Raw genomic sequence first — 115,343 nt, 5'->3', positions numbered from 1 at the left:
ATCGTCTGGAAGGACGCTTTCATAAATGAGTAGTTTGAAGGTTTTACGCGCCGTTGATTACCCGCGCATGCCGTGGAAAAACGGCGGCGGCAGCACTGAAGAAATCACCCGTGATGCGGGTACCGGCCTTGATGGTTTCGGCTGGCGCCTGTCGATTGCCGATATTAGTGAGTCGGGCGGCTTTTCAATGTTCGCCGGTTACGAGCGCGTGATCACCGTGCTGCAGGGCGACGGCATGACCTTGCGCGTCGATGGCCAGGACACGCCTCCGTTGTTACCGCTGGACCCGTTTGCGTTCAGTGGCGAGAGCCAGGTGTCCTGCACCTTGCTCGGCGGGCCGATTCGCGATTTCAACCTCATTTATGCGCCGCAGCGTTACGACGCGCGATTGCAGTGGCTGGACGGCGAGCAGCGGTTTTTCAGTTCGGCCGGGACTGTGCTGGTGTTTAGTGTCAGCGAAGCGCTTGAAGTGAAGGTCGGTAACAGCACCCAGCAATTGGGTCGTCATGATTGCCTGCAACTCGTCAAGAACACCGGCCTGCTGGAAGTCTTCAGCAAAGGCTCGTGCTGTGTGATCGAGCTGATCGCGCGCTGATCCAGAATCCTTTCGCGGGCAAGCCTCGCTCCTACAGGATTGTGCGTTATTCACGAACGACACCAACCCTGTAGGAGCGAGGCTTGCCCGCGAAGCTTTTCGCTACTCATACCCGTTCCAAATCGCGCACCACTTTGTTACCGAACGCCCCAGCGTGTCGCAAAATCACGCACACGTAACAGATGTTTCCCCTCCGCAAAATCCCCCGCGAAAAATTTCATCTTCGCCAAACCCCTTGATTCAAGGGCCTTCCAGCGTTCCAAAAACTTTTCTTGAACATCCACCCAACAAGTTGGCCGCTTGATTGCATATGCTTGTATGTACAAGTAAAGACGTATGCGTATGAGTCGATCGAGACTCCTCGCAACGTCCACTGATTCGCTTGTGTCGCTTTGACGCGCACAGGCTGGCTTACCCACCGCCAGGGTTGGTTTGGATTGATCGCTGAGGAGTCTTTTTCGTGACTGACAATACCCAGAAACCTACTACCGCCTCTTTTACAAAACGCCGTGATGTTGAAATCCGCGCTGCCCGCGGTAACAAGCTGACCGCCAAAAGCTGGCTGACCGAAGCGCCGCTGCGCATGCTGATGAACAACCTCGACCCGGAAGTCGCCGAGAACCCTAAAGAACTGGTGGTTTACGGTGGTATCGGTCGTGCGGCGCGTAACTGGGAATGCTACGACAAGATCGTCGAAAGCCTGACCAACCTGAACGACGATGAGACCCTGCTGGTGCAATCCGGCAAGCCGGTCGGCGTGTTCAAGACCCACACCAATGCACCGCGCGTACTGATCGCCAACTCCAACCTGGTGCCACACTGGGCGAGCTGGGAACACTTCAACGAACTCGACGCCAAAGGCCTGGCCATGTACGGCCAGATGACCGCCGGCAGCTGGATCTACATCGGCAGCCAGGGCATCGTCCAGGGCACCTACGAAACCTTCGTCGAAGCCGGTCGCCAGCACTATAACGATGACCTGAAAGGTCGTTGGGTCCTGACCGCAGGCCTCGGCGGCATGGGTGGCGCTCAGCCTCTGGCCGCGACCCTGGCCGGTGCTTGCTCGCTGAACATCGAATGCCAGCAGGTCAGTATCGATTTCCGCCTGAACAGCCGCTATGTCGATGAGCAAGCCACCGACCTCGACGACGCGCTGGCCCGCATCGCCAAATACACCAAAGAAGGCAAAGCGATTTCCATCGCACTGCTCGGTAACGCGGCGGAAATCCTGCCGGAACTGGTCAAGCGCGGCGTGCGCCCGGACATGGTCACCGACCAGACCAGCGCCCACGACCCGCTCAACGGTTACCTGCCGGCTGGCTGGACCTGGGAAGAGTACCGCGCTCGCGCCAAGACCGAGCCTGCTGCCGTGGTGAAAGCTGCCAAGCAATCGATGGCCGTGCACGTTAAAGCGATGCTCGAATTCCAGAAAATGGGCATTCCGACCTTCGACTACGGCAACAACATCCGTCAGATGGCGCAAGAAGAAGGCGTGGAAAACGCGTTCGACTTCCCAGGCTTCGTACCGGCTTACATCCGTCCGCTGTTCTGCCGCGGCATCGGTCCATTCCGTTGGGCTGCACTGTCGGGCAACGCTGAGGACATCTACAAAACCGACGCCAAGGTCAAAGAGCTAATCCCGGACGACGCGCACCTGCACAACTGGCTGGACATGGCGCGCGAGCGCATCAGCTTCCAGGGTCTGCCGGCACGTATCTGCTGGGTTGGCCTGGGCCTGCGCGCCAAGCTCGGTCTGGCGTTCAACGAAATGGTGCGTAGCGGCGAGTTGTCCGCGCCAATCGTGATCGGTCGCGACCACCTGGACTCCGGTTCTGTTGCCAGCCCGAACCGCGAAACCGAATCGATGCAGGACGGCTCCGATGCCGTGTCCGACTGGCCACTGCTCAACGCCCTGCTCAACACCGCGAGCGGCGCGACCTGGGTTTCCCTGCACCACGGCGGCGGCGTCGGCATGGGCTTCTCCCAGCACTCGGGCATGGTGATTGTCTGCGACGGTACTGACGAAGCGGCCGAGCGTATCGCTCGCGTACTGCACAACGACCCGGCGACCGGTGTCATGCGTCACGCCGATGCGGGTTACCAGATCGCGATCGACTGCGCCAAGGAACAAGGGCTGAACCTGCCGATGATTACCGGTAAATAAAAAACCGGGTCACCTTGATTGGGTGGGCCCGACGCAAAACCTGTAGGAGCGAGGCTTGCCCGCGAAGGCGTCTTTTCTGACACACCGCGGTTCGCGGGCAAGCCTCGCTCCTACAGGGGATCACACCAACACCGAATAACAATCCACAGAGGTTGAACTATGGCTGTCCAAGACGATCGTGCAGGCAGTAAACCGTTGATCGAGACACGCTCGATCGACTACATCCCGGAAGCGGAAAGACACGGTCGTCTGTTTAGCCAGTTCACCCTGTGGATGGGTGCCAACCTGCAAATCACCGCGATTGTCACCGGGGCCTTGGCCGTGGTGCTGGGCGGTGACGTGTTCTGGTCGTTGATCGGTCTGCTGATCGGTCAATTGCTCGGCGGCGGCGTGATGGCGTTGCATGCGGCGCAAGGGCCCAAGCTTGGCCTGCCGCAGATGATCTCCAGCCGGGTGCAGTTCGGCGTGTATGGCGCGGCAATTCCGATCGTGCTGGTGTGTTTGATGTACCTCGGCTTCACCGCCACCGGTACGGTACTTTCCGGTCAGGCGCTGGGTCAGTTGTTTGGTGTCAGCGACAGCGTAGGCATTCTGATTTTCGCCAGTGTCATCGTGCTGGTCACCGTGCTCGGTTATCGGGTGATCCATTGGATTGGTCGGGTTGCCAGTGTCATTGGGGTGATTGCCTTTGTGTATCTGTTCGCGCGACTGATGAGCCAGACCGACGTTGGCGCACTCCTGCAAATCCGTCACTTCAGCTGGAGCAGCTTCCTGCTGGCGGTGTCGCTCGCGGCGTCCTGGCAGATCGCTTTCGGCCCTTACGTGGCTGACTATTCACGCTACCTGCCGAGCAAGACGTCCTCGGTGAAAACCTTTTTCGCTGCGGGCGCGGGTTCGGTGATTGGCGCACAAGTGGCGATGATCCTCGGCGTGTTTGCCGCCGCTTCGGCCAACGGCCAATTCGCCGGCCATGAAGTGGCCTACATTGTTGGTCTGGGCGGGACCGGTGCCACCGCTGCGCTGCTGTACTTCAGCATCGCATTCGGCAAGGTCACCATCTCCACGTTGAACTCTTACGGCAGCTTCATGTGCATCGCGACCATCATCAGCGGTTTCCGTGGTGAGCTGAAGGTCACGCGCTTGCAGCGTCTGGTCTTCGTGCTGGTCATCGTCGGTGCGGCGACCCTGATGGCGTTGCTCGGCCAGCACTCGTTCCTCGGTGCGTTCAAGTCCTTCATCCTGTTCCTGCTGGCGTTCTTCACGCCATGGAGCGCGATCAACCTGGTGGACTACTACTGCATTACCCGCGAGCGCTATGACGTGCCGGCGCTGTCCGATCCGAACGGTCGCTACGGCCGCTGGAACGTCCTCGGTATCAGCGTCTATGTGTTCGGTGTGGTGGTGCAGTTGCCGTTCATCTCCTCCAAGTTCTATACCGGTCCGCTGGTGGCCGCTCTGGGTGATGTGGATATTTCCTGGATCATCGGTCTGGTGCTGCCCGCAGCCCTGTATTACGTGTGCGCAAAAAAATGGCACGGCTCGGTACCCGATCACCTGATTCTGCCGGTCGAGCAGGACAGTGTTGTGCAACCTATAACAAGCGGGGCTGGTCGCGCTGCGGCGCAGGCCTGATTGGACGTGGACAGGGCTGGATGCCTCTTGACTGCCGTAAGCCAATTCATGATTAGGAGCGTCACTACAATGAAATCGAACAAGACCCTGCTGACCACATTGCTTTCCATGGGCCTGCTCGCCAGTGCCGGCGCCACCCAGGCTGCGGGTTGGTGCGAGTCGGGCAAACCGGTGAAGTTTGCCGGACTGAACTGGGAAAGCGGCATGCTGCTGACCGACGTGATGCAAATCGTGTTGGAGAAGGGCTACGACTGCAAGACTGACAGCCTGCCGGGCAACTCCATCACCATGGAAAACGCCCTGAGCAGCAACGACATTCAAGTGTTTGCCGAAGAGTGGGTCGGCCGCAGCGAAGTCTGGAACAAGGCGGAGAAGGCCGGCAAAGTTGTCGGTGTCGGCGCTCCGGTCGTTGGCGCAATCGAAGGCTGGTACGTGCCGCGCTACGTGATCGAAGGCGACGCCAAACGCAAGCTGGAGCCCAAGGCCCCGGACCTGAAAGCTATCGCCGATCTGGGCAAATACGCCGCCGTGTTCAAGGACCAGGAAGAGCCTGCCAAGGGCCGTTTCTACAATTGCCCGGCCGGTTGGACTTGTGAGCTGGACAACAGCGAAATGCTGAAGAGCTACGGCCTGGAAAGCACCTACACCAACTTCCGCCCAGGCACCGGCCCGGCGCTGGATGCCGCAGTGCTGTCGAGCTACAAGCGTGGCGAGCCGATCCTCTTCTACTACTGGTCGCCAACCCCGCTGATGGGCCAGGTGGACCTGGTCAAACTTGAAGAAAAGCCAGGCGTGGACAAAAGCGTGACCATCAAGGTTGGCCTGTCCAAGACCTTCCACGAACAAGCCCCGGAACTGGTGGCCGTGCTGGAAAAGGTCAACCTGCCGATCGACCTGCTCAACCAGAACCTCGGGCGTATGGCCAAAGAGCGGATCGAGTCGCCAAAACTGGCCAAGATCTTCTTGAAGGAACATCCTGAAGTCTGGCACGCGTGGGTGAGCGAAGACGCAGCCAAGAAAATCGACGCGGCCTTGTAGGTTGGGCCTCTCCGGCTGCCCTGAGTGGCAGTCGGATGCTTGATCGCAACCCCTTGATTGAGAGTCTCTTATGTTTCCCGAAAGCTTTACCTTTTCCATCGCCGACTGGGTCAACGGTTGGGTCGATTCGCTGGTCACCAACTACGGCGACGTGTTCCGCAGCATCTCCGACACCCTGCTGTGGGCCATCGTCAATCTTGAAGGGCTGCTGCGTGCGGCGCCCTGGTGGCTGATGCTCGCCATCGTGGCGGGCGTTGCCTGGCACGCGACCCGCAAAGTCGTGACCACCGCCGTGATCGTCGGCCTGTTGTTCCTGGTGGGCGCGGTCGGGCTCTGGGACAAGCTGATGCAGACCCTGGCGCTGATGATGGTCGCGACGGTCATTTCGGTGCTGATCGGCATCCCGCTGGGCATTCTCTCGGCACGCAGCAATCGCCTGCGTTCGGTGCTGATGCCGTTGCTGGACATCATGCAGACCATGCCGAGTTTCGTGTACCTGATCCCGGTGCTGATGCTGTTCGGCCTGGGCAAGGTCCCGGCGATTTTCGCCACCGTGATCTACGCCGCACCACCGCTGATCCGCCTGACTGATCTGGGCATTCGCCAGGTCGATGGCGAAGTGATGGAAGCGATCAACGCCTTTGGTGCCAACCGCTGGCAGCAACTGTTTGGCGTGCAACTGCCGCTGGCCCTGCCGAGCATCATGGCCGGGATCAACCAGACCACCATGATGGCCCTGTCGATGGTGGTGATCGCCTCGATGATCGGTGCCCGTGGCCTGGGTGAAGATGTGTTGGTGGGGATTCAGACCCTCAACGTCGGACGTGGCCTTGAAGCCGGTCTGGCGATCGTGATTCTGGCAGTGGTTATCGACCGCATTACTCAAGCGTACGGTCGGCCACGGCATGAGGTGAGCAAATGAACAACGAAGCCATCAGCAAAATCGAAGTCAAAAACGTCTTCAAGATTTTCGGCAACCGTTCCAAGGACGCGCTGGGCATGATTGGCCAGGGCAAAACCAAGGATCAGGTGCTGGCCGAGACCGGCTGCGTGGTCGGCGTCAACGACTTGTCCCTGAGCATCGGCACCGGCGAGATCTTCGTGATCATGGGCCTGTCAGGTTCCGGCAAATCGACCCTGGTGCGCCACTTCAACCGCCTGATCGACCCGACCAGCGGCGCGATCCTGGTGGACGGCGTGGACATCCTGCAATACGACATGGAAGCCCTGCGCGAATTTCGCCGGCACAAGATCAGCATGGTGTTCCAGAGCTTCGGCCTGCTGCCGCACAAGACCGTGATGGACAACGTCGCCTACGGCCTGAAAGTGCGTGGCGAGACCAAGCAAATGTGCTCCGAGCGTGCGCTGCACTGGATCAACACCGTGGGCCTGAAGGGTTACGAAAACAAATACCCGCATCAGCTCTCGGGCGGCATGCGTCAGCGTGTGGGCCTGGCCCGCGCCCTGGCGGCAGACACCGACATCATCCTGATGGACGAAGCGTTCAGTGCACTCGATCCGCTGATCCGCGCCGAGATGCAGGACCAGTTGCTGGAGCTGCAAAAGACCCTGCACAAGACCATCGTCTTCATCACCCACGACCTTGATGAGGCGGTGCGCATTGGTAACCGCATTGCGATTCTCAAGGACGGGCGTCTGATTCAAGTGGGTACGCCGCGAGAGATCCTGCATTCGCCGGCGGATGAATATGTCGACCGGTTCGTGCAGCGCCGGGCTGCGGTGGTTTAGATAAATTTGCGGAGGCTGTCCCGGCCCTTTCGCGGGCAAGCCTCGCTCCTACAGGTTTCACATTTGCCGCACAAATGTGGGAGCGACACAAAACCTGTAGGAGCGAGGCTTGCCCGCGAAGAGGCCGGTGAAGCTGCATCAATTTTAAGGTTGTACGCACGAGGTCAATGATGTCCCAGGCTGAAAAAATCGTTATCGCCGACGCCCTGTTGCGTTGGCAGGATGTGGTTGCCGTCGCCCGCCATGGCGCACAGCTTGAGCTGTCGCCGCAGACCTGGGCGCGCATCGAAAACGCCCAGGCCATCGTCCAGCGCATTGTCGCCAGCGGCGAACGCGCTTATGGCGTCAACACCGGCCTCGGTGCGCTGTGCAACGTCTCGCTCAAAGATGAACAACTCAGCCAACTGTCGCGCAACACCTTGCTCAGTCACGCCTGTGGCGTTGGCGCTCCGCTGGCCGACGAGCAGACTCGCGCGATCATGTGTGCGGCAATCCGCAATTACAGCCACGGCAAATCCGGCATTCATCGTCGAGTGGTCGAAGCGCTGCTGGCGTTGCTCAATCGCGGCATCACCCCGCAAGTGCCGTCCCAGGGTTCGGTCGGTTACCTGACCCACATGGCGCACGTCGGCATCGCGCTGCTGGGCGTTGGCAATGTGAGTTATCGCGGGCAGATCGTTTCCGCACAGCAAGCTTTGGCCGAAGAAGGTCTGCAGCCGGTCCAGCTCGGCGCCAAAGATGGTTTGTGCCTGGTTAACGGCACACCGTGCATGACCGGTCTCAGTTGCCTGGCGATTGCCGATGCCACGCGCCTCGTGCAATGGGCCGACGTGATCGGTGCGATGAGCTTCGAAGCCCAGCGCGGCCAGATCGCGGCGTTCGATGCCGAGATCATCGCGCTCAAGCCGCACCCGGGCATGCAGCAGGTCGGCATCAACCTGCGGGCGCTTTTGGATGGGAGTGAAGTGATTGCCGGCAGCAAAGGCATTCGCACGCAGGATGCGCTGAGCATCCGTTCGATCCCGCAGGTTCACGGCGCCGCTCGCGATCAGCTTGAACACGCCAGAACGCAGATCGAAACCGAACTCAACTCGGTCACCGATAACCCGATGCTGCTGGGCACGCCGGATAATTTCCGGATCATGTCCCAGGCCAACCCGCACGGCCAGTCAGTGGCCTTGGCGGCTGACTTGCTGGCCATCGCCATGGCCGAAATCGGCTCCATCGCCGAGCGTCGTCTGGACCGCTTGATCAACCCGCACGTCAGCGGTTTGCCGGCCTTTTTAGTGGCCAACCCGGGAGTGAATTCCGGGATGATGATCGTCCAGTACGTCGCCGCTTCGCTGTGCGCAGAAAATCGCCAGTTGGCGCAACCGGCCGTGCTCGACAACTACGTCACTTCTGGCCTGCAGGAAGACCACTTGAGCATGGGCACCAACGCGGCGCTGAAGCTGCATCGTGCGCTTGAAAACTGCACGCAGATTCTTGCGATCGAATATTTGCTGGCGGCTCAGGCATTTGAATTTTTGAAGGAACAACGCTTCGGTGCCGGCACCGATACTGCCTGGCGTCTGCTGCGCGAACGCGTTCCGGCCTACGATCAGGACCGCTGGCTGGCACCTGATATCGCCGCCGCTGCCGGCGTGTTGAAAGACCCGATTTTGCTGCACAAGGCGTTACCGAACCTCAACTGATTTCTACACAAAAACCAGCGTGCCAAGGCGCGGCTCCCCAAAAGCGAGACGCGACGGACAACGGATATCTCCGGAGCGTCTGGTGAGTTCATAACAAACTCTCAAAAGGAGCACAAAATGACTGCGCTTAACCTTATTCCCGGCCAACTGAGCCTTGCCCAACTGCGTGATATCTATCAGCAGCCGGTCAAAATCACCCTCGACAACAGCGCCTCGGCCCAGATCGAAGCCAGCGTTGCCTGCGTGGAACAGATCCTCGCCGAGAACCGCACCGCCTACGGCATCAACACCGGTTTCGGCCTGCTGGCCTCGACCCGCATCGCCAGCGAAGACCTGGAAAACCTCCAGCGTTCGCTGGTGTTGTCCCACGCCGCCGGTGTCGGCGAGCCGATCAGCGATGCGTTGGTGCGGTTGGTCATGGTGCTCAAGGTCAACAGCCTGAGCCGTGGTTTTTCCGGCATTCGCCGCGTCGTGATTGACGCGTTGATCGCACTGATCAACGCCGAGGTTTACCCGCACATTCCATTGAAAGGTTCGGTCGGTGCCTCCGGCGATCTGGCGCCTTTGGCCCATATGTCGCTGGTGTTGCTGGGCGAAGGCAAGGCTCGCTACAAAGGCGAGTGGATGGAAGCGACCGAAGCGCTGAAAATCGCCGGTCTGACCCCGCTGACCCTGGCGGCGAAAGAAGGTCTGGCACTGCTCAACGGCACTCAGGTGTCGACCGCTTATGCGCTGCGCGGTCTGTTCGAAGGTGAAGATCTGTTTGCCGGTGCTGTGGCAATTGGTGCCCTGACGGTCGAAGCGGTACTGGGCTCGCGCTCGCCGTTCGATGCGCGCATCCACGCCGCCCGTGGCCAGAAAGGCCAGATCGACGCCGCTGCCGCTTACCGCGACCTGCTGGGCGAGCGCAGTGAAGTCTCCGACTCGCACCAGAACTGCGAAAAGGTTCAGGACCCGTACTCCCTGCGCTGCCAGCCACAAGTCATGGGCGCCTGCCTGACTCAATTCCGTCAAGCTGCCGAAGTGCTGGCCGTCGAAGCCAACGCGGTTTCCGACAACCCGCTGGTATTCGCTGCCGAAGGCGACGTGATCTCCGGCGGTAACTTCCACGCCGAACCGGTGGCCATGGCCGCTGACAACATGGCACTGGCCATCGCTGAAATCGGTTCCCTGAGCGAGCGCCGTATCTCGCTGATGATGGACAAGCACATGTCGCAATTGCCGCCGTTCCTGGTGGCCAATGGCGGCGTGAACTCCGGTTTCATGATCGCCCAGGTGACCGCTGCGGCACTGGCCAGCGAGAACAAGGCGTTGTCCCATCCGCATTCGGTGGACAGCTTGCCGACGTCGGCGAACCAGGAAGACCACGTCTCCATGGCGCCAGCTGCCGGCAAGCGTTTGTGGGAAATGGCCGAAAACACTCGCGGCGTTTTGGCGGTGGAATGGTTGGCGGCCGTTCAGGGGCTGGATTTGCGCGAAGGTCTGAAGACCTCGGCGAAGCTGGAAAAGGCTCGCGGGATTCTGCGTAACGAAGTGCCGTTCTATGAGAAGGATCGCTTCTTTGCGCCGGACATCAATGCGGCGACCGAGCTTCTGGCGACGCGTTGCCTGAACGAGCTGGTTTCGGCCAAGCTTTTGCCGAGCCTGTGATGTACTCATCGCCAGCAGGCTGGCTCCCACAGTTGTATTGCGCATCCCTGTGGGAGCCAGCCTGCTGGCGATTCGATTTTGAATAATGTGGAGACTACGGGATGAAAACTCTCTGGCAACACTGCCACGTCGCAACCATGGCGCAAGGCGTCTACTCGAGCATCGAGGATGCGGCCATCGTGACGTCCGGTGCGCACATTGAGTGGGTCGGCCCGCGCAGTGAACTGCCAGCGGGCGAGTACCCGGCCGTCAACGACTTGAAAGGGGCCTGGGTTACCCCGGGCCTGATCGACTGCCACACCCATACGGTGTTCGGCGGTAACCGCAGCGGTGAATTCGAACAGCGCCTGCAAGGCGTCAGCTACGCGGAAATCGCGGCGGCCGGTGGCGGCATCGCCAGCACCGTGCGCGCCACCCGCGCAGCGACCGAAGACGAGCTGTTCGCCAGCGCCGCCAAGCGTCTGAAGAGCTTGATGCGCGACGGCGTGACCACGGTCGAAATGAAATCCGGCTACGGCCTGGACCTGGTCAGTGAACGCAAGATCCTGCGGGTCATTCGCCGCCTCGGCGCCGAACTCCCGGTCAGCGTACGCAGCACCTGCCTGGCCGCTCACGCGTTGCCACCGGAATACGCGGATCGCGCCGACGACTACATCGATCACATCTGCGCTGAAATGCTCCCGTCCCTGGCCGCCGAAGGGCTGGTGGATGCGGTGGACGCGTTCTGCGAATACCTGGCGTTTTCGCCGGCACAGGTCGAACGCGTCTTCATCACCGCACAAGAACTGGGCTTGCCGGTGAAACTGCACGCCGAGCAACTGTCATCGCTGCACGGTTCGAGTCTGGCGGCGCGCTACCATGCACTGTCGGCCGATCATCTGGAGTTCATGACCGAAGACGACGCCATCGCCATGGCCAAGTCCGGCACCGTCGCGGTGCTGCTGCCCGGTGCTTTCTACTTCCTGCGTGAAACCCAGTTGCCGCCGATGGATGCCCTGCGCAAACACGGTGTGAAAATCGCCATCGCCAGCGATCTCAACCCGGGCACTTCACCGGCGCTGTCGTTGCGCTTGATGCTGAACATGGCCTGCACCTGTTTCCGCATGACCCCGGAAGAAGCCCTGGCCGGTGCAACCATTCACGCCGCCAACGCGTTGGGCATGGCCGACACCCATGGTTCGCTGGAAACCGGCAAGGTCGCGGATTTCGTGGCCTGGCAAATCGATCGTCCCGCCGACCTGTCGTACTGGCTGGGCGGTGACCTGGAAAAACGCGTCGTGCGTCACGGCATCGAAACGAGCGTTTAGGAGAGCAGTTGTGGATAAGGTTCTGAACTTCAAACAAGGCCGCGTGCCGCTGCTGATCAGCATGCCCCACGCCGGTCTGCGCCTGACTCCGGCGGTCGAAGCCGGGTTGATCCCCGATGCACGCAGCCTGCCGGACACCGACTGGCACATCCCGAAGCTGTATGAATTCGCCGCCGAACTGGGCGCAAGCACGCTGGCTGCCGAATATTCGCGATTTGTCATCGACCTGAACCGCCCGTCTGACGACAAGCCTTTGTATGTCGGCGCGACCACCGGTTTGTATCCGGCGACGCTGTTCGACGGCATTCCATTGTTTCGCGAAGGGATGGAACCGTCGGCGGTGGAGCGAGCGACGTATCTGGAGCAGGTGTGGACGCCGTATCACACCACGTTGCAGAACGAGCTGGCGCGACTGAAAGCCGAGTTCGGCTACGCGCTGCTGTTCGATGCGCATTCGATCCGTTCGATCATCCCGCACCTGTTCGACGGCAAGCTGCCGGACTTCAACCTCGGCACCTTCAACGGCGCCAGTTGCGATCCACAGTTGGCCACTCAGCTGGAAGCGATCTGCGCGCGTCACGGCGATTACAGCCATGTGCTGAACGGACGCTTCAAGGGCGGCCACATCACCCGGCATTACGGCAACCCGGCGGAAAACATACACGCGGTGCAACTGGAGCTGGGGCAGTGCACGTACATGGAAGAGTTCGAGCCGTTCCGCTATCGCCCGGACCTGGCCGGGCCGACGCAAGTGGTGCTCAAGGAATTGCTGCAAGGCCTGCTGGCCTGGGGCCAAAAGCACTACAACGCATAATCCCTGTGGGAGCGAGCCTGCTCGCGATGACGGAGTGTCAGTCGACGCAAGTGTTGTCTGACCCACCGCCATCGCGAGCAGGCTCGCTCCCACATGGAACAGTCGCCACCGTGCAAATCTCGGTCGCTACAGTTCGCTTTTACCCTCTCGCTGCTGCGTAATGTTCTGGACACGGTGCATCAAGACACCGGGCCCACAATAATTCTGCCGCACGAGACCATCCCCAATGAAAAGACTGTTCACCCGCTGTCTCTCAATCCTCTGCGGCACCGCTCTCCTTAGCACCAGCGTCCTGGCCAGCGACGACGCGTCTTGCAAGGCCGTGCGCATGGGCGTGGTCAACTGGACCGACGTGATCGCCACCAGCGGCGTGGCTGACGTATTGCTCAACGGCCTCGGCTACGAAAGCAAGCAAACCAGCGCCGTGCAGCAAATCATCTTCGCCGGCATCCGCGACAAACGCCTCGATATCTTCCTCGGTTACTGGAAACCGGCGATGGACAAAAATATCGCGCCGTTCGTGGCCGCCAATCAATTGAAAGTCATGGACAAACCGAGCCTAGCCGACGCTCAGGCGACCCTCGCCGTACCGGAGTACGTCGCCGAAGCGGGCCTGAAAACCTTCGCCGACATTGCCAGATTCAAGGACAAGCTCGGGGGCAAGATCTACGGCATCGAGCCGGGCAGCGGTGCCAACACCACCATCAAGACCATGATCGAGACCAATCACTTTGGCTTGAAGGACTTCAAGCTGATCGAGTCCGGTGAAGCCGGCATGCTGGCCGCCGTTCAGCGGGCGGTGAATCGCAAGGAGTTCGTGGTGTTCGTCGGCTGGACCCCGCACCCGATGAACATCAACATGAACATCGCCTACCTGACTGGCAGCGAAGACGTTTATGGCCCGAACGAAGGCGCGGCGACCGTCTCGACCGTGACCTCCCCCGACTATGCCGAACGTTGCCCGAACGTGAATCGCCTGCTGGAAAACCTGACCTTCACCGCGGCCCAGGAAAGCCAGCTGATGGTGCCGATCATGGAGCGCAAGACGCCTCAGGACGTTGCCCGGCAATGGCTGCGTGATCATCCGGAAGATCTTCAGCGCTGGCTGGCGGGTGTCACCAGTTTTGATGGCAAGGATGGCGTAGCCACCGTTCAGGCCAGTTTAAAAAACTGATCATCATTATTTGGGCGATTACTGTGCTGTGGCGAGGGAGCTTGCTCCCGTTGGGTTGCGAAGCAGCCCCCAAAATCTACGACCGCTACGCGGTCGAACGGGAGCAAGCTCCCTCGCCACAGAACCGGGCTCCAATCCCAAACCGCTGAACTGACTGGCACCAGACTCATGACTCCTTACCCGATTTCTGAACAGATGACGGCATTCGTCGAGAGAACCGTCAGTTTCAACAGCACCGACAGCAGCCTCAACGGCCTGCGTCAGGCTTATAGCGAAATGTGCCGGGCGTTCACCCCGCCACGTCCCGCCGGGCTTTACGTGGTCGATTTCGAGTTGGCCGGTGTGCCGGTGCGCTCCTATCAACCGCCAGTTTCACCACCGACCGCCGGTGCCCCGTGCATCGTGTACCTGCATGGTGGCGGTTGGGTGGTGGGGGATCTGGATTCCCACGACTTCATTTGCGCTGAACTCGCGTCGACACTTGGCGTGCTGGTGATCGCCGTTGATTACCGATTGGCACCGGAGCATCCGTTTCCGGCGGCGTTCGATGACTGCCTGCGCGTCTGGCGCGCGCTGCGATCCGGACCTTTTCGGCTTGACCCCGAGCATACGCTGGTGGCGGGGGACAGCGCCGGTGGCAACCTTGCCGCTGCGCTTTGTCTGGCGCTGCGGGATGCCGGCGAGCCGTTGCCGGCGGCGCAGGTCCTGATCTATCCGGGGTTGGGCGGTGATAACCAGCTGCCGTCGCGCAGCGAATGCATCGACGCGCCGTTGCTCGCCAGCAGCGATGTCGACTGTTATCACGCCCTGTACTTGCGCGGCTCCCGACAGCCGGGGGCCTATGCCTTGCCGTTGCTCGCCGGACACTTCGGCGGACTGCCGCCGGCATTAATCGCTGTGGCGCAATTTGACCCGCTACGCGATGACGGTGTGCTCTACGCCGAGCAGTTGCAGGCCGCTGGCGTGCCCGTCGCTCTTTATTACGGTGAGGGGCTGGTTCACGGGTGTTTGCGGGCTCGGGGCCAGGTCGCCGAGGTCGACTTGCTCTATGAAACGCTGCTCGGGTTTTTGGCTGACAAAACATGACGCTGCAAGGGGCATGCTCATTGGCGTAATTCGGGTTTATGATGCCGGACGGCAGAATAATAGAAGTCCCCCCAGGGATGACCTCGACCCCTTACGGAGCGCGCAATGCAGACTTTGTACCCGCAGATCAAACCTCACGCCCGGCACGATCTGGCCGTCGATGAAACTCACACGCTGTATGTCGACGAAAGCGGTTCACCGGAAGGTTTGCCGGTGGTGTTCATCCACGGCGGCCCCGGCGCCGGGTGTGATGCCCAGAGCCGCCGGTACTTCGATCCGAATCTGTACCGCATCGTGACGTTCGACCAGCGCGGTTGCGGTCGCTCCACGCCCCACGCCAGCCTCGAAAACAACACCACTTGGGATCTGGTCGCCGACCTTGAGCGGATTCGCAAACACCTGGGCATCGAAAAATGGGTGCTGTTTGGCGGTTCCTGGGGTTCGACCCTCGCGCTGGCCTACGCGCAAACCCATCCGGAGCGTGTGCACGGTCTGATTCTGCGTGGGATTTTTCTCTGCCGCCCGCAGGAAATCGAGTGGTTTTACCAATGTGGCGCCAGCCGTCTGTTCCCCGATTACTGGCAGGACTACGTCGCGCCGATTCCACTGGACGAGCGCGGCGACTTGCTCAGCGCTTTCCACAAGCGCCTGACCGGCAACGATCAGATCGCCCAGATGCACGCAGCCAAGGCCTGGTCCACTTGGGAAGGCCGAACCGCGACCTTGCGTCCGAATCCGCTGGTAGTCGATCGCTTCTCCGAGCCCCAACGTGCGTTGTCGATCGCGCGCATCGAATGTCACTACTTCACCAACAATGCGTTCCTTGAACCGAACCAACTGATTCGCGACATGGGCAAGATCGCCCATTTGCCAGGCGTGATCGTCCACGGTCGTTATGACGTGATCTGCCCACTGGACAACGCCTGGGAACTGCATCAAGCCTGGCCGAACAGCGAACTCCAGGTGATCCGCGACGCTGGCCACGCGGCGTCCGAGCCGGGTATTACCGATGCGCTGGTACGGGCCGCCAGCCAGATGGCTCGCCGCTTGCTCGACCTGCCGCCCGAAGAAGCATGAAGGGCCTGCTGCAACGCGTGCGTGGCGCGCGAGTCGAGGTAGCGGGAGAGGTGGTGGGGGCGGTCGATCAGGGTTTGCTGGTGCTGGTGGCGGTCGAACCGGAGGATACTCGTGCCAGCGCCGACAAACTTCTGCATAAACTGCTTAACTATCGGGTATTCAGTGACGCCGAGGGCAAGATGAATCTGTCTTTGGCGGAGGTGGGCGGTGGGTTGCTGCTGGTCTCGCAGTTCACCCTGGCCGCTGACACCAAGAGCGGGTTGCGCCCGAGTTTCTCGACCGCTGCCCCTCCGGCCCTGGGCGAGGAGCTATTCGACTATCTATTAACCAAAGCGAAACAGGTGCATGGCACTGTGGCATCAGGTAGATTCGGCGCGGATATGCAGGTGCACCTGGTCAACGATGGCCCGGTCACCTTCCTTTTACAGACGTGAAAGCCCTTGAAACATGTTTTTCAGGGCTTTTCGACTGATAACAGGGGTTTTTCGCGATAAATACTTTGTTACCCCTGATGCGTTGTAACGCGGCCTACTAGATAATCGCGCGCTACGGGGATCAGCGTTCGTTGGTCCATTTTGACTTAGGTAGAGACTTGTCCGGGACCTGTTGGGGAATCATTTAGCCCCATAGGAGTCGGAACAATGCTCGCCAACCTGGCATATAGATAGCTGGCCGTTGGTTTTTTGATCTGTTTTCGGCGAGGGTTGCTCGTGATTGTTAGTCCCTGTAATGCACCAAATATGACTGCCAAACGGTTCCGAAGCGCTCTGGTAGCGGGCTCTGCACTGCTCTGCCTGCTCAGCGCCGGCCAGCTGTGGGCATTCAATCTGGATGATGTATCGGTCAAGGCAAAAGAGCTGGCCGGTCAAAAATACGAAGCCCCGCGCAGTAACCTGCCGAACGAATTCCGCGAAATGAAATTCGCGGACTATCAAAAAATTCGTTTCCGCACTGAAAAAGCCGAATGGGCCGATCAGAAGACCCCGTTCAAGCTTTCGTTCTATCACCAGGGCATGCATTTCGATACGCCGGTGAAAATCAACGAAATCACGGCCAACACCGTCGAAGAGATCAAATACGACCCAAGTCGTTTCGATTTCGGCGATGTCAAGTTCGATCCTAAAGCCACCGAACAACTGGGTTATGCCGGTTTCCGCGTGCTTTACCCGATCAACAAGGCCGACAAGCAAGACGAAATCATGACCATGCTCGGCGCGAGCTACTTCCGCGTTGTCGGCAAGGGTCACACCTATGGATTGTCCGCTCGCGGCATGGCCATCGATACCGCCTTGCCGTCCGGCGAAGAATTCCCGCGTTTCACCGAATTCTGGATTCAACAGCCAAAACCGGGTGACAAGCACTTGGTGATCTTCGCGCTGCTGGATTCGCCGCGGGCCACCGGTGCTTATCGTCTGACCGTGCGTCCAGGCAGCGACACCGTTGTCGACGTCAAGGCCCAGATGTTCCTGCGTGACAAGGTCACCAAGCTTGGCGTTGCGCCGCTGACCAGCATGTTCCTGTTCGGCGCCAACCAGCCGTCGAAAGTGCTGAATTACCGTCGTGAACTGCACGACTCCAGCGGTCTGTCGATCCATGCCGGCAACGGCGAGTGGATCTGGCGTCCACTGAACAACCCAAAACACCTGGCCGTGAGCAACTTCTCGATCGAGAACCCGCGTGGTTTCGGCCTGCTGCAACGTGGTCGCGACTTCAGCCACTACGAAGACCTCGACGACCGCTATGACAAGCGCCCAAGTGCCTGGATCGAGCCAAAAGGCGATTGGGGCAAGGGTTCCGTCGATCTGGTAGAGATTCCGACTGCCGACGAAACCAACGACAATATCGTTGCCTTCTGGAGCCCGGAAACACTGCCTGAGCCTGGCCAGCCGCTGGACGTCGCTTATCGCATGCACTGGACCATCGACGAAGCCGCTCTTCACGCACCGGACAGCGCCTGGGTCCAACAGACCCTGCGCTCCACGGGCGACGTGAAACAGTCGAACCTGATCCGTCAGCCGGATGGCAGCGTTGCCTATCTGGTGGACTTTGAAGGTCCGTCCCTGGCGGCACTGCCGGAAACGGCGGACGTTCGCAGCCAGGTCAGCGTTGGCGACAACGCCGAGCTGGTCGAGAATAGCGTGCGCTACAACCCTGAAACCAAGGGCTGGCGCTTGACTCTGCGGATGAAGATCAAGGATCCGGGCAAGTCCACCGAGATGCGTGCTGCACTGGTTCAGAGCATTGTGACTGCCGATCTCGCGAAGTCTTCGGTTCCAGCGTCCAATTCTTCTGTTGCCAAGGCTGACAAGGTGGCTGCCAAGCAAGCGGAAAAAGTGGACAAGGAAGCGAAAGCGGCCGAGGCCAAGCAGGCCGAAGCCAAGCCGGCCGCCGATACCAAGGACAAGGACAACAAAGACGCCAAGCAGCCTGTTGCTGCGGACGCGGTCCCAGCCACACCGGAATCGTCCTCGACTGAAGAAGTCCTGACCGAGACCTGGAGCTACCAGTTGCCTGCCGATGAGTAATTCTCAAGTAATGCCAGAGCCTCTTGCCGAGTATCTGGCGCATTTACCGATGACCGACCAGCAGCGCGCGGAACTCGCGGGCTGCCAGTCCTTCAGCGAGTTGCACCAGCGTCTGTCGTCTTCGACGTTCGACGCACCGACCGAGGCTGCACAAGCCTCGGTGGGCCGTCGCTTGACCCTGAACACCGCTGAAGAGCTGCAAGAGGCGGAAATGCTGGTGCTCGACGCCAGTGGCCGGGTTTGCCTCAAGGCAACCCCGCCGATCCGTCGGACCAAAGTCGTGCCGGAACCGTGGCGCACCAACATTCTGGTGCGTGGCTGGCGGCGTCTGACCGGTCGCACCAATCCGCCGGCCCCGCCGAAGGACGAGAACGTGCTGCCGGCGGCCCGCTGGCGCACCGTCGGTTCGATCCGGCGTTACATTCTGCTGGTCCTGATGCTCGGCCAGACCATCGTCGCTGGCTGGTACATGAAAGGCATCATGCCGTACCAGGGCTGGTCGTTCGTCGACCTGAACGAAGTCTTGCATCAACCGATCCTGCAAACCGTCACGCAAGTGCTGCCGTATGCGCTGCAAACCAGCATCCTGATTCTGTTCGGGATTCTGTTCTGCTGGGTTTCGGCCGGTTTCTGGACAGCGCTGATGGGCTTCCTCGAGTTGCTCACCGGTCACGATAAATACCGCATCTCCGGTAAAAGTGCTGGCAATGAGCCTATCGCCAAGGACGCGCGCACCGCACTGGTGATGCCGATCTGCAACGAAGACGTGCCGCGCGTGTTTGCCGGTTTGCGGGCGACGTTCGAGTCGGTTGCGGCCACGGGTGACCTGGATCGCTTCGACTTCTTTGTCCTCAGCGACAGTAACGACGCGGACATCTGCGTTGCCGAGCAGCAAGCCTGGCTGGATGTTTGCCGGGAAGCCAAGGGCTTCGGAAAGATCTTCTACCGTCGCCGTCGCCGCCGCGTCAAACGCAAAAGCGGCAACCTCGACGACTTCTGCCGTCGCTGGGGCGGTGACTACAAGTACATGGTTGTTCTCGACGCGGACTCCGTGATGAGTGGCGACTGTCTGACCAGCCTGGTGCGCTTGATGGAAGCCACGCCGGACGCCGGGATTATCCAGACAGCGCCGCGTGCGTCAGGCATGGACACACTGTATGCGCGCATGCAGCAGTTCGCGACCCGCGTATACGGCCCGCTGTTTACCGCTGGCCTGCACTTCTGGCAGTTGGGCGAATCCCACTATTGGGGCCACAACGCGATCATCCGCATGAAGCCGTTCATCGAGCACTGCGCCCTGGCACCGTTGCCGGGTAAAGGTGCTTTCGCCGGTGCGATTCTGTCCCATGACTTCGTCGAAGCTGCGCTGATGCGCCGTGCCGGCTGGGGCGTGTGGATTGCCTACGACTTGCCGGGCAGTTACGAAGAGCTGCCACCGAACCTGCTGGACGAACTCAAGCGTGACCGTCGCTGGTGCCACGGCAACCTGATGAACTTCCGTCTGTTCCTGGTCAAAGGCATGCACCCGGTTCACCGTGCGGTGTTCCTGACTGGTGTGATGTCTTACCTGTCAGCGCCGTTGTGGTTCTTCTTCCTCGTGCTGTCGACGGCGCTGCTGGCGGTTAACACCTTGATGGAACCGCAGTACTTCCTTGAGCCGCGTCAGCTCTATCCGTTGTGGCCTCAATGGCACCCGGACAAGGCGATTGCGCTGTTCTCGACGACGATCGTGCTGCTGTTCCTGCCGAAGCTGTTGAGCATCCTCCTGATCTGGGCCAAAGGTGCGAAAGAGTTCGGTGGCAAGTTCAAGGTGACGATGTCGATGCTGCTGGAGGTACTGTTCTCCATGCTGCTGGCGCCGGTGCGGATGATTTTCCACACCCGTTTCGTACTCGCCGCATTCCTCGGCTGGGCCGCGACCTGGAACTCGCCACAACGTGACGACGATTCCACGCCATGGAGCGAAGCGGTCAAGCGCCACGGTCCGCAAACCTTGCTGGGCTTCTTCTGGGCCTTGCTGGTGATCTGGCTGAACCCGAGCTTCCTGTGGTGGCTGGTGCCAATCGTCGGTTCGTTGATGCTGTCGATTCCGGTGTCGGTGATTTCCAGCCGTGTCGGCCTGGGCCTCAAGTCCCGTGACGAAAGCCTGTTCCTGATCCCTGAGGAATACAATCCGCCGCAGGCGTTGCTGGCAACCGATCAGTACACCCACGAAAACCGTTGGCATGCACTGAACGACGGCTTCATCCGCGCGGTGGTCGATCCACAGCAGAACGCTTTGGCGTGCTCGCTGGCGACTTCGCGTCACGGTGTGGCGGAGCCGATCGAATGGTTGCGGATCGAACGGGTGCGTCACGCCTTGAAAGTCGGGCCTGAAGGCCTGAACAACAATGAGCGTGTGCAACTGCTGAGCGACCCGGTGGCATTGGCGCGCTTGCATGAGCAGATCTGGAATGAAAGCCACCCCGAGTGGCTGGCAGCCTGGCGCAAATCGGTGAAAGCCGATCCCCATGCACCGCTGTTACCGCTCAAACCACTGAGTGCGCAGCCTCAGTTGGCATAACAAAAAGCCCCGCGAAAGCGTAATGCTGTTCACTTAAGTATTTGAGTCCAAGCCGGGCTTATCCGAAAATCCGATGCCAGACCTCTGGCATCGGATTTTTTATGTCTGTTCAACAAGATCTGCTCGACCTCGGCGACCTTTTCAACTTCTGCGACCTGAGCACCTTCACCCAAAACATTCCCATCGAGTGGGTAGCGTCTGCGCTGGATCTTTCCAGTCAGGCGACCATTCGCCGACGTCGCCTGCCCGCTGACCAAGTGCTCTGGTTGGTACTCGGCATGGCCTTGTTTCGTGACGAGCCGGTTCATGAGGTGGCCAGACGATTGAACATCTGCGCTCAAGGCCTGGCCACCGACCACTTGTTGGCCCGCAGTGGTGTGACCGAGGCGCGCAAGCGACTCGGTGCCGATCCTGTTGAGTGGTTATTCCGCAAGACCGGGACCCAATGGGGCGCGGAGCGCTATGACGATGATACCTGGCATGATCTGCAGGTATTCGCGGTGGACGGTGCACTTTTGCGTACTCCGGATACGCCCGAGCTTCGAGATCACTTCGGGTCGGGAAACACTCCAAGCGACCGCCAGACGCCGTTTCCGATGCTGCGCTTGGTGGCCCTGATGAATGTGCGTTCGCACGTGATCATGGATGCTCAATTGAGCCCTTATCGACGCAGTGAAATGCGCTTGGCCGACGAATTTTTGCAGCAGATACCCGACCACTCGGTGACGCTGTTCGACAAAGGTTTTTGGGGTGCCGAGCTGCTGTCGAGCCTGAGCGGAGCAGGCATCAACCGTCATTGGTTGATCCCGGCAAAAAAGGGACTGGTCTGCGAGGAAGTGGCCCGTTACAGCCAGCACGACAGGTTAGTGCGTATGAAAGTCTCACCGCAGGCCAGAAAGCGAAACCCGGTTCTTCCAACGCACTGGGAAGTACGCGAAGTCAGTTATGAAATCAAAGGCAAGGTGAAGACCGTCATGACGTCGTTGCCGGCCAAGACCTACAACACTCAAGCCGTTGCCAAACTTTACCAAGAGCGTTGGGAAATCGAATTGGGCTTCAGGGACATCAAGAGTTCGATGCAACAGAACGCAATGACCTTGCGCAGCAAAAAAGTCGAGCTGATCTATCAGGAAGTGTGGGGGCTATTGCTGGCTTATAACGTGATTCGTCGAGAGGCCAGTCAGGCGGCGGTGGCGTTTGGCCGACCACCCTCGGACATCCGTTTCAAACCCGTTTGTCAGTACATCGCCGTGCAACTGATCGTGATGGCGGCGGCTAATCCGATTTCAGCCACAGGAAGACGCTTGGCTGAGTTGAGAGCAGGGATAGGAGGATTGTTTCTGGATCACCGCCCAAGGCCTTCGAGACCAAGGACGGTGAAAATTTCGAAAACCCGATTTCCAGTGGACCGTAAGGCTGCTCCGCTTAAGTGAACAGCATTACCGCGAAAGCGGGGTTTTTTTGTCCCGGGCTGCATTCCCACGCATGAGCGCGGGAACAATCAAAAAGTGCTGGACGTGATGAAAACCCTGGCCGTGGAAGGCATGACCATGGTCTGCGTCACCCACGAAATGGGCTTCGCGCGGGAAGTGGCGGATCGGGTGTTGTTCTTCGATCACGGCAAATTGCTGGAAGATGCCTCGCCGTTCGAGTTCTTTGATGCGCCGAAGGATCCGCGGGCGCGGGCCTTCTTGCGGCAGGTCCTCTAACTGCGACGACCTTGCGGCCGCCATCGCGGGCAAGCCCGCTCCCACATTGATCGGTGGTGAACACAAGATTTTGTTTGACGCATATCCCTGTGGGAGCGGGCTTGCCCGCGATGGCATCACCTCGGTTCAAAGCGAACCGAGATCACCACATCACCTCAAACCTTGAACCTGCCCACCAGCATCTGCAGATGCGTCCCCAACCGCGCCAGCTCAACGCTGGAGGCCGCAGTCTCTTCACTGGCTGCCGAGGTCTGCTCGGACACGTCGCGCACGTTCAGCACGCTACGGTTGATCTCCTCGGCCACTGCGGTTTGCTGCTCGGCAGCGGCGGCGATCTGCTGGTTCATCGACTGAATCGCCGACACGGTGCGGGTGATGCTTTCCAGCGAGCTGCCGGCGCGGCGGGTCAGTTCGACGCTGCTATCGGTCAGGCTGCGGCTGTTGTCCATGATGGTTGCCACTTGCTGGGTGCCGGTTTGCAGGCCGACGATCAGCTCTTCGATTTCCTCGGTGGACTTCTGGGTGCGCTGAGCCAGGCTGCGGACTTCGTCGGCGACCACCGCAAAACCACGTCCCGCCTCACCGGCACGTGCGGCTTCAATCGCAGCGTTGAGCGCCAGCAGGTTGGTTTGCTGGGCCACGGATTTGATCACGTCGAGCACGCTGCCGATCTTGTCGCTCTCGCGTTTTAGATCGCCCATGGCTGCGGTGGAATTGCCGACTTCGAGGGCCAGGCGTTCAATCTGGGCGATGGCTTCACCGACCACTTTGTCGCCTTCGCGGGCCTGTTGATCGGCGGCGACGGCGGCTTCAGAGGCTTCTTCGGCGTTACGCGCGACTTCCTGCACGGTGGCGGTCATTTCGTTCATCGCGGTGGCCACCTGGTCGGTCTCGACCTTCTGGCTGTTGACCCCGGCGCTGGTCTGCTCGGTGACGGCCGACAACTCTTCGGCAGCACTGGCGATTTGCGTGACGCCGTCGCTGATGCCGCCGATCAGTTCGCGCAGGCCCAGGGTCATGCTCTGCATGGAGCGCTGGAGCTGGCCCAATTCGTCGCGACGCTCGGAAACAAGGTTTTGCGTCAGGTCGCCAGCCGCCACGCGCTCGGCGACTTTGAGGGTCTGGTTCAACGGGATCACGATCTGGCGAGTGATCGCCCATGCCGCCAGCAAGCCAAACGCCAGGGCCAGAACAGTGGCCATCAGCAGCAGGTTCTTGGCGTGCGCAGCGTCGGTGTCCCGGACGATGGTTTGCGACACGGTGAGTTTTTTGCTGACGTCGAGCAGGATCTGGCCTTGCTCGGCCATGCGCTTGAGGGCGGCGGCGCTGGCAACCTGCGAGTCGCGGTACTGGCTGACAGCGGCGCGGTAGGCTTTGAGCGAATCAGTGGCCTGTTGCAGGTTGGCGATGTGCTGTTCCGGCAGTTTGGCCGGCAGGCTTTCGAGGTTCTTCAAGGCGTTGTCGATGGCGTCCAGCGCAGGCTGCTCGGCCTCGGTCTTGCCGCTGTAGGTGTAGCCGCGAACCTGGAAGCGGGCCTGCTGAATCAGCTTGCTCAGGTCGATCACGCTGTTGAAGTCGGCGACGCTGTCGCCTTGCAGCATGGATTTTTCGACTTCAGCGACGCGGGCCACTGCGTTGTCGGCGGTAGCACCCAGTTTGCTGCGGGCGTCTTCGCGATTGGCGCCGGCCTGGGTCATCGCGATGAAGGCTTGTTTGTATTGGCTGACGGCGGCCAGTTGCTGGTCGATCATCGCCACGTCAGACGGCTGTTCGATCAATTTACGGGCGGTTTGCAGACCGGCGTCGAGTTGGCTCAGCAGGTCGTTGACGGCGGCCGGGCCTTGTTCACCCCGGCGCATTTCGTAGTCCAGACGGGCCAGGCGCAGGTCTTTGGTCAGGTCGTTGAGGCTGGCGATGAACCCGAGCTTGTCGCCACGGCTCATCACGCCAGTCAGGCCGGTCCAGCCTGTAAAAGTGATCAGCAACGTTAACAGCAGCACCAGACCGAAGCCGATCCCCAGTTTGCGATTGACGCTTACGTTTCCCAGATTCTCGGCTAGCCAACGGTACATGCTGCTACTCCCTCGGACCACTAATTGGTTTTATGGGAACTGTATCGGCAGGCGACCATGAATCTATAGGCGTACACATTAGCTGGGACGACGAATTTCCCTGTGGGAGCGAGCCTGCTCGCGATAGCGGACTGCCAGTTACCCATGTGTTGACTGACCCACCGCTATCGCGAGCAGGCTCGCTCCCACAGGTTCTGTGTTTGGATGGGGTTAGAACAGGCGGGCGAGCAGTGCGGTTACGGCGGTTTCGACGCGCAGGATGCGCTCGCCCAGTTGTACCGGTTGCAGACCGGACTTGGCCAACAAGTCGATTTCGTAAGGGATCCAGCCGCCTTCGGGGCCGATGGCCAGGGTCACCGGTTCGTCCAGGCCGCGGGGGCAGGGCGGGTAGTTGCCGGGGTGGCCGACCAGACCGAGGGTGCCTTCGGTAATGGATGGCAGACGGTCTTCGACGAACGGCTTGAAGCGTTTCTCGATGACGATTTCCGGCAGTACGCTGTCCCGGGCCTGTTCCAGGCCGAGGATCAGTTGCTCGCGAATCGCCTCTGGCTCCAGAAACGGCGTTTGCCAGAAGCTCTTCTCGACGCGATAGCTGTTCACCAGAATGATTCGTGGCACACCCATGGCCGCCACGGTCTGAAACACCCTGCGCAGCATTTTCGGCCGTGGCAGGGCCAATATCAGCGTCAGTGGCAGCTTGGCCGGAGGCGGCTGGTCGAGGGAGACGCGCAGTTCGGCTTCATCGGCGTCCAGACGCAGCACTTCGGCCGAGCCCATCAGCCCGCCGATACGCCCGACGCGCATGCTGTCACCCACCTCGCAACGATGAACTTCCTGCATGTGCGTCAACCGGCGATCACGCAGGATCACTCGGTCGGCCGCAATGAAATCGGCATCGATGAGGAGCAGCAGGTTCACGGCTGGGTCGCTGGCGGCTGGTCGTTGTGATCGTCAGCCGGCTGGTCGTCCGGGTGTTCGCCGCGCTTGCTGATCAGGCCGCCGAACAGGATGCCGATTTCAAACAGCAGCCACATCGGTACGGCTAGCAGCGTCTGCGAGAAGATGTCCGGTGGCGTCAGGATCATGCCGACCACGAAGCAGCCGATGATCACGTACGGACGGATTTTCTTCAGGTATTTGACGTCGACCACGCCGATCCACACCAGCAGCACCACGGCCACCGGGATCTCGAACGCCACGCCGAACGCGAAGAACAGCGTCATGACGAAGTCGAGGTAGCTGCTGATGTCGGTCATCATTTCCACACCGGCCGGGGTGGCGGCGGCGAAGAATTTGAAGATCAGCGGGAACACCAGGTAATAGGCGAAGGCCATGCCGGCGTAGAACAGCATGATGCTCGATACCAGCAACGGCACAGCGATGCGTTTTTCATGTTTGTACAGGCCCGGCGCGATGAAGCCCCAGATCTGATGCAGGATCACCGGGATCGCCAGGAACAGCGACACCATCATGGTCAGCTTCAGCGGTGTCAGGAACGGCGACGACACGTCAGTGGCGATCATCGTCGCGCCCACTGGCAGATACTGGCGCAGCGGCGTCGAGACGAATGTGTAGATCTGCTGGGTGAAGGCGAACAACCCGGCGAAGATGATGAAGATCGCCGCTACGCAACGCAGCAGGCGGGTACGCAACTCGGTGAGGTGCGAAACCAGCGGCATGTGCTGGTCGTTTTCAGGAAGATCGCTCATGGGGCTCGCGGCGCCAGTGTTGGGTCATGAGGGGCCGGCGCAACAGGCGCAGCCGCAGGCGTCGTGGCAGGTGCAACCGGTGGCGTTGCAACAACGGGCGCAGGCTCGGTGGCCGCTACAACAGGTGCAGGCACGGCGGCAGGAGCATGAATCGTCTGCTCCGCGACCGGTTCAACCGGCGGAACCGGAGTGGCTTCCTGCTGAGTCGGCGTGAAAATCTTCCGCGCCTCCTGCTCCAGCGACAGAATGTGCTCGTTGTGCAGTTGCCGACGAATTTCGTCGGCACCGATTTCACGTTCAACTTCCTGCTTGATCGCGTTGAAGCTGCGCTTCAGACGACCGACCCACAGGCCGGCGGTGCGCGCAGCACCCGGCAGACGCTCGGGACCCAGCACCAGCAGGGCGACGAGGCCGACGAGCAGCAGTTCAGAGAAGCTGATACCAAACATTAGTCAGTGCTCACACGTCTTTGCGGATCGGCTCTTCGACTTTTTGCGCCTGCACGTCGATGGTGTGCGGTTGGTTCACGGACTGCTGTGGCTGAACCGGTGGCACCGGTTGTGCTGGAGTAACAGTCGGATCGGCCGGTTTTTCGTCGTCGTTCATGGCTTTCTTGAAGCCCTTGATCGACTCGCCCACATCAGTGCCGAGGTTTTTCAGTTTCTTGGTGCCGAACACCAAAACGACAACAACCAGAATGACGATCCAGTGTTTCCAGTCAAAAATGCCCATGTTGCTGCTCCTCTCTAATAGTTGTTCAGGCGGACGGGCGCGAGGCTTTCTCGGCGTGTCCGGACAGACCGAAACGACGGTCCAGTTCATCGAGTACAGCCTGTGGATGCTGGCCCAGTTGGGCGAGCATGACCATGCTGTGGAACCACAGATCGGCGGTCTCGTAGATCACATCGCTGCAGTCGCCGCTGATGGCGGCGTCCTTGGCGGCAATGATGGTTTCGACCGACTCTTCGCCGACTTTTTCCAGAATCTTGTTCAAGCCCTTGTGGTACAGGCTGGCGACATACGAGCTGTCGGCGGCGGCGCCTTTGCGCTCTTCCAGCACCTCGGCCAGACGGGTCAGAGTGTCACTCATGGGTGTGTCCTGCGGAATAAATGGCGTGCGGATCTTTCAGAACCGGGTCGACGGTTTTCCAGTCGCCGTTCTCGAAGACGCGGTAGAAGCAGCTCTGACGGCCGGTATGGCAGGCGATGTCGCCGATCTGCTCGACCATCAGGATGATCACGTCGGCGTCACAGTCCAGGCGCATCTCATGCAATGTTTGCACGTGGCCGGACTCTTCGCCCTTGCGCCACAACTTGCCACGGGAACGTGACCAGTAAATGGCACGGTTCTCGGCAGCGCTCAGTTCCAGTGCTTCGCGGTTCATCCAGGCCATCATCAGGACGCGCCCGGTCTTGTGATCCTGGGCAATCGCCGGCACCAGGCCGTCTGCGTCCCACTTGATCTCGTCCAGCCAGTTTTTCATCTTCGATTCCCGAGGAGCAGCAGCAAGCTTCGAGCTTCAAGCCACAAGTAAAAGCCAATCTGCATCGTTCTTTCGTATTGTGTAGCGGTACCTACCTACAGCCATAAACCAAAAGTGAGCGCTACGAACATCGCTTGAAGCTTGGAGCTTATCGCTTACAGCTCAATCCGGCTATCGGCGAACGACCAGATACAAACCGACGGCCACCATGATTCCGGCCGGCCAGTGACCCAGTTCGTTCAACGGTCCGCCTACCGCGAGTATGGTGCCGCCGGCCAGATGCGCGGTGCCGAGCAGTCGCAGGAACCAGTCGTCCTTGCGCTTGTGCCAGGGTGGCGGCGGATCGTTGGCATGGGGCTGGGACATGCGTTCGAGCAGGTCACGGGCCATGTTGGCCAGGTGCGGAATCTGTTCGAACTGGCTCTGCACGTTGCCGAGCAAGGCTTTGGGGCTGACGCGTTCGCGCATCCAGCGTTCGAGGAACGGCTGCGCGGTGTTCCACAAATCCAGATCCGGGTACAGCTGACGGCCCAGGCCTTCGATGTTCAACAAGGTTTTTTGCAGCAACACGAGCTGCGGCTGCACTTCCATGTTGAAGCGTCGAGCGGTCTGGAACAGGCGCATCAGCACCTGACCGAATGAAATATCTTTTAACGGTTTTTCGAAGATCGGCTCGCACACGGTGCGGATCGCCGCTTCGAATTCATTGAGTTTGGTTTCCGCCGGTACCCAGCCCGAATCGATGTGCAATTGAGCCACACGCCGATAGTCACGCTTGAAGAACGCGAACAGGTTGCGCGCCAGGTAATCCTGATCTTCCGGGGTCAGGCTGCCGACGATGCCGCAGTCGATCGCAATGTATTGCGGGCTCCACGGGTTCACGGTGCTGACGAAGATGTTGCCAGGGTGCATGTCGGCGTGGAAGAAACTGTCGCGGAACACCTGGGTGAAGAAGATTTCCACCCCGCGTTCGGCGAGCATTTTCATGTCGGTGCGCTGGTCGGCCAGGGTCGCGAGGTCGGTGACCTGAATCCCGTAGATACGCTCCATCACCAGCACTTTCGGCCGGCACCAGTCCCAATAGACTTGCGGTACGTACAGCAGCGGCGAGCCGTCAAAGTTGCGCTTCAACTGACTCGCGTTGGCCGCTTCACGCAGCAGGTCGAGTTCGTCGTAGATGGTTTTTTCGTAGTCCAGGACCACGTCCACCGGGTGCAGCAGGCGTGCGTCGGCAGAGAGCTTTTCAGCGGCGCGGGCCAGAATGAACAGCCACGCCAGGTCCTGGGCGATGATCGGTTTCAGTCCTGGGCGGATCACCTTGACCACCACTTCTTCGCCGGTTTTCAGCTGCGCGGCATGCACCTGCGCCACCGAGGCCGAGGCCAGCGGTTCGACGTCGAAACGGCTGAACACTTCACTGATCTTTTTGCCGAGTTGCTCTTCGATCAGGTTGACCGACACCTGTGAGTCGAACGGCGGCACGCGGTCCTGCAGCTTCATCAGCTCATCGGCGATGTCTTCGGGCAACAGGTCGCGGCGAGTGGACAGGATCTGCCCGAACTTGATGAAAATCGGTCCCAGGTCCTGCAACGCCAGGCGCAATCGCGCGCCGCGGCTCAGGTCCAGCGTCTTGCGCGGAAACCAGCGCCACGGCAAGGCGTAGCGCAGCGCCAGGAGAAACCAGGGCAATGGCAGGGCGAACAGCAGGTCATCGAGGCGGTAGCGAATCACAACGCGCTGGATGCGCAACAAACGGCGGACGGCAAGCAGCTTCATGCGTTATCGCTTGGGTCGAGGGATCGGGAAAGGCGCTCGAAACGCGCCTCGAGACGTTCCAGATCGAGCTTGATCTGGTCCAGTTCACTGAAACGGGCTTCGGCTTCGCGCTGACCGACGAGGGTGCGCGATTCTTCGGCCAGGTATTCGCCAAGATTCTGATTCAGGCTGGCGAACCCTTGCTGATACCAGCGTGCGCGACTGCGCAGGTGACCGCCGAGCAGTTGCGTGGCGACCGGGCCCAGCCAGCGCGAGAGTTCGTACTCCCAGTCCAGCTCAAGGTCCTGAAGGATCGCCGCCAGTTCCAGCAGCACGCCGCTGTCGCCGTCGAGTTCGACTTCAGGAGCATGCAGGACCGAAGTCTTGTCCTTGCTCATCGCCAGTTTCAACAGGCTTGAGGCCGGTGCGCGCAAGGTGCAGTCGGCACCGGTTTCCCAGTGGGATGCCAGCATCAGGCCTTCGTCGCTGGGCAGGATGAATACTTGCAGCGCCGGGCTGCGGCAGTCGACGGCAATCACTCTGCCGCTCAAATGCGCCAGCCGCGGCAACGCCGTGCTGTCGAGGCGCAGCACCCGGTTCAGACCGAGTTCAACGCTGGCGAGCAGGCCGGCCAGCAACATCAGGGTTTGATGCCGCGGTGCAGGGCAACGATGCCTGCGGTCATGTTGTGGTAGGTCACGCGGTCGAAACCGGCCTCGACCATCATCGACTTCAGGGTTTCCTGATTCGGGTGCATGCGGATCGATTCGGCCAGGTAGCGATAACTTTCCGAGTCGTTGGTGATCAGCTTGCCCATCAACGGCATGAAGGCGAACGAGTAGGCGTCGTAGGCTTTGGACATCAGCGCGTTGGTCGGTTTGGAGAATTCCAGCACCAGCAAACGCCCGCCCGGCTTCAGCACCCGCAGCATCGAACGCAGGGCGTCTTCTTTATGCGTCACGTTGCGCAGACCGAAGGCGATGGTCACGCAGTCGAAATGGTTGTCCGGGAACGGCAGCTTTTCAGCGTCGGCCTGAACGAACTCGACGTTGCCGGCCACACCCAAGTCCAGCAGGCGGTCACGACCGACCTTGAGCATGGATTCGTTGATGTCGGCCAACACCACCTGGCCGGTCGGGCCAACGAGGTGCGAGAACTTCTTGGTCAGGTCGCCAGTGCCGCCGGCGATGTCCAGCACGCGATTACCGGTGCGAACACCCGACAGCTCGATCGCAAAACGCTTCCACAAACGGTGCATGCCGCCCGACAGGAGGTCGTTCATCAAGTCGTACTTGGCGGCTACCGAGTGGAAAACCTCAGCGACTTTTTCCGCTTTCTGGCTTTCCGGAACGTTTTTGAAGCCGAAGTGAGTGGTGGGTTCGGCATCGCTGCCTTTGCGCTGATCAGTCATATCGCTGTCACCAAAAGAGAATGCGGGACATTCTAATCCCGGTGGCCTGCTTTGTCTTGGCAAGGCTGCAGGTAAGATAGGCAACCACCGGGACGTTTTGCCGCAGCAGCGGTCAAGATGCTTCAGGAAAGCATTCATAAAGCAGGAGTCATTCGATGGCCCGTATTAGTGTTGAACGTGCCCACGGCCTGGGCAAAGAAGCGGCCCGCGAGAAGGCCGATCAGTTGGCGCAGAAGCTGTCCGATCAATATGGCCTGGAGCCGCAGTGGTCCGGCGACACCCTGAATCTCAAACGCTCCGGCGTTAAAGGTGCGGTGCATGTGAGCGAGGATTCGATCAAGGTCGATGTCGAACTGGGCCTGATGATGTCGGCCATGAGCGGCATGATCAAAGCGGAAATCGAAAAGGCGTTGGATAAAGCGCTGGTCTGATTTTCGAGTCGAACTACATCCCCTGTGGGAGCCAGCCTGCTGGCGATGGCGGTGCATCAGTCAACATTGATGTTGATGGATCAATCGCTATCGCCAGCAGGCTGGCTCCCACATTTGTTTGTGGTGTGCCCAAGGTTTTATGTCAGTTGTTAGGGTGCCGTTTCTAATTTTTCTCCCTACTTTGTGCCTGAGCCCGACACTTTCGCGGGCAGTTCCTCAAACCTTCTGCGCGTGAGGTGCACCATGGCCAAAGTTATTTTGAAGAAAAAAATCGACGCTTCGACGAATGCTCTGAGCGACGTTAAATCCTATGCCCGCAAGATCTGGCTGGCAGGCCTGGGGGCCTACGCCAGGGTTGGCCAGGAAGGTAGCGAGTACTTTCAAGAGTTGATCGAGGCGGGTCAAACTGTTGAAACCAAAGGTAAAAAAGTAGTTGCCGAGAAACTTGAAGCGGCTAACACAGAGATCGATGAAGCCAAGAGTGAAGTGAGCACTTTCAAAGGCAAAGTCGAACTTCAACTCGACAAGGTCGAGAAGGCTTTTGACTCGCGTGTCGCAAGTGCCTTGAATCGTATCGGCATTCCGTCTAAACATGACGTTGAGACACTCTCTGCTAAGCTCGATGAGCTGACGGCATTGCTCGAACGCGTCGCGCGTAAATCTTAAGGAGAACGGGATGGCTGGTAAAAAGAACACCGAAAAAGAAGGCAGCTCGTGGATCGGGAAAGTCGAAGACTACTCCCGCAAAATCTGGCTGGCTGGTTTAGGCGTGTACTCGAAGATCGACACTGACGGCAGCAAGCTCTTCGATACATTGGTTAAAGACGGCGAGAAAGCCGAGAAGCTCACCAAGAGCGCTGTCGGCAAAAAAGTCGATGACGTCAAGGATTCCGCTTCGTCGGCCAAGTCGCGCATCAGCGGCGTGAAAGATCGTGCGCTGGGCAAGTGGGATGAGCTGGAAGGGGCTTTCGACAAGCGTCTGAACAGCGCCATTTCGCGCCTGGGTGTACCGAGCCGCAATGAAGTGAAAGCGCTGCACAGCAAGGTCGATACCCTGACCAAGCAAATCGAAAGACTCACTGGCGCCAAGGTGGCGCCTGTTGCGGCGAAAACCGCAGCGGCCAAACCTGCTGCCAAGCCGCTGGCAAAAGCTGCCGCTAAACCGGTCGCTAAAGCCGCGTCGAAAGTCGCCTCCGCAGCAAAGTCCGCTACTAAAACTGCCGCTGCTAAACCTGCAGCAGCCAAGGCAGCGGTCAAATCGGTCGCCGCCAAAGCAGCAGCCAAACCAGCGGCTAAACCGGCCGCCAAGCCAGCGGCAAAACCTGCCGTAGCGAAGAAGCCAGCAGTGAAAAAGCCGGCCGCTCCTAAAGCTGCCGCACCAAAACCAGCAGTGGCTGCCGCCAAACCGGCTACCCCGGTCAGCCCAGCGAACTCTGCTGCTGCACCGACCCCTGCTGTAACCCCGACTGCCGCGCCAGCTCCATCGACGCCAACCAGTCAGTCCTGATGATCGTTCCCACGCTCTGCGTGGGAATGCCTCACCGGACGCTCCGCGTCCATTGCGGCAGTGACGCGGAGCGTCACCGGCTGCATTCCCACGCGGAGCATGGGAACGATCACGCCCGGCCTGCAAAGGTCGGGCGTTTTTGTTTGTGCACGGTTCTGCACACACGGCGGCCCCTGTGGGAGCTAGCCTGCTAGCGATAGCGGTTCATCAGTAAACAACAATGTCGACGGATAAATCGCTATCGCTAGCAGGCTAGCTCCCACAGGGGGCGACGGTGTTCAGGGGTTAATCGTGTTCTTCGAGGTATTGCAGTGCCAACTGCTCCGTCGCCACTTTTATCGGCGGCAGCAAATGCGGCGCCACCAGCATCATGATCTGATACACCACCAGCCTGACTTCACCCTCGCGATCGAGAATCCGCTGATAGTCCAGCGAGAACAGCAACGTCATGGTGATCTGCTCCACCAACTGCCCCAGCGCTTGCGTATCGCTGACCAACTGCCCCTGAGCCTTCAAGCGCGCCAGCAATGAAGCCAGCGTGCGCTTCAGTGCATTGAGCAGATTGCGGATGCCCTTGGCCAGTTTCGGCAAACGTCCCGCCAGGTTCGACAGGTCCTGAAACAGAAACCGGTAATGGGCCAACCGTTCGACGATCAGGTGCAGGAACAGCCAGTAATCCTCCGGTGCCAATTCCACATCGGCCGGAGGATCAAGCAGTGGCGCAAGTTCGGCCTGGAAACGCTCGAACAATCCGAGAATCAACGGTTCCTTGCCGTGGAAGTGGTAGTAAAGGTTGCCTGGGCTGATGCCCATTTCGTTGGCAACTTCCATGGTCGAAACGTTCGGTTCACCCTTCTGATTGAACAATTGCAGGGCACATTCGAGGATCCGGTCGCGGGTTTTCATCCAGTCTTCTTAATGGTCGGATTCTGCCAGGCTTAAACCCTGTAGGAGCCGGCTTGCTGGCGATAGCATCACTGCGGTGGGTCGTGTAACCGCGGTGATGCTATCGCCAGCAAGCCGGCTCCTACAGGGTGCAGCGTCTGGCCGTGGTGTGTTGAGCGTCAGCGCACACGTACGTAAGTGCCGGGTGCCGCCTCCAGCGGAGGATAGTTCTGGTTGCCGAGGGTCATGTGGGTTTCTTTTTGCGCGCCCGAGCGTTCCTGAATCCAGCCCAGCCATTGTGTCCACCAGCTACCGTCGACTTGCTTGGCGTCGTAATACCAGGCCCGTGGGTCGCTGCTCAGTTTTGCGCTCTCGACAAAGTTGGCTTTCGGGTTCGATGGCGGGTTGAGGATGCTCTGCACATGACCGCTGTTGGACAGCACGAAGCGGCGCTCGCCACCCAGCAGCAGCGTCGAGCGATACACCGCATCCCACGGCGTGATGTGGTCGTTGATGCCGGCCACACTGAAGCTGTCGACGGTGACTTTCTGCAAGTCGATCGGCGTTCCGCACACTTCCAAACCGCCCGAATGACCCAGCGGGTTGTGCTTGAAGAAGTCCAGCAGGTCGCCATGCAAGGCCGCCGGCAGGCGCGTGTTGTCGTTGTTCCAGTAGAGAATGTCGAACGCTGGCGGCTCCTTGCCCAGCAGGTAGTTGTTGACGAAATAGCTCCAGATCAAATCGTTGGGGCGCATCCAGGCGAACACCTTGGCCATGTCGCGGCCGTCCAGCACCCCTTTCTGATAGGAGCGACGCTTGGCCGCTTCCAGGGTCTGTTCGTCGGCGAAAAGCGTGGCCGGGCTGTCCATCTGACTGTCGAGCAGGCTCACCAGGTATGTCGCGCTGGACACCCGCCGCAGTTGCCGCTTGGCCTGCAAGTGGCCTTGCAGCGCGGCGATGGTCAGCCCGCCGGCGCAAGCGCCCATCAGGTTGACTTCGCGAGCACCGGTGATCGACCGGCAGACGTTCATCGCTTCTTCCACCGCTTCGACGTAGGTCGACAGACCCCATTCACGGTGACGCACATCCGGATTGCGCCAGCTGATCATGAACGTCTGCAGGCCGTTTTTCAGGGCGAACTGGACGAAGCTGTTGTGCGGGCTCAGGTCGAAAATGTAGTACTTGTTGATCTGTGGCGGCACCACCAGCAGCGGTTTGGAATACTGCTTTTCGCTCATTGGCTTGTATTGGATCAGCTCCAGCAGCTCATTACGAAACACCACGGAACCGGTGGTGGTGGCCACCGTTTTGCCGACCTCGAAAGAGTGCTTGGTGACTTGCCGGGGCAGGCCATCGTTGTGCAGGAAGTCGTCGAACAGGTGGCTGATGCCGCGCACCAGGCTGTTGCCGCCGGAGTTGAAGATTTCCTTGATCGCCAACGGATTGAGCAGGGTGTTGGACGGCGCCACGGCGTCATTGAGCAAGGCGAACGCGAAGTGGGCGCGAGCGCGATCGTCCGGGTTCATGTTGCTCTCGTCGATCCAGCTTTTGACCTGCTTCTGCCAGCTCAGGTAAGCCTGCAAGCTGCGGCGATAAAACGGGTTGAGACTCCACGCCGGGTCGGCGAAGCGATTGTCCTGCGGGTTGGTCGGGTGCAGGGTTTCACCCAGCAGCACGCGGCCCAGTTGGCCGCCCAGTTTCAAGGCATGTCGGGCGCTGTGCACCGGGTTGCGCAGGCCATGGGCGGCAACGCTGCGCAAGGTCGACAGCAGATCCCGGCCGCGCAGGCCGGTGATCGCACTTTGTGCGTTGATGAACGCGGCGGGAGTGGGCAAAAAGTCCCTCGGTGGTTTGTCGCGCATGTGTCAACACTCCTTCGTCATTCAGGCCAAATACAAACACATCGAACCAGAACACCATAGACGCTGTTACGGGTTGTTGCGCGGTGCGGCGTCCTGCCGACCGACAATGGGCCGGTTAACCGCCCAATGGCGTCGGATGCGGATGCATCACGGCGCGCTGACGTTCCTCCTCGAGGAATTTCATGATGATCGGTGCCACGGCTTCAGCGCGGGTAATCAGGAACAGATGCCCGTCATCGATGATGTGTAACTGAGCATTGGGGATTCGCCAGGCGAGTACGCGCATGTTGATCAGCGGGATCAGTGGATCGTCGTCGCCGGCCAGCACCAAGGTCGGCTGATGGATCTTGTGCAGCCAGTGAATGCTGGTCCAGCCAAGCCCGGCGAACAGCTGCCAGTAGTAACCGAGCTTGCCCGCCGAGCGGACCTTGGCGGCATGGCTGGCGGCCAGGGTCGGATCGCGACGGAACGAACCGCCATAAATCATCGGCGCAATGCGGATCACGTGAGACGGCTGGATGTAGCGCCGAGGGCTGGCCATCATCCACAGCACTTTCGGTTTGCCCGGCACCATCACCGCACCGGCCGCCGTGGCCGCCAGCACGAGTTTCTTGCAGCGCTCGGGATAGTCGTACGCGAACTGCTGGGCGAGGGCGCCACCCCAGGAAACGCCGATGACGTTGACTTTCCCGTAGTCGAGGTAATCGAGCATCCGCGCCGTGAGTTTCGACAGGCCTGGAAAGCGATACGGCCGATTGGGCGTCGACGAACCGCCGACACCGGGTACGTCGAAAGCGATGACTTCCAGGTCCGGGTCCAGCGCCGCGACGAACGGAAACACCAGCTCCAGGTTGGCGCCGATGCCGTTGAAAATCAGCAAGGGCGTCAAGTGAGGCTTGCCGGGGCGTACTGCCGTGCGGAGGGTCTGGCCATCCAGGTCGACAGTACGGAATATGAACGGTTGCGGCATGCTTCAGGCCCTGTGGGTTAATTATCCCGGTCCCTTGTAGGAGCGAAGCTTGCTCGCGAAGGCGTCAAGTCAGTCGACATCCATGTTGAATGAATGACTGCTTTCGCGAGCAAGCTTCGCTCCTACAGAGGGCGGGGTGTGTCGGTTACCGCTCGTGTACGTAAGTGCCTGGCGCCGACTCGCCTGCCGGATAAGCCTTGTTGCCCAGGCTCGCCGGGGATTTCTTCAGCTTGCCCGAACGCTCGGCCTGCCAGGCCTGCCAGTGCAGCCACCAGGAGTCAGTGTGCTTGGTGGAATTCTCTTGCCATTCTTCGGCTTTGACCGGCATCTCCGTGCTGGTCATGTAGCGTGATTTCGGGTTGCCCGGCGGGTTCAGAATGCTCTGGATATGCCCGCTGCTGGACAGCACGAATTCAACCTTGCCGCCGAACAACTGCGCCGACTTGTAGCAGGACTTCCACGGGGTGATGTGGTCGTTGGTGCCGGCCAGGGAAAAGATGTCGGCCGTGACCTGCTTCAGATCGATCGGCGTACCGCACACTTCCAGTGCATCGGGACGGATCAGTGGATTGCTTTTGAACATTTCGATCAGGTCGCCGTGGAATGCGGCGGGTAACCGGGTGGTGTCGTTGTTCCAGAACAGAATGTCGAACACCGGTGGCTCGTTGCCCAGCAGGTAATTGTTGACCCAGTAGTTCCAGATCAAATCGTTGGGGCGCATCCAGGCGAAGACCTTCGCCATGTCGCGGCCTTCCAGCACGCCGGCCTGATAGGAATGACGCTTGGCGGCTTCGAGGGTCTGTTCGTCAACGAACAGGGCCACGTCGCTGTCCAGGGTGGTGTCCAGCACGCTGACCAGCAATGTGAGGGCGTTGACCTTCTTCTCGCCGATCGCGGCGTAGTGGCCCAGCAGCGCGGTGCAGGTGATGCCCCCGGAGCAGGCACCGAGCATGTTCACGTCTTTGCTGCCGGTGATCGCGGTGACCACGTCGACCGCTTCCTTGAGTGCCTCGATGTAGGTCGACAGACCCCACTCGCGCTGCTCCTTGGTCGGGTTGCGCCAGCTGACGATGAACGTCTGCACGTTGTTGCGCAGGCAGAAACGCGCCAGGCTCTTGTCCGGGCTCAAGTCGAATACATAAAACTTGTTGATCTGCGGCGGCACCACCAGCAGCGGACGCTCGTGCACCTGCTCGGTGATCGGGCGGTACTGGATCAGTTCCAGCACGTCGTTGCGGAACACCACCGCGCCTTCGGTCACCCCCAGGCTCTTGCCGACTTCGAACGCACCCATGTTGACCTGGCTCGGCATACCGCCGTTGTGTACCAGATCCTTGGCCAGATGCGAGAGGCCGTCGAGCAGGCTTTTGCCGCCGGTTTCGAAGAAGCGTTTGACCGCTGCCGGGTTGGCCGCACTGTTGGTCGGCGCCATCGCTTCGGTCATGAGGTTGATCACGAAATGCCCGCGACTGACGTCTTTGGGCGGCAGATTGCTGTCGTCGATCCAGTCGTGGAGTTCCTTGCGCCACGCCAGGTAAGTTTGCAAATAACGTTTGTAGAGCGGGTTCTGGCTCCATGCCGGATCGGCAAAGCGACGGTCATCGCTTGTGGGGTGAAGCTCCGATTTACCGAACAACACGTTCTTCAGTTCAAGGCCGAAATGGGCAACATGTTTGGCACTGTGAATCGGTTGTTTAATGGCCTGCCTGAGCACCATTCGAGCAGACGCCAATAGATCCTTTCCACGCAGCCCAACGACAGGATTCAGCCCCAAGGTGTTTTCCGAGGCTTGATACTTCAAGTCATCGTTATTCTTGTTACTCATCTACGACGCTCCATTGTCCTGAGACGAGTACCTGGGTCCAGCTGTGAAGTGACACAGCCAATGCCAGGTACTTCTGCTCGGGTGACCGTTAATTCTGCATCACTGCTTTTTACGGCAGAGAGCACTGCAGGGAACTTGCCAGTTCCATTGGTTACCCGAGTTTAATTTTTTTCGCAAGCGGGCCAATCATTGACCCAGGAGCGGAGCATTCAAACAGATGGAATTAGAAAATGCCCTCTAAAGAGCAAGAGGCCTGACCTAGAGCATCAGCTTGACGATGGATTCATTCGGATCGCGGGTTTTTCCGGCGGCTTTCAGTTCGGCAAGATAATCGTTCCAAAGGTCGTCCTGACGCACGCCCAACTGGTACAGATATTCCCAGGTGAACAGGCCGCTGTCGTGGCCGTCGTCGAAGGTCAATTTCAGTGCGTACTGACCGGCCGGTTCTACCTTGGTCAGGCCTACGCCGATCTTGCCAAATTGCAGGATAGGTTTGCCGTGGCCCTGGACTTCGGCGGAAGGAGAGTGCACGCGAAGGAACTCGGCGGGCAGGTGATGTTCTTCGCCGGACGCATATTTCAGCGACAGGGTTTTCGAGGCTTTGTGCAGTTTGATGTCGGTGGGGAGTTGGGTCATGGCCTGAGTTCCGTTATGGATGGAACCCTGTAGGAGCGAAGCTTGCTCGCGAAAGCGTCAGTTCAGTCGACATGTCTGTTGAATGAATGACCGATTTCGCGAGCAAGCTTCGCTCCTACAAGTTTGGCTTACAGGATATAACGGGACAGGTCTTCGTTCTGTGCCAATTCGCCCAGGTGACTGTTGACGTACTCGGCGTCGATCAGGATCACCTTGTCGTCATGGGCGCTGGCCAGGTCGCCGGCGCTGAACGACACTTCTTCGAGCAGGCGCTCGAGCAAGGTGTGCAGGCGACGGGCACCGATGTTCTCAGTCTTCTCATTGACCTGCCAGGCGATCTCGGCGATGCGCTTGATGCCGTCCGGCTGGAACTCGATGACCAGGCCTTCGGTTTTCAGCAAGGCGCAATACTGCTCGGTGAGCGACGCGTGCGGCTCGCTGAGGATGCGCTCGAAGTCTTCCGGCGTCAGCGCCTTCAGCTCGACACGAATCGGCAGACGACCTTGCAGCTCCGGCACCAGGTCGCTCGGCTTGCTCAAGTGGAACGCACCGGAGGCGATGAACAGGATGTGGTCAGTCTTGACCATGCCCAGCTTGGTGTTGACGGTGCAGCCTTCGATCAGTGGCAGCAAGTCACGCTGCACGCCTTCACGGGACACATCGACGCCGCCGGAATTGCCGCGCTTGGCGACCTTGTCGATTTCGTCGATGAACACGATGCCGTGCTGCTCGACGGCTTCCAGCGCCTTGGCCTTCAACTCTTCATCATTGACCAGGCGACTGGCTTCTTCGTCACGCACCAGTTTCAGCGCTTCCTTGACCTTGATCTTGCGGTTTTTCTTTTTGCCCTTGCCCATGTTGGCGAACAGACTCTGCAACTGGTTGGTCATTTCTTCCATGCCCGGTGGCGCGGAGATATCGACGCCGGCCATTTCGGCGACTTCGATTTCGATCTCCTTGTCATCCAGCTGACCTTCGCGCAGGCGCTTGCGGAACAGCTGGCGGGTGTTGGAGTCGGCCGACGGGGCGTCGTCATTGTTGAAGCCCATGCGTGCCGGTGGCAGCAGGGCGTCGAGGATGCGCTCTTCAGCGGCATCTTCGGCGCGGTGGCGAACCTTGGTCATTTCCTGTTCGCGCAGCAGCTTGATCGCTGCGTCAGCCAGGTCACGAATGATCGATTCAACGTCGCGACCGACGTAGCCGACTTCAGTGAATTTGGTCGCTTCGACTTTGATGAACGGCGCGTTGGCAAGCTTGGCCAGGCGACGGGCGATTTCGGTTTTACCGACACCGGTCGGGCCGATCATCAGGATGTTTTTTGGCGTTACTTCAACGCGCAGCTCTTCGGGCAGCTGCATCCGGCGCCAGCGGTTACGCAGCGCGATGGCGACGGCGCGCTTGGCATCGTCCTGGCCGATGATGTGGCGATTGAGTTCGTGGACGATTTCACGGGGAGTCATGGACATAGTAATTGGCGGTCCTCAAGCAAAAGTGAGCCGTGGCACTAAGGCCGAAACAGGCTTACTCGGCGAGGTCCTGCTCCTCAATGGTGAAGGTGTGGTTGGTGAATACGCAGATGTCGCCGGCGATACCGAGCGCGGTTTCGACGATTTCGCGAGCCGACAGATCGGTTTTCTTCAGCAGCGCGCTGGCGGCGGCCTGGGCGTAACCGCCACCGGAACCCATGGCGATCAGGCCTTCTTCGGGTTCGACCACGTCGCCGTTGCCGGTGATGATCAGGGAGGCGTCTTTGTTGGCGACCGCGAGCATGGCTTCGAGGCGGCTGAGGGTGCGGTCAGTACGCCATTCTTTGGCGAGCTCGACAGCGGCGCGAACCAGGTGGCCCTGATGTTTCTCAAGCTGGCCTTCGAAACGCTCGAAGAGGGTGAAGGCGTCAGCGGTGGCCCCGGCAAAACCGGCGATCACCTGACCGTGGTACAGGCGACGAACTTTCTTCGCGTTGCCTTTCATCACGGTATTGCCGAGAGAAACCTGGCCGTCGCCGCCCATGACGACTTTGCCGTGGCGGCGAACTGAAACGATGGTGGTCAAGGGAGAGTCTCCACGCAGCGGGGCGAAAATGCCTTATGCCAACTCATATGGGGGTGGTGATGGGTTTTTCAACTGCGGGGCGCGGGAGGGGACGAGCGGTGTTACGCGGGAAAGGTTGTGTTGTCTGGTCTGACGTCTTCGCGGGCAAGCCTCGCTCCTACAGGGAGTAAGCAATCCTTGTAGGAGCGAGGCTTGCCCGCGAAGAACGATAACGCGGTCTTGCTGAGGGAGTCAGCGGTTCTGGCGTTGTTGTAACAACAGGTTGCTGAAGCCGGCGCCGGACAGTTGTTTCTGCGCCGTGGTCAGCTGTTCGCGGTTACTGAACGGTCCGACCAACACCCGATACCAGGTTTCGTCCTTCACTGTCCCGGATTCAACCGCCACGGCCTGCCCCAGAAGAATGATCTGCGCCCGAACCTTGTCCGCGTCAGCCTCCTTGCGGAACGAACCGGCCTGGAGGAAGAACTTGGTCACCGGTGCCGCTTTGGACACTGGTGGCGCTGGCGGCGGAGTGATTCCGGCCAGTGCGGCCTGAGCGCGCGCAGTGTCGATCTTCGCCGCTTGCTCCGGTGTCACCGGTGTGGTCGGAACCGCCGGCACTTGTGGCGTCGGCAGGGTTTTCTCCGGCACGGCATCCGGCGGCACGATGACTTCCGATTCCGGCAGCAAGGTGTAGAAGTCGTACTTCGGCTTCACCGGTTGCGTCGGGCTCGGCGGGGTCTTGTTGGCCTCGGCGATCTTGGTGGCTTTCTGCTGTTCGATCTTCTCGCGCTTGACGCTCTCGCTGCCCTTGCCCGGCTCCAGTTTCATCAGGAACACAATGAACGCGCCGACCGTCAGGCCGATCGCCATCCACAGCCAGCCCGGGATCGGTTGCTTTGCAGGAGCTTGGTAACGGCTGGCGCCACGCTTGGGTGCAGGTTTTTTCTTGGCAGCCAACTTACATACGCTCCAGAGTTTCCAGACCCAAGAGTTCCAGGCCTTGCTTGAGAGTGCGGCCGGTCAGCGCGGCGAGGCGCAGGCGGCTCTGCATTTGCGCCGGGGTGTCGGCGCTGAGGATCGGGCAGTTCTCGTAGAAACTGGAGAACAGGCCGGCGACATCGTACAGGTAGGTGCACAGGGTGTGCGGCGTGCCTTTGTCGGAAACGTTGTTCAACACTTCGCCGAACTGCGCGAGCTTGGCTGCCAGTTCGTGTTCGTGGGCGGCTTCGAGAACGATCTGGCCTTCGACTTCGCTGAAATCCTTGCCAAGTTTGCGGAACACGCCGGCCACGCGGGTGTAGGCGTACAGCAGATACGGCGCGGTGTTGCCTTCGAAGTTCAGCATCTGGTCGAAGTTGAAGCTGTAGTCGCTGGTGCGGTGCTTGGACAGGTCGGCGTATTTCACCGCGCCAATGCCCACAACCTTGGCGATGTTGCGCAATTCGTCTTCGGCCAGCTCCGGGTTCTTGTCCTTCACCAGGGTGTAGGCGCGTTCCTGGGCTTCGGTCAGCAGGTCGATCAGCTTCACGGTGCCGCCATCACGGGTCTTGAACGGACGGCCATCGGCGCCGTTCATGGTGCCGAAGCCCATGTGTTCCATTTCCATCGGATGCGTCACGAAGCCGGCCTTGCGGGCAACCGCGAACACCTGCTGGAAGTGCAGCGCCTGACGCTGGTCGACGAAGTACAGCGCGCGGTCAGCCTTGAGCTTGCCGCTGCGATAACGCACGGCCGCCAGGTCGGTGGTGGCGTAGAGGTAGCCGCCATCGGCCTTGACGATGATCACCGGCAGCGGGTCACCATCGGCGTTCTTGAACTCGTCGAGGAACACGCACTGCGCGCCATTACTCTCGACCAGCATGCCCGCAGCCTTGAGGTCGTTGACCACGTTGATCAGGTCGTCGTTATAGGCGCTTTCGCCCATCACGTCGGCCATGGTCAGTTTGACGTTCAGCAGCTCGTAGATTTTCTGGCAGTGGGACAGCGAGATGTCCTTGAACTTGGTCCACAGCGCCAGGCAGTCCGGGTCGCCGGCTTGCAGCTTGACCACCAGGCCACGGGCGCGATCGGCGAACTCTTCGGATTCGTCGAAGCGTTGCTTGGCGGCGCGGTAGAAGTTTTCCAAGTCCGACAGCTCATCGCTGGTGATCGGGTTTTCCTGCAGATACGCCATCAGCATGCCGAACTGGGTGCCCCAGTCGCCGACGTGGTTCTGACGGACGACGTCGTCGCCAAGGAACTCCAGAACGCGCGCCACGCCGTCGCCGATAATGGTCGAACGCAAGTGGCCGACGTGCATCTCTTTGGCCAGGTTCGGCGCCGACAGGTCGACGACGGTGCGTTGTGCCGGGCCGGCCTTGCGCACGCCGATGTGCTCATCGGCCAGGGCGGCGTCCAGGCGAGTGGCCAAGGCATCAGTGTTCTGGAAAAAGTTCAGGAAGCCCGGGCCGGCGATTTCGGTCTTGGTGACGTTTTCGTCAGCCGGCAGCGCAGCGATGATTTTCTCTGCAAGATCACGCGGCTTCATGCCCGCCGGTTTGGCCAGCATCATGGCGATGTTGCTGGCGAAGTCGCCGTTCTTCTTGTCACGGGAGTTTTCCACCTGGATCGCCGGCGACAGGCCTTCAGGCAACACACCTTCGTTGACGAGTTGGGTGATGGCTTGTTGGATCAGCTGGCGAATGGTGTCTTTCATGGTGTTCTCTTTCGACCGCAAGCGCGGCGGCGCCTGGATGCGCTAGTGGAAAAACTGGGCATTATCCGTTGCGAAGACGGGCTTGCCAACTATAGCGGGCAGGTTATGGATATGTGGTGACAAATAGTCAGCCTTCGCGGGCAAGCCTCGCTCCTACAGAGACCATGCGCATACCTGTAGGAGCGAGGCTTGCCCGCGAAGGCGATGGCCCAATCAATACAAATCGACGGGATCGACGTCCAATGACCAACGCACCGCCCGCCCACTCGGCATCTGCTCCAGCATCAGCAACCAACTGCTCAACAGTCGGTGCAACGGCGCCCGGGCCGTGGCCTGCAACAACAATTGCGCACGATAACGCCCGGCCCGACGTTCCATCGGCGCCGGAACTGGTCCAAGCAACTCAATTCCGGTCAGATTCTGCTCAGCCAACAAACGCTCGGCTTCGCTGCACGCCTCATCAAGAAACCCTTCGGCCTGCCCCGGTTTGTGCGCTTCGGCCCGCAGCAACGCCAAATGCGCAAACGGCGGCAATCCCGCAGAGCAACGCTCACTCAAAGCCTGTTCGGCAAAGGCGAAATAGCCTTGTTCGGTCAATTGCACCAGCAGCGGATGATCGGCCAGGTGCGTCTGGATAATCACCTTGCCGGGCTCTTCGGCTCGACCGGCACGGCCTGCAACCTGAACGATCAGCTGCGCCATGCGCTCGCTGGCGCGGAAGTCGCCGGAGAACAGCCCGCCATCGGCATCGAGGATCGACACCAGGGTTACCCGTGGAAAGTGGTGCCCTTTGGCAAGCATTTGCGTGCCGACCAGAATGCACGGCTGGCCTTTCTGGATGGTGGCGAACAGTTGATTCATCGCGTCTTTGCGCGAGGTGCTGTCGCGGTCGACCCGCAGCACCGGGACGTCCGGAAATAGAATCGCCAAGCGTTCTTCCGCACGCTCAGTGCCGGCACCCACCGGCCGCAAATCGACCTTGCCGCATTTCGGGCAGTGCCGAGGCACGCGCTCGACGTAGCCGCAATGGTGGCAGCGCAGTTCACCGGAGCGTTGGTGAACGGTCATTCGTGCATCGCAGCGCTGACACTCGGACATCCAGCCGCAATCGTGGCACAGCAGCGTCGGCGCAAAACCGCGACGATTGAGAAAAACCAGCACTTGCTGACCGGCCGCCAGGGTTTGGCCAATCGCTTGCTGCATCGGCCCGGAAATACCGCTGTCCAGTGGACGGCTTTTGACATCCAGGCGCAGGAATCGCGGTTGCTTGGCGCCGCCAGCACGCTCGTTCAGTCGCAGGAGGCCGTACCGACCGGTGTAGGCGTTGTGCAGGCTTTCCAGCGAAGGTGTGGCGGAGCCGAGGACAATCGGGATGTTTTCCTGCCGCGCGCGCACCAACGCCAGATCGCGGGCGTGATAACGCAAACCTTCCTGCTGTTTATACGAGCCGTCGTGCTCTTCGTCGATGATGATCAGGCCGGGGTTTTTCATCGGCGTGAACAGCGCGGAACGGGTGCCGATAATGATGTCGGCGTCACCGTCCCGGGCGGCGAGCCAGGCTTCGAGGCGCTCGCGATCATTGACCGCCGAGTGAATCAGGGCGATGCGCGCATTGAAACGTTGCTCGAAGCGCGCCAGGGTCTGGGGGCCGAGGTTGATCTCCGGGATCAACACCAGCGCTTGCTTGCCGGCTTCGAGGGTTTCGCGAATCAGCTGCAAATAGACTTCGGTCTTGCCGCTGCCGGTGACGCCGGCCAGCAGGAACGCGTGATAACTGTCGAACCCGGCGCGAATCGCCTCATAGGCGGCGCGCTGCTCAGGGTTGAGGGGCAACTCCGGTTGTGCCAGCCAGTGTTCGTGGCGAGCGCCGGGGGCGTGCTTGCGGATTTCCACCTGCACCAGATCCTTGGCCAGCAACAGATCCAGGCTGTCCTTGCTCAGCATCAACTTGCTCAGCAACTGATGGGCTACGCCGTGGGGATGCTGGGCCAAGGTGGCCAAAGCTTCGCGCTGGCGCGGCGCACGGGCGATGCGCGGATCATCAAGGCTGGCGCCGGGCGCGGCGGACCAGAAGCGTTCCTGGCGTGCCTCGGCCAGTTCGCCTTGTCGCAACAACACCGGCAGCGCCCAGCTCAAGGTGTCGCCGAGGCTGTGCTGGTAATACTGCGATGTCCACAGGCACAGCTTGAACAGCGCAGGCGGCAACGGCGGCGTGGCGTCGAGCAGGGCCAGGGCGGGCTTGAGCTTTTCTACCGGCACTTCGCTGGTGTCGGTGACCTCCACCAGAATCCCGATCATCTCCCGCCGGCCGAACGGCACCCGCAGGCGCATGCCCGGTTGCAACTGGGCGCGCAGAACGCCGGCCGGGGCACGGTAATCGAACAGGCGGCGCAGCGGCGAAGGCAGGGCGAGGCGCAAAATGGCGTCGGGCACGCGGGGGATTCTCTTTGGGCGGGGCAGTAAATGAAACGCGGGCGCAATTCCTGTGGGACGGCGCTTTGGACCGGGAGCCTAGCAGACGGTCGGTAGAAGCGACAGCTTGCGCGATTGTCAATGTCTGATAGAATCCGCGGCCTAATTACGTGCGGTATTCAACAATAGTGTTGGGTGGCGGCACGCAGCCCGAGGAAGACACCATGAAAGCTGAAATCCATCCAGATTATCCAGTCATTGCTGTTACTTGCAGCTGTGGCAACAAGTTCGAAACTCGTTCGACCTTCGGCAAAGCTCTGCCGATCGACGTTTGCAACGAGTGCCACCCGTTCTACACCGGTAAGCAGAAGACTCTGGACACTGGCGGCCGCGTTCAGCGCTTCGCAGACCGTTTCGGTGCTTTCGGCAAGAAACCTGCTGCTGCAGAGTAAGGTTCGAAGGCCTCATGGGCTTTACCTTGCTAATGAAAAAGGCGTCCCTCGTGGGCGCCTTTTTTGTGTCCGCGATTTGGCTGTCCGGCGCCCAGGCCTTCTGCCCGGCTCCGAGCGGTCTGACACCCGTCGAGGTGCAACGGGTGGTGGATGGCGACACCTTGCGCCTGCGCGATGGCCGCAGTGTGCGGATGATCGGCTTGAATACGCCTGAGCTGGGCAAGCAGGGTCGTTCCGACGAGCCGTTTGCCGTTATCGCGCGCAAACGGCTGGAAGCGCTGGTGGCGGCCAGCGACGGGCGCGTGAGTTTGCTGCCAGGTAAAGAGGGCAAGGATCATTACGGTCGCACACTGGCACATGTCTACAGTGCCGATGGCGCCAACCTCGAAGCGCAGATGCTCGCCGAGGGCCTCGGTTTTCAAGTGGCGGTCGCGCCGAATGTCGATTTGGTCGGCTGCCAGCAAGCCGCCGAACGTAGCGCCCGTCAGGCCGGACTTGGCGTGTGGCGGCAATCACCTGTACTGAAAGCGGAGCAGATCAACGCTTCCGGTTTTGCTGTGCTCAGCGGTCGTGTGAGCAAGGTTCAGCGCAATCGCGGCGGGGTTTGGATTGAGTTGCAGGACTCGGTTGTATTGCGTGTTGCACCCAATCTGTTGGGACAGTTCGATGTTGGGACTCTTGAGCGTCTGAAGGGCAAGCAAATCGAAGCGCGTGGTTGGGTGCTGGATCGTTCGCGCCGTGGTGGTTTGAAATCCGGGCAAGCGCGCTGGCTTCTGCCGCTGACCGATCCGGTGATGCTGCAAGTGGTGCGTTAAGAAAAAATTGTAGACATTTTTTATGTCGATTGTGAACAGTCTATCCCTTGTGTTCCGTGGCTCTTGGCCCAAAGTCGTAAGGCAGGGCGCTTGACAGGGGTGACTGGTCAGTCTTGTGGGGACTTTGCGACACGCGTATCCTCGGCGGTCCGTCTGTCCAACAGTAAAAGCGGAATGCCCACATGTCTGATTTGAAAACTGCCGCTCTCGAATATCACGCCCATCCTCGTCCAGGGAAGCTGAGTGTCGAGCTCACCAAGGCCACCGCTACCGCCCGCGATCTGTCGCTGGCCTACAGCCCCGGCGTAGCCGAACCAGTACGCGAAATCGCCCGCGATCCTGAACTGGCCTACAAATACACCGGCAAAGGCAACCTGGTTGCAGTCATTTCCGATGGCACCGCGATTCTCGGCCTGGGTAACCTCGGCCCATTGGCTTCCAAGCCAGTCATGGAAGGTAAAGGCGTGCTGTTCAAGCGCTTCGCCGGCATCGACGTTTTCGACATCGAAGTCGACTCCGAAAGCCCGCAAGCCTTCATCGACACCGTCAAGCGTATCTCCATCACCTTCGGTGGCATCAACCTGGAAGACATCAAGGCACCTGAGTGCTTCGAGATCGAGCGTGCTCTGATCGAGCAGTGCGACATTCCGGTTTTCCACGATGACCAGCACGGTACCGCGATCGTTACTGCGGCCGGCATGATCAACGCCCTGGAAATCGCTGGCAAAACCCTGGCTGACGCCAAGATCGTCTGCCTGGGCGCCGGTGCGGCCGCCATCTCCTGCATGAAGTTGCTGGTGAGCATGGGCGCCAACATCGAAAACATCTTCATGGTTGACCGTACCGGCGTGATCCACTCCGGCCGTGACGACCTGAACCAGTACAAGGCTGTCTTCGCTCACGCGACCGACAAGCGCACCCTGGCTGACGCCCTGACCGGTGCCGACGTGTTCGTGGGCCTGTCCGGCCCGAACCTGCTGAGCGCTGAAGGCCTGAAGTCCATGGCGGCCAACCCGATCGTGTTCGCGTGCTCGAACCCGGATCCGGAAATCTCCCCGGAACTGGCGCACGCCACCCGTGACGACGTGATCATGGCGACCGGCCGTTCGGACTACCCGAACCAGGTCAACAACGTACTGGGCTTCCCGTTCATCTTCCGCGGTGCCCTGGACGTTCGCGCCAAGCGCATCAACGAAGAAATGAAAGTGGCGGCAGCCAACGCCCTGCGTGAACTGGCCAAGCTGCCGGTTCCTCAGGAAGTGTGCGACGCCTACGGTGGCATCAAGCTGGAATTCGGTCGTGAGTACATCATTCCGAAGCCAATGGATGCCCGCCTGATCACCCTGATCTCCGATGCCGTGGCCAAGGCCGCCATCGAGACCGGTGTAGCGACCCTGCCGTATCCGAAGAACTACCCGCTGAAAAGCGTGGATGACGTTTTCAACGGCTAAGCCGTTGTAGCGTTTCAACCAAAAAGCCCTGGCTCATTTGAGTTGGGGCTTTTTTATGTCTGAGGGTTTTGCAGTAGTTGTAATGGCCTCTTCGCGGGCAAGCCTCGCTCCTACAAGGGGCGGGTCGTCCGCAAACGCTGGGAACGATTCATATCCGTAGGAGCGAGGCTTGCCCGCGAAGAGGCCTTCAAAGGCAACGCAAACCCCTCAGTCATAAAAAAGCCCCGCACTTCTCTCGAAGGCGGGGCTTTTGCGTTGCTTCACGCGATCAGAATAGATCGATCGGCGCCGCTTCATCCGCTGGCAACGGGCTGCCTGGCGCATTGCCGTTACCCAGCTCATTCACCGACGGTGGCGTGTCTTCAGCCTTGAACAGCTCGAAGTAAGCACCTGGCGTGCCCGGGCTGGCCGCACGGCCGCTGACCGGGTCAACCCGCAGGCTGAGGAGGCCTTCCGGTTCTGCCTGGGTATGAGGCGGCTTGTCTTTAAGGGCAGCAGCCATGTAGTTCATCCAGATCGGCAGCGCGACGGTGCCGCCGAACTCGCGTTTGCCCAGGCTTTCAGGCTGATCGAACCCGGTCCAGACGGTGGTCACGTAATCGGCGTTGTAGCCGGAGAACCAGGCGTCCTTGGATTCGTTGGTGGTACCGGTCTTGCCCGCAATGTCACTGCGACCCAAGGCCAGTGCGCGGCGGCCGGTGCCGAGTTTGATCACATCTTCAAGCATGCTGTTGAGGATGAAGGTGGTGCGACCGTCGACGATGCGCTCGGCCACGGCCGGCGTTTGCGGCGCAGTGCCGGGTGCGGCCGGAGCCTCGCCCGGGGTCGCATTGACCGTGAACGCCTGGGCGTCGGTCGGTGCGGCGATGCCGTTGGTCACTACGTCGCCCTGAGGAACACTCGGCGGATTGGCGACGAACAGCGTGTCGCCATTGCGGCTTTCGATTTTGTCGATGATGTAGGGGGTAATTTTGTAGCCACCGTTGGCGAAGGTGCTCCAGCCAGTGGCGATTTCCATTGGCGTCAGGGTCGCGGTGCCCAAGGCCAGGGACAAGTTGCGCGGCAGGTCCTGCTTGTTGAAGCCGAACTTGCTGATGTAATCGATGGTGCGATCGACGCCCAGCGCTTGCACCAGTCGGATCGACACCAGGTTGCGCGACTTGTACAGCCCTTCACGCAGACGGATCGGGCCGAGGAAGGTGTTGGTGTCGTTCTTCGGACGCCAGACCTTGTCCAGGTATTCATCGACGAACACGATCGGCGCATCGTTCACCAGGCTGGCGGCGGTGTAGCCGTTGTCCAGCGCGGCGCTGTAAACGAAGGGCTTGAAGCTCGAACCCGGCTGACGCTTGGCCTGCATGGCGCGGTTGTAGTTGCTCTGCTCGAAGGCAAAACCACCAACCAGCGAGCGAATGGCGCCATTTTGCGGATCAAGGGACACCAGCGCGCCTTGCGCTTGCGGGATCTGGCTGAACTTCAGCGAGTTGTCCGGTTGGCGCTGCACGCGAATCAGGTCACCGACTTGAGCCACATCCGACGGCTGCTTCGGATTGGCGCCCATGCTGTTGGTGTTCAGGAATGGACGTGCCCATTTCATTGTGTCCCAAGCGATGTGTTCTTCACCGGTGCGGGTGATCACTTGCAGGCCGTTCTTGTCGACCTGGGTGACGATGGCAGGCTCAAGGCCGCTGATGGCTCGCTGCTTGGTCAGCTCGGTGGCCCAGGCCTCGCGAGTCTTGCCCGGCAGGCGCGACTCAGGACCGCGATAGCCGTGCCGCTGATCGTAGGTCATCAAGCCTTCGTGGACCGCAGTGTTGGCCATTTCCTGAAGATTGCTCGGCACCGTCGTGGTCACGCGGAAACCTTCGGTGTACGCATCGCTGCCGTAGCGGCCGACCATTTCGGCGCGGGCCATTTCAGCAATGTACGGCGCGTTCACTTCCGGCGTCGGCACGTGGTAGCTGGCGTTGAGCGGCTCGTTGATCGCGGTGGTGTAATCGGCTTCAGTAATCTTGCCGAGCTTATACATGCGCCCGAGGATCCAGTCGCGACGTTCCTTGCTGCGGGCCGGGTTAGCCAGCGGGTTAAAGCGCGAAGGGGCTTTTGGCAGGCCGGCGATCATCGCCATCTGCGCCAGGGTGACGTCACGAATCGATTTGCCGTAGTAAACCTGCGCGGCGGCTTCGATGCCGTAGGCGCGGTTACCCAGATAGATCTTGTTGACGTACAGCTCGAGGATCTCGTCCTTGGTCAGCTGCCGTTCGATCTGCAGGGCCAGGAGGATTTCGGTGGTTTTGCGCGAGAAACTGCGTTCGCTGGTCAGGAAGAAGTTCTTCGCCACCTGCATGGTAATGGTGCTGCCGCCGGACTGGATGTGTCCGCTTTTCACCAACTGGGTCGCAGCCCGCATCAGGCTGCTGGGATCGACGCCGTAGTGATTGGCGAAATTGTCGTCTTCAGCACTTAGTAACGCATTGATGAAATTCGGGGGAATGTCGGCGAAACGGATCGGTGTGCGGCGCATTTCGCCAAATTCTGCGATCAACTTGTTGTCGCTGCTGTACACCCGCAGTGGAATCTGCAACTGGATGCTTCGCAGAGCCTCCACAGATGGCAATCCCGGACTAAGGTAAAGAAACGCGCCGCTCAGACCAAGGAGCAGTCCGCAGAAAACGGCGACGATGGACCAACCGAAAAATTTCAGCAGACGAATCAAGGCTTTGGGATATCCAGGGCAAAGAATGAATTGGGCAACAGGGTTCAGATAACAGGGAACGACCCGCGCTTGCAGTAAAAACCGGAAAAAAACGCTGGGCATTATAAGCATTTTTACGTCGAGAGCGTCATTTGCGCTGCTGTCAAGACGGGTGGTTTGAACGCAACGGGTATTACAGAGTCCGTAAGACACGGATAGTCATAGGGAATTGGTAGTGCTAGGACTCTTCAATAAAAAAGCCAACACGCTTCTGGGGATCGACATCAGCTCCACGTCGGTGAAGCTGCTTGAGCTCAGTCGCCAGGGCGACCGCTATCGGGTCGAAGCCTATGCGGTCGAGCCTTTGCCCGCCAACGCGGTGGTCGAGAAAAACATCGCCGAACTCGAAGGCGTGGGTCAGGCACTCTCTCGCGTGCTGCTCAAGGCCAAAACCAGCCTCAGGAATGTCGCCGTGGCCGTCGCCGGTTCGGCAGTCATCACCAAAACCATCGAGATGGACGCCGGTCTTTCCGACGACGAGATGGAAAACCAGCTGAAGATCGAGGCCGATCAGTACATCCCCTACCCATTGGATGAAGTCGCCATCGACTTCGAAGTCCAGGGCGCGTCGGCGCGTAACCCCGAGCGGGTCAATGTGCTGCTGGCAGCCTGTCGCAAGGAAAACGTCGAGGTGCGTGAAGCCGCCCTGGCGCTGGCCGGCCTGACGGCGCGAGTGGTCGACGTCGAGGCTTATGCGCTGGAGCGCTCGTTCAGCTTGCTGGCGGCTCAGCTGGCGGTCTCGCAGGAGGGGCTGACCGTGGCGGTGGTCGATATCGGCGCGACCATGACCACCCTGAGTGTGTTGTACAACGGGCGGATCATCTACACCCGCGAACAATTGTTCGGTGGGCGTCAGCTGACAGAGGAAATCCAGCGTCGTTATGGCCTGACCATCGAGCAGGCGGGGCTGGCGAAGAAGCAGGGCGGGTTGCCGGATGACTACGTCAGCGAAGTCTTGCAGCCTTTTCGCGATGCGCTGGTGCAGCAGGTTTCCAGGTCGTTACAGTTCTTCTTTGCCTCCGGTCAGTACAACGCGGTCGATCACATCCTGCTGGCGGGCGGTACCGCGTCGGTCCCGGGGCTTGATCGCCTGATTGAACAGCGATTGGGCACGCCGACCCAGGTGGCCAACCCGTTCTCCGACATGGCATTGAGCAGTAAGGTCAACGCCGGTGCCCTGGCAAGCGATGCGCCGGCACTGATGATCGCCTGCGGGCTCGCCCTCAGGAGTTTCGACTGATGGCGCGGATCAACCTTTTACCTTGGCGCGAGGAGCTGCGTGAAGAGCGTCGCAAACGCTTTTTGCTGGCACTGGTCGGTGTGTTGGTGTGCTCGGTGGGCGCGATTATTATCGCGGACCAGGTCATCAACGGCGCCATTGACCGGCAAGTGGCCCGCAACGATTACATCGGCAAACAGATTGCCGTGGTCGACGAGCGCATCAAGCAGATCAGCGAACTGAAGTCCCGTCGCCAGCAGCTCGTCGAGCGCATGCGCATCATCCAGGACCTGCAAGGCAACCGTCCGATCAGCGGGCGTATTTTCGACCAGTTGGCGCGTACCCTGCCGGACGGGGTGTATTTCACCGAAGTGAAAATGGCCGGCAAAACCCTGTCCATTACCGGCGCGGCGGAATCGAACAATCGTGTTTCGGACTTGATGCGTAATCTGGATGCGTCCGACTGGTTCGATGCACCGAGCCTCACGGAAGTCAAAGCCACCACCGCCGGTCAGCTGGATCAAGCCAATGTCTTTCAGTTGACCGTCCGTCAGACTCAGCCCTCCGTTGTGGAGGCTGTTAAATGAGCCCCTCCGAATGGTTTGAAGGCCTGCGCAAGATCGACATCAACGATCTGGACACCAACAACATGGGTTCCTGGCCGCCAGCCATCAAGGCCCTGGCGGGCGGCTTGCTCATGGTTCTGGTGTTGGCCCTCGGGTACACCTTTTTCATCAGCGATCTGGAAGATCACCTCACGCTGAAGCGTGAAGAAGAGTCGACTCTCAAGGAGCAATTCGCGACCAAAGCTCGCATGGCGGCAAACCTGGAGCTGTACACCCAGCAGATGAAAGAGATGGAGGCCTCTTTCGGCGTGCTGCTGCGGCAATTGCCCAGCGACACCGAAGTGCCCGGACTGCTGGAAGACATCACCCGTACCGGCCTCGGTAGCGGGCTGGAGTTCGAGGAGATCAAGTTGCTCCCGGAGGTCACCCAGCAGTTCTACATCGAACTGCCGATCCAGATCACCGTGACCGGCGCCTATCACGACCTGGCGACCTTCGTCAGTGGCGTGGCCGGGTTGCCGCGGATCGTTACGCTGCATGATTTCGACCTTGCGCCGGCCGACCCCGAGGGCGGTCCGAAACTGCGTATGAGCATCCTTGCCAAGACCTACCGCTACAACGACAAGGGGCTGCAGAAATGAGCCCGATTCGTTGCTTATGGATGGTTTTGTTGCTCGCCGGTCTGGCCGGTTGCGGCAGCGACAATGACGTCGGCGACCTCGACGCCTACATGAACGAAGTGCGCCTCAGGCCACCGGGCAAGATTGAACCAACGCCGACATTCCGGTCTTACCCAACGTTCACCTACAACGCTGCCAACCTGCGCAGCCCGTTTTCCCGGCAGGTCAGGGTCGACCTGGCGGGTCAGAAGCACGGCTCGCGCAACGTCAAACCCGACCCCAACCGAGCCAAGCAATACCTCGAAGGTTTTAACATCGAGCAGTTTGAAATGGTCGGCACGATCTCGAATGCGACCGGCTCCTTCGCGCTGTTGCGCGGGGCAGGCGGTGTGCATCGGCTCAAAGTCGGCGATTACCTGGGGCGTAACGATGGGCGGATCGTCGCCATCAACGGCTCGCAAGTCGATGTGGTCGAAATCGTTCCCGACGGCGAAGGTGCCTGGCTGGAACGGCCGCGGACCATCCCTTTGAAAGAGCACTCTTAGTGGAACTCGAATAATGAACAGGATTTTCTCAACCCTCGGTATCTCGCTATGGATAGCGTTGTTGTCGCCGATGGTACAAGCGGCCAACCTCAACGCGCTGGATGTCGCCGCGCTGCCGGGTGATCGTGTCGAGTTGAAGTTGTCTTTCGATGGCCCGCCACCGCAGCCCCACGGTTACACGACCGAGTCGCCTGCACGCATTGCGCTGGATCTGCCAGGCGTGGTCACCAAGCTGGCGAGCAAGAGTCGCGACCTGGGCGGCGGCAATGCCCGCAGTGCAACGGTTGTGGAAGCCAAGGACCGTACGCGGCTGATCATCAATCTGACGCAGTTAACCCCGTACAGCGCGCGAGTCGAGGGCAACAAACTGATCGTGGTAGTCGGTGAGGGGGCCAATAACACGGTATCCCGGCCGCCCGCCAGTCCACCTCGCGCCGCGACTGCAACGCCCGCCCCGACAAAAGCCTACGCACCGGTGGGCAAGGCCATCCGCGGTGTGGATTTCCAGCGCGGTACGCAGGGTGAAGGCAATGTGGTGATTGATCTGTCGGATCCGTCCATCGCCCCGGACATTCAGGAGCGCGACGGCAAGATCATCCTCAGTTTCGCCAAGACCCAGTTGCCTGAGCCGTTGCGCGTACGTCTGGACGTCAAGGATTTCGCCACCCCGGTGCAGTTCGTCAACGCCAGCGCCACGGGCGACCGGGCCACGATCAGCATCGAGCCCAGCGGCGCCTTCGATTATTCGACCTACCAGACCGACAACAAGCTGACGGTCAGCATCCGGCCAATGACCGTCGACGACCTGCAAAAGCGCAATGCCGAACGTTTTGCCTATACCGGTGAAAAACTCTCGCTGAATTTCCAGGACATCGATGTGCGCTCGGTGCTGCAACTGATCGCTGACTTCACCAATCTCAATCTGGTGGCCAGCGACACGGTGCAGGGCGGTATCACTCTGCGTCTGCAGAACGTGCCGTGGGACCAGGCGCTGGACCTGGTGCTGAAAACCAAAGGCCTGGACAAGCGCAAGATCGGCAACGTCCTGCTGGTGGCACCGGCCGATGAAATCGCCGCGCGCGAGCGTCAGGAACTGGAATCGCAGAAGCAGATCTCCGACCTCGCGCCCCTGCGTCGAGAGCTGCTGCAAGTCAACTACGCCAAGGCTGCCGACATCGCCAAGCTGTTCACGTCGGTGACCAGTGCCGAATCGAAAATCGACGAGCGGGGTTCGATCACGGTTGATGAGCGGACCAACAACATCATTGCCTACCAGACCCAGGACCGACTCGATGAACTTCGTCGCATCGTTGCCCAACTGGATATCCCGGTGCGTCAGGTGATGATCGAGGCTCGAATCGTCGAAGCCAACGTCGACTACGACAAAAGCCTCGGTGTGCGCTGGGGTGGTTCGGTGCAGAACAAGGGCAACTGGAACACGTCGGGGGTCAGCAATGGTTCGTCAACCACCATTGGTACCCCGGGCAGCACCAGTACCAACTCGCCGTTTGTCGACCTGGGTGCCGCTGGCAATACCTCGGGGATCGGCATCGCCTTCATCACCGATAACGTGCTGCTGGACCTGGAACTGACCGCGATGGAGAAGACCGGTAACGGCGAAATCGTCTCGCAGCCCAAGGTGGTCACGTCCGACAAGGAAACCGCGAAAATCCTCAAGGGCACCGAGATTCCCTATCAGGAAGCCAGCTCCAGCGGTGCCACTTCGGTGTCGTTCAAGGAGGCGTCGCTGTCCCTTGAGGTCACGCCGCAGATCACTCCGGACAACCGGATCATTATGGAGGTCAAGGTCACCAAGGACGAACCGGACTACCTGAACAAGGTCCAGGATGTACCGCCGATCAAGAAAAACGAGGTCAATGCCAAGGTCCTGGTCAATGATGGCGAGACCATCGTGATAGGCGGAGTTTTCTCAAATACTCAGAGCAAGGTTGTAGATAAGGTGCCATTTCTCGGTGATGTGCCGTATCTTGGCCGCCTTTTCCGGCGTGACGTGGTTTCGGAGAAAAAATCCGAGCTGCTGGTATTTCTCACTCCGCGTATCATGAATAACCAGGCGATTGCTGTGAGTCATTGATTCTGTGCGAAATTTGATTCTTGTTGGACCGATGGGGGCTGGAAAAAGCACCATCGGCCGGTTGCTGGCCAAAGAGCTGCGCCTGCCGTTCAAAGATTCCGATAAGGAAATTGAATTGCGCACGGGCGCCAATATCCCGTGGATTTTCGATAAAGAAGGCGAACCGGGCTTTCGTGACCGCGAGCAGGCGATGATTGCCGAGCTGTGCGGCTGCGATGGCGTGGTGCTGGCGACCGGTGGCGGCGCGGTGATGCGCGAAGCTAATCGTCGGGCGCTGCACGCCGGCGGTCGGGTGGTCTATCTGCACGCCTCTGTCGAGCAGCAGGTTGGCCGCACCTCACGCGATCGTAATCGCCCATTGTTGCGCACCGCCGATCCGGCCAAGACCCTGCGGGATCTGCTGGCGATCCGCGATCCGCTTTATCGGGAAATCGCCGACCTGGTGGTTGAAACCGATGAGCGGCCGCCGCGAATGGTGGTGCTCGATATTCTCGAACGCTTGCAGCAGCTTCCTCCCCGTTAAAGCGAGGCGCGAAATGCGCTATCCTCGGCGTCCTGTCACGACCGCTCAAGGTTGTGGCGGATGGCTACCGAACGGCGTCACACCAGCAGACGCCGTGGACATTCGTTAACTCAAGGCAGGACGCCTGATTCCATCTTCACTGTGGGGACACATGCAGACACTCAAGGTCGATCTAGGCGAGCGCAGCTACCCGATTCACATTGGCGAAGGTTTGTTGGATCAGCCTGAGCTGCTGGCCCCGCACATCCGCGGACGGCAAGTGGCTATCATCTCCAACGAGACGGTTGCGCCGCTCTATCTCGAACGTCTGACCCGCAGCCTCGCGCAGTTCTCGGTGATTTCCGTGGTGCTGCCGGACGGCGAAGCTTTCAAGACCTGGGAAACCCTGCAGCTGATTTTCGACGGCCTGCTGACTGCACGCCACGACCGCCGCACCACCGTTATCGCCCTCGGCGGCGGCGTGATTGGTGACATGGCCGGTTTTGCGGCGGCCTGCTATCAGCGCGGTGTTGATTTCATCCAGGTCCCGACCACGTTGCTGTCGCAAGTAGACTCCTCGGTGGGCGGCAAGACCGGGATCAATCACCCGTTGGGCAAGAACATGGTCGGCGCTTTCTATCAGCCGAATGTGGTGCTGATCGATACCGCGACCCTCAATACTCTGCCGGCCCGCGAGCTCTCTGCGGGGCTGGCGGAAGTCATCAAGTACGGGCTGATTTGCGACGAGCCGTTCCTGACCTGGCTCGAAGAAAACGTTGATCGCCTGCGCGCTCTGGACCAGGTCGCCCTGACCTACGCCATCGAACGCTCCTGCGCGGCCAAGGCCGAGGTAGTCGGTGCCGACGAGAAGGAGACCGGTGTTCGGGCCACGTTGAACCTGGGTCACACCTTCGGACACGCTATCGAAACCCATATGGGCTATGGTGTCTGGCTTCATGGCGAAGCCGTCGCTGCTGGCACCGTAATGGCGTTGGAAATGTCCACGCGACTGGGCTGGATCAGCGAGCAGGAACGCGATCGCGGCATTCGTCTGTTTCAGCGTGCCGGCCTGCCGGTCATCCCGCCTGAAGAGATGACTGAAGCCGATTTTCTCGAACACATGGCAATTGACAAGAAAGTGATCGACGGTCGTTTACGCCTGGTGCTGCTGCGCCACATGGGCGAAGCGGTGGTGACCGACGATTATCCGAAAGAAGTTTTACAGGCCACGCTGGGAGCGGATTACCGCGCCCTGGCTCAGCTTAAAGGTTAATAAGATCCCGATGACTAGTTTGCATGCCGACGAGGCTTTCCTCGGCCATTACCAGTTGAGTCATGACCCTTTTGCTCCACGGGTGCCTGGCTTCAAATTCTTCCCGGCCCAGCGCAAACCGGTGCTGGGGCAACTGCATCACCTGGCACGCTACAGCCAGTTGCTGCTGGTCGTCACCGGCCCGCAAGGCAGTGGCAAGACCCTGTTGCGCCAGGCCCTGGTGGCCAGCACGAACAAGCAGTCAGTGCAGAGCGTGGTGGTTTCCGCCCGTGGTGCTGGCGATGCGGCCGGCGTGTTGCGTCAGGTGGCTCAGGCGCTGAACGTCGCCCAGGCGGAGGTCAATGCGATTCTGTCGCAGGTCGTGCAATTGGCGCTGACCGGGCAGGAAGTCTATTTGCTGGTGGATGACGCCGAGCAACTCGACGAATCCGCGCTGGAGGCCCTGCTGGCCCTGGCCGCTGGCGCACCGGAAGGTCGCCCGCATGTGTTCCTGTTCGGTGAGTCGTCGCTGATTGCCCAACTGGACGCGCTGAGCCTCGAGGAAGAGCGTTTCCACGTCATCGAGTTGCAGCCCTACACCGAGGAAGAAACTCGCGAATATCTGGACCAGCGGCTTGAAGGCGCCGGCCGGGGTATCGAACTTTTCACCGCAGATCAGATCTCTGATATTCACGAAAGCTCCGACGGCTGGCCTGGCACCATCAACCAGGTTGCCCGCGATGCAATGATCGAAGCCATGATTGCCAGCCGCTCAGCGGTCAAGCGTCCAAGTATGGGGTTCAACATGCCGAAGAAACACGTATTGGCGATTTCCGCCGTCGTCGTGGTCGCGGTAGCCGCCGCCTGGTTGATGCCAGGTCGCAGCAAAGCACCGACCACCGGCGCGCCTGCCAACGAACAGGCGCAACTGCCGCTCGGCCAAGGCACGCCACAACCTAACAGCGGCGGTGCTCCTGCCGTGGAATTCGCTGGTAATTCGCAACCGATGCCATTGCCGCTGGTCGGCAACTCGCAACCGGTCATGCGCGGTCCTCTGGCTGAAGCGGCCGGTGGCATCACCGAAGGCGACGACGGTGTGCCGGTCGAAGGTTCCAGCGCTACACCGCCAACCGTGACCACCACCGCGCCGCCTGCGGGCATCCAGCCTGGCCCTGCGCCGACGCCTGCCGCCAAACCGGTGCCAGCACCGACTCAGGTCGCCACAGCCAAGCCAGTCCCGACTGCACCTGCCGTGAAGCCGGCCCCGGCTCCAGCGCCAGCCAAGCCAGCCGTCGTGGCCACCGCCAAGCCTGCCGAAAAACCAGCTCCTGCCGCCGCTGCGAAAGGCGCCGGTGGCACCTGGTATGCCGGGCAGCCGACGAGCAACTACGTGGTGCAGATCCTCGGCACCAGCTCCGAAGCGACCGCGCAATCCTTCGTGAAAGAACAGGGCGGCGAGTACCGTTATTTCAAGAAAGTCCTCAACGGCAAGCCGCTTTACGTCATCACTTACGGTAACTTCGCCAACCGTGATGCAGCCCTTACCGCCATCAAGGCCTTGCCAGCGAAGGTTCAGGCTGGTAAACCTTGGCCTCGCACTGTCGCCAGCGTCCAACAGGAACTGGCAACAACTCGCTGAAGATTCGGCGGCCTTACCCAGGCCGCCACTCCCGGCACCTCAAAATTTCTGCAAGCGCATGCCGCCTCTTCAGGCCGCGTGCCTTGTGGTGTCTGCGTCACAGTAGTCTTTGAGTCGTTGCGGTCAAAATTAAAAAAGTTTTGACTAGCACAGCAGATCGCTTTAAACCTTTCACAAATGCGACATAGATTTGCGACAGTTCGTCGTCAAATTTGTGAGCCTCTGTGTCGCTGTGTACAATGACCACCCTTTTGCCCCCGCTAAGCCGGCGTACGTTCGGCGCGGATCGCAAGTGGTTGAATTGAAAAGAAATTTGCCTCGAAAAGAGGCAGCCTGGTGAGAAAGTGTCTATGAAAGCAGGTCTGTACCAACCAGATGAATTCAAGGATAACTGCGGTTTCGGCCTGATAGCCCATATGCAGGGCGAACCCAGTCATACCCTTTTGCAAACGGCCATCGAGGCCCTGACCTGCATGACCCACCGCGGTGGGATCAACGCCGACGGCAAGACCGGTGACGGTTGCGGTCTGCTGATTCAAAAGCCGGATGTGTTCCTGCGAGCGATCGCCCAGGAAACCTTCGGCGTCGAACTGCCCAAGCAATATGCCGTGGGCATGGTCTTCTTCAACCAGGACCCGGTCAAAGCCGAAGCCGCTCGCGAAAACATGAACCGCGAGATCCTGGCAGCCGGCCTGCAACTCGTCGGCTGGCGCAAAGTGCCGATCGACACCAGCGTCCTCGGCCGTCTGGCCCTGGAGCGCCTGCCGCAGATCGAACAGGTGTACATCGGCGGTGAAGGCCTGAGCGATCAGGACATGGCGATCAAGCTGTTCACCTCCCGTCGTCGCTCGTCCGTGGCCAACGCCGCCGACGCCGATCACTACATCTGCAGCTTTTCGCACAAGACCATTATTTATAAAGGCCTGATGATGCCGGCGGATCTGTCCGCCTTCTATCCAGACCTCAGCGACCAGCGCCTGCAAACCTCGATTTGCGTGTTCCACCAGCGCTTCTCCACCAACACCTTGCCGAAATGGCCGTTGGCGCAGCCGTTCCGCTTCCTCGCCCACAACGGCGAGATCAACACCATCACCGGCAACCGTAACTGGGCCGTGGCCCGTCGCACCAAGTTCACCAACGATTTGATGGACCTGGAAGAACTCGGCCCGCTGGTCAACCGCGTTGGTTCCGACTCATCGAGCATGGACAACATGCTTGAACTGATGGTCACCGGTGGCATCGACTTGTTCCGTGGCGTGCGGATGATCATTCCGCCTGCGTGGCAGAACGTCGAAACCATGGACCCGGACCTGCGTGCGTTCTACGAATACAACTCGATGCACATGGAACCGTGGGACGGCCCGGCCGGCGTGGTAATGACCGACGGTCGTTACGCGGTGTGCCTGCTCGACCGTAACGGTCTGCGTCCGGCGCGTTGGGTCACCACCAAAAACGGTTTCATCACCCTGGCGTCCGAAATCGGTGTCTGGAACTACCAGCCTGAAGACGTGATCGCCAAGGGCCGTGTTGGCCCGGGCCAGATCTTTGCCGTGGACACCGAAACCGGTCAGATCCTCGACACCGATGCCATCGACAACCGCTTGAAGTCCCGTCACCCGTACAAGCAATGGCTGCGCAAGAACGCCCTGCGCATCCAGGCGACCATGGAAGACAACGACCACGGTTCGGCGTTCTACGACGTCGATCAGCTCAAGCAGTACATGAAGATGTACCAGGTCACGTTCGAAGAGCGTGATCAGGTGTTGCGTCCGCTCGGCGAGCAAGGCTACGAAGCCGTCGGCTCGATGGGCGACGATACGCCGATGGCCGTGCTGTCCCAGCGTGTGCGCACGCCGTACGACTATTTCCGCCAGCAGTTCGCGCAGGTCACCAACCCGCCGATCGACCCGCTGCGTGAAGCCATCGTCATGTCGCTGGAGATCTGCCTCGGTGCCGAGCGCAACATCTTCCAGGAGTCGCCGGAACACGCCTCGCGCGTGATCCTCAGCTCGCCGGTCATTTCCCCGGCCAAGTGGCGCTCGCTGATGAACCTCGATCGCCCGGGCTTCGAGCGCGCGATCATCGACCTTAACTACGACGAAAGCGTCGGCCTCGAAGCGGCCATCCGCAACGTTGCCGATCAGGCTGAAGAAGCCGTGCGCTCCGGTCGCACCCAGGTCGTGTTGAGTGACCGTCACATTGCCCCGGGCAAGTTGCCGATCCACGCTTCGCTCGCCACCGGCGCGGTGCACCACCGCCTGACCGAGAAAGGCCTGCGTTGCGACTCCAACATCCTCGTGGAAACCGCGACCGCTCGCGACCCGCATCACTTTGCGGTGCTGATCGGTTTCGGCGCCTCGGCGGTCTATCCGTTCCTGGCTTACGAAGTGCTGGGCGACCTGATCCGTACTGGTGAAGTGCTGGGCGACCTCTATGAGGTGTTCAAGAACTACCGCAAAGGCATCACCAAAGGTCTGTTGAAGATCCTGTCGAAGATGGGCATCTCGACCATCACTTCGTACCGCGGTGCGCAGCTGTTCGAAGCCATCGGCCTGTCCGAAGAAGTCTGCGAGCTGAGCTTCCGTGGCGTGCCAAGCCGCATCAAGGGTGCGCGTTTCGTCGACATCGAAGCCGAGCAGAAAGCCCTGGCCGCCGAAGCCTGGAGTCCGCGCAAGCCGATCCAGCAGGGCGGTCTGCTGAAATTCGTCCACGGCGGCGAATATCACGCCTACAACCCGGACGTGGTCAACACCCTGCAAGCCGCTGTGCAGCAGGGCGACTACAGCAAGTTCAAGGAATACACGGCCCTGGTCGACAACCGTCCGGTGTCGATGATCCGCGATTTGTTCAAGGTGAAAACCCTGGACACGCCGCTGGACATCAGCGAGATCGAACCGCTGGAATCGGTGCTCAAGCGCTTCGACTCTGCCGGCATCTCCCTCGGCGCCTTGTCGCCGGAGGCCCACGAAGCCCTGGCCGAAGCCATGAACCGCCTCGGTGCGCGTTCCAACTCCGGCGAAGGCGGCGAAGACCCGGCGCGTTACGGCACCATCAAGAGCTCGAAAATCAAGCAGGTTGCGACCGGCCGTTTCGGTGTGACCCCGGAATACCTGGTCAACGCTGAAGTGCTGCAGATCAAGGTCGCCCAGGGCGCCAAGCCTGGCGAAGGTGGTCAGCTGCCGGGTGGCAAGGTCAACGGTCTGATCGCCAAGCTGCGTTATGCAGTGCCGGGCGTGACCCTGATTTCGCCGCCGCCGCACCACGACATCTATTCGATCGAAGATTTGTCGCAACTGATTTTCGACCTGAAACAAGTCAACCCGAAGGCCCTGGTCTCGGTGAAGCTGGTAGCAGAAGCGGGCGTCGGCACCATCGCGGCCGGTGTGGCCAAGGCCTACGCGGACTTGATCACCATCTCCGGCTACGACGGCGGCACCGGCGCATCGCCGTTGACGTCGATCAAATACGCGGGCGCTCCGTGGGAGCTCGGCCTGGCCGAAACCCACCAGACCCTGCGCGGCAACGACCTGCGCGGCAAAGTCCGGGTACAAACCGACGGCGGCCTGAAAACCGGCCTCGACGTGATCAAGGCTGCGATCCTCGGCGCTGAAAGTTTCGGCTTCGGCACCGCGCCAATGATCGCGCTGGGCTGCAAATACCTGCGCATCTGCCACCTGAACAACTGCGCCACCGGCGTCGCGACTCAGAACGAGAAGCTGCGTAAGGATCACTACATCGGCACCGTCGACATGGTGGTGAATTTCTTCACCTACGTCGCCGAAGAAACCCGTGAGTGGCTGGCCAAGCTGGGCGTGCGCTCCCTCGAAGAGCTGATCGGCCGTACCGATCTGCTGGACATCCTCGAAGGCCAGACCGCCAAGCAGAATCACCTGGACCTGACCCCGTTGCTCGGCAGCGACCACATCCCGGCAGACAAACCTCAGTTCTGCCAGGTAGAGCGCAACCCGCCGTTCGACAAAGGCCTGCTGGCCGAGAAAATGGTCGACATGGCCACCTCGGCCATCAACGACATGAGCGGCGCCGATTTCGCCCTGGACATCTGTAACTGCGACCGTTCGATCGGCGCGCGGATCTCCGGTGAAATCGCTCGCAAGCACGGCAACCAAGGCATGGCGAACGCGCCGATCACCTTCCGCTTCAAAGGGACGGCCGGTCAGAGCTTCGGCGTGTGGAACGCTGGCGGCCTGAACATGTACCTGGAAGGCGACGCCAACGACTACGTCGGCAAAGGCATGACCGGTGGCAAGCTGGTCATCGTTCCGCCGAAGGGCAGCGTCTACAAGACTCAGGACAGTGCCATCATCGGCAACACCTGTCTGTACGGCGCCACGGGCGGCAAGCTGTTCGCTGCCGGTACCGCGGGCGAGCGTTTTGCCGTGCGTAACTCCGGTGCTCACACGGTTGTGGAAGGCACTGGCGATCACTGCTGCGAGTACATGACCGGTGGTTTCGTCTGCGTCCTGGGCAAGACCGGTTACAACTTCGGCTCAGGCATGACCGGCGGTTTCGCCTACGTGCTCGACCAGGACAACAGCTTCGTTGACCGGGTCAACCACGAACTGGTGGAAATCCAGCGGATCAGCGGTGAGGCGATGGAAGCCTATCGCAGCCACCTGCAACGCGTGCTGAACGAATACGTCGAGGAAACCGACAGCGAATGGGGTCGTAACCTCGCTGAAAACCTCGACGACTATCTGCGTCGTTTCTGGCTCGTGAAACCGAAAGCGGCGAGCTTGAAATCTTTGCTCTCCAGTACTCGTGCGAGTCCGCAATAAACGACGCAGCAGCAAGCGGCAAGCTCCAAGCCGCAAGTTAACAGCAGTGCGCGTTGTGCCTGCCACCGTGATTGTCTTGCAGCTTGAAGCTTGTAGCTTGAAGCTGTCGTGTAAGAGGTTTTGAAGATGGCCGAACGTCTCAATAACGACTTCCAGTTCATCGAGGTCGGGCGCAAGGATCCGAAGAAGAAACTGTTGCGTCAACGCAAGAAAGAGTTCGTGGAGATCTACGAACCCTTCAAACCCCAGCATTCGGCCGACCAGGCCCACCGCTGCCTGGGTTGCGGTAACCCGTATTGCGAATGGAAGTGCCCGGTGCACAACTTCATTCCGAACTGGCTGAAGCTGGTGGCCGAGGGCAACATCCTTCAGGCCGCCGAGCTGTCGCACCAGACCAACACCCTGCCGGAAGTGTGCGGCCGGGTGTGCCCGCAGGATCGTCTGTGCGAGGGTGCCTGCACCCTCAACGACGGCTTCGGCGCGGTGACCATCGGTTCGGTCGAGAAGTACATCACCGACACCGCGTTCGCCATGGGCTGGCGCCCGGACATGTCCAAGGTCATACCGACCGGAAAACGTGTTGCCATCATCGGCGCGGGCCCTGCCGGCCTGGGCTGTGCCGACGTGCTGGTACGTGGCGGCGTGACCCCGGTGGTGTTCGACAAGAACCCGGAAATCGGCGGTCTGCTGACCTTCGGTATCCCGGAGTTCAAGCTGGAAAAGACCGTGCTGAGCAATCGTCGCGAAGTCTTCACCGGCATGGGCATCGAGTTCCGCCTGAACACCGAAGTGGGCAAGGACGTGACCATCGAGCAACTGCTCGAAGAATACGATGCCGTGTTCATGGGCATGGGCACCTACACCTACATGAAGGGCGGCTTTGCCGGTGAGGACCTGCCGGGCGTGCATGACGCGCTGGACTTCCTGATCGCCAACGTCAACCGCAACCTGGGCTTTGAAAAGTCGCCGGAAGATTTCGTCGACATGAAAGGCAAGAAGGTCGTGGTACTGGGCGGCGGCGACACGGCGATGGACTGCAACCGTACGTCGATTCGCCAGGGCGCCAAGTCGGTGACCTGCGCTTATCGTCGTGACGAAGCGAACATGCCGGGCTCGCGCAAAGAGGTGAAGAACGCCAAGGAAGAAGGCGTGAAATTCCTCTACAACCGCCAGCCGATCGCCATTGTCGGTGAAGACAAGGTCGAAGGCGTGAAGGTGGTCGAGACCCGTCTCGGCGAACCGGACGCCCGTGGCCGTCGCAGCCCCGAGCCGATCCCGGGTTCCGAAGAGATCATCCCGGCCGACGCCGTGGTCATCGCGTTCGGTTTCCGCCCGAGCCCGGCGTCGTGGTTCGAACAGCACAGCATCCAGACCGACAGCCAGGGCCGCGTTGTGGCCCCGGAACAAGGCCAGTACAAGCACCAGACCAGCAACCCGAAAATCTTCGCCGGTGGCGATATGGTTCGCGGTTCTGACCTAGTGGTGACGGCGATCTTCGAAGGCCGCAATGCGGCTGAAGGGATCCTGGATTACCTGGGCGTCTGACGACGCCAGCTGCAAGCTTCAAGCTATTAGCTGCAAGCTTAAAGCCACAGCGCTTGCGGCTTGCAGCTTGAAACTTGCAGCTGTTCTTCTGCGACAAATTGACCCGATAGACAAAAGGCACGGCTCTTGCCGTGCCTTTTGCGTCGCGCTCTGAGAAAATGCCCGCACTTTTTTTCCGGATGCCGACATGACTGCCCTGAAGAACGACCGTTTCCTTCGCGCCCTGCTCAAGCAACCCGTAGACGTCACGCCGGTATGGATGATGCGTCAGGCCGGTCGCTACCTGCCTGAATACCGCGCCAGCCGTGCCAAGGCCGGCGACTTCATGAGCCTGTGCATGAACCCGGAGTTCGCTTGCGAAGTCACGATGCAGCCGCTCGACCGCTATCCACAACTGGACGCGGCGATTCTGTTCTCCGATATCCTCACCATCCCGGATGCCATGGGCCAGGGCCTGTACTTCGAAACCGGTGAAGGTCCACGCTTCAAGAAAGTCGTCAGCACGATGGCCGACATCGAAGCCCTGCCGATTCCAGATCCGCACAAAGACCTCGGCTACGTCATGGATGCGGTCAGCACCATCCGCCGCGAACTGAACGGTCGCGTGCCGCTGATCGGCTTCGCCGGCAGCCCGTGGACCCTGGCCACCTACATGGTCGAAGGCGGCTCGTCGAAAGACTACCGCAAGACCAAAACCATGCTCTACGACAACCCGCAAGCTTTGCACCTGCTTCTGGACAAGCTCGCGCAGACGGTCACCAGCTACCTCAACGGCCAGATCATGGCCGGGGCGCAAGCGGTGCAGATCTTCGATAGTTGGGGCGGCAGCCTTTCGGCGGCGGCGTACCAGGAATTCTCCCTGGCCTACATGCGCAAAATCGTCAGCGGTCTGATCCGCGAACACGAAGGCCGCAAAGTGCCGGTCATCCTGTTCACCAAGAACGGCGGCCTGTGGCTGGAAAGCATTGCCGACGCTGGCGCTGATGCGTTGGGCCTGGACTGGACCTGCGACATCGGCAGCGCCCGTGATCGCGTCGGCAACAAAGTCGCCCTGCAAGGCAACATGGACCCGACCGTGCTCTACGCCAAGCCGGAAGCCATTCGCACCGAAGTCGGCCGGATCCTCGCCAGTTACGGCAAGGGCAGCGGCCACGTGTTCAACCTGGGCCATGGCATTACCCCGGAAGTTGATCCGGAACATGCGGGCGCGTTCCTGCGTGCGGTACATGAGCTGTCGGCGCAATACCACGAGTAATACCTTTTCTTGATGGCTGCCCGTGCCAAGGCCGGGTGGCAATCACGATTAGAATTTTTCTGATTGTTTCTCGCGGGATTAAGTACTGTTGTTTAAGTTGCCGTAGTTGGTTGTTTTCTTCTTGGTTTGCTATTTTTCAAGTTGAAAGTTGTAGTTGCTTACATCGTGCAGTATTTTCTAATAAGTGCTCGTCTTGACGGTCTGTCTATAACTAACTTTAATCGTGCCACTAGTTCAACTTTGGTGGGCGTGATGAGAAGCAGTGGTTATTCGCGAGTACAAGTAGTGCTGCACTGGCTTTCAGCGGCAGTGATTTTATGGGCGTTATTGTCTGGTTTCTATGTTTCAGTAGTTGAAGTGACGCCACAAACAAAGGATTGGGTAGGCTTCGTCAACGTATCTGTGACCGCACTATTCATCCCGGTGTTCGCTTTAAGGTTGTATCTGGTTTTCATGTCATGCGCCGATGACGCACGCAACAAAACACTGATGGATCACGTGGCGTGCCTGATGCACAAAGCTATTTATCTAGTCACCGGGGTTGTACTAATTACCGGGGTATTGATGATGGATCGCGACATTAATGTGTTCAACTTGTTTTTAGTGCCGCAGCCCTTGGAAAGTCCAGTCTGGATTGACAGGTTTTTTGCTGTCCATGTCTGGACGTGCGGGCTGTTGTTGATACTGGTGGCATTGCACATCTCAGCCGTTATCAAACACGAACTCTGCGGACGCCGAGTCCTGAAACGTATGACTTTCTGACTCAGGCGGGTTGATTGCCCGGCAGGGTCGGTAGCTTCGCCAGTTTTAACGCCACCAGTAGCGCAATTACCAGCAGCGCAGCGATGAATATCCCGATCCCGTTCCACCCACCCAGGTGCCAGAACACCCCGCCCGCCGTCCCCGCAATGCTCGACCCGGCGTAATAGCTGAACAGGTACAGCGACGACGCCTGCCCCTTGGCCTTGACCGCCCGACGCCCAATCCAGCTGCTGGCCACCGAATGCGCGCCAAAGAAGCCGAAGGTGAAGATCAACATGCCGATAATCACCACTGGCAGCGGCGTGAACATGGTCAGGGCAAGGCCGGCGAGCATCAGCACGATCGTCGCCCAAAGCACTTTGCGCCGGCCCAGTTGATCGGCCAAAGAGCCGATTTTTGCCGAGCTGTAGATGCCCGACAGGTACACCACCGACAGCAGGCCGACGAAGACCTGGTCCATGTGGTACGGCTCCGCCAGCAAGCGATAACCGATGTAGTTGAACAGCGTGACAAACGCACCCATCAGCACAAAGGCTTCGAGAAACAGCAGCGGCAGACCGGCGTCGCGAAAGTGCATGGTGAAGCCGTCGAGCAGGCTGCGCGGGTGCAGCGAGCGAGCGCGGAAGTTGCGTGATGCGGGGAGGATTTTCCAGAACACCGTCGCTGCGATCAGCGCCAGACCGCCAATCACCAGCATCGCGGTGTGCCAGCTGACGAAGTCGATCAATACGCCAGTGATCAAGCGGCCGCTCATCCCGCCAATCGCGTTGCCACCGATGTACAAACCCATTGCCAGACCGATGTGCTGCGGGTGGATCTCCTCGCTCAGGTAGGTCATGGCAACTGCCGCCAGTCCGCTCAACGACAACCCGATCAACGCACGCATCACCAGCACGCCTTGCCAGCTCGGCATCATCGCACTGGCCATGGTGCACAGCGCGGCGGCGAACAAGGCCGCCACCATCACCGTTTTGCGTCCGACACGGTCGGAGATCGGGCCGGTGATCAGCAGGCCGATGGCGAGCATCCCGGTGGCCACCGACAGGATCAGGCTGCTCTGCGCCGCGTTGATCGAGTACTCGTGGGACAGCAGCGGCATCATCGGTTGCACGCAGTAAAGTAAAGCGAAGGTCGCGAAGCCGCCGGAGAACAGCGCCAGCACCGTGCGCATGAACATCGGTGTGCCTTTCTCGATGTAGATCTCTTTCAATTCGGCGACAACATCGTCCGCCGCAGCGGGCGAAACTTCATGGGCAAGGGGGGCGACAGCAGTTTTCACTTCGGACCTCGGAGGGCGCAGCCGGTCAGGCAATGAAAAAAGCATATAGCTGCCTAATGATTCAATCCAATATATTGTTCGACCTGTTTGATAGGTTTAACGACCTAATGGAGTTTTCATGGAATTGCGTCACCTGCGCTACTTCATCGCCGTCGCCGAAGAACTGCACTTCGGCCGCGCCGCTCAGGTATTGGGCATCTCGCAACCGCCGCTGAGCCAGCAGATTCAGGCGCTGGAGCAAGAGGTTGGCGCCCGGCTGTTCGAGCGCACCAATCGTCGGGTCGAGCTCAGCGAAGCCGGTCGTCTGTTTCTGGAAGAGGCGCGACTGGTGTTGGCGCAGGTCGACAAAGCGGCCGATGTGGCACGACGTGCGCAGTTGGGTGAGTTGGGCGAACTGAAAATCGGCTTCACCTCGTCGGCGCCGTTCAACTCGACCATTCCCCAGGCGATTTTCTCGTTCCGCCAGCGCTTCCCGGCGGTGCATTTAAATCTGCGGGAAATGAGCAGCACCCAGGTGGCCGATGCGCTAGTGGATGAGTCGATCGAAGTCGGCATCATGCGGCCGCTTGGATTGCCGGATTCCCTCAGCGTCGTGGAATTGATGCGTGAGCCGCTGGTGGCGGTGCTCAGCTCTAAACATCCGCTAGTGAACGGCACCGAAGAAGGTTTGTTCCTCTCGGCATTGGCCCTCGAACCGTTCGTGTTTTTCCCGCGTAGTTATGGCAGTGGTCTGTACGCACAGTTACTCAGCCTGGCCCGGGATGCCGGCTTCAGCCCGCACTTCGCGCAAGAGGCGGGCGAGGCAATGACTATTATCGGGTTGGTGGCGGCGGGGTTGGGCGTGTCGGTGCTGCCGGCGTCTTATCAGCGGATGCGCATTGACGGCGTGGTGTACCGGCCGTTGCTCGATCCGGCAGCGGTGTCGGCGGTGTGGCTGGTGCAGCGCAAGGACCAGAAATCGCCGATGGCCAAGGCGTTTGTGGAGTTGTTGACGAGGAAGGTTGAACCGTTGAAGTCGTGACTGTTTCGCGATCATATAATTTCGGCTGATTAAAATTCCTGGTTGAGGAGGTGTGGCTCAAGAGCTACACTCGCTGCATGACCGAGATCCTTCGAAGCTCAACATTTTCTGGCTGGCTATTGAAGCTGGCCGACAGCCGCGCCAGGATGCGTATTCAGGTGCGAATCGATCGTATGGCCGATGGGCAATTCGGTGATGTCAAAGCCATCGGGGAAGGGTTGAGTGAAATCCGTATCGATTACGGCCCCAGTTATCGGGTCTACTTCATGCAGCAAGGTCGTCAGTTAGTCATCCTTCTATGCGGAGGTGACAAAAGCAGCCAAACACGTGACATCAAACAGGCCAGGCTCATTGCAAAATCCTGGCAGGAGCAAAACCCATGACCGAACAATTCACTCGCTGGGACTCTGCCGAGTACCTCAAGACCGAAGAGGACATGGCCAATTATCTTGACGCTAGCATGGAAGAAGCGGGGGATGATCCAGCATTTATCGCCAGAGCACTTGGGACTATTGCGCGTGCTCGAGGCATGACCCAGGTCGCACGGGATGCGGGGCTCTCTCGGGAAAGCCTTTACCGTGCACTTTCGGGTGAAGGCAATCCGGAATTCGGTACCATTCTTAAAGTTATGAAGGCTTTAGGACTGAAGTTACACGCCAGTACCTGAGTCAAACGAAAAGAAGAAAGACGACTAGTGGTGACTTAAGCAATACTCCTCCCGTTCCCGAAAGGGGCTTGTGAGACTCTGAGGATCCTGGGCAACCAGCCATCGCAGAGCCAGACAGGTACAGGGCGATGACAAGCCGACCTGTTTGTGAAGGGGCGCCGAAAGGCGCCCTTTGTCGTTTCCAGTGTTACTGAACCTTCGCCAAATCCCCTTTCAACGCAACACCCGCCATGATCGCCCCGGCGTGGCATTCATAGTTCTTGGCGTCTTTACGCTCATTGCTTTTGTAGAAGCTGACAATGTTGGTCACCGCATTGGCCCCGGTGCTCTTGGCCGCTTGGAACAAGCTGATGATTGCCGATTGCGCGACCCATTCGCAGGCCACTTCGTCAGACTTGTTAAAGGCGTTGGTTTTCTTGTTGGTCACGGCACCCGCGCTGAGTACGGTGACGTTGCCAGTCGGTGTATTGCCGGCCAGGTAGAACTTCACGCTGCCATCGATTTTGCCGGTGCGGGTGGCTTCGGCGACGGCTTTGTCGAAGGGCAGGTACACCGGGGTGTCGCGGGCCTGGCTGACGGCCGGAAGGGCGCAGATCAGCAGGGTGGCGGTGGCAGCGAGTTTCTTGAAGTGCATGGAGGTCTCCTTGACCCGGATAAAATTTGCTTACGACCAGCGACGGAAAATCAACGAGGTGTTGACGCCACCAAAGGCGAAATTATTGTTCATCACGTACTCGTTGCTCATCTGACGAAACTCGCCGCGCAGGTAGTCGAGCTTGCCGCAATGCGGATCGACCTCGTCGAGGTTGAACGTGTGCACGTACAAATCGCGGTTCATCATTTCGATGCTGAACCAGGACTCCAGCGCACCGCAGGCGCCCAGGGTGTGACCGAGGAAGCTCTTCTGCGAGCTGATCGGCATGTGCTCGCCGAACAACGCGCTGGTGGCCAGTGTTTCGGCAATGTCGCCCTGTTCTGTAGCCGTGCCGTGACCATTCACGTATCCGATGTCTGACGGTTGCAGCCCGGCGTCTTCCAGTGCCAGTTCCATGGCCCGGCGCATGGTGACCTGCTCTGGGCGGGTGGTGTGCTGGCCGTCGGCGTTGCTGCCGAAACCGACAAGTTCGGCATGAATGTGCGCACCGCGTGCCAACGCATGTTCGAGCTCTTCGAGCACCAGCATGCCGCCGCCTTCACCGATCACCAGGCCATCGCGTCCTTTGTCGTAAGGGCGCGGGCTGGTTTGCGGGGCATCGTTTTTCAGGCTGGTGGCGTAGAGCGCGTCGAACACCATGGCTTCGGTGGGACAGAGCTCTTCGGCGCCGCCGGCAAGCATCAGCGGCAAGCGGCCGAACTTGATGGATTCGTAGGCGTAGCCGATGCCCTGGCTGCCGCTGGTGCAGGCGCTGGACGTCGGGATCAGCCGGCCGGTGAGGCCGAAGAAGATGCTGATATTTGCCGCTGTCGTGTGCGGCATCATCCGCACGTAGGAGTTGGCGTTCAGCCCCTCGGCCACCGAGTTGAGCAGCATGTTGCCGAATGCCTTGATCTCATCGGTGCTGCCGGTGGACGAGCCGCAGGCGACGCCCATGCGCCCGTCCTTGATGATCGGGTTACCCAACAGTCCGGCGTCGGCCAGCGCCTGTTCCGACGCGCCTACGGCCAGGCGCGAGACCCGACCCATGCTGCGCAGCTGCTTGCGGGTCCAGTGGCTCGGGACTTTGAAATCGTCGATGGGGCCGGCCAGGCGCGTGTTGAGTTCGGTGAACCGATCCCATTCGTCCATCCGGCGAATGCCGCTGCGGTTGGCCGCGAAGTGGCCGGCGATGGTGGCCCAGTCGCTGCCCAGTGAAGTGATGCCGGCCATGCCGGTGACGACGACGCGCTTCATCAGCACAGGCCTCCGTTGACGGCCAGAACCTGCCGGGTGATGTACGACGCTTCCGCCGACATCAGGAAATTCACCGCGCTGGCCACCTCTTCCGGGGTGCCCATGCGCTGTGCGGGAATCATTTTCATCAGTTCTTCCACCGGCACATTCTCATCAAGCATCGCCGTGTCGATCAGGCCGGGTGCGACACAGTTGACGGTGATTTTGCGCTTGCCCAGTTCGATCGCCAGCGCTTTCGCCGCGCCGATCAAACCGGCCTTGGAAGCGCTGTAGTTGACCTGGCCACGATTGCCGATCAACCCGGAAACCGAAGTGATGCAGACAATCCGCCCGGCTGCACGGCGCCGAATCATCGGCATCATCACCGGGTGCAGCACGTTGTAGAAACCGTCGAGGTTGGTGCGCATCACCACATCCCAATCATCCTCGCTCAGCGCCGGAAAAGCACCGTCGCGCGTCAGGCCGGCGTTCAGCACCACGCCGTAATAGGCGCCGTGAGCTTCCACATCGGCTTCGAGGATGGCTTTGCAGCTGGCGCGGTCGGAGACGTCGAATTGCAGAATTCGAGCATTGCGCCCCAACGCCTGGATTTCGCCTTGAACGGTGATGGCGTCGGCCAGACCGCTGCGGCAATGCAAGACGATGTCATGCCCGGCCTGGGCCAGACGCAACGCAATAGCGCGGCCGATGCCACGGCTGGAACCGGTGACCAGTACGGACTCAGTCATCACTGGGCTCCTTGGGATTCATGAAGGTATTGAGCGGCCTGTGGCGGACGGAACACGTTCAGGCGGGCGGTGGCGTGAATGCCGGGGGCGTTGATGTGGCATTCGAATACGCCCATGCCGTTGTCGTCTTCCAGTGAGCGCAGCCCGTGGATGGTCAGATCGGTGCCTGCGGGGAAGTACTCCACGTTGCATTCGAATTTTCGGGTGCCGAGCAGAAACCCCAGCGCCACCGCATCACCGCGCTGGCGCGCATGGCAGCCGGCGTAGGCGGCGACACTCTGGGCCATCAGTTCGATGCCGACCCACGCCGGCAGGCTGCCGTCGGGACGGTTGAACAGGCCCCCGGGCTTAACGGTGAGGCGGGTGTGAATCTGCTCGTCATCGAACGCCAGGATCTGATCGATGAGGATCATGTCGCCAGCGTGCGGCAGCAGTTCGGCGAGCGGCCAGTCAATCATGGGGCGTCTCCGATAATCAGGCTGACGTTGTTGCCACCGAAGGCAAAGGAATTGCTCATCAGATAGCGAGGTGCAATGGACGTCAGGCGATCGGCCAGGGTCACCCATTGCAAGGCCGGTAAGTCGGGGTCGGGTTGGCCATCCCAAACGTGTGGCGGCAGGGCATGTTCGTGGTTGCCTGTGCTCAGGCTCAACCAGCAGAACGCTGCTTCCAGGGCGCCGGCCGCACCGAGCGTATGACCGGTCATTGGCTTGGTGGACGAGCAGGGCACGCCGTGCGGGAACAGGGCCGAGACTGCCAGGCTTTCCATCGCGTCGTTGTGTTGGGTCGCGGTGCCGTGCAGGTTCAGGTAGCCGATTTGTTCGGGTTGCAAATGCGCGCGGTTGAGGGCTTTGCTCATCGCTTGCAGGGCACCACGGCCGGTCGGTTCCGGCGCGGAGATATGGTGCGCATCGGAACTGGCGCCGCTGCCGAGCAGGGCAATCGGCTGGCTGTCGCCGGCCTTTTTGCTCATCAGAAACAGCACGGCGGCTTCGCCGATATTGATGCCGTTGCGGTTGACCGAAAACGGATTGCAACGCTGCTCGGACACCGCTTCCAGGGCCGAAAAGCCGTTGAGGGTCAGCTTGCACAAACTGTCGACACCGCCGCACAAGACCGCGTCGCAGAGCCCCAGGTCCAGCAGGCGCTGGGCACTCATCAGCGCCCGGGCGCTGGAGGTGCAGGCGGTCGAGATCACATACGCCGGGCCGCTCAATTGCAGCCAGTCGGCGAGGAAGTTGGCCGGCGCGCCGAGTTCCTGCTGCTGATAGTCGTAGTCGGCAGGGAATTCATGTTCGCGGATGTAATGGGCCAGGCCACGGCTGGCCTCATCAATGCCCGAAGTGCTCGTGCCGAGAATCACGCCGATTCGATCACGGCCGTAAGTCTGGATCGCCGAATCGATGTCGTCGCGAATCTGCAGCGCGGCTTCCAGCAGCAATTGGTTGTTGCGGCTGCTTTGCGCTGCCAGGTGGGCCGGGATCGGCGCCAGTTCGCCACGCACCGCCGCCACCGGCAACGACCGCTCCAGCACCCAGCCAGACTCGCTGCGCATGCCGGAGCAATCGCCGGCAAACAGGTGGCGGGCGACTTCCTGTTTGTCGCGACCCAGGGCGCAGATCACCCCGAGGGCATTCAGGTAAGCGGTCATGGCGTTTCACCGCTCAGAGGCGTGACCAGGTACTTCGGACCTTTAGGCAGGTTCAACTCAAATCTCAGAGGTTGCAAGTAATGTACGTCCCAGCGAGCGGGCAGGGAACGTAGCGATCCATGTTGCCAGGCGTCGGGGTAGCTGCCCTGCAATTCGCTTTGCGGGGTCAGCGCGAACAGTAATGCGGCGAACAACTCCTGGGCTTCCGGATTCGGCGGCAACAGGCCGTCGGCTTGCCACTGGCCATCGATCAGTTTCTGGCGTGCCTGCGGAATGCCCAGCAAGTCCATCATCGACCAGCGAATGCCGGGGCCTTCACGCGCAATCACCAGCACCCAGTCCTGACGCTGATCAGCCAGTAAGCGCTGAATGTGCAATTGCTGCGGCAACGGCAGGTTTTCGGTTTGCCCAGGCAGCGGCGCCTGGCTGGCGCAAGCGCTCAGCAGCAGGAGGCAACCCAGAAGCAGGGAACGGATCATGTGACATCTCTTGCGCAGAGTTCCGACAGCACGCGCAGCCGACGCTTGGGTTCGCTGACGAACGGATTGCGCTCGTCCCAGGCGTAACCGGCGAGGATCGCACTGATCATACGGCGGATTTCCGCTGAGCTGCCCGGATGGTAGATCACATCCTGGAAAGTCCCGGCGTACCAGCCTTCGACGTAGCAGCGGAACGTATCGACGCCGCGCTTGAGCGGTGCGGCGAACTCGGTCTGCCAGTCGACACTTTCACCCTGCAGTTGCCGATGCAAAACGCCGGCAGCCATGCTCGCCGAGCGCATGGCGATGGTCACGCCGGAGGAGAACACCGGGTCGAGGAATTCTGCGGCGTTGCCGAGCAACGCGAAGCCCGGACCGTGCAAGGTTTTGACGTTGGCCGAGTAGCCGCCGATGGTCCTCGCCGGGGTGTCCCACACGGCATTTTTCAGGACGCCGGCCAGGCTTGGGGTTTCAGCGATGAAGCCGCGCAGGCACTCGTCCAGATTCTCCATGCGCCCTTCGAAGTGTTCGGCAGCCGCGACCACGCCCACCGAGCATCGGCCGTGGCTGAACGGGATAGTCCAGAACCAGATGTCGCGGTGGGTCGGATGGGTGGTAATGAGGATTTTTTCGCGCTCGAAGGTCGGGCTGTCGATATGGTCTTCGATGTGGGTGAATACGGCCTGGCGCACCGGAAAATTCGACGGTGCCTCAAGGTCCAGCAGACGTGGCAGCACGCGACCGTAGCCGCTGGCATCGAGCACGAAATCGGCTTCGACACGGTACTGGCTGCCATCTTCGCGCTGTACATCGAGCTGCGGTTTCGGCAGGTCGAAATCGGCGCTGACGATGGCTTCGCCATAACGAACTTCCACGCCTTGCAGTGCGGCCTGATCGGCCAGCAATTTGTCGAAGTCGGCACGCTGGACCTGGAAGGTAGTCGGCTTGCCGTTGCTGAACGTGTCGCCGAAATCAAAGGCGCTGTAGTGCTCGCCCCAGGCGAACGCGGCACCGTTTTTCAACTGGAACCCGGCGGCGTTCACCGCTTCGAGCATGCCGGCCTCTTCGACGAAATCCAGGCAGTGCGACAACAGGCTTTCACCGATGGAAAACCGTGGGAAGTGCTGGCGTTCAATCATCAGCACGTCGTGACCTTTGCGCTTGAGCAGCGCAGCGGCAATGGCGCCCGAAGGACCCGCGCCGATGACAACAACCTGGCGACGTTCCATTTCAACTGTTGGCACGGGGGCTCCTTGCCGGGGCGGCGATTTTCAATGGGGATTGGTGCATGCCGGCGAGTGCCGGCAGCAGTGTGGCTATCAGGCCCATCACCATCAGCGCAAAGTACAGCGCCGGGCTGATGAGTTGTTGTTGCAGCAGCAAGTTGAGAAAGACGATTTCACTCAAGCCACGAATGTTCAGCAGCAGGCTTTCGCGCCAGCGACTGGCGCCTTCGAACGACGCGCCCGCCCAGCCGAGGCCGAGCCAGTTACCCAGCAGTTTGCTGGCAATCGGCAACAGCAACAGCGCTACCAATTGCACCCAACCAAGACTGGCCATCGCAGCGTGGACATTGATCTGCACGATGCCGAACGTGAGGATCAGCGGTATGGCGATCCATGTCTGTAAACGGCTCATCCAGATCACCGGCAACGGCAACACCAGCGGCACTTTCAGCGCGGCCATGCACAGCAGATAACCGATGCCGAAAATCAGTGCGTTGAGCTTGAAGTGTTCAGCAACCACTAGCAGCGCGAAGAAGCAGCCGGTGTGCAACAACGGTTGTCGCAACCCGAGCAGGCGCAGGAGCACAGGCAGGCAGGCGCCAACCAGCGGCAGCAGCAGACTGCTCAGGTGCAGGCTGCCTTGGGCAAAGCCGAACAGCGTCCAGCACGTCAGGTCGATGAGAATCGCGGTTTGCACCAGGCGCCGGGTTGCGTCGGGCGGGTAGTTGATGTGTCGCAGGTACAAAAACAACACAGGGATAGCGGTGATGGCGAACACCAGACCGACCGCCAGCGAACTGATCCACGGTTGCGGCGGCAATAGCCACACCGACGTGACGAGCCCGCAAGCAAACGGAATACAGAAACTCGGCAGGGCGATTTTCAGGCTCTGGCGATCCAGCCGCAGGTCGATCACATCGCTGAGGATGTTTCCCAGCAACAAGGCAAAGCCCAGGCTGTAGAAGTTTTTCAGCCACACCGGCGAGATCAGCTCGGCGCCGCTGAGTTGCCAGTCCGGCTCGATCCAGAAGTACATCAACAACGGCAGGCCGAAGGTCGCCAGCAGCAACTGGCTGACGATCGGGATCAGGCCGAAGTGCCGGCCCACACGGGTAGCCACGGCGAACATCGCCAGGGCCATCAGCCAAAACAAGGCGATCATCATGCTGCCGGCTCCGCGACGGTGGCGGCATGTACCTGGCGTCCGGCCCACGGCGCAAGGATGAAGCTGAAGGCCAGGCCGAGGCTCACCGACAGACCGAAGTTGCTCACCGCCGGCGTGCTGGACACCGCCAGCAAACCGAATGATAGCCACGTGGTTACCGCGGCCAGCAAGGTGCCCAGCAGGCTCACTGCAGCCCCGCCGACCTGTTCGCGCATGAGGATCGCGTAATCGACGCTGATTGCCGTCACCAGCAACAGGCCGAACAGGCTGAACAGGGTCAACGGTTGGCCCATCCAGCCGAGACTGGCGAGGCTGCACAGCGCGGCGAGCAAGGGTAGCGAGACGATACGCAGCGCACCACCGAAGCCAAAGGGCAGGATCAGCACCAGCACGATCAACACGCAGGAGGCGAGTTTCAGCTCCGCCGCGCTGATCTGTGTCGCCGCGAAAACGCTGTTCAATTCACCGAGACGGTCGACCAGTTCAACGCCCGGCAAGTCCAGCGCCTGAACCCGCAACAGCGCAGGGTTGTTCAAGCCTTGCAGGCTGACCATCGCCGCCACGCCGTCATCGGTCGGCCCCAGCCACAGAGTGCGATAAGGTTCCGCCAGCGGACCGACCAGCGATGCGTCGATGTCTTCGACGGGCAGTGCCTGCAACGTTGCAAGCTCCGCCTGCAGTGCTTCTGCCGGTACGCCGAGGTCGAGCAAGGGCTGCCAGAACTGCGGCAACTTGCTCAATGCGTCGCGCACTTTGCGCTGATCGCTCGGTTGGCTGACCAGTTGATTCAGCGACAGGTAACCCTTGAGTTTTTCCAGGTTGACCAACTGATCCAGCCGCTCGCTCAGCGCGGTCTGGCGCTCGAGCAGTTCCTGCTGATTGGCCGCGCGTACCAGGAAGAACTGGCTGGTCGGCTGATAGCCGGTAATGCGCGCAATGGTCCGGGCTTCGTCGGTCAATTGCTGGGGCGCGCCGATCCACTGGCGGATATCGTTTTTGCTCTCGAGCTGCAACAGACCGCCGACGCAGAAGGCAATCAGCAACGCCAGCAACACCGGCGTACTCACGTGTTTGAGCAGCGCTTCTCGCAGGTTCAGCAAGCACTCGCAGACTCGCAGCGGCCAGCGCGCCGGTCGCAGGTTCACGCCCTTGAGCAGCGCTGGCAACAGGCACACCGCTGACAGGTAGGCGCCGAGCAGGCCGGCGGCGGAGAACACAGCAATCTGGGTCAGGGCCGGGAACGGTGTCCAGGCCAGGGCCAGGTAGCCGATGCAACTGGTGATCAGGCTCAGCGTCAGGCCGGGCAGGGTCAGGCGTAACGCCGGCCAGCTGTTCCAGGGTTTCAGGCTCCAGCTTTTCGACAGGTAATGCAGCGGGTAATCGACGGCCACGCCGATCAGGCTCGAACCCAGCACCAACGTCATCACATGCATGTGACCGAACAGCGCCACGCACGCAACGGCACCAAACAGCATGCCCACCAGCACCGGAACGAAAGCGAGCAAGACACGCCAGCGCCGGAAGGCCAGCAACAGCAGCAACAGAATGCCGACGGTGGCGCCGCCACCGACCCACGTCATCTCGCGGGTGGCTTGTTGCTGACCGTTGGCCGCGTACAGCAGACCGCTGGCGGCGAGCAATTGCACGTCGGCCTGAGCGGCTTCTTCGCGGCTGTGTTCGAGCAGGTCGGCCACTTGCAGCGGCAGGCTCATGTCGAAGGCGTTGCCGGTGGTTTTTGCCCGCAGCAACACCCAGCTCTTGCCGTCGGCATCGGCGACCAGTGCACCGCTGCCGATGTCCAGTTGCACGGCGCCGTGTTGCGGCTGGCTGTTCTGGATGCGCCCGGTCAGGCCCAGCCAGTCATCCTGGCTCGGTACCAGACTGAAACCGGTGAAAGGGTCGAATAGCGCTTGCACGCGCTGCTGGATAAAGGCGTCGGGATGCTCGATCAGTTGCTGCCGGTCCATCGCCGAGAGCATTGCCAGTCGACCTTGCAGCAGTTGCGTGCGCAGCGCCGGCAAGTCGGCTTGCAGGTTCCACTGAACCTTCTCGAACAAACCGCTGGCATGCCACTGCTCGCCCAGTTTCTGCGCCATGGCGATGGCTTGCGGGCGATCTTTATGACCGACCAGCACCAGCATTTCTCGGTTCAGCGGTTCTTGCATGCGTTGTTCGGCGCGCAGTTCCAGCGCGTCCGGCGCCGTGCCCGGCACCAAGTCCATCAGGTTGGCCGACAGCGGTGCGCCGTCGCGCCATTGCCAACCGGCGAGCGCGAGCACCGCCAGCAGCAGGATCAGAAACAGCCACGGAAGCCTGCGTTCACTCGGCAAAGTCATGTTGCTCCGCGTCGCTCAACGGTTGGGCGCTGGTGCTGTCCTGCATGCGCAAAAGGGTGCTGTCGCCCTGGGTTTCCAGCAGTTCGATGCTGTGCACCAATTCGCTGCCGGTGATGTTGATCTGGTTGAACACTTGCTTGAGCAGCAATGAACGCGGGATCAGTGTCAGCTTCCAATTCTGCGCATCGCCGCTCAGCGAGAGTTCGAAGTCCCGCTGCAACCCGCTGCTATCACCTTGCAACACGGCGAGGAACAAGCGGTTCTGCTCGGCGCCAGCGCTCTTGCTCGGCAGCGTTTGCCAGCCATTGGCGTCACGTCGGGCAATGCCTTTGGCGCTGATGCGGTAATCCTGTTGCAGCGGGGTTTTCAGCAACCACAGCAAACCGTGGTTTTTAGCGAGGACGAACGTGCCCTTGCTGGTCAGCGGTTTAGGCAGCGCACGCAGATGTTTTTCCTGAATGAAATTGCCGTGAATTACATCAGGTTTGGCCAATTGCTCGCTGAGCTGTTGCAAATCAAACGCCTGCGCCAACGAAGAAAACCCCAGCGCTAATACCAGCGCCACCACAATCCTGTAGCAGCTGGCGAAGCCTGCGTCGGCCGGTCCGCGCTCGGGCGCAGCAGTCGCCCTGCGGTTTTTCTGCTGTACCGCAATCACAGGTTTTGCGACGGCTTCGCCGCCGAACGCAGCCTCGCGGGCTCGGCAGCTGCTACAGAGGGTTGTCAGCAGGTTCATGCGAGCATCCTTTCTACGGCATCGGTGAAGATCTTCGGTGAGGCCAACTGCATCTCGCGGCTGGCCATGTCGACAGCAACCTGCACCGAGCTGGCGCGGGTCAAGCGCTCACCGGTTTGCAGATCGCTGATCAGGTAATTGATCTTCAGACGGTTCTCCCACTCCACCAGATTGGCGCTCACATTCAGCTTCTGGCCGAACACCGCGCCGCGCACATAACGCAATTGCAGGTCGATCACCGGCCATGCGTAACCCGACTCGACCATCGCCGTGTAGTTGTGGCCGATCTTGTCCAGCAGCGCACAACGGGCGACTTCCAGGTATTTGACGTAATGGCCGTGCCAGACGACGTTCATGGTGTCGACATCAAAGAACGGCACGAGGATTTCCGTATCGGTGTGAAGCACTCCCTTACTACGCATGCAGCCTCCAGTGTTGCTCGGCGATACGCTTGAGGCACAGGCGCAATTCGCCTTCCAGTGCACGGTCTTCGATGACCGGCGGGAAGTCCTTGGCCAACGCTTCGTGCATGGCCGCCAACGCTGGCGGCAGCGGACGTGCGTCCTCGGCCTTGCTGCGCAGCCACACGCCTTGGTTGGCGGCGAGCAGGGTGGCGGCGGCGACTTGTTCAGTCAGCTCCAGCACGCGGATCGCATCGCGGGCGGCGATGGTGCCCATGCTCACCTTGTCCTGGTTGTGGCATTCGGTGGAGCGCGAGAAGACGCTGGCCGGCATGGTGTTTTTCAGCGCTTCGGCGGTCCAGGCGCTGGTGCCGATCTGCACAGCCTTGAAGCCGTGATTGAGCATCGCGCGGTCGGCCGTGGCGCCGGACAAATTGCTCGGCAATCCATGGTTGTAACGCTCATCCACCAGCAGCGCGAGTTGGCGATCCAGCAGGTCGGCCACGTTGGCCACCAGGTTTTTCAGGCTGTCCATGGCGAACGCAATATGGCCGCCGTAGAAGTGCCCGCCGTGCAGCACACGCTCGGCTTCGGCGTCGATGATCGGGTTGTCGTTGGCGCTGTTGAGCTCGATTTCGATGAACGAGCGCAGCCAGTTCAGGCTGTCGGCCAAGACGCCGAGGACATGCGGCGCGCAACGCAGCGAGTAGCGGTCTTGCAGGCGATGCAGCGGCGCGGTCGGCGCGTCGATCGCCAGATCCTTGCGCAACCACGCGGCGACTTGCATCTGCCCCGGGTGCGGTTTGGCGGCGAACAGGCGCTCGTCGAAGTGCTCGGGATTGCCTTGTAACGCGACCACGTTCAGCGCTGTGATGCGGGTGGCCAATTGCAGCAGGTAATCGGCGCGGGCGTAGGCCAGGCAGGCGAGGCCGGTCATCACGGCGGTGCCGTTCATCAGCGCCAGCGCTTCTTTCGGGCGCAGCACCAGCGGTGTCCAGCCGAGTTCGCGATGGACGTCGGCGGCTTGCCGGCGTTCGCCACGGAACATCACTTCGCGCTCGCCAGACAAGGTCGCGGCGACGTAGGACAGCGGCGTCAGATCACCGCTGGCGCCCACCGACCCTTCTTCCGGGATCAGCGGCAGGATGTCGTGTTCGAGAAACGCCTGAAGGCGCTCCAGCAGCTCCACGCGCACCCCGGACACGCCGTGGCACAGCGACTGCAAACGCGCGGCCAGGACGGCGCGAGTGGCCTGGGCGTCGAGCAATTTGCCCAAGCCGCAGCCGTGGAAGGTGTACAGATGACGGGGCAACGCCTCGACGTGATGCAGCGGCACCGCGACCACGCAGGAGTCGCCGTAACCGGTGGTCACGCCATAGATCACGCCTTCCTTGTCCAGCAGGGAATCGAGGAATCGCGCGCCCTTGGCGATGCGCTCACGGTACGCAGGGTCGCTTTGCAACTGCGTCGGCACCTGACGGTTGGCCGCGGCCAGCACGTCTTCGATGCGCAAAGGGAGTTCGCCGAAGGTTACCGGCTCAAGCGTTGGCGTCGTCATCGGTCTTCCAGAAAGGGTAAAAGTTGAACCATTGTTGGGGCGCTTCGAGGCAATAGTGACCCAGGCGTTCGGCGTAGCGCGAAGCCCACTGATGAATGACCTGCTCGCGGTCGCTGCGTTTCCACGCCACGGCTTCGGTAAACGGTTCGAGAGTCACTCGGTATTGGCCCGTCGGTTTCTTCAGGCACATCAGCAGATGGATCGGGCATTTCAGCAAGCCGGCGAGCAACCACGGCCCTTGAGGAAACGCGGCCTGATGACCGAGGAAGTCCACGGTCACGCTGCGCCCGCCATGCAGGGGGACGCGGTCGCCGGCAATCGCCAGCCACTCACCGCGTTCCAGGCGTTCATGCAGTTGCAGCATGATCACCGGGTCCAGCTCACTGACCTGAATCAGCCGTAGATTGGTCGCACCGGCTTCGCCGAGCAAACGGTTGAATTGCTCAGCGTGCTTGGTGTGCACCAGCACGTTCATGGTGACTTTTTCGCCGATTTCCGCCAGGGCGCGACAGACTTCGAGATTGCCCAGGTGTGCGCCCACCAGCATCTGCCCACGCGTGCCGCGCAGCTGAGTGCGCAGCAGCGCCGGGTCGACGATTTCGATGTGGTCGATGCTCAGCTTGCCGTTCCACACATCGAGTTTATCGAGCATCGAATCGGCGAAGGCCATGAACTGGCCGAACACTCGCCAGTGGGTCGGACGCAATTCAGGCCGGGCACTCCAGTCCGCAAGGCGCTGCTGGTATTGCCAGGCGCTGCGGCGGGCGCTGCGACCGAACAGGAAAAAGTACAGGACGATGCCGTACAGCAGCGGACTCAGCAGCCGCCGGCCCAGCACTTTGGCGCCGAACGCGGTGAGCTTCATCAGCCAGAAACTGCCGCGCTCCTGACGGTCGGCCCAGTGTTCTTTATCGACGTTGCTGCTCATGCTCGCCACCGCCGCCAGAGGATCACCGGCGCCCGCAGCAACATGCCGAAGAACAGCCGGGTGTGCATGCTCGAAATCAGCACATTGTCGTGGAACATACGGAAATGCGAGACACCGTCCAGCGGGTAATGGACCCTGGTCGGCAGCCACTGCATCGGCAGATTGCGCCAGGCTAGCCGCACGAGGATGTCCGAGTCGAAATCCATGCGCTTGCCGATCTTCGCCGAGTCGATCAGCGCCAGGGTCGGTGGCAATGGGTAAACGCGGAAACCGCACATGGAATCGCGGATCTGCAATGAAAGCGTGTTGATCCAGACCATTACGTGCGTCAGGTAGCGGGCGTACAAACGGCCTTTCGGCACACTGGCGTCGTATTGCGGATAGCCGCAGATCACCGCGTTGGGATGAGCGCGTGATTGTTCGATGAAGGTCGCGACATCTTGCAGGTCGTGTTGGCCATCGGCGTCCACCTGCAAAGCGTGGCTGAAGCCCAGTCGCGAGGCTTCGCGCAGGCCGGTCATGACGGCACCGCCCTTGCCCTGGTTGGTGGTGAGGCGGATCAGGTTGACCCTCTCACGCTGGGCCAGTTGGTCGAGCACCCTGGCGCAGGATTGATCGCTGGCGTCGTCCACCAGAATGCACGGCAGGCCCCTGGCGATCAGCGCGTCGACCACCGTGGTAATCGCGCTTTCGTGGTTGTAAACCGGAATGATTGCGCAGGGGTTATGCATACCGAGTCACACCTCACCCATGTAGCAGCTGGCGAAGCCTGCGTCCGGCCGCGAAGCGGTCGTAAACCGGTATTTGCGGTTTCTCAGAACAATGGTGGTGGATGCCATGCGAGCGCTTCGCACTCGGACGCAGCCTTCGGCAGCTGCTACAGGGGACTTCAACTTATCCACAGGCCGCCTCCAGCAAAATCCGCCCACTGGAGCAGGTCGCGGTTTCATTGCGGTAGGCGAAATACAATTTACTGCGTTCCTGATCGAAGCGCAGGTGCAGTTGGACTTCATCGCCCGGGCGCACCAGTTGCTGGAACTTCAGCACTTCCATGCCGGCGAATCTGGCCGGCAGGTCCATCAATTGTTGGCCGAGGCTCATGGCCCAATCGACCTGCACCACACCGGGTAGAACCGGCGTTTGGGGGAAGTGTCCGCTGAAGTAAGCCAAGTCCGGCGGCACTGCCAGTTGCAGGCTCCACTCACCCTCGACTTCAACCTGCTCCAACACTTCCGGCGCCTTGGGGCGAGGGGCCAGCAGCAAGGCTTCGACGTCGGCCTGAGGCAGTTTGCCTTGTGTGTTCAAGGGCAACTGCCGCAGCAATCGCCAGCGTCGTGGCAGGGCCAGGGCTTCGCAATGCTGGCTCAGGTGCTGACGCAATTCTTGCGTGAGGGTGCGTCGGCCCTGATTGCGCAAAGCGTGCAGGCCCGCGTCCGTCAGCACCAGCAACGCACCCAGCGAGGCGCGGTTTTCCTGGACCACTCCGAGGCGTGCTTCTGCGACCCAGTCATGATCCATCAGCGCCTTTTCCAGCATTGGCAGCGAGATACGTTTTTCTTCCAGTTTGACGATTCGATCCAGCCGTCCGAGCAGTTCGAATCGGCCGTCGGCAGCGATTCTGGCGGCATCAGCGGTGTGTTCGATGTGGCCGGCGGGCAAATAGGGGGAGGCGATCAACAGCGCGCCCTCGCTGTCTTGACTCAGCTCGACGCCGGCAAACGGCTGCCAGAGATCGTGACCCTGGCGCCAGGCGATGCCGCCGGTTTCCGAGCTGCCGAGGATTTCCGTCGGCCATTGGTTCAAACGTTCGTAAAGGCTTTGCGCGGCCTCGGCCGGTAACGCGCCGCCGGAGGAAAATACTCGGCGAACCGCACTCAATGCGGGCCAGTCGAGATTGTCGCCCATGCGCTTGAGCAGCGCCGGGCTGGCGACCCAGGCGAACGCCGGGTGTTCGCGGCTGGCGCGCTGCAAGTCTTCCGGGAAAGCCAGTTGCTTGCGTACGAACGAGCGCCCGGCGCACAAAGGCCAAAGCACCCGAAACAGTAGACCGTAGATGTGCTGGGTGGCGACGCTGCCGATGATGCACGCCTGGCCCAGATCGGCGCCCCAGAGCTGCTCCAGCGCCTGAACTTCATTGGCCATCTGACGCAGGGTTTTGTCGATGCGCTTGGGCTCGCCGCTGGAACCGGATGTACACAGGCTCAGCTGGCAGGTGTCCAGGTCCAGTACGGCGGGGGACATGGGCGGATGCCGATAATCGATGAGGTGCGCGTCATCTGCCTGATCGGTCAGCCACAGATCGACTTCACTCGACCAGCGTTGGCGAGTCTGCGCTTGGAGGTCGGCAGGCAGCAGCACGCTGACCCCGGCACGCCAGGCGCCGAGCAGGGCAATCGCCAAGTCAGCGGCGTCTTCAAGGTGCACGGCAATGCGCTGCACGCCCTGGGATTGCAGGCCGGCCGCGAGGCTCAACGCCTGTTCGCACAGGTGCGCGTGATTCAACGCCGGTTCGGCCGTTACGGCACGTTCCGGCTGAGCCTTGAGCAACAGTTGCTCAAGTTTTATCCAATTCATGGGTGGCCTCGTACCCGTTGTCGTATAAGCCATTCAATGGCAAACAGCAGGCCCATCAATCCGTAGGAAATCAGGCCGGTGTACAACATCCACCAACTCAGCGGCGCCCAAAGAGTCAGGGCGGCGGCGAGCAAACCGTTAAAGAGGAAAAACACACACCAGACGATCGTCACCTGGCGGGTATAAACAATCGCCTTGGCCGGCAAATGCGGTTCACGCAGGCGCGCCAGGCGTTCAACCATCGGCCGCCCGATTTTCAGGCTCAGGCCAAACAGCCCGAGCATGAACGCGCTGATCAGCACCGGGTACCAACGCAGCAGCAGCGGGCTGTCGAACAGTGCCAGCAACAGGCAAAAGCCAATCGCGGTGAGCGCCATCCACAGGCTGCCGGGGCGACGCGCACCGAGCAGCGCCCGCGCCAGCCACAGGCTGCCCAGCAGCAGACCGAACTGCCACGGAGCAAAGTGTTCCATGCCGAAATACACCGCAAAGGGGTACAACAGGCCCGCCAGCAGCAGGCCAAGGCCGATCAGTCGACTCATGCGGCTGGTTGAACCAGACGGTAGACTGCCTCGACCACGTCGCTGACGGTGCGCACCGATTTAAATTCTTCGGCGGCGATTTTCTTGCCGGTCTGACGCTTGATGTGGTCGATCAGGTCGACCGCGTCGATGCTGTCGATTTCCAGATCCTGATACAGGTTGGATTCGAGGCTCACGCGCTCAGGGTCCAGCTCGAAGAGTTCGACCAAGGCATCGCGCAGGGTGTTGAAAATGTCGTCACGAGTTTGCATGGTCCGGTCTCAAGCTGCCTGTTTTGCGGTGACGAACGCCGCAAGGCTCGCCACATTGTTGAAGTGATTACGGTTGTCCTTGGCGTCGGCGTCGATTTTGATGCCGTACTTTTTCTGGATTGCGAGGCCGAGTTCCAGAGCGTCTACCGAGTCCAGGCCCAGGCCTTCGCCGAACAGCGTCTGGTCATCGCCGATGTCTTGTGCGCTGATGTCTTCGAGGCCGAGGGATTCGATGATCAGTTCTTTGATTTCGTGCTTGAGACTAAGAGTGTGCAGATCGCTCATCTTCGGCGAGCTCCTTAATAAAGTAAGAGTGCAAATAATCGTTGAGCTTGCGCGAAGCCTGAGGAGCAGGACCACAGGCGGCAAAGGCTTGTGGGTCTATATCGGCCCCGACGCGGAAACTGAAGTGCACGCGACGTTTCGGGATGCGATACCAGGGTTCGGCCTTGGTCAATGTGGTCGGGCTGACCTTGATGATCACCGGGGTCAGGATTCTCGCACCGCGCAGGGCGATTGCCGCGCCACCCCGATGAAAGGCCGGCGGTTCGCCTGGCTGGGTGCGGGTGCCTTCGGGAAAGATGATCAGGGTCTGGCCGCTTTTCAGTGCGTCAGCCGCGGCGTCGAGCATGTCCATGCTGCCGTCGTTGCTGATGTAGTCGGTGCGGCGCAGCGGACCGCGGGTAAAGGGGTTCTCCCACAGGCTGTTCTTGACCACACAGTTGGCGTGACGCACCAGACCGATCAGGAACACCACGTCGATCAGCGACGGGTGATTGGCCATGATCATCTGTCCCGGGCGACCAAGCTTTTCCGCGCCCTGGATGTCGTAGGTCAGTACGCCGGTACGAGCCATGAACCGGACAAAAAACCAAAAGCAGCGACTGACGGTTTGCCGTGCCCGTAACCGATGAGTCTTTGCATCGCCGGGCAGGCAGCTCAGCAACGGGAACACCACCAGCCGCAGGCACAGCCCGCCCAACCCGAACAGGGTGAAGCTTGCGGCGGTCGCCAGCAGACGCCAGTAATAGGCGTCGCGGTTTTTTTCGGTTACAGGTTGCGTTGCCAGGTCCATACACGATTTTTCCAGGCATGTTGGCAGGTAGTCTGCTGGCCAAGCAGGGTACGCAAGAGATTCAGGGCATGGGGCCAGTGGGCGTTGGACAACGCATCCGAAGTGCTGTTCAGGGACAACTGCCAGTCGGTACCCGTTGTCAGCAAAAGACCAACGGCATAGGGGAACGGCACGTCGTCGATCCAGGCCGAATAGGCTTCGGGCGGTTGTTCTTCGGTGACGATCAGCAGTACGGCAGGCGCGCCTTCTGCAAGCAGCGCCGCGGCCTCTAGCATGCCGTTTTCAAGGCCGTCACCGGCGGCGGCAAGGGCGGTCATCTCGCTGGTTTCACCGCGAAGGATCGACCACAGCCCAATGACTGCGTTGTGCACCGACAAGCTGAATTGAGTCGGCGACAACGGTTGCTCTGCTGCCAGATCACTGAGGATTTCGAACGTGCGGGGTGTTTCGCCATGCCGAGAAATAAAGACCAACGGTAGGTCCCGGCGACCATCGGCCAAGGGCCAGCCAACGCTGAACGCCATCCGCGCCAGACGGCTGAGCCGCCGGCGCTGCATGGCCGGCAGAAAAGACACGTCGGGGGCGGCATCGCTGCTCTGGGGCACGACCGGTTGTCGGCTCCAGGCCTGCCAATCGTCCACGCTTTCGAGCCCAGGCGCCCATGCGCGCCATTGGGCGATGTTGAAATTGATCACAGGCATTCATCCCGCCCCTGCGGGCTTCCTTGACGCGGCGAGTCGCAGAAAAACGCGACGACCTTACGTGGCGCTTGGCGCCGAGTGGCGCGCATTATCCCGTTGCGGTCGGCGCGTAGCAAATGATGGTTACGTTTTGCGCAATCAAATGTACTGGTTTGTCCGCTAAAAGCTGTCGTTTGGCCATTATTCACAATCAGGGTGGGCAGGTCTGTCGGCTTTGTCTGTGATCAATGGCAGGTTTGGCGGCTTTTTGATTGAGAGATTGCCGCTGACTGTATAGTCCCGATGCCGATGAGGTAGCTAAGCAGCGCCGTGGACTACTACACTCGGTCATTCTTTGATACACGGAGGTTTTTCACATGCGGCGCGTGGTATTCAATCAGAAAGGTGGCGTGGGCAAATCCAGCATTGCCTGCAATCTGGCGGCGGTCAGCGCCAGCGAGGGTTATCGCACCCTGCTGGTGGATCTCGATGCCCAGGCCAACTCCACTCAGTACCTGACGGGCCTCACTGGGGATGACATCCCGATGGGCATCGCCGACTTCTTCAAGCAAACCCTGTCCTCTGGACCGTTCTCGAAGAAAAACCAGGTCGATATCTACGAAACGCCGTTCGACAACCTCCACGTCATCACCGCGACCGCCGAGTTGGCCGACTTGCAGCCCAAGCTTGAGGCCAAACACAAGATCAACAAGCTGCGCAAATTGCTTGAGGAGCTGGGGGAAGATTACGACCGCATCTACCTGGATACCCCGCCAGCGCTGAACTTTTACGCGGTATCGGCATTGATTGCCGCGGACCGGGTGCTGATCCCCTTCGACTGCGACAGCTTCTCGCGCCAGGCGCTGTATGGCCTGCTGGCGGAAATCGAAGAATTGAAGGACGACCACAACGAAGGCCTGGAAGTCGAAGGCATCGTGGTCAATCAGTTCCAGGCCCGTGCCAGCCTGCCGCAGCAAATTCTCGACGAGCTGATCGCTGAAGGTTTGCCGGTGTTGCCGGTGTACCTGACCAGCTCGGTGCGCATGCGCGAATCCCACCAGGCCAATACGCCGCTGATCCACCTCGACCCACGGCACAAGCTGACCCAGCAGTTTGTCGAGCTGCATAACCTGCTCGAAAACGCCTGACAGTCCTCTGTAGGAGCGAGCGGTGCGGCGGTCCGACTTGCCCGCGAAGACGATCTGACATTCAACGATAGTGTTGAATGTTATGCCCTCTTCGCGGGCAAGCCTCGCTCCTACAGTACCGTAATAATTTCGATATCTCGTTCAGATCCCCTGGCTACGCAACCAGCTCATCAACTGCGGTAACGGAAACGCCCCGCTCTGACGCGCCACTTCCCGGCCGTTCTTGAACAGAATCAAACTCGGAATCGAGCGAATCCCCAGCTGTGCCGACAGTTGCTGGTTCGCCTCGCTGTCCAGTTTCGCCAGCCGACATTTACCCGCCAATTGCCCCGCCGCCTGCTCGAACACCGGCGCAAACGACTTGCACGGCCCGCACCAATCCGCCCACACATCCACCAGCAGCGGCAGATCACCCTTGATCTGGCTGGCGTAATCGCCTTGCTTCAATTCGAACGGCTTGTTCAGCAAGACTTCTGCCTTGCAGCGGCCGCACTTTGGATGGTCGTCGAGGCGTTCGGCGGGGATGCGGTTGAGGCCGTTGCAGTGGGGGCAGGGGATTAGGAGTGGGTCGGTCATGGTCAGGCTCTTCGAGAATTGGCAGTCAATGCAGTGGATCTGGAGGCAAAGGTCATGTTTATCAAGGTAGAAATCTGTAGGGATGGGACTGCTGCAATTGGAGAAGCGGCCTACAGGCGATGGCGGTTCCGTCTGCTAGGTAGCGAGTTATTCAACTCTTATTCTTCACTCCTTCAATCCGACTGCGATTAACGAGGTGAAAAATGAGCGATATCGTCAAACAGGCCATTGAACACTGGCCATCCGTATCATGGTTGTTAAAACGGCCTGAATCGGAAGCTGAATACGATCGGCTGGTCGAATCGCGAGATGAGTTGCTGCAAATGATGGGCGGTGACGAATTGCACCCGCTGGAGAGTTTGGTTTCGATCATAGGCGACCATGTCAACGCCTATGACCGTAGGCACCGATAAATGCCAGTCTGAAATGTATTTACTCTCACGACGAACAACTGATCTCCAAATGCTTCCCCCACTCCGGCGGCCGCTCGGCATAGCTCTCCATCCCCGCTTGCTCGTCGAACGGATTGCTCAGCACCGCGTGCAGTCGCCGAACCTCTGAGTAATCGCCGCTCTCTGCTGCATCGATGGCTTTCTGCGCCAGGTAGTTGCGCAGGATGTACAGCGGATTGACCCCGTGCATACGCTTGCGTCGCTGCTCCTGATCAACATCGCCATCACGAGCCACACGGGCGACATACAACTCGGCCCAGACATCGAAGCCCTTGATGTCGACGAACTCATCGCGCAAACGGGCGACGGTCAATTCGGGTGATTCATCCCCCAGGCGACGGAAGAACAACGTGTAATCGACGCCGCTGTTCTGCATCAGTTGCAGCAGGTGTTCCAGCAGTTTCTGGTCATCGTCTTCGGCCGTGGTGAAGCCGAGGCGGCGGCGCATCAGGTCCAGGTAGTGGGCTTGATACAGCGGCAAGTACAGGCCGAGGGTTTCGCGCAGGGCTTCAACGCTGATAAACGGTGTCAGTGCCTGGGCGAGGGCGCTGAGGTTCCATTGGCCGATCGGCACCTGGTTGCTGAAGGAATAGCGGCCCTGGTCATCGGAGTGATTGCAGATGAAGTGGGCGTCGAAGTCGTCGAGGAAGGCGAACGGACCGAAGTCGAAGGTGATGCCGAGGATCGACATGTTGTCGGTGTTCATCACACCGTGGCAGAAGCCGTACGCCTGCCATTTAGCAATCAGCTCGGCATTGCGCTCGACGATTTCGCGGAACATCGCCAGATACGGTTCCGGTTGTTCCAGGCATTCTGGGAAATGCATGGCCAGCACGTGCTCGCCCAGTTCTTTCTGCTTCTCGGGGCGTTTGGTGTAGTAGAAATATTCGAAATGCCCAAATCGCACATGACTCGGTGCCATACGCAGAACCATGGCCGCGCGTTCCTGCTTCTCGCGCCACACCGGGGTGTCGGAGCCGATTACGCACAGGGCGCGGGTGGTCGGGATGTTCAGGGCGTTCAGCGCTTCGGAGGCGAGAAACTCGCGGATCGACGAACGCAGTACCGCGCGTCCATCGCCCATGCGCGAAAAGGGCGTCTGGCCGGCGCCTTTGAGGTGCAGGTCCCAATGTTCGCCGGCCTCGTTGTAGACCTCGCCCAGCAACAAGCCGCGACCATCGCCCAGCTGTGGGTTGTAGGAACCGAACTGATGCCCGGAATAGACCATCGCCCGAGGCACTGCGTCGGCCCAGAGTTTGTGGCCGCTGAACAGCTCGGCGAACTCCGGGGTGTGCGCCACGGCCGGGTCGAGGTCGAGCAGTGCCATGGCGGCGGGGCTGGCCACCACCAGACGCGGATTGTCGATGGGCTCGGGCAGCACATGGGCGGAAAACGTATCGCCCAGGCGAGCGAAGCGGTTATCGAAGGTCAGTTCGTCGAGGGCTTTCAACGGCCATCTCCAGCAGAATGTCCGAGCATTCTGCTAGGGATAGGGCGGTTAGTCGAGCTTGGCGGGCGGCGGCTGAAGGGGTGACTTGCCATCCACCAGCGGCACGATGGTTTTGGCTTCCGGTTCGATTGGCACCATTTTGTATTCCTGGCCGTGAAGGTTCTTGAGGTAAACCTCCATCTGCCGGAACGAGATGTTGATGTGCTGCTTCTTGAACTCGCGATTGATGAAGCGGTTGACCTCGTCGAGCACCGGGTTGCGGTCACCGAGGTCGCGCACGTGCATGCGCAACTCGTGGTCGAGGGTGCTTTCGCCGAAGTTCAGGAAGTACACGTGGGGTTCCGGGTCTTTCAGGACACGCGGGTTGTCACGAGCGGCTTTGAGCAGCAGCTCTTTCACCAGGTCCAGGTCCGAACCGTAGTCGACGCCGAGCTTGAGGGTCACCCGGGTGATGGTGTCGGTCAGGGACCAGTTAATCAGTTGCCCGGTGATGAACGTCTTGTTCGGGACAATGATGTCCTTGCGGTCGAAATCGGTGATGGTTGTGGCGCGGATGCGGATTTTGCTGACCGTGCCCGACAGGTTGCCGATGGTGATCGTGTCGCCGATCCGCACCGGACGTTCGAACAGAATCATGATGCCGGAGATGAAGTTCGCGAAAATCTCCTGCATCCCGAAACCGAGACCGACCGACAGCGCCGCCACCAGCCATTGCAACTTGTCCCAGCTCACGCCGAGGGTCGACAGGGTCGAGACGAAGCCGACGCCGGCAATCACATAGGACAGCAGCGTAGTTGTGGCGTAAGCACTGCCCTGCGCCAGGTTCAACTTGGACAGCACCAACACTTCCAGCAGGCCGGGCAAGTTACGCGCCAGCGCAAAGGTAATGCCAATGATGATCAGCGCGCCCAGCATGTCGCCGATGCTGATTGGCACCATGCTCATGTTGGCGCCGGTGCCGCTGGTGTATTCGTAAAGGGTGATGTTGTCGAGGTACGAGAACACTGAGATCAAATCGGACCAGACCCAGTACAGCGCCGCGATGAAACCGCCAAGCAGCGCCAGACGGATCAGGCGCAGGGACTGTTCGTTGACCTTCTCGATGTCCAGCGTTGGCTCTTCGATCACCGCTTCGCCGTCGCCAGCCTCTTTCGCAGCCTGGCGTTTGGCCAGGGCGCGCTGGTAGGCCAGGCGCCGTGCTGCAACACTGAGGCCGCGGACGAAAGTGGCTTCGATCACCAGCCAGAACATCAGCAGGTAAAGGGTGTTGATCAACCGGTCGCTGAGTTTCAGCGCGGTGTAGTAGTAGCCAAAGCACACGGCGACGAACAACGCGACGGGCAGGACGGTGAACATGACCCCGACCGCTTTGCGGAACAGCGAAGCGTTCTGGTGCGTCGGGCTGGCGATCAGCAGGCGGCTGAGCAGCCAGGCCATCAAGGCGTAGCAGGTCAGCACCACTGGCATGCCGAGCACGTCATCAGCCAGGGTTGCGGGTTGCAGTTCGGCAACCGCCACCACGGCGACCAATGCCATCACCACCAGCCCGAGTCGGCGGACCCAGCCCTGAAGGAATTCGACCTGAGGCTTTTCCCAGCGGAAATGGAGTTCGGCCACGCCGCCCGGTGAGAGGATCCGGTAAGCGGTGTAGAACACCAGCCAGGCCTGGGCCATTTGCAGCAGTGCCGCGCCCATGTTGGCGTTCTGCCCGCGGGCGTCGATCTGCAAGGCCAGGCCGCACAAGGCCAGGCCCAGCGAGACCGGCATTGCCAGCAGAATATTGATCAGGATGGCCTGCGGCGTGTGCCACTGGCTGTCACGCTTGAAGTGGCCGATGTCCTGGTGAACCTTGTTCAGTCGGGCATACAGGCTCTTACGCCGCCATAGCAGGGCACCGATCAGTAATGCCAACGGCAGGAACAGCAGCGGGCGCTGGGTCAGGCCATCACTCAGTTCGCTCAGGCTGGAAGCCCATGGCAGTGTGGTGACTTGACGTTGCAGGCGCTCCGGTACGGCATGCATCCATTCCAGGTCCAGCGGCTTGTTGCTGGGAATCCAGAACATTTGCTCATCGAGCGTCGCCCGCAGGCTTTGCGTGGTACTGAGCAGTTGTTTCTGGTTGAGTTGCAGGGTGATGGATTGGTTGAGCACCGCGCTCAGTTCGCGGTTGAGGCGTTCCAGCAGGTCTGCGCGGGTGGTCGCCAGCTCCAGCAAGCTCTTGCGCAGCTGCGGGGTGACTTGCTCCGGCGGTTGGGTCGCCAACAGATTGTCGACGTAGGTCGCCGGGTTGTTGAGCAGTTCCCGTTCCTGGTTGACGTCGAATTGAATCAGGCGAATGTCAGCGATCTGGTCGGCCAGGTCGCGATCGAGCTTGAGGCGCGGCAGAGCCGCCTTCTGTTTGTAGAGAATCTTGGAGAGCAGCAGGCTGCCCTTGAGTACGCTGATCTGCTCGTCCAGGGCCGAATCGCTTTGGGTCACGCTGTCCAGTTGCTGCTGGGTTTGCAGGTTTTGCTGGGTGATTGCGTTGAGGCGGTCGGTGTTTTTGAGCAGGTAGTCGGAGAGTTTCAGGTTCGCCGCGCTTTCGGTGGCTAGCAAGCTGCTGCTGCCGGACTTCTGCGCTTCGATGGATTGTTGGGTCACCGCCTCTTGGGAATGGGCCAGGCGCTTCTGGTTGATCAGGGTCTGCAACTCCTGGATTTCCTGATCCAGGCGATCGGATTTTTCCGAGAGCAAGTCATGCTGGCTGTTGCCCAGGTCCTGCAACTGGCTGTTGCCGGCCAGTTCCTGGCGGCGCAGCGGGATCAGCGCGTTCAGGGCGGCCTGCTCGGCATTCAGCAGGTCACGCTGTTCGCCGCTCAGGTTCTTGCCGGCGTCCTTGCCGGTTTTGAGGATGTTGTTGATCTGCTGGATGCGCGTCTGGCTGGCAGATATTTCGGCCTGGGCGCGCTCGGGGCGGGTCTGGGCGGTAATCACCAGACTGTTGGCGTCGGCCAGTGCTTTCTGCAGATCGCTTTGCTGGGTCGAACGCTCGGTGAGCACTTGCTCGAGCTGCTGGACCGACTGGTTGGCATAGCGCTGCGCTACCGGCTGCGCCTTGCTGGCCTTGAGTCGCGCCAGTTCACGCTGGTTTTCAATGTTCTGCCGGGGTGCGGTGGCCAGTTGTTGCTTCAGATCGATCAGTTTCTGATCGTAATCCTTTTTGTTATTGAGCTGGGTCAGCGTGCTTTGCAGGACGGATTGCAGGGCTTTCTGATCCGCTTCCGGCAGTTTGCGATCGGCGATCTTGTCCAGATTCGCCTGCACGGCTTCGCTGGTCGGCGGTTCGGCCGCTTGCAACGTACCGACAGAAAGACTCAAGCCCAGCAGGGCCATGATGAAAAAAGTGCGCAGGGTTGACATAGAGACCGATCGAAAACGAGACGAAGTGTGGAGTTTAGAGGAAGAGTCCGGGGCCCGGGCGACTTCCTTCGGGGAATCTGACGCCCACTTTGCCGATCTTGTTCCCCTCCATGACCGCAACGGTCCAGATGGTGTTGTTCCACTCCACCTGGTCGCCGACTACTGGAGCACCGCCGACTTTGTGTGCAATGAAATGGCCCAGGGACATGTCCGGATCGATGCCTTCGACCTTCAACCCGTACAGCGCCGCAACCGCAGCCAGCTGGGCGTCTCCTTCGAGAACGAAGTCGCCGAAGAAGCGCAAATCGAGGCCGCGCTGCGGTGCCTGACTGAAGAGTTTTCCGAGGGCTGGAAGGTTGTGTTCATGGCCGATAACACACAGCAAATCATCGACTTCGAGCACCGTACTACCCGACGGATGGAGCAGTTGCTGGCCACGAAACAGTGCGGCGATACGCGTACCTTCGGGCATTTTCAGCTCGCGAAGGGGTGAACCGATGCACCATTTTTCAGCACCGAGGCGATATACGAACAGCTCCCACTCGCTGGTGACATGCACCTCCAGCGCTGCGCGCGAAATCGGCGCCGGCTCGGGTGGAACGGTCACTTTCAAAAGCTTCGCCACCCACGGCAGGCTCGTACCCTGCACCAGCAGCGACACCAGCACAATAAAGAAGGCGAGGTTGAAGTAGAGCTGGGCATTCGGCAGGCCGGCCATCAGTGGGAACACCGCCAGAATGATCGGGACCGCGCCGCGTAATCCGACCCAGGAGATAAACGCCTTTTCGCGGCCATGGAACGCTTTGAACGGCAGCAGACCGACCAGCACCGACAGCGGCCGTGCAAACAGAATCATCCACAACGCCAGGCCGAGAGCGGGCAGGGCGATAGGCAACAGGTCATGCGGCGTCACCAGTAGTCCCAGCACCAGGAACATGCCGATCTGCGCCAGCCAGGCCATGCCGTCGAGCATGTGCAGAATGCCGTGGCGGCTGCGCACCGGACGATTGCCGATCACCAGACCGCAGAGGTAGACCGCCAGGAAACCGCTGCCGTGCAGGGCGTTGGTCAGGGCAAACACCGCCAGGCCACCGGCAATCACCAGGATCGGGTAGAGACCATTGGCCAGGTTGATGCGATTGACCAATTGCAGCATGACCCAGCCCCCGCCGAGGCCGATGACGGCACCGATGCCGAACTCACGCACGAAGTGCGCGAGCAGGCTCCAATGCAGGCCGGTCTGGCCGCTGGCGAGCATGTCGATCAGGGTCACGGTGAGGAACACCGCCATCGGGTCGTTGCTGCCGGATTCGATTTCGAGGCTGGCGGTGACCCGTTCGTTCAGACCTTTGCCGCCCAGCAGCGAGAACACTGCCGCGGCGTCGGTGGAGCCTACGATGGCGCCGATCAGCAGTCCCTGAATCAGGTTCAGGTTGAATAGCCACGCGGCTGCCATGCCGGTCAGCCCGGTAGTGATCAACACGCCGACCGTGGCGAGCGACAGCGCTGGCCATAACGCCACGCGGAAGCTGGAAACCCGGGTGCGCAACCCGCCGTCAAGCAGGATGACTGCCAGCGCGAGGTTGCCGACCAGATAAGCTGTTGGGTAGTTATCGAAAATAATGCCGGCGCCATCGACGCCGGCCGACATGCCCACCGCCAGGATGATCACCAGAATCGGGATGCCGAGGCGCGAGGAAAGGGAGCTCACCAGAATGCTCGCACCTACCAGCAACGCGCCGATCAAGAACAGGCTGTTGATGGTCGTCGCATTCAAAGGCAATACTCCAGAAAGCTGAAAGGCGGGCACAAACTGACCATGCAGTCTGCGTGCCAGCGATTCTAACCTGTTGAAATGTGATGCTGTCAAAAAGCTTTTGACGGTGTGGTGTTCAGATTTTTTGTTCGGCTTGCAACCGGCCCCCTCTCCCCGAGGGGCGAGGGGACTGACCGAAGTGTTTGTGCGAAATATTGCGACCTGAGATATCGAGCCGAACTCAGGTTTTGAACAGCATGAAGATCAGCTCCCTTTCCCCCTCTCCCCCTTGGGGAGAGGGCTGGGGTGAGGGGTGGCTCTTGAAAGCACCCCCAAATCCCGATCAGAGGCTGAACCGCCCAACCATGTTGTTCAGGTCCAGCGCCAATCGCGACAATTCATTGCTCGCCGCACTCGTCTGATTCGCCCCGGTCGCCGATTGCACCGACAAATCACGAATGTTCACCAGATTACGGTCCACTTCACGGGCGACCTGCGCCTGTTCTTCAGCCGCGCTGGCGATCACCAGGTTGCGCTCGTTGATCTCGACAATGGCGCTGTTGATGGTGTCCAGCGAAAGACCTGCACCGCGAGCGATGTTCAAGGTCGATTCGGCGCGTTCGGTGCTGTTACGCATCGAATCCACCGCGTGTTCGGTACCGGTCTGGATGCTGCCGATCATGCGTTCGATTTCGCTGGTCGACTGCTGAGTGCGATGCGCCAGTGCACGAACCTCATCTGCCACCACCGCGAAACCACGCCCGGCTTCACCGGCACGCGCCGCTTCGATCGCTGCGTTCAATGCCAGCAGGTTGGTCTGGTCAGCCAGGCCGCGAATCACGTCCAGCACCTTGCCGATGTCACGGGATTCATTGGCCAGATCACCAATCAAAGTCGCAGTGCTCTGCACATCGGCGCTCATGCGTTCGATGGCGCTGACGGTTTCCTGCACCAGATCACGACCGTCACCGGCCGAGGTGGTGGCGTTCTTCGAGGCTTCGGAAGTGCTCACGGCGTTGCGTGCGACTTCTTCCACGGCGCTGGTCATTTCATTGACCGCGGTGGCGGCCTGTTCGATTTCGTTGTTCTGCTGGGTCAGGCCGCGGGCGCTTTCGTCGGTGACACTGTTCAACTCTTCCGCAGCGGACGCCAGTTGCGTGGCCGAACCGGAAATTCGTTGCAGGGTGTCGCGCAGCTTGTCCTGCATCTTCGACATGGCCAGCAGCAAGCGGCCGGCTTCGTCTTCGCCATCAACCTTGATCGGGCGAGTCAGGTTGCCTTCGGCGATTTCTTCAGCCGCGCTCAGGGCATTGGCGATCGGCTTGGTGATGCTGTTGGTCAGCAGCCAGGCGAACAGCACGGTCAGGCCGGAGGCGATCACCAGCAGGGTGACGACCAGGTTGAACGCCGAGGAATACTGATCAGCTGCCTGCTGATTAAGGTCGACCGCCTGTTGGTTGTTGATGAGCATCAGGCGGTTGAGTACAGCGTTGACGGCTTCAGAGTTGGTCAACAGATCGGTGTTGAGCAAGGTGCGCAGTTCTTCCACCTGATTGTTGCGCGACAGACTCTTCATCCGGTCTTCAAGCTGGCGATACTGGCCAAGCAACTGCACGTACTGGTCGTAGGCTGCACGCTCTTCGGGGCTGGTGATGAATTTTTCATACTCAGTCTGAGCAGCACGGATCTGTTGATTGCGCTGGTCGAACAGCTCGATGGTTTTTTGCTGCACGTCGGGTTCGCGGTTGGTCAACAGGCGATAGGACAGGACCCGAAGGCGCAGCGTCAGTTGGGTGAACTCATCCAGCGCCTTGATGCTCGGCACGCTGCTCTCGACGATGTTCTCGCCGGCGCCGCGGATCTTGCTCATCTGGTTCAGGGCAAACACCCCCAAAACCAGCATCAAACCGCCAATCAGGGCGAAACCGAGGAACGCCCGCGGTGCGATATTCATATTACGAAGGGACATGCTGTTTACCAAAGTGAGCGCACCCGTGCGGCGCTGAAGCTGACGTGTGAATGACTTATCGGTCATACGACTAAAGTCTTGAGCGCGTGTGCGTTTTTGTCGCAGACCGGCCGTTACTTGTAGGAGCGAAGCTTGCTCGCGAAGAATATCCAGGCAACGGGTTCATCCAGACAGCCCGCGTAATCGTTAACGTCCTTCGCGAGCAAGCTTCGCTCCTACAAAATCGGGCGACGAAGTGAAGGAACCAGATTCACCGATCACAGTCTTTAAAGCTCACGAGGACGGTCGCCCTCCAGGAAAATCAAGGCTTTGCGCCTGAATAACCCTGGCATCCGTGGTGACTTTTCTTTATCGTACGCGCCCTTTGAAAATGCTTGGAAAATCAAAATGTTGGAAGCATCCCTTAGCCAATTGGAACAGCTGGTCAACGACCTGGTGCAACAGAACCAGACGCTGCTGGGCAACAACCAGACCCTGAGTGCAGAACTGGCCCAGGCCAAGGATGAAAACGAAAGCCTGCAACTGAGCCTGATGGAACAGGAAGAGAAACAAGGCGCCACCGCGGCCCGCATCCAGGCCCTGGTTGAGCGCGTCAGCGCCGGCCCGGTCAGCGCATGAATCACGGCGCCGCAGGGGTAAAAGTCGTCTCGATCCTGGGGGAGGACTATTCGATCAAGGCGCCGGCCGGGGAAGAGCAAACCCTGCTGGACGCCGCGATGATGTTGAAAGCTGCCTTGGCCGACACCAAAAGGAACTATCCGACGCTGATCGGTGACCGCTTGCTGGTGCTGGCCGCGATGAATCTGTGTTCCCAGCAGATCGAAATGCAAAAGCAGCACAAGCAGGAACTCGACCGTTACCAAGAGCAAGTCAGCGCCACGGTTGAAGTGATCTCCAAGACGATCAATCAGGCCTGATCGGCTTTGCGCACAACCAAAGAATAGATTGTCGGTTTAGTTGTATACAATCGGCACGGCTGTTGCAGTGTTTCAGCCTCTTATTCTTTGGGGGTGCTCCATGCAGTTCTGGCGTCGCAGTATTCAATGGCAGTTGATCCTCAGTATGGGCACCGCCCTGCTGGTCAGTATTCTGATCGTGGTTGGCATTTATACCCTCGTGGTCAACCGTCTCGCCCAGCGCTATCTGGTCGAACAGGCACTGCCGTCGAGCATCGAAGCGATGCGCAACGACATCGAACGAATCCTCGTCCAACCCCTCACCGCCGCCAAGGACATCGCCAGCAACAGCATGGTGCGCGACTGGCTGGCCGGGGGTGAAAACAGTGTCCAGACAGACGCGTTCGTGCAGTATCTGGAAGGCATCCGCGCCGAACACAAAGCTTTCACCGCGCTGATCGTCGGCACGGCGTCAAACCATTACTTCACTGAAAAAGGCCTGGACCGGACCCTCAGCCGTTCCAATCCCAAGGACGCCTGGTTCTACGCATTCCTCGACAGCAACCAGCCGCGCACCCTCAATATCGACAATGACACCGCGACCGGAGAATTGGCGCTGTTCATCGACCTCAAGGTCGAGCAGGCTGGTAAAGTTGTGGGCGTTGCCGGGCTGGGGTTGAGCATGAAAGAGCTGTCGGAGCTGATTCACAACTTCAACTTCGGTGAGCGCGGCAAGGTCTATCTCGTGCGTTCCGACGGTTTGATCCAGGTTCACCCCGAGGCGCAATTCAGCGGCAAACGCACACTGGCCGAGCAAATCGGAGCCCCGGCGGCGCAAGCTGTGATGGGTCAAAAAGCTTCCACCAACAGCAGCTTTGTCCGCGACGGCGAAGATTATCTGGCGTTGAGCCTGCCGTTACGGGACTTGGGCTGGACCCTGGTGGCCGAAGTGCCACAGTCGCAGATCTACGCCGAAGCCCGTCGCGCCATGTGGATGAGCAGCGCAATTGGTCTGGCGGTGGCGCTGGTGTGTCTGTTGCTGGTGGTATTGCTGGCCCGTGGGTTGGTGCGACCGATCCGTCAGGTAACAGCCGCGCTGGTAGCCATCGGTAGCGGTGGGGGAGATTTGACCCACCGGTTAGATTCCAGCCGCGCCGATGAACTCGGTGACCTGGCGCGTGGCTTCAATCGATTCCTCGACAGTCAACGCGAAATGATCGGCGAAGTGCTGACCACCAGCGAGCGTTTGCGTACCGCCGTCGGCCAGGTGGCGCGGGTGGTGGACAACACCGCCGAACGTTCTGGTCGTCAGCAGGAAATGACCGACATGGTTGCCACGGCAGTCCACGAGATGGGCCTGACGGTGCAGGAAATCGCCCAGAACGCCGGTAACGCGGCGGTCGCTTCGCAGAATGCTCGCGATGAAGCAATGAAGGCGCGGGAAGTGGTCGGTGGTTCGATCCGGCATATAGAAAGCATGTCCGATGAAATCGGTATCGCGGCGAGTGCCGTTGGTGAACTGGCCAATCAGGTCGCGTCGATCGATCAGGTGCTGGCGGTGATTCGCGGGATCTCCGAGCAGACCAATTTACTGGCATTGAACGCCGCCATCGAAGCCGCCCGCGCCGGGGACATGGGGCGTGGGTTTGCGGTGGTGGCGGATGAAGTGCGGACGTTGGCGCGGCGGACTCAGGCGTCCACCGACGAGATTCAGCAGATGATCGGCAGCCTCAAGCAGGGCGCGGAGAATGCCGTTTCATCTATGCACTCCGGGCAAGCGGCGACGGGCACCGGTGTCGAGTCGAGCCAGCGCACCGGCGCGTCATTGACGGCGATTACCGGGCAGGTCGACCGCATCAGCGACATGAACCATCAGGTGGCGACGGCGACGGAAGAGCAGTCGGCGGTGACGGAAGAGATCAACCGCAATGTGCAGGGGATTTCGGATCTGGCTCGGGCGACGGCGGGGGAAGTGAGAGCTTGTCGAGAGGACTGTCAGACATTGCAGCGGTTGGCGGATGATTTGGCGCGGCAGATGGGTGGTTTCAAATTAAATTAAAAGAAGGCATGTATTCTGAAATCTGTAAGGTGAGAAAAAACCGATAGTTATTTAAATGGTGCCTCAGTGTAGGAGGCACCAATACTTGTTTTCATGGGAACTCAGGGAACATTCTCATTGAATTCAATACGTACTCTCCTCCTGTTATAGTCCCGGAAATCGCCCCAAAAAGGTGGTAGCCCGCGGGTCTGCCAAAAGCCGGGTCTTCTTCCAAGAATACATAGTCCCCATTTTTAGCCCGCATTAAAAGAGCCGCCTTGCTAATGGTGTTGTCCGTGGTGAGTCTAAGTTGGAGGTGTGGGTTGTCTAAACTTACCTCCAAGGTGTAATTCCCGTCGGGGAGCCTGTGGAAATACTTGTTACGAACGACGTATTTTGTTTCATTGATCGTGACTCTTGCATCGATATGGAGTGCAAACAAAAATACGTCTTTATCGACAATGTCCTTTAAAACTGTGTTGTCATGCTCTTTCATGGTTTTATCTTCCGAAGAATACTTGAATGTCGAATATGCCGATGGTTAGAACTTGATTTTTTAAGTTCAACATCAAGGTACTTCAGAAAAAAATGGCTGTAACCTGTCAAATATTACAGGTGTGTACGAGTTATATGCGGGCTGCACTAACTAACCTGTTAAGTTTTTTTCGCCTAAGCCTCCTGCTTGCCACTATGGCGAATGCAGGAGGCTTGATTGGAGTGGGATCTGAACTCAGAACCACTCATCCTGCATCCCAAGACAAACATCATCCCGTGCCTCAAGAATCGCCAGCTCATGGTGACAACCCGGCACTTCCCACGTCAGGAAATACCGCGCCGCCTGCAACTTGCCCTTATAGAAGCTCACATCCGCCGCATTGCCTTTGGCCAACCCTTCCTCGGCGCGAATTGCCTGTTCCAGCCAACGCCAGCCAATCACCGTGTGCCCGAACACCTTCAGGTACAGCGCGGAGTTCGCCAGGCTGCTGTTGACCTTGCCTTGCCCCAGATCCGTCAGTAAACCGATGGTCACCGTTTGCAGATGCGCGACCAGTTTCTCCAACGGTTCACGCAACGCGGTCAACGACTCATGCGCCTGCGCCCGTTCGGCGGTGTTGGCAATCAAGCGGATCAATTGCTTGAGTCCCGCACCACCGTTCTGCGCCAGTTTGCGCCCCAGCAAGTCCAGCGACTGAATGCCGTGGGTGCCTTCATGGATCGGGTTCAAACGGTTGTCGCGGTAATACTGCTCTACCGGATACTCACGGGTATAACCGTGACCGCCTAGTATCTGGATCGCCAGTTCGTTGGCCTTCAGGCAAAACTCCGACGGCCAGGATTTGACGATCGGCGTCAGTAAATCCAGCAGCTCATGCGCTTGTTTGCGCTGCTCTTCAGTCTCCAGCGTGGTGGTGTCATCAAACAGCCGCGCTGCGTACAACCCAAGGTCGAACGAGCCTTCGACATAGGCTTTCTGCGTCAGCAGCATGCGTTTGACGTCGGCGTGCTGAATGATCGCCACCGGCGCGGTGTTCGGATCTTTGCTGTCTGGCACACGACCCTGCGGACGTTCGCGAGCGTACTCCAGGGAATACAGGTAACCGGCGTAACCGAGCATCACCGCGCCCATGCCGACACCGATCCGTGCCTCGTTCATCATCTGGAACATGTAGCTCAAACCGTGGTGCGGCTTGCCCACCAGATAGCCAACGCATTCACCGTTGTCACCGAAATTCAGCGCGGTGGACGTGGTGCCGCGCCAGCCCATCTTGTGGAACAGGCCCGCCAGCAGGACGTCGTTGCGCTTACCGAGGCTGCCGTCATCGTTGACCAGGAACTTGGGCACGATGAACAACGAAATCCCCTTCACCCCTGCGGGTGCGTCCGGCAACTTGGCCAGCACCATGTGCACGATGTTTTCCGACAGCGGGTGATCGCCACCGGAGATGAAAATCTTGTTGCCCTTGAGTCGATAGGTGCCGTCAGATGCAGGTTCCGCGCGTGTACGAATATCCGACAGCGACGAGCCGGCGTGCGGTTCGGTCAGCGCCATGGTGCCGAAGAAGCGCCCGTCGATCATCGGTTGCAGGAAGCGCTGCTTCTGTTCTTCAGTGCCGAAGCTTTCGATCAGGTTCGCCGCGCCCATGGTCAGGAACGGGTACGAGGTCGATGCCGCGTTGGCTGACTGGAAGTGCGCGAAGCAAGCCTGAGACAACAGCGTAGGAAGTTGCATGCCACCGGCGTCGAAACTGCGCGCCGCGTTGAGGAAACCGGCTTCGAGGAAGGCATCCACCGCCGGTTTCACTTCCGGAATCAGAATCGCCTGACCGTCTTCATAGCGCGGCTCGTTCTCGTCGCCCTTGCGGTTGTGCGGGGCGAAGAATTTCTCTGCGATGCTGCGGGCAGTACCGATGGCGGCATCGAAGGTTTCGCGGTTGTGCTCGGCGAAACGCTCACGCTGGGTCAGGCCTTCAGCATCGAGGACTTCGTACAGCTCGAAAGCCAGATTGCGGGAACTGAGCAACGTCTCGGACATGGCGGCCTACCTTTTTTTGGAATGGACCGAGTCTAGGCGTGGGAATAAAGGCTGAACAGGATGATTGATGAGCGTGATGGTGGAGCCGCGCAACGACTTAGCAGACGCCACAAAACAACTGTGGGAGCGAGCCTGCTCGCGATAGCGGTGTGTCATCCGACACATGTATTGGATGACACACCGCTATCGCGAGCAGGCTCGCTCCCACAGGGGATTGTGTAGACCGGACGCCTATTGCGGGCGCCCGGTCTTATTGGCGTTTAGCCGATGGTCATCAAGCTGGCATTACCACCCGCCGCAGCGGTGTTAACGCTCAACGCCCGCTCGATCACCAGACGCTCCAGCGCAATGCTGGTTTCGCCCTGGGACAGGCCGTGTACACCAACAATCGCCCCGGCACGCTTGGCCACTTGCTGGCACACCGCACGCAGCTGATCGGAATGGCCATGATGCAGAACCGCATCAAACACCACTTCGTCCTTGCTCCAGTCGGCAACCAGTTTGATCTTCGCCTGAATGTCCTTCGGCAGACGTGCGAACAGTGCCTTGGTCAATTCAGCTTCCGGCCATACCGCCGAACCGCCGACGGCCAGTACCGCCGCCAGTTGAGTCAGCAGATCGCCTTCGACCTCCGCCAGGCACAGCACGTGTTCACGCGGCAGGATGGCGTAGCTGTTGCGCTCGCCGGTCGGGCCTGCCAGAACACGGGTAATGCCGCTTTGCGATTGCGCTGCGAACTGCACACACAGGGTGCTCAGGTCGGCAAACTTGTTGCTGTCGGCCCAGGCTTTCAGTGCGGTCAGCGGTTTGCTCATGGCATCACGCAGACGAACGTCCGGCGCTGCGATAGCGTCACCGCGAGCGAAGGATTGTTCGATCGCACCGGTAGGGCGCGTCGACAGCAGACGGTACAGGTACAGCGGACCACCGGCTTTCGGGCCAGTACCCGACAGGCCTTCGCCACCGAACGGCTGCACGCCAACCACGGCACCCACGATGTTGCGGTTCACATAAACGTTACCGGCGTTGACGTTGTCGATCACCTTGGCGATGGTCTCGTCGATCCGGGTGTGCACACCCAGCGTCAGGCCGTAGCCGGAAGCGTTGATCTGACCGATCAGTTGATCGATGTCTTTGCGCTTGTAGCGAACCACGTGCAGGACTGGGCCGAAGATCTCCCGTTGCAGTTCGTCGAAGCTTTCCAGTTCGATCAGGGTCGGCATCACGAAGGTGCCGCGTTTGACTTCTTCGCTGTTGGCGATGGCCACCTGATACACGTTGCGACCTTTGTCGCGCATCGCCTGGATGTGCTTCTCGATGCCCGCCTTGGCTTCGGCATCGATCACCGGGCCGATGTCCACGGACAGACGCTCCGGGTTGCCGAGACGGCATTCAGCCATGGCGCCCTTGAGCATTTCGATGACACGGTCAGCGGAATCTTCCTGCAAGCACAGGACGCGCAGGGCCGAGCAACGTTGGCCGGCGCTGTCGAAGGCCGACGATACGACGTCGATCACGACTTGTTCAGTCAGTGCCGAAGAGTCGACGATCATCGCGTTCTGGCCACCGGTTTCGGCGATCAGCGGAATCGGACGACCCTGTGCATCGAGGCGACCGGCGACGTTGCGTTGCAGCAGACGGGCAACTTCGGTGGAACCGGTGAACATCACGCCTTTGACCCGATCGTCGCCGACCAGACGGGCGCCGACGGTTTCGCCACGGCCCGGCAGCAGTTGCAGCACGCCTTCCGGGATCCCGGCTTCGAGCAGCAAACGCACGGCTTGAGCCGCCACCAGCGGGGTTTGTTCCGCAGGCTTGGCCAGTACCGGGTTGCCGGCAGCCAATGCTGCAGCAACCTGGCCGCTGAAGATGGCCAGCGGGAAGTTCCACGGGCTGATGCAGACCACCGGGCCCAACGGGCGGTGGGCATCGTTGGTGAAATCGTTGCGCGCCTGCACCGCGTAATAACGCAGGAAGTCCACGGCTTCACGCACTTCGGCGATGGCGTTGGCGAAGGTCTTGCCGGCTTCGCGAGCCAGCAGGCCCATCAGCGGCTGGATCTCGCCTTCCATCAAATCGGCGGCACGTTCCAGGATCGCAGCGCGTTCGGCCGGCGGGGTGGCCTGCCAGATCGGTGCAGCTTTCAGGGCGCACTGGATCGCGTTGTCGACGTCTTCGACGGTCGCTTCCTGCACGTGGCCAACCACGTCACGCAGATCGGACGGGTTGAGGACTGGCGCAGGGGTTTCTGTGCTGGACGTGCAACCAAGCATCGGCGACGCTTTCCAGTGGTTGTGAGCGGTGGCCAGCAGGGCGCAGGACAGCGAAGCCAGACGATGTTCGTTGGCCATGTCGATGCCGCTGGAGTTGGCGCGCTCGGCACCATAAAGATCACGCGGCAGCGGGATACGCGGGTGCGGCAGGCCGAAGCCGCCTTCCAGCGTCGCCATCTGCTCGATGCTGGCCACTGGATCGGCCACCAGCTCCTGGATCGAAATGGATTGGTCGGCGATACGGTTGACGAACGAGGTGTTCGCGCCGTTTTCCAGCAGGCGACGCACCAAGTACGCCAGCAGCGTTTCGTGAGTGCCGACCGGTGCGTACACGCGGCACGGACGATTCAACTTGCCTTCGGAAACTTTGCCTACAACCTGTTCGTACAGCGGTTCACCCATGCCGTGCAGGCACTGGAACTCGTACTGGCCGGGGTAATAGTTCTGACCGGCAATATGGTAAATGGCCGACAGGGTGTGGGCGTTGTGCGTGGCGAACTGCGGATAGATGACTTCCGGCACCGACAGCAGTTTGCGTGCGCAGGCGATGTAAGAAACGTCGGTGTACACCTTGCGGGTGTAGACCGGATAGCCTTCCAGGCCTTCGACCTGGGCGCGCTTGATTTCGCTGTCCCAGTACGCGCCTTTCACCAGGCGGATCATCAGGCGATGACGGCTGCGGCGAGCCAGGTCGATCACGTAGTCGATCACGTACGGGCAACGCTTTTGATAGGCCTGGATCACGAAACCGATGCCGTTCCAGCCGGTCAGTTGCGGCTCGAAGCACAGGCGCTCCAGCAAATCCAGCGACAGCTCTAGGCGGTCGGCTTCTTCGGCGTCGATGTTCAGGCCGATATCGTATTGCTTGGCCAGCAAGGTCAGCGACAACAGGCGCGGGTACAACTCGTCCATCACACGTTCGTACTGCGCGCGGCTGTAACGCGGGTGCAGTGCCGAGAGCTTAATGGAAATGCCCGGGCCTTCATAAATCCCACGACCGTGGGATGCTTTGCCGATCGAGTGGATGGCTTGTTCGTACGAGGCCAGGTACTTCTGGGCGTCGTGCTCGGTGAGTGCGGCTTCACCCAGCATGTCGTAGGAATAGCGGAAACCTTTGGCTTCGAACTTGCTCGCATTGGCCAGGGCCTCGGCGATGGTTTCGCCGGTCACGAACTGCTCGCCCATCAGGCGCATGGCCATGTCGACGCCCTTGCGGATCATCGGCTCGCCGCTCTTGCCGATGATGCGGCTCAGGGACGAGGTCAGGCCCGCTTCGTTATGGGTGGCAACCAGTTTGCCGGTCAGCAACAAGCCCCAGGTCGCAGCGTTTACGAACAGCGACGGGCTGTTGCCCAAGTGCGGGTGCCAGTTGCCGGTGCTGATCTTGTCGCGAATCAGCGCGTCGCGGGTGCCTTTGTCCGGGATGCGCAACAGCGCTTCGGCGAGGCACATCAGCGCTACGCCTTCCTGGGACGACAGGGAAAATTCCTGCAACAGACCCTGAACAATTCCGGCACGGCCGCCAGCGCTTTTCTGATTGCGCAGCTTCTCGGCAATCGAGGAGGCGAGCTTGTTGGTGGCTTCGGCCATCGCAGCAGGCAGACGCGCCTGTTCGATCAGCATCGGCACCACTTCAGGCTCCGGGCGACGGTAAGCGGCGGTGATCGAGGCGCGCAGTACCGATTGCGGCAGGATGCTTTCGGCGAACTCGAGGAAGCACTGGTGGGCGTGATCCAGAGGCGCATCGACGATATCGTCGGAATCCTTGGTCAAACCGCTCAGCTCGGTCAGGGTTGCACCACCCTCGAGTTTTTCCAGGTAATTGAAAATTGCCTGCTTGATCAGCCAGTGCGGCGTGCGATCAATCGAGGTCGCGGCGGCTTTGAGGCGCTCGCGGGTCGGGTCGTCAAGTTTGACCCCAAGGGTGGTGGTAGCCATATTTTTATCCTCATGTTTGCCACGACCGCGTGGCATCAGCTGGCCGCAAGATTAGCTGGGCAACCTTTGAGGTGCAACCGGGTGCAACCCTTTTTTTGTCGGAATAATAAGCAGCTCGTCAGGAAATAAATTCCGGTACGAACGTACCGCACCTGCTAGGTGCTTTTTAATTCTAGAAAACCGTTAGGACTGCCCTAAAAGGGAGCAAAAACAGGACTTTTTCAGATAAATCCGACTAGGTGCAACTTATTCTCACGAAACAGGTTGCACCTTATTTGCTTTGTTGAATAGCATTCGCGGCCAAGGTGCAACCGGTCACAAAAGACAGGTGCACCGGCTGATGGCTTTCCTGGGGAAACATCAGTCATAAATGCGCGGGACCTGAAATCGTCTGTCAAACGTCGTCGTTTGCGCGCGGTTCACCAGCCGCCGCTACATAAAAACAAAGCCAGGGCGTAACTTAATGAGCGTAAGTAATCCAACACTGATCACGTTCGTGATCTACATCGCAGCAATGGTGCTGATCGGCTTCATGGCCTATCGCTCCACCAACAACCTTTCTGACTACATTCTGGGCGGCCGCAGTCTGGGCAGCGTCGTGACTGCATTGTCCGCCGGCGCCTCCGACATGAGCGGCTGGTTGTTGATGGGCCTGCCGGGCGCCATCTATATGTCCGGCCTGTCCGAAAGCTGGATCGCCATCGGCCTGATCGTCGGTGCTTACCTGAACTGGCTGTACGTCGCCGGCCGTCTGCGTGTGCAGACCGAACACAACGGCGATGCATTGACCCTGCCGGATTACTTCTCCAGCCGTTTCGAAGACAAAAGCGGCCTGCTGCGGATCATCTCTGCCGTCGTGATCCTGGTGTTCTTCACCATCTACTGCGCCTCCGGCATCGTGGCTGGCGCCCGTCTGTTCGAAAGCACCTTCGGCATGTCCTACGAGACAGCGCTGTGGGCCGGTGCTGCGGCGACGATTGCCTACACCTTCGTCGGTGGTTTCCTGGCAGTGAGCTGGACTGACACCGTACAAGCCACGCTGATGATCTTCGCCCTGTTGCTGACGCCGATCATCGTGCTGCTGGCCACCGGCGGTGTTGACACCACGTTCCTGGCCATCGAAGCGCAAGATCCAAGCAACTTCGACATGCTGAAAAACACCACCTTCATTGGCGTGATTTCGCTGATGGGCTGGGGCCTGGGCTACTTCGGCCAGCCGCACATCCTCGCGCGTTTCATGGCGGCGGATTCGGTCAAGTCGATCGCTAACGCTCGTCGTATCTCCATGACCTGGATGATCCTGTGCCTGGGCGGCACCGTCGCTGTAGGTTTCTTCGGTATCGCTTACTTCTCGGCGCACCCGGAGCTGGCCGGTCCTGTGACCGAAAACCATGAGCGTGTATTCATCGAACTGGCGAAAATACTGTTCAACCCATGGATTGCCGGTGTCCTGCTGTCAGCCATTCTGGCTGCCGTAATGAGCACCCTGAGCTGCCAGTTGCTGGTGTGCTCGAGCGCCCTGACCGAAGACTTCTACAAAACCTTCCTGCGTAAATCCGCTTCCCAGGTTGAACTGGTCTGGGTCGGTCGCGCCATGGTGCTGCTGGTTGCCCTGATCGCCATCGCGATGGCCGCTAACCCGGAAAACCGCGTACTGGGTCTGGTCAGCTACGCCTGGGCCGGTTTCGGTGCTGCGTTCGGTCCGGTTGTCCTGATCTCCGTGATCTGGAAAGACATGACCCGCAACGGCGCACTGGCCGGCATCCTGGTCGGCGCGATCACCGTGATCGTGTGGAAACACTTCGAACTGCTGGGTCTGTACGAAATCATCCCTGGTTTCATCTTCGCCAGCCTGGCGATCTACATCGTTAGCAAACTGGGCGCGCCGACTGCCGGCATGCTGCAGCGCTTCGCTGCTGCCGAGGCTGATTTCCGCCTGAACAAGTGATCGGGATGAGCTGATGCTCTGACCTTTCGCCGAACATGAAAACGGCCCGCTTCCTTTGGAGGCGGGCCGTTTTTTTGTTTGCGGGAAGGTTTGGTGTTTTTGATGGCCCCTTCGCGGGCAAGCCTCGCTCCTACAGAATCACAAATCCTGTAGGAGCGAGGCTTGCCCGCGAAGAGGCCATCAGCTGTAACACACTACTTTTGTGGGAAATGTCTGTAGCCAAACACCCATATTTTTGAAGGATAAATCTCTAAAAAAGTAGGGCAAATCTGATTTTCCTGTCCCTCCCTCAACACCCCTTGTCGCTCATGCAGAATCGCCCGCCTTCATTCTGCAGAGACACATCGGATGTTCGCTCCTGCCAATCAACCGCGTTTCACGTTGACGATCGACGGCGTCCAGAATGAGCTCAAGGTGCTTGAGTTCACGGGCACGGAAGCCATCAGCCAACCCTACCGCTTTGACCTGGAACTGGTCAGCGAACGGCCGGACATCGAGCTCGAAAGCCTGCTGCATCGTCAGGCCTTTCTGAGTTTCGATGCGCAAGGTTGCGGCATACACGGTCAGATCTTTCGTGTCGGTCAAAGCGACTCCGGGAAACGTCTGACGGGCTACCAAATCAGCCTCGTACCGCGGCTGGCCTACCTCGGTCAGCGCATCAATCAGCGGATCTTCCAGCACAAAAGCGTGCCGGCGATCATTGCGCAGGTTTTCAAGGACCATGGCATCCAGCGCGATGCGTTCGAATTTCAACTCGGCAGCGACTACTCACCGCGCGAGTACTGCGTGCAGTACGCCGAAAACGACCTCGCGTTTATCCAGCGGCTGTGTGCCGAGATCGGCATTCATTACCACTTCCAGCACAGCCCCGACGGGCATCTGCTGGTGTTCGGTGACGATCAAACGGTGTTCCCGCGTCTGCCCGAGCCGACGCTGTACCTGCCGGGCAGCGGAATGGCGGCGGATGCGCCGGCCATCAAGCGTTTCAACGTACGCCTGGAGACCCGTACCACGGCGGTCACCCGTCGCAATTACGACTTCCAGAAACCTCGTCTTTCCCTTGAGAGTCGGGTCGACAGCGAACAGCGCCCGGTGCTGGAGGATTACCACTTTCCCGGTCAATTCACTGATCGCGAGCATGGCAAACAACTGACGCAACGAGCGCTGGAACGGCACAACGCGGACTTCCGCCAGGCCGAAGGTCGTGGCGACGATTCTGCCTTGGTCTGCGGACATTTCCTGCAGCTCGCCGAGCACCCGCGTCAGGCGTGGAACGATCTGTGGCTGATCACCGGCATCGAACACCGTGGCCGACAGCCGCAAGTGCTGGAGGAGTCGGCCACCAGCGACGACCCGGATGATTTCCAGGGCTATCGCAATACTTTTCTGGCGACGCCGTGGGACGTTTCGTTTCGTCCACCGCTAGGACCGGAAAAGCCACGCATGCTCGGTTACCAACCTGCCGTGGTCACCGGTCCGGTTGACAGCGAAATCCATTGCGACGAGTTCGGTCGGGTCAAGGTCCAGCTCGCCTGGGACCGCGACGGTCAGCTCAACGAACATTCCAGTTGCTGGCTGCGGGTCGCCACTGGCTGGGCCCACGACCATTACGGCAGCGTGCTGATACCACGAGTCGGCATGGAAGTGCTGGTGGGGTTCATCGACGCCGATGCCGACAAGCCGCTGGTGATGGGTTGCCTGCCAAACGCCGCAACACCAGTACCGCTGGATCTGCCCGCCGACAAAACCCGCAGTATTTTCCGCAGCCAGAGTAGTCCAGGAGGCGGCGGTTACAACGAATTGCGCATCGAGGATCGCAAAGGCGCCGAGGAAATCTACCTGCGTGCCCAGCGAAACTGGACTCAGCATGTGTTGAATGATCAACAGGTGCAGGTCGATAACGCCCGCAGCATCGTCGTCACCGGCACCGCTCGCCATGAATTGAAGGCCGACGAGCAGCGCATTACCCACGGTCAACGCCAGGCCGAAGTGAAGCTCGACGATCACTTGGTGGTGATGGGTGATCGGCACATCCGCGTGAACAGTCAGGCGCTCAACGCCAGTCAGCAATTCCATGTCAGCGCCGGTCAGCAAGTGGTGATCGACGGCGGCGCCAGCGCGACGATCCAGGCGGGCGGGCAGTGGATCAACATCGGTCCCGGCGGGATTTTCAGCAGCGTGCCGATTCAGGTCGGCGGCGCGCTGATGCCGGCGATGACCGCTGTGCCTGTGTCGCCTAATACACCATTGAAGCTCGTCGCCGCACCAGCAGCGCTGCTGAGCGCCGCACAGATCATGAGTCTGCAAAGCGACGCGCCGTTCTGCGAAGAATGCGAGCGCTGCAAGGACGGTGTCTGTGCAGCCTGATCGCTTGTCACCCCACGTCTGGCTGGAACGCCAGCTGCTCAAACCTGGCGAGCAGTTGTTTGCGATTTTCGGCAATGCCAGTGCTGCGCAGCCGTTCAACGCCTGGCAACACGCGACCACAGCACAAGCGCCGAGTCCGATCTGGGCCGACACGGCCTACGCCGAGTGGGAACCGGTGATGCCCTATGTCGGAATCGTCGCCGCTGGCAGTGAGTTTCTGGAGTGGGTCGCGACGACCGAGTCCCGTGACTGGGGTTGGCTGGCGGTTTCTTCTGCTTCTCAAGAAGCGCTGGTCGAGCATCTGCGCAGCCTCACTCAAGTGCTATTGCCCAACGGTAAAGCGGTGTTTTTTCGCTTCTGGGATGGGCGTTATTTGCTGCCGATTCTTCAGTCCGCCGACGTTAACGCCACGCAATTAATGCCGGTGATTGATCGCTGTTTGATCAATGGGCAGCCGCTCGATATCGGCGGCAGTGCGTTGAAAACTGCCAGGGTTTTTCCATGGTGGGAGGTTTCTGATTCGCTGCTCGAAGAACTCGCCACCGAGTCCGCGACAACCCGTATCAACAACTTGATGAAGTGGTTGAGTGAGAACCGTCCTGATCTTTTTGAGGCGCTTTCAGAGCACGTATTGCGCCACAAGGTCGCGATCTTTTTGCAGACGCCGGATCTGCCTCA

97 protein-coding genes and 2 pseudogenes (2 of these 99 cut by a window edge) are annotated in these 115,343 nt (G+C 60.1%); 48 read left to right on the top strand and 51 right to left on the bottom strand.

Going from position 1 to position 115,343, the window contains the following annotated elements; all coding sequences use genetic code 11:
- The 19 genes and pseudogenes from hutC to ACYZT6_RS24230 form a co-directional block, all read left to right on the top strand.
- Positions 1-29: the 3' portion of a histidine utilization repressor gene (hutC, locus tag ACYZT6_RS24320; RefSeq protein WP_154505298.1), read on the top strand. It extends 682 nt beyond the left edge of the window; 29 of the gene's 711 nt are visible here — the last part of the coding sequence; the start codon falls outside the window, past its left edge; it ends in the stop codon at positions 27-29.
- Positions 26-595: a HutD/Ves family protein gene (locus ACYZT6_RS24315; RefSeq protein ID WP_462028951.1), complete on the top strand. Its 570-nt coding sequence runs from the start codon at positions 26-28 to the stop codon at positions 593-595. The genes hutC and ACYZT6_RS24315 overlap by 4 nt, the downstream gene beginning before the upstream one ends.
- Positions 596-1,055: 460 nt before the next feature.
- A complete protein-coding gene (gene hutU, locus ACYZT6_RS24310) occupies positions 1,056-2,759 on the top strand; it encodes a urocanate hydratase (RefSeq protein ID WP_462028950.1) in 1,704 nt (567 codons plus the stop codon).
- A gap of 159 nt (positions 2,760-2,918) precedes the next feature.
- Positions 2,919-4,391, top strand: coding sequence for a purine-cytosine permease family protein (locus ACYZT6_RS24305; RefSeq protein WP_462028949.1), 1,473 nt, complete (start codon positions 2,919-2,921; stop codon positions 4,389-4,391).
- 69 nt (positions 4,392-4,460) lie between these two features.
- Positions 4,461-5,429, top strand: a complete 969-nt coding sequence (locus tag ACYZT6_RS24300; RefSeq protein ID WP_438658884.1) for an ABC transporter substrate-binding protein — start codon at positions 4,461-4,463, stop codon at positions 5,427-5,429.
- Between the two features lie 70 nt (positions 5,430-5,499).
- The gene (locus ACYZT6_RS24295; RefSeq protein WP_053153259.1) at positions 5,500-6,351 is read left to right on the top strand and encodes an ABC transporter permease; all 852 of its coding nucleotides are present in this window, start codon (positions 5,500-5,502) and stop codon (positions 6,349-6,351) included.
- On the top strand, positions 6,348-7,178 hold the full coding sequence (locus ACYZT6_RS24290) for a quaternary amine ABC transporter ATP-binding protein (protein WP_462028948.1): 831 nt from the start codon (positions 6,348-6,350) through the stop codon (positions 7,176-7,178). Before ACYZT6_RS24295 ends, ACYZT6_RS24290 begins: the two co-directional genes overlap by 4 nt.
- 170 nt (positions 7,179-7,348) lie before the next feature.
- Positions 7,349-8,872: a histidine ammonia-lyase gene (hutH, locus tag ACYZT6_RS24285; RefSeq protein WP_462028947.1), complete on the top strand. Its 1,524-nt coding sequence runs from the start codon at positions 7,349-7,351 to the stop codon at positions 8,870-8,872.
- Positions 8,873-8,989: 117 nt separating this feature from the next.
- Positions 8,990-10,522, top strand: a complete 1,533-nt coding sequence (hutH, locus tag ACYZT6_RS24280; protein WP_461978655.1) for a histidine ammonia-lyase — start codon at positions 8,990-8,992, stop codon at positions 10,520-10,522.
- Between the two features lie 101 nt (positions 10,523-10,623).
- Positions 10,624-11,829 carry an imidazolonepropionase gene (hutI, locus tag ACYZT6_RS24275; protein ID WP_462028946.1) on the top strand — a complete coding sequence of 402 codons (1,206 nt, stop codon included), beginning with the start codon at positions 10,624-10,626 and terminating at the stop codon, positions 11,827-11,829.
- 10 nt (positions 11,830-11,839) lie between these two features.
- Positions 11,840-12,643: an N-formylglutamate deformylase gene (gene hutG / locus ACYZT6_RS24270; RefSeq protein WP_462028945.1), complete on the top strand. Its 804-nt coding sequence runs from the start codon at positions 11,840-11,842 to the stop codon at positions 12,641-12,643.
- Between the two features lie 226 nt (positions 12,644-12,869).
- Positions 12,870-13,817, top strand: a complete 948-nt coding sequence (locus ACYZT6_RS24265; RefSeq protein WP_462028944.1) for a choline ABC transporter substrate-binding protein — start codon at positions 12,870-12,872, stop codon at positions 13,815-13,817.
- A 168-nt stretch (positions 13,818-13,985) separates the two neighbouring features.
- Positions 13,986-14,903: an alpha/beta hydrolase gene (locus ACYZT6_RS24260; RefSeq protein WP_462028943.1), complete on the top strand. Its 918-nt coding sequence runs from the start codon at positions 13,986-13,988 to the stop codon at positions 14,901-14,903.
- A 105-nt stretch (positions 14,904-15,008) separates the two neighbouring features.
- Positions 15,009-15,980 carry a prolyl aminopeptidase gene (pip, locus tag ACYZT6_RS24255; RefSeq protein WP_462028942.1) on the top strand — a complete coding sequence of 324 codons (972 nt, stop codon included), beginning with the start codon at positions 15,009-15,011 and terminating at the stop codon, positions 15,978-15,980.
- On the top strand, positions 15,977-16,414 hold the full coding sequence (gene dtd, locus ACYZT6_RS24250) for a D-aminoacyl-tRNA deacylase (RefSeq protein ID WP_462028941.1): 438 nt from the start codon (positions 15,977-15,979) through the stop codon (positions 16,412-16,414). Before pip ends, dtd begins: the two co-directional genes overlap by 4 nt.
- 276 nt (positions 16,415-16,690) lie before the next feature.
- On the top strand, positions 16,691-18,505 hold the full coding sequence (locus tag ACYZT6_RS24245) for a glucan biosynthesis protein G (protein WP_462028940.1): 1,815 nt from the start codon (positions 16,691-16,693) through the stop codon (positions 18,503-18,505).
- Positions 18,498-21,068, top strand: a complete 2,571-nt coding sequence (mdoH, locus tag ACYZT6_RS24240; RefSeq protein WP_462028939.1) for a glucans biosynthesis glucosyltransferase MdoH — start codon at positions 18,498-18,500, stop codon at positions 21,066-21,068. The genes ACYZT6_RS24245 and mdoH overlap by 8 nt, the downstream gene beginning before the upstream one ends.
- Before the next feature lie 101 nt (positions 21,069-21,169).
- Positions 21,170-22,501 carry an IS4 family transposase gene (locus tag ACYZT6_RS24235; protein WP_462027613.1) on the top strand — a complete coding sequence of 444 codons (1,332 nt, stop codon included), beginning with the start codon at positions 21,170-21,172 and terminating at the stop codon, positions 22,499-22,501.
- 72 nt (positions 22,502-22,573) lie between these two features.
- Positions 22,574-22,777, top strand: a pseudogene (locus ACYZT6_RS24230) (peptide ABC transporter ATP-binding protein); the annotation flags it as partial.
- 155 nt (positions 22,778-22,932) lie between these two features.
- Here ACYZT6_RS24230 and ACYZT6_RS24225 read toward each other — a convergent pair.
- From ACYZT6_RS24225 to ubiE, 11 genes and pseudogenes are all read right to left on the bottom strand, one after another.
- Positions 22,933-23,646 (bottom strand): methyl-accepting chemotaxis protein, encoded by a 714-nt coding sequence (locus ACYZT6_RS24225; protein ID WP_370654427.1) that lies wholly within the window; start codon positions 23,644-23,646, stop codon positions 22,933-22,935.
- A 144-nt stretch (positions 23,647-23,790) separates the two neighbouring features.
- Positions 23,791-24,849, bottom strand: a pseudogene (locus tag ACYZT6_RS24220) (methyl-accepting chemotaxis protein); the annotation flags it as partial.
- Positions 24,850-25,059: 210 nt separating this feature from the next.
- Positions 25,060-25,767, bottom strand: a complete 708-nt coding sequence (locus tag ACYZT6_RS24215) for a 16S rRNA (uracil(1498)-N(3))-methyltransferase (protein ID WP_462028938.1) — start codon at positions 25,765-25,767, stop codon at positions 25,060-25,062.
- A complete protein-coding gene (gene tatC / locus ACYZT6_RS24210) occupies positions 25,764-26,558 on the bottom strand; it encodes a twin-arginine translocase subunit TatC (protein ID WP_131061476.1) in 795 nt (264 codons plus the stop codon). The genes ACYZT6_RS24215 and tatC overlap by 4 nt, the downstream gene beginning before the upstream one ends.
- Positions 26,555-27,007, bottom strand: coding sequence for a Sec-independent protein translocase protein TatB (gene tatB, locus ACYZT6_RS24205; RefSeq protein ID WP_462028937.1), 453 nt, complete (start codon positions 27,005-27,007; stop codon positions 26,555-26,557). Before tatB ends, tatC begins: the two co-directional genes overlap by 4 nt.
- Positions 27,008-27,017: 10 nt before the next feature.
- Positions 27,018-27,290, bottom strand: coding sequence for a twin-arginine translocase TatA/TatE family subunit (locus ACYZT6_RS24200; protein WP_150763379.1), 273 nt, complete (start codon positions 27,288-27,290; stop codon positions 27,018-27,020).
- Positions 27,291-27,315: 25 nt separating this feature from the next.
- A complete protein-coding gene (locus ACYZT6_RS24195) occupies positions 27,316-27,648 on the bottom strand; it encodes a phosphoribosyl-ATP diphosphatase (RefSeq protein ID WP_008047820.1) in 333 nt (110 codons plus the stop codon).
- A complete protein-coding gene (hisI, locus tag ACYZT6_RS24190; protein ID WP_054054645.1) occupies positions 27,641-28,042 on the bottom strand; it encodes a phosphoribosyl-AMP cyclohydrolase in 402 nt (133 codons plus the stop codon). The genes ACYZT6_RS24195 and hisI overlap by 8 nt, the downstream gene beginning before the upstream one ends.
- Positions 28,043-28,213: 171 nt before the next feature.
- Entirely contained in the window at positions 28,214-29,818 is a 1,605-nt protein-coding gene (gene ubiB, locus ACYZT6_RS24185; protein ID WP_462028936.1) for a ubiquinone biosynthesis regulatory protein kinase UbiB, read from the bottom strand.
- On the bottom strand, positions 29,815-30,438 hold the full coding sequence (locus tag ACYZT6_RS24180; protein WP_436274945.1) for a ubiquinone biosynthesis accessory factor UbiJ: 624 nt from the start codon (positions 30,436-30,438) through the stop codon (positions 29,815-29,817). The genes ubiB and ACYZT6_RS24180 overlap by 4 nt, the downstream gene beginning before the upstream one ends.
- On the bottom strand, positions 30,438-31,208 hold the full coding sequence (gene ubiE, locus ACYZT6_RS24175) for a bifunctional demethylmenaquinone methyltransferase/2-methoxy-6-polyprenyl-1,4-benzoquinol methylase UbiE (protein WP_007948968.1): 771 nt from the start codon (positions 31,206-31,208) through the stop codon (positions 30,438-30,440). The genes ACYZT6_RS24180 and ubiE overlap by 1 nt, the downstream gene beginning before the upstream one ends.
- A 155-nt stretch (positions 31,209-31,363) precedes the next feature.
- Between ubiE and ACYZT6_RS24170 the strand changes: the two genes are divergently transcribed.
- From ACYZT6_RS24170 to ACYZT6_RS24160, 3 genes are all read left to right on the top strand, one after another.
- Positions 31,364-31,639, top strand: a complete 276-nt coding sequence (locus ACYZT6_RS24170) for a polyhydroxyalkanoic acid system family protein (protein ID WP_462028935.1) — start codon at positions 31,364-31,366, stop codon at positions 31,637-31,639.
- Between the two features lie 243 nt (positions 31,640-31,882).
- Entirely contained in the window at positions 31,883-32,305 is a 423-nt protein-coding gene (locus ACYZT6_RS24165) for a phasin family protein (protein WP_462028934.1), read from the top strand.
- Positions 32,306-32,315: 10 nt separating this feature from the next.
- Positions 32,316-33,146, top strand: a complete 831-nt coding sequence (locus ACYZT6_RS24160) for a phasin family protein (protein WP_462028933.1) — start codon at positions 32,316-32,318, stop codon at positions 33,144-33,146.
- Between the two features lie 285 nt (positions 33,147-33,431).
- On the opposite strand, the gene ACYZT6_RS24155 is transcribed toward ACYZT6_RS24160, so the two are convergent.
- From ACYZT6_RS24155 to ACYZT6_RS24110, 10 genes are all read right to left on the bottom strand, one after another.
- Positions 33,432-34,052, bottom strand: coding sequence for a TetR/AcrR family transcriptional regulator (locus ACYZT6_RS24155; protein ID WP_140680643.1), 621 nt, complete (start codon positions 34,050-34,052; stop codon positions 33,432-33,434).
- A gap of 158 nt (positions 34,053-34,210) precedes the next feature.
- Positions 34,211-35,893 carry a class II poly(R)-hydroxyalkanoic acid synthase gene (gene phaC / locus ACYZT6_RS24150; RefSeq protein WP_462028932.1) on the bottom strand — a complete coding sequence of 561 codons (1,683 nt, stop codon included), beginning with the start codon at positions 35,891-35,893 and terminating at the stop codon, positions 34,211-34,213.
- A gap of 115 nt (positions 35,894-36,008) precedes the next feature.
- Positions 36,009-36,863, bottom strand: coding sequence for a poly(3-hydroxyalkanoate) depolymerase (phaZ, locus tag ACYZT6_RS24145; protein WP_462028931.1), 855 nt, complete (start codon positions 36,861-36,863; stop codon positions 36,009-36,011).
- A 145-nt stretch (positions 36,864-37,008) separates the two neighbouring features.
- Positions 37,009-38,688 (bottom strand): class II poly(R)-hydroxyalkanoic acid synthase, encoded by a 1,680-nt coding sequence (phaC, locus tag ACYZT6_RS24140; protein ID WP_462028930.1) that lies wholly within the window; start codon positions 38,686-38,688, stop codon positions 37,009-37,011.
- A 258-nt stretch (positions 38,689-38,946) separates the two neighbouring features.
- Complete coding sequence (locus tag ACYZT6_RS24135; RefSeq protein WP_028621759.1) at positions 38,947-39,324, bottom strand: gamma-butyrobetaine hydroxylase family protein; 378 nt, start codon at positions 39,322-39,324, stop codon at positions 38,947-38,949.
- A gap of 128 nt (positions 39,325-39,452) precedes the next feature.
- The gene (gene hslU, locus ACYZT6_RS24130) at positions 39,453-40,790 is read right to left on the bottom strand and encodes an ATP-dependent protease ATPase subunit HslU (protein WP_462028929.1); all 1,338 of its coding nucleotides are present in this window, start codon (positions 40,788-40,790) and stop codon (positions 39,453-39,455) included.
- Positions 40,791-40,845: 55 nt separating this feature from the next.
- Positions 40,846-41,376, bottom strand: a complete 531-nt coding sequence (gene hslV / locus ACYZT6_RS24125; RefSeq protein ID WP_030129223.1) for an ATP-dependent protease subunit HslV — start codon at positions 41,374-41,376, stop codon at positions 40,846-40,848.
- A gap of 231 nt (positions 41,377-41,607) precedes the next feature.
- Entirely contained in the window at positions 41,608-42,315 is a 708-nt protein-coding gene (locus ACYZT6_RS24120; protein ID WP_219093402.1) for an SPOR domain-containing protein, read from the bottom strand.
- A 1-nt stretch (position 42,316) separates the two neighbouring features.
- Positions 42,317-44,053 (bottom strand): arginine--tRNA ligase, encoded by a 1,737-nt coding sequence (argS, locus tag ACYZT6_RS24115; RefSeq protein ID WP_462028928.1) that lies wholly within the window; start codon positions 44,051-44,053, stop codon positions 42,317-42,319.
- 213 nt (positions 44,054-44,266) lie between these two features.
- Positions 44,267-46,486 carry a primosomal protein N' gene (locus ACYZT6_RS24110; RefSeq protein WP_462028927.1) on the bottom strand — a complete coding sequence of 740 codons (2,220 nt, stop codon included), beginning with the start codon at positions 46,484-46,486 and terminating at the stop codon, positions 44,267-44,269.
- A 203-nt stretch (positions 46,487-46,689) separates the two neighbouring features.
- Here ACYZT6_RS24110 and rpmE point away from each other — a divergent pair, with 203 nt between their 5' ends.
- The 3 genes from rpmE to ACYZT6_RS24095 all read left to right on the top strand — a co-directional run bounded on the left by rpmE (position 46,690) and on the right by ACYZT6_RS24095 (position 49,183).
- Positions 46,690-46,917 (top strand): 50S ribosomal protein L31, encoded by a 228-nt coding sequence (gene rpmE / locus ACYZT6_RS24105; RefSeq protein WP_131061460.1) that lies wholly within the window; start codon positions 46,690-46,692, stop codon positions 46,915-46,917.
- 14 nt (positions 46,918-46,931) lie between these two features.
- Positions 46,932-47,732, top strand: a complete 801-nt coding sequence (locus tag ACYZT6_RS24100) for a thermonuclease family protein (protein WP_462028926.1) — start codon at positions 46,932-46,934, stop codon at positions 47,730-47,732.
- Between the two features lie 182 nt (positions 47,733-47,914).
- Positions 47,915-49,183 carry a malic enzyme-like NAD(P)-binding protein gene (locus ACYZT6_RS24095; protein WP_046031175.1) on the top strand — a complete coding sequence of 423 codons (1,269 nt, stop codon included), beginning with the start codon at positions 47,915-47,917 and terminating at the stop codon, positions 49,181-49,183.
- Positions 49,184-49,451: 268 nt separating this feature from the next.
- Here ACYZT6_RS24095 and ACYZT6_RS24090 read toward each other — a convergent pair whose 3' ends face one another.
- Positions 49,452-51,896, bottom strand: a complete 2,445-nt coding sequence (locus ACYZT6_RS24090) for a penicillin-binding protein 1A (RefSeq protein WP_462030005.1) — start codon at positions 51,894-51,896, stop codon at positions 49,452-49,454.
- 217 nt (positions 51,897-52,113) lie between these two features.
- Here ACYZT6_RS24090 and ACYZT6_RS24085 point away from each other — a divergent pair, with 217 nt between their 5' ends.
- The 12 genes from ACYZT6_RS24085 (at position 52,114) to ACYZT6_RS24030 (ending at position 68,734) form a co-directional block, all read left to right on the top strand.
- Entirely contained in the window at positions 52,114-53,178 is a 1,065-nt protein-coding gene (locus ACYZT6_RS24085; protein ID WP_462028925.1) for a pilus assembly protein PilM, read from the top strand.
- The gene (locus tag ACYZT6_RS24080; RefSeq protein ID WP_462028924.1) at positions 53,178-53,744 is read left to right on the top strand and encodes a PilN domain-containing protein; all 567 of its coding nucleotides are present in this window, start codon (positions 53,178-53,180) and stop codon (positions 53,742-53,744) included. Before ACYZT6_RS24085 ends, ACYZT6_RS24080 begins: the two co-directional genes overlap by 1 nt.
- Complete coding sequence (gene pilO, locus ACYZT6_RS24075) at positions 53,741-54,364, top strand: type 4a pilus biogenesis protein PilO (protein ID WP_462028923.1); 624 nt, start codon at positions 53,741-53,743, stop codon at positions 54,362-54,364. Before ACYZT6_RS24080 ends, pilO begins: the two co-directional genes overlap by 4 nt.
- The gene (locus ACYZT6_RS24070) at positions 54,361-54,888 is read left to right on the top strand and encodes a pilus assembly protein PilP (RefSeq protein ID WP_462028922.1); all 528 of its coding nucleotides are present in this window, start codon (positions 54,361-54,363) and stop codon (positions 54,886-54,888) included. The genes pilO and ACYZT6_RS24070 overlap by 4 nt, the downstream gene beginning before the upstream one ends.
- Before the next feature lie 13 nt (positions 54,889-54,901).
- The gene (pilQ, locus tag ACYZT6_RS24065; RefSeq protein WP_462028921.1) at positions 54,902-56,983 is read left to right on the top strand and encodes a type IV pilus secretin PilQ; all 2,082 of its coding nucleotides are present in this window, start codon (positions 54,902-54,904) and stop codon (positions 56,981-56,983) included.
- Between the two features lie 4 nt (positions 56,984-56,987).
- Positions 56,988-57,506 carry a shikimate kinase AroK gene (gene aroK / locus ACYZT6_RS24060; RefSeq protein ID WP_010464421.1) on the top strand — a complete coding sequence of 173 codons (519 nt, stop codon included), beginning with the start codon at positions 56,988-56,990 and terminating at the stop codon, positions 57,504-57,506.
- Positions 57,507-57,657: 151 nt separating this feature from the next.
- Positions 57,658-58,758, top strand: coding sequence for a 3-dehydroquinate synthase (gene aroB, locus ACYZT6_RS24055; protein WP_462028920.1), 1,101 nt, complete (start codon positions 57,658-57,660; stop codon positions 58,756-58,758).
- Positions 58,759-58,768: 10 nt separating this feature from the next.
- Entirely contained in the window at positions 58,769-60,376 is a 1,608-nt protein-coding gene (locus ACYZT6_RS24050; RefSeq protein ID WP_462028919.1) for an AAA family ATPase, read from the top strand.
- Between the two features lie 350 nt (positions 60,377-60,726).
- Positions 60,727-65,172: a glutamate synthase large subunit gene (gene gltB / locus ACYZT6_RS24045; RefSeq protein ID WP_462028918.1), complete on the top strand. Its 4,446-nt coding sequence runs from the start codon at positions 60,727-60,729 to the stop codon at positions 65,170-65,172.
- Positions 65,173-65,298: 126 nt separating this feature from the next.
- Entirely contained in the window at positions 65,299-66,717 is a 1,419-nt protein-coding gene (locus ACYZT6_RS24040) for an FAD-dependent oxidoreductase (protein WP_462028917.1), read from the top strand.
- A gap of 187 nt (positions 66,718-66,904) precedes the next feature.
- Positions 66,905-67,972, top strand: a complete 1,068-nt coding sequence (gene hemE / locus ACYZT6_RS24035) for a uroporphyrinogen decarboxylase (RefSeq protein ID WP_462028916.1) — start codon at positions 66,905-66,907, stop codon at positions 67,970-67,972.
- A 252-nt stretch (positions 67,973-68,224) separates the two neighbouring features.
- Positions 68,225-68,734, top strand: a complete 510-nt coding sequence (locus tag ACYZT6_RS24030) for a cytochrome b (RefSeq protein WP_462028915.1) — start codon at positions 68,225-68,227, stop codon at positions 68,732-68,734.
- A gap of 1 nt (position 68,735) precedes the next feature.
- Here the strand turns inward: ACYZT6_RS24030 and ACYZT6_RS24025 are convergent, their stop codons facing one another.
- A complete protein-coding gene (locus ACYZT6_RS24025; protein ID WP_462028914.1) occupies positions 68,736-70,013 on the bottom strand; it encodes an MFS transporter in 1,278 nt (425 codons plus the stop codon).
- A gap of 118 nt (positions 70,014-70,131) precedes the next feature.
- Between ACYZT6_RS24025 and ACYZT6_RS24020 the strand changes: the two genes are divergently transcribed.
- The 3 genes from ACYZT6_RS24020 (at position 70,132) to ACYZT6_RS24010 (ending at position 71,701) form a co-directional block, all read left to right on the top strand.
- On the top strand, positions 70,132-71,034 hold the full coding sequence (locus tag ACYZT6_RS24020; protein WP_462028913.1) for a LysR family transcriptional regulator: 903 nt from the start codon (positions 70,132-70,134) through the stop codon (positions 71,032-71,034).
- 77 nt (positions 71,035-71,111) lie between these two features.
- Complete coding sequence (locus tag ACYZT6_RS24015; protein ID WP_462028912.1) at positions 71,112-71,417, top strand: type II toxin-antitoxin system RelE/ParE family toxin; 306 nt, start codon at positions 71,112-71,114, stop codon at positions 71,415-71,417.
- Positions 71,414-71,701, top strand: a complete 288-nt coding sequence (locus tag ACYZT6_RS24010) for an addiction module antidote protein (protein WP_131061443.1) — start codon at positions 71,414-71,416, stop codon at positions 71,699-71,701. Before ACYZT6_RS24015 ends, ACYZT6_RS24010 begins: the two co-directional genes overlap by 4 nt.
- Before the next feature lie 187 nt (positions 71,702-71,888).
- On the opposite strand, the gene ACYZT6_RS24005 is transcribed toward ACYZT6_RS24010, so the two are convergent.
- The 20 genes from ACYZT6_RS24005 to ACYZT6_RS23910 all read right to left on the bottom strand — a co-directional run bounded on the left by ACYZT6_RS24005 (position 71,889) and on the right by ACYZT6_RS23910 (position 89,943).
- Positions 71,889-72,335, bottom strand: coding sequence for an excinuclease (locus tag ACYZT6_RS24005; RefSeq protein WP_462028911.1), 447 nt, complete (start codon positions 72,333-72,335; stop codon positions 71,889-71,891).
- 30 nt (positions 72,336-72,365) lie between these two features.
- Positions 72,366-73,592 carry a beta-ketoacyl-ACP synthase gene (locus ACYZT6_RS24000; RefSeq protein WP_462028910.1) on the bottom strand — a complete coding sequence of 409 codons (1,227 nt, stop codon included), beginning with the start codon at positions 73,590-73,592 and terminating at the stop codon, positions 72,366-72,368.
- The gene (gene fabG, locus ACYZT6_RS23995) at positions 73,592-74,320 is read right to left on the bottom strand and encodes a 3-oxoacyl-ACP reductase FabG (RefSeq protein WP_462028909.1); all 729 of its coding nucleotides are present in this window, start codon (positions 74,318-74,320) and stop codon (positions 73,592-73,594) included. The genes ACYZT6_RS24000 and fabG overlap by 1 nt, the downstream gene beginning before the upstream one ends.
- Positions 74,320-74,778: a hotdog family protein gene (locus ACYZT6_RS23990; protein ID WP_462028908.1), complete on the bottom strand. Its 459-nt coding sequence runs from the start codon at positions 74,776-74,778 to the stop codon at positions 74,320-74,322. Before ACYZT6_RS23990 ends, fabG begins: the two co-directional genes overlap by 1 nt.
- Positions 74,775-75,971 carry a beta-ketoacyl-[acyl-carrier-protein] synthase family protein gene (locus ACYZT6_RS23985; protein ID WP_462028907.1) on the bottom strand — a complete coding sequence of 399 codons (1,197 nt, stop codon included), beginning with the start codon at positions 75,969-75,971 and terminating at the stop codon, positions 74,775-74,777. The genes ACYZT6_RS23990 and ACYZT6_RS23985 overlap by 4 nt, the downstream gene beginning before the upstream one ends.
- Positions 75,968-76,450 carry a hypothetical protein gene (locus tag ACYZT6_RS23980; protein WP_462028906.1) on the bottom strand — a complete coding sequence of 161 codons (483 nt, stop codon included), beginning with the start codon at positions 76,448-76,450 and terminating at the stop codon, positions 75,968-75,970. Before ACYZT6_RS23980 ends, ACYZT6_RS23985 begins: the two co-directional genes overlap by 4 nt.
- Positions 76,447-77,694, bottom strand: a complete 1,248-nt coding sequence (locus ACYZT6_RS23975; RefSeq protein WP_462028905.1) for an NAD(P)/FAD-dependent oxidoreductase — start codon at positions 77,692-77,694, stop codon at positions 76,447-76,449. Before ACYZT6_RS23975 ends, ACYZT6_RS23980 begins: the two co-directional genes overlap by 4 nt.
- Positions 77,681-78,841 (bottom strand): cation:proton antiporter, encoded by a 1,161-nt coding sequence (locus ACYZT6_RS23970; RefSeq protein ID WP_462028904.1) that lies wholly within the window; start codon positions 78,839-78,841, stop codon positions 77,681-77,683. The genes ACYZT6_RS23975 and ACYZT6_RS23970 overlap by 14 nt, the downstream gene beginning before the upstream one ends.
- On the bottom strand, positions 78,838-81,177 hold the full coding sequence (locus ACYZT6_RS23965) for an MMPL family transporter (protein ID WP_462028903.1): 2,340 nt from the start codon (positions 81,175-81,177) through the stop codon (positions 78,838-78,840). The genes ACYZT6_RS23970 and ACYZT6_RS23965 overlap by 4 nt, the downstream gene beginning before the upstream one ends.
- Positions 81,161-81,913: an outer membrane lipoprotein carrier protein LolA gene (locus tag ACYZT6_RS23960; protein ID WP_462028902.1), complete on the bottom strand. Its 753-nt coding sequence runs from the start codon at positions 81,911-81,913 to the stop codon at positions 81,161-81,163. The genes ACYZT6_RS23965 and ACYZT6_RS23960 overlap by 17 nt, the downstream gene beginning before the upstream one ends.
- Positions 81,910-82,335: an acyl-CoA thioesterase gene (locus tag ACYZT6_RS23955; RefSeq protein ID WP_462028901.1), complete on the bottom strand. Its 426-nt coding sequence runs from the start codon at positions 82,333-82,335 to the stop codon at positions 81,910-81,912. Before ACYZT6_RS23955 ends, ACYZT6_RS23960 begins: the two co-directional genes overlap by 4 nt.
- Positions 82,328-83,872: an HAL/PAL/TAL family ammonia-lyase gene (locus tag ACYZT6_RS23950; protein WP_462028900.1), complete on the bottom strand. Its 1,545-nt coding sequence runs from the start codon at positions 83,870-83,872 to the stop codon at positions 82,328-82,330. Before ACYZT6_RS23950 ends, ACYZT6_RS23955 begins: the two co-directional genes overlap by 8 nt.
- The gene (locus ACYZT6_RS23945; protein ID WP_462028899.1) at positions 83,853-84,800 is read right to left on the bottom strand and encodes an LpxL/LpxP family acyltransferase; all 948 of its coding nucleotides are present in this window, start codon (positions 84,798-84,800) and stop codon (positions 83,853-83,855) included. Before ACYZT6_RS23945 ends, ACYZT6_RS23950 begins: the two co-directional genes overlap by 20 nt.
- Entirely contained in the window at positions 84,797-85,531 is a 735-nt protein-coding gene (locus tag ACYZT6_RS23940; RefSeq protein WP_462028898.1) for a glycosyltransferase family 2 protein, read from the bottom strand. The genes ACYZT6_RS23945 and ACYZT6_RS23940 overlap by 4 nt, the downstream gene beginning before the upstream one ends.
- Positions 85,532-85,694: 163 nt before the next feature.
- A complete protein-coding gene (locus ACYZT6_RS23935) occupies positions 85,695-87,374 on the bottom strand; it encodes an AMP-binding protein (RefSeq protein WP_462028897.1) in 1,680 nt (559 codons plus the stop codon).
- Positions 87,371-87,916: a COG4648 family protein gene (locus tag ACYZT6_RS23930; RefSeq protein WP_462028896.1), complete on the bottom strand. Its 546-nt coding sequence runs from the start codon at positions 87,914-87,916 to the stop codon at positions 87,371-87,373. Before ACYZT6_RS23930 ends, ACYZT6_RS23935 begins: the two co-directional genes overlap by 4 nt.
- The gene (locus ACYZT6_RS23925) at positions 87,913-88,167 is read right to left on the bottom strand and encodes an acyl carrier protein (protein WP_007992314.1); all 255 of its coding nucleotides are present in this window, start codon (positions 88,165-88,167) and stop codon (positions 87,913-87,915) included. Before ACYZT6_RS23925 ends, ACYZT6_RS23930 begins: the two co-directional genes overlap by 4 nt.
- A 9-nt stretch (positions 88,168-88,176) precedes the next feature.
- Positions 88,177-88,452 carry a phosphopantetheine-binding protein gene (locus ACYZT6_RS23920; RefSeq protein ID WP_462028895.1) on the bottom strand — a complete coding sequence of 92 codons (276 nt, stop codon included), beginning with the start codon at positions 88,450-88,452 and terminating at the stop codon, positions 88,177-88,179.
- Positions 88,430-89,242 carry a lysophospholipid acyltransferase family protein gene (locus tag ACYZT6_RS23915; RefSeq protein ID WP_462028894.1) on the bottom strand — a complete coding sequence of 271 codons (813 nt, stop codon included), beginning with the start codon at positions 89,240-89,242 and terminating at the stop codon, positions 88,430-88,432. Before ACYZT6_RS23915 ends, ACYZT6_RS23920 begins: the two co-directional genes overlap by 23 nt.
- Positions 89,218-89,943, bottom strand: a complete 726-nt coding sequence (locus ACYZT6_RS23910; protein WP_462028893.1) for a beta-ketoacyl synthase chain length factor — start codon at positions 89,941-89,943, stop codon at positions 89,218-89,220. Before ACYZT6_RS23910 ends, ACYZT6_RS23915 begins: the two co-directional genes overlap by 25 nt.
- A gap of 356 nt (positions 89,944-90,299) precedes the next feature.
- Between ACYZT6_RS23910 and ACYZT6_RS23905 the strand changes: the two genes are divergently transcribed.
- Entirely contained in the window at positions 90,300-91,070 is a 771-nt protein-coding gene (locus ACYZT6_RS23905; RefSeq protein WP_462028892.1) for a ParA family protein, read from the top strand.
- A gap of 141 nt (positions 91,071-91,211) precedes the next feature.
- Here ACYZT6_RS23905 and trxC read toward each other — a convergent pair whose 3' ends face one another.
- Positions 91,212-91,646 carry a thioredoxin TrxC gene (gene trxC / locus ACYZT6_RS23900; protein ID WP_223457711.1) on the bottom strand — a complete coding sequence of 145 codons (435 nt, stop codon included), beginning with the start codon at positions 91,644-91,646 and terminating at the stop codon, positions 91,212-91,214.
- Positions 91,647-91,849: 203 nt separating this feature from the next.
- On the opposite strand from trxC, the gene ACYZT6_RS23895 reads away from it, so the two are divergent.
- The gene (locus ACYZT6_RS23895; RefSeq protein ID WP_462028891.1) at positions 91,850-92,059 is read left to right on the top strand and encodes a hypothetical protein; all 210 of its coding nucleotides are present in this window, start codon (positions 91,850-91,852) and stop codon (positions 92,057-92,059) included.
- Positions 92,060-92,084: 25 nt separating this feature from the next.
- Here ACYZT6_RS23895 and selO read toward each other — a convergent pair whose 3' ends face one another.
- The 4 genes from selO to ACYZT6_RS23875 all read right to left on the bottom strand — a co-directional run bounded on the left by selO (position 92,085) and on the right by ACYZT6_RS23875 (position 100,672).
- Positions 92,085-93,548 carry a protein adenylyltransferase SelO gene (gene selO / locus ACYZT6_RS23890; protein WP_462028890.1) on the bottom strand — a complete coding sequence of 488 codons (1,464 nt, stop codon included), beginning with the start codon at positions 93,546-93,548 and terminating at the stop codon, positions 92,085-92,087.
- Positions 93,549-93,596: 48 nt separating this feature from the next.
- On the bottom strand, positions 93,597-96,947 hold the full coding sequence (gene mscK, locus ACYZT6_RS23885) for a mechanosensitive channel MscK (protein WP_462028889.1): 3,351 nt from the start codon (positions 96,945-96,947) through the stop codon (positions 93,597-93,599).
- Between the two features lie 34 nt (positions 96,948-96,981).
- A complete protein-coding gene (locus ACYZT6_RS23880; RefSeq protein WP_462028888.1) occupies positions 96,982-98,724 on the bottom strand; it encodes a potassium/proton antiporter in 1,743 nt (580 codons plus the stop codon).
- Positions 98,725-99,046: 322 nt separating this feature from the next.
- Positions 99,047-100,672 carry a methyl-accepting chemotaxis protein gene (locus ACYZT6_RS23875; RefSeq protein ID WP_462028887.1) on the bottom strand — a complete coding sequence of 542 codons (1,626 nt, stop codon included), beginning with the start codon at positions 100,670-100,672 and terminating at the stop codon, positions 99,047-99,049.
- Between the two features lie 387 nt (positions 100,673-101,059).
- Between ACYZT6_RS23875 and ACYZT6_RS23870 the strand changes: the two genes are divergently transcribed.
- From ACYZT6_RS23870 to ACYZT6_RS23860, 3 genes are all read left to right on the top strand, one after another.
- Complete coding sequence (locus ACYZT6_RS23870; RefSeq protein ID WP_462028886.1) at positions 101,060-101,290, top strand: hypothetical protein; 231 nt, start codon at positions 101,060-101,062, stop codon at positions 101,288-101,290.
- Positions 101,287-101,589: a cell division protein ZapA gene (locus tag ACYZT6_RS23865; protein ID WP_462028885.1), complete on the top strand. Its 303-nt coding sequence runs from the start codon at positions 101,287-101,289 to the stop codon at positions 101,587-101,589. The genes ACYZT6_RS23870 and ACYZT6_RS23865 overlap by 4 nt, the downstream gene beginning before the upstream one ends.
- 100 nt (positions 101,590-101,689) lie before the next feature.
- Complete coding sequence (locus ACYZT6_RS23860; protein WP_462028884.1) at positions 101,690-103,627, top strand: methyl-accepting chemotaxis protein; 1,938 nt, start codon at positions 101,690-101,692, stop codon at positions 103,625-103,627.
- A 91-nt stretch (positions 103,628-103,718) separates the two neighbouring features.
- Here the strand turns inward: ACYZT6_RS23860 and ACYZT6_RS23855 are convergent, their stop codons facing one another.
- From ACYZT6_RS23855 to putA, 3 genes are all read right to left on the bottom strand, one after another.
- Entirely contained in the window at positions 103,719-104,102 is a 384-nt protein-coding gene (locus ACYZT6_RS23855; protein WP_462028883.1) for a hypothetical protein, read from the bottom strand.
- Between the two features lie 234 nt (positions 104,103-104,336).
- Positions 104,337-106,139, bottom strand: coding sequence for an acyl-CoA dehydrogenase (locus ACYZT6_RS23850; RefSeq protein WP_462028882.1), 1,803 nt, complete (start codon positions 106,137-106,139; stop codon positions 104,337-104,339).
- Positions 106,140-106,399: 260 nt separating this feature from the next.
- The gene (gene putA / locus ACYZT6_RS23845; protein WP_462028881.1) at positions 106,400-110,350 is read right to left on the bottom strand and encodes a trifunctional transcriptional regulator/proline dehydrogenase/L-glutamate gamma-semialdehyde dehydrogenase; all 3,951 of its coding nucleotides are present in this window, start codon (positions 110,348-110,350) and stop codon (positions 106,400-106,402) included.
- Positions 110,351-110,813: 463 nt separating this feature from the next.
- Between putA and putP the strand changes: the two genes are divergently transcribed.
- The 3 genes from putP to ACYZT6_RS23830 form a co-directional block, all read left to right on the top strand.
- The gene (putP, locus tag ACYZT6_RS23840) at positions 110,814-112,298 is read left to right on the top strand and encodes a sodium/proline symporter PutP (RefSeq protein WP_462028880.1); all 1,485 of its coding nucleotides are present in this window, start codon (positions 110,814-110,816) and stop codon (positions 112,296-112,298) included.
- Between the two features lie 348 nt (positions 112,299-112,646).
- A complete protein-coding gene (locus ACYZT6_RS23835) occupies positions 112,647-114,665 on the top strand; it encodes a type VI secretion system Vgr family protein (protein ID WP_462028879.1) in 2,019 nt (672 codons plus the stop codon).
- Positions 114,655-115,343, top strand: the 5' portion of a protein-coding gene (locus tag ACYZT6_RS23830) for a DUF4123 domain-containing protein (protein ID WP_462028878.1). 49 nt of this gene lie beyond the right edge of the window; only the first 689 of its 738 coding nucleotides appear in the window; it begins with the start codon at positions 114,655-114,657; its stop codon lies off the right edge, out of view. Before ACYZT6_RS23835 ends, ACYZT6_RS23830 begins: the two co-directional genes overlap by 11 nt.

This window comes from Pseudomonas sp. RT6P73 (genome assembly GCF_054897715.1).
The sequence above is the reverse complement of the archived record's forward strand: the minus strand, read 5'-3'. Positions and strand labels throughout refer to the sequence as shown.

What these genes read in the sequence shown, in the direction of transcription:
- aroB (WP_462028920.1), top strand. Translation starts at nt 57,658, where the DNA reads ATGCAGACACTCAAGGTCGATCTAGGCGAGCGCAGCTACCCGATTCAC.
- rpmE (WP_131061460.1), top strand. Translation starts at nt 46,690, where the DNA reads ATGAAAGCTGAAATCCATCCAGATTATCCAGTCATTGCTGTTACTTGC.
- ACYZT6_RS24165 (WP_462028934.1), top strand. Translation starts at nt 31,883, where the DNA reads ATGGCCAAAGTTATTTTGAAGAAAAAAATCGACGCTTCGACGAATGCT.
- ACYZT6_RS23925 (WP_007992314.1), bottom strand. Translation starts at nt 88,167, where the DNA reads ATGCAAACTCGTGACGACATTTTCAACACCCTGCGCGATGCCTTGGTC.
- ACYZT6_RS23985 (WP_462028907.1), bottom strand. Translation starts at nt 75,971, where the DNA reads ATGACCGCTTACCTGAATGCCCTCGGGGTGATCTGCGCCCTGGGTCGC.
- ACYZT6_RS24170 (WP_462028935.1), top strand. Translation starts at nt 31,364, where the DNA reads ATGGCCCGTATTAGTGTTGAACGTGCCCACGGCCTGGGCAAAGAAGCG.
- ACYZT6_RS24015 (WP_462028912.1), top strand. Translation starts at nt 71,112, where the DNA reads ATGACCGAGATCCTTCGAAGCTCAACATTTTCTGGCTGGCTATTGAAG.
- pilQ (WP_462028921.1), top strand. Translation starts at nt 54,902, where the DNA reads ATGAACAGGATTTTCTCAACCCTCGGTATCTCGCTATGGATAGCGTTG.
- ACYZT6_RS24080 (WP_462028924.1), top strand. Translation starts at nt 53,178, where the DNA reads ATGGCGCGGATCAACCTTTTACCTTGGCGCGAGGAGCTGCGTGAAGAG.
- ACYZT6_RS24260 (WP_462028943.1), top strand. Translation starts at nt 13,986, where the DNA reads ATGACTCCTTACCCGATTTCTGAACAGATGACGGCATTCGTCGAGAGA.
- ACYZT6_RS24300 (WP_438658884.1), top strand. Translation starts at nt 4,461, where the DNA reads ATGAAATCGAACAAGACCCTGCTGACCACATTGCTTTCCATGGGCCTG.
- ACYZT6_RS23970 (WP_462028904.1), bottom strand. Translation starts at nt 78,841, where the DNA reads ATGATGATCGCCTTGTTTTGGCTGATGGCCCTGGCGATGTTCGCCGTG.
- ACYZT6_RS23930 (WP_462028896.1), bottom strand. Translation starts at nt 87,916, where the DNA reads ATGAGTCGACTGATCGGCCTTGGCCTGCTGCTGGCGGGCCTGTTGTAC.
- gltB (WP_462028918.1), top strand. Translation starts at nt 60,727, where the DNA reads ATGAAAGCAGGTCTGTACCAACCAGATGAATTCAAGGATAACTGCGGT.
- ACYZT6_RS23965 (WP_462028903.1), bottom strand. Translation starts at nt 81,177, where the DNA reads ATGACTTTGCCGAGTGAACGCAGGCTTCCGTGGCTGTTTCTGATCCTG.
- ACYZT6_RS24160 (WP_462028933.1), top strand. Translation starts at nt 32,316, where the DNA reads ATGGCTGGTAAAAAGAACACCGAAAAAGAAGGCAGCTCGTGGATCGGG.
- ACYZT6_RS24020 (WP_462028913.1), top strand. Translation starts at nt 70,132, where the DNA reads ATGGAATTGCGTCACCTGCGCTACTTCATCGCCGTCGCCGAAGAACTG.
- ACYZT6_RS24225 (WP_370654427.1), bottom strand. Translation starts at nt 23,646, where the DNA reads ATGAACGAAATGACCGCCACCGTGCAGGAAGTCGCGCGTAACGCCGAA.
- tatB (WP_462028937.1), bottom strand. Translation starts at nt 27,007, where the DNA reads ATGTTTGGTATCAGCTTCTCTGAACTGCTGCTCGTCGGCCTCGTCGCC.
- ACYZT6_RS24005 (WP_462028911.1), bottom strand. Translation starts at nt 72,335, where the DNA reads ATGCACTTCAAGAAACTCGCTGCCACCGCCACCCTGCTGATCTGCGCC.
- ACYZT6_RS24050 (WP_462028919.1), top strand. Translation starts at nt 58,769, where the DNA reads ATGACTAGTTTGCATGCCGACGAGGCTTTCCTCGGCCATTACCAGTTG.
- phaC (WP_462028930.1), bottom strand. Translation starts at nt 38,688, where the DNA reads ATGAGTAACAAGAATAACGATGACTTGAAGTATCAAGCCTCGGAAAAC.
- ACYZT6_RS23950 (WP_462028900.1), bottom strand. Translation starts at nt 83,872, where the DNA reads ATGACGACGCCAACGCTTGAGCCGGTAACCTTCGGCGAACTCCCTTTG.
- mscK (WP_462028889.1), bottom strand. Translation starts at nt 96,947, where the DNA reads ATGTCAACCCTGCGCACTTTTTTCATCATGGCCCTGCTGGGCTTGAGT.
- argS (WP_462028928.1), bottom strand. Translation starts at nt 44,053, where the DNA reads ATGAAAGACACCATTCGCCAGCTGATCCAACAAGCCATCACCCAACTC.
- ACYZT6_RS24265 (WP_462028944.1), top strand. Translation starts at nt 12,870, where the DNA reads ATGAAAAGACTGTTCACCCGCTGTCTCTCAATCCTCTGCGGCACCGCT.
- ACYZT6_RS23960 (WP_462028902.1), bottom strand. Translation starts at nt 81,913, where the DNA reads ATGAACCTGCTGACAACCCTCTGTAGCAGCTGCCGAGCCCGCGAGGCT.
- ACYZT6_RS23935 (WP_462028897.1), bottom strand. Translation starts at nt 87,374, where the DNA reads ATGAATTGGATAAAACTTGAGCAACTGTTGCTCAAGGCTCAGCCGGAA.
- phaC (WP_462028932.1), bottom strand. Translation starts at nt 35,893, where the DNA reads ATGCGCGACAAACCACCGAGGGACTTTTTGCCCACTCCCGCCGCGTTC.
- ACYZT6_RS23915 (WP_462028894.1), bottom strand. Translation starts at nt 89,242, where the DNA reads ATGGACCTGGCAACGCAACCTGTAACCGAAAAAAACCGCGACGCCTAT.
- ACYZT6_RS23855 (WP_462028883.1), bottom strand. Translation starts at nt 104,102, where the DNA reads ATGAAAGAGCATGACAACACAGTTTTAAAGGACATTGTCGATAAAGAC.
- ACYZT6_RS23955 (WP_462028901.1), bottom strand. Translation starts at nt 82,335, where the DNA reads ATGCGTAGTAAGGGAGTGCTTCACACCGATACGGAAATCCTCGTGCCG.
- putP (WP_462028880.1), top strand. Translation starts at nt 110,814, where the DNA reads ATGAGCGTAAGTAATCCAACACTGATCACGTTCGTGATCTACATCGCA.
- dtd (WP_462028941.1), top strand. Translation starts at nt 15,977, where the DNA reads ATGAAGGGCCTGCTGCAACGCGTGCGTGGCGCGCGAGTCGAGGTAGCG.
- pip (WP_462028942.1), top strand. Translation starts at nt 15,009, where the DNA reads ATGCAGACTTTGTACCCGCAGATCAAACCTCACGCCCGGCACGATCTG.
- mdoH (WP_462028939.1), top strand. Translation starts at nt 18,498, where the DNA reads ATGAGTAATTCTCAAGTAATGCCAGAGCCTCTTGCCGAGTATCTGGCG.
- ubiB (WP_462028936.1), bottom strand. Translation starts at nt 29,818, where the DNA reads ATGAAGCTGCTTGCCGTCCGCCGTTTGTTGCGCATCCAGCGCGTTGTG.
- ACYZT6_RS24135 (WP_028621759.1), bottom strand. Translation starts at nt 39,324, where the DNA reads ATGACCCAACTCCCCACCGACATCAAACTGCACAAAGCCTCGAAAACC.
- ACYZT6_RS23865 (WP_462028885.1), top strand. Translation starts at nt 101,287, where the DNA reads ATGAATCACGGCGCCGCAGGGGTAAAAGTCGTCTCGATCCTGGGGGAG.
- pilO (WP_462028923.1), top strand. Translation starts at nt 53,741, where the DNA reads ATGAGCCCCTCCGAATGGTTTGAAGGCCTGCGCAAGATCGACATCAAC.
- ACYZT6_RS24180 (WP_436274945.1), bottom strand. Translation starts at nt 30,438, where the DNA reads ATGTTGCTGGCCGGCCTGCTCGCCAGCGTTGAACTCGGTCTGAACCGG.
- ACYZT6_RS24040 (WP_462028917.1), top strand. Translation starts at nt 65,299, where the DNA reads ATGGCCGAACGTCTCAATAACGACTTCCAGTTCATCGAGGTCGGGCGC.
- ACYZT6_RS24295 (WP_053153259.1), top strand. Translation starts at nt 5,500, where the DNA reads ATGTTTCCCGAAAGCTTTACCTTTTCCATCGCCGACTGGGTCAACGGT.
- hutH (WP_462028947.1), top strand. Translation starts at nt 7,349, where the DNA reads ATGTCCCAGGCTGAAAAAATCGTTATCGCCGACGCCCTGTTGCGTTGG.
- ACYZT6_RS24195 (WP_008047820.1), bottom strand. Translation starts at nt 27,648, where the DNA reads ATGAGTGACACTCTGACCCGTCTGGCCGAGGTGCTGGAAGAGCGCAAA.
- ACYZT6_RS23945 (WP_462028899.1), bottom strand. Translation starts at nt 84,800, where the DNA reads ATGAGCAGCAACGTCGATAAAGAACACTGGGCCGACCGTCAGGAGCGC.
- ACYZT6_RS24030 (WP_462028915.1), top strand. Translation starts at nt 68,225, where the DNA reads ATGAGAAGCAGTGGTTATTCGCGAGTACAAGTAGTGCTGCACTGGCTT.
- ACYZT6_RS24235 (WP_462027613.1), top strand. Translation starts at nt 21,170, where the DNA reads ATGTCTGTTCAACAAGATCTGCTCGACCTCGGCGACCTTTTCAACTTC.
- ACYZT6_RS23920 (WP_462028895.1), bottom strand. Translation starts at nt 88,452, where the DNA reads ATGAGCGATCTGCACACTCTTAGTCTCAAGCACGAAATCAAAGAACTG.
- ACYZT6_RS24290 (WP_462028948.1), top strand. Translation starts at nt 6,348, where the DNA reads ATGAACAACGAAGCCATCAGCAAAATCGAAGTCAAAAACGTCTTCAAG.
- hutI (WP_462028946.1), top strand. Translation starts at nt 10,624, where the DNA reads ATGAAAACTCTCTGGCAACACTGCCACGTCGCAACCATGGCGCAAGGC.
- hutH (WP_461978655.1), top strand. Translation starts at nt 8,990, where the DNA reads ATGACTGCGCTTAACCTTATTCCCGGCCAACTGAGCCTTGCCCAACTG.
- ACYZT6_RS23990 (WP_462028908.1), bottom strand. Translation starts at nt 74,778, where the DNA reads ATGATTGACTGGCCGCTCGCCGAACTGCTGCCGCACGCTGGCGACATG.
- trxC (WP_223457711.1), bottom strand. Translation starts at nt 91,646, where the DNA reads ATGACCGACCCACTCCTAATCCCCTGCCCCCACTGCAACGGCCTCAAC.
- ACYZT6_RS24100 (WP_462028926.1), top strand. Translation starts at nt 46,932, where the DNA reads ATGGGCTTTACCTTGCTAATGAAAAAGGCGTCCCTCGTGGGCGCCTTT.
- ACYZT6_RS23905 (WP_462028892.1), top strand. Translation starts at nt 90,300, where the DNA reads ATGCGGCGCGTGGTATTCAATCAGAAAGGTGGCGTGGGCAAATCCAGC.
- ACYZT6_RS23860 (WP_462028884.1), top strand. Translation starts at nt 101,690, where the DNA reads ATGCAGTTCTGGCGTCGCAGTATTCAATGGCAGTTGATCCTCAGTATG.
- ACYZT6_RS23835 (WP_462028879.1), top strand. Translation starts at nt 112,647, where the DNA reads ATGTTCGCTCCTGCCAATCAACCGCGTTTCACGTTGACGATCGACGGC.
- ACYZT6_RS23895 (WP_462028891.1), top strand. Translation starts at nt 91,850, where the DNA reads ATGAGCGATATCGTCAAACAGGCCATTGAACACTGGCCATCCGTATCA.
- hisI (WP_054054645.1), bottom strand. Translation starts at nt 28,042, where the DNA reads ATGAAAAACTGGCTGGACGAGATCAAGTGGGACGCAGACGGCCTGGTG.
- ACYZT6_RS24305 (WP_462028949.1), top strand. Translation starts at nt 2,919, where the DNA reads ATGGCTGTCCAAGACGATCGTGCAGGCAGTAAACCGTTGATCGAGACA.
- ACYZT6_RS24070 (WP_462028922.1), top strand. Translation starts at nt 54,361, where the DNA reads ATGAGCCCGATTCGTTGCTTATGGATGGTTTTGTTGCTCGCCGGTCTG.
- hemE (WP_462028916.1), top strand. Translation starts at nt 66,905, where the DNA reads ATGACTGCCCTGAAGAACGACCGTTTCCTTCGCGCCCTGCTCAAGCAA.
- ACYZT6_RS24315 (WP_462028951.1), top strand. Translation starts at nt 26, where the DNA reads ATGAGTAGTTTGAAGGTTTTACGCGCCGTTGATTACCCGCGCATGCCG.
- phaZ (WP_462028931.1), bottom strand. Translation starts at nt 36,863, where the DNA reads ATGCCGCAACCGTTCATATTCCGTACTGTCGACCTGGATGGCCAGACC.
- ubiE (WP_007948968.1), bottom strand. Translation starts at nt 31,208, where the DNA reads ATGACTGATCAGCGCAAAGGCAGCGATGCCGAACCCACCACTCACTTC.
- ACYZT6_RS24155 (WP_140680643.1), bottom strand. Translation starts at nt 34,052, where the DNA reads ATGAAAACCCGCGACCGGATCCTCGAATGTGCCCTGCAATTGTTCAAT.
- tatC (WP_131061476.1), bottom strand. Translation starts at nt 26,558, where the DNA reads ATGAGCGATCTTCCTGAAAACGACCAGCACATGCCGCTGGTTTCGCAC.
- putA (WP_462028881.1), bottom strand. Translation starts at nt 110,350, where the DNA reads ATGGCTACCACCACCCTTGGGGTCAAACTTGACGACCCGACCCGCGAG.
- ACYZT6_RS23850 (WP_462028882.1), bottom strand. Translation starts at nt 106,139, where the DNA reads ATGTCCGAGACGTTGCTCAGTTCCCGCAATCTGGCTTTCGAGCTGTAC.
- ACYZT6_RS23940 (WP_462028898.1), bottom strand. Translation starts at nt 85,531, where the DNA reads ATGCATAACCCCTGCGCAATCATTCCGGTTTACAACCACGAAAGCGCG.
- ACYZT6_RS23910 (WP_462028893.1), bottom strand. Translation starts at nt 89,943, where the DNA reads ATGCCTGTGATCAATTTCAACATCGCCCAATGGCGCGCATGGGCGCCT.
- ACYZT6_RS24200 (WP_150763379.1), bottom strand. Translation starts at nt 27,290, where the DNA reads ATGGGCATTTTTGACTGGAAACACTGGATCGTCATTCTGGTTGTTGTC.
- ACYZT6_RS23875 (WP_462028887.1), bottom strand. Translation starts at nt 100,672, where the DNA reads ATGTCCCTTCGTAATATGAATATCGCACCGCGGGCGTTCCTCGGTTTC.
- hslU (WP_462028929.1), bottom strand. Translation starts at nt 40,790, where the DNA reads ATGTCCATGACTCCCCGTGAAATCGTCCACGAACTCAATCGCCACATC.
- ACYZT6_RS23870 (WP_462028886.1), top strand. Translation starts at nt 101,060, where the DNA reads ATGTTGGAAGCATCCCTTAGCCAATTGGAACAGCTGGTCAACGACCTG.
- ACYZT6_RS24000 (WP_462028910.1), bottom strand. Translation starts at nt 73,592, where the DNA reads ATGAAGCGCGTCGTCGTCACCGGCATGGCCGGCATCACTTCACTGGGC.
- ACYZT6_RS23980 (WP_462028906.1), bottom strand. Translation starts at nt 76,450, where the DNA reads ATGATCCGTTCCCTGCTTCTGGGTTGCCTCCTGCTGCTGAGCGCTTGC.
- ACYZT6_RS24095 (WP_046031175.1), top strand. Translation starts at nt 47,915, where the DNA reads ATGTCTGATTTGAAAACTGCCGCTCTCGAATATCACGCCCATCCTCGT.
- fabG (WP_462028909.1), bottom strand. Translation starts at nt 74,320, where the DNA reads ATGACTGAGTCCGTACTGGTCACCGGTTCCAGCCGTGGCATCGGCCGC.
- ACYZT6_RS24010 (WP_131061443.1), top strand. Translation starts at nt 71,414, where the DNA reads ATGACCGAACAATTCACTCGCTGGGACTCTGCCGAGTACCTCAAGACC.